This is a genomic window from Noviherbaspirillum sp. ST9 (genome assembly GCF_048799745.1).
In the GTDB taxonomy this organism is placed as follows: Bacteria; Pseudomonadota; Gammaproteobacteria; order Burkholderiales; family Burkholderiaceae_D; genus Noviherbaspirillum.
The window spans coordinates 169,418-267,059 of the sequence record NZ_JBLWFR010000009.1 but is presented as its reverse complement, the minus strand read 5'-3'; the positions used below and the strand labels follow the sequence as shown (position 1 = coordinate 267,059).

Annotated in this window: 87 protein-coding genes and 2 tRNA genes (1 of these 89 only partly in view); 30 read left to right on the top strand and 59 right to left on the bottom strand. The window is 60.5% G+C overall.

Going from position 1 to position 97,642, the window contains the following annotated elements:
* Window positions 1-252 precede the first annotated feature (252 nt).
* From fghA to ACNOHI_RS21275, 6 genes are all read right to left on the bottom strand, one after another.
* Window positions 253-1,107: an S-formylglutathione hydrolase gene (fghA, locus tag ACNOHI_RS21300; protein ID WP_420476715.1), complete on the bottom strand. Its 855-nt coding sequence runs from the start codon at window positions 1,105-1,107 to the stop codon at window positions 253-255.
* The gene (locus tag ACNOHI_RS21295; protein WP_420476714.1) at window positions 1,104-2,213 is read right to left on the bottom strand and encodes an S-(hydroxymethyl)glutathione dehydrogenase/class III alcohol dehydrogenase; all 1,110 of its coding nucleotides are present in this window, start codon (window positions 2,211-2,213) and stop codon (window positions 1,104-1,106) included. Before ACNOHI_RS21295 ends, fghA begins: the two co-directional genes overlap by 4 nt.
* Before the next feature lie 72 nt (window positions 2,214-2,285).
* Entirely contained in the window at window positions 2,286-2,588 is a 303-nt protein-coding gene (locus ACNOHI_RS21290; protein WP_420476713.1) for a PRC-barrel domain-containing protein, read from the bottom strand.
* Window positions 2,589-2,599: 11 nt separating this feature from the next.
* On the bottom strand, window positions 2,600-3,418 hold the full coding sequence (locus ACNOHI_RS21285; RefSeq protein WP_420476712.1) for a hypothetical protein: 819 nt from the start codon (window positions 3,416-3,418) through the stop codon (window positions 2,600-2,602).
* Window positions 3,419-3,583: 165 nt separating this feature from the next.
* A complete protein-coding gene (locus ACNOHI_RS21280; RefSeq protein ID WP_420476711.1) occupies window positions 3,584-4,393 on the bottom strand; it encodes a mechanosensitive ion channel family protein in 810 nt (269 codons plus the stop codon).
* An 80-nt stretch (window positions 4,394-4,473) separates the two neighbouring features.
* Window positions 4,474-4,971: a glycine zipper 2TM domain-containing protein gene (locus tag ACNOHI_RS21275; RefSeq protein WP_420476710.1), complete on the bottom strand. Its 498-nt coding sequence runs from the start codon at window positions 4,969-4,971 to the stop codon at window positions 4,474-4,476.
* A gap of 343 nt (window positions 4,972-5,314) precedes the next feature.
* Between ACNOHI_RS21275 and ACNOHI_RS21270 the strand changes: the two genes are divergently transcribed.
* From ACNOHI_RS21270 to waaF, 4 genes are all read left to right on the top strand, one after another.
* Window positions 5,315-6,601, top strand: coding sequence for a glycosyltransferase family 4 protein (locus tag ACNOHI_RS21270; protein WP_420476709.1), 1,287 nt, complete (start codon window positions 5,315-5,317; stop codon window positions 6,599-6,601).
* 107 nt (window positions 6,602-6,708) lie between these two features.
* Entirely contained in the window at window positions 6,709-7,473 is a 765-nt protein-coding gene (locus ACNOHI_RS21265) for an SDR family oxidoreductase (RefSeq protein WP_420476708.1), read from the top strand.
* 19 nt (window positions 7,474-7,492) lie between these two features.
* On the top strand, window positions 7,493-8,086 hold the full coding sequence (locus ACNOHI_RS21260) for a D-glycero-alpha-D-manno-heptose-1,7-bisphosphate 7-phosphatase (RefSeq protein ID WP_420476707.1): 594 nt from the start codon (window positions 7,493-7,495) through the stop codon (window positions 8,084-8,086).
* Window positions 8,083-9,189, top strand: a complete 1,107-nt coding sequence (gene waaF, locus ACNOHI_RS21255) for a lipopolysaccharide heptosyltransferase II (protein ID WP_420476706.1) — start codon at window positions 8,083-8,085, stop codon at window positions 9,187-9,189. The genes ACNOHI_RS21260 and waaF overlap by 4 nt, the downstream gene beginning before the upstream one ends.
* A 30-nt stretch (window positions 9,190-9,219) precedes the next feature.
* On the opposite strand, the gene ACNOHI_RS21250 is transcribed toward waaF, so the two are convergent.
* On the bottom strand, window positions 9,220-9,384 hold the full coding sequence (locus tag ACNOHI_RS21250) for a hypothetical protein (RefSeq protein ID WP_420476705.1): 165 nt from the start codon (window positions 9,382-9,384) through the stop codon (window positions 9,220-9,222).
* Window positions 9,385-9,485: 101 nt separating this feature from the next.
* Here ACNOHI_RS21250 and ACNOHI_RS21245 point away from each other — a divergent pair, with 101 nt between their 5' ends.
* A complete protein-coding gene (locus tag ACNOHI_RS21245) occupies window positions 9,486-10,073 on the top strand; it encodes a hemerythrin domain-containing protein (RefSeq protein WP_420476704.1) in 588 nt (195 codons plus the stop codon).
* A 63-nt stretch (window positions 10,074-10,136) separates the two neighbouring features.
* The gene (locus ACNOHI_RS21240) at window positions 10,137-10,769 is read left to right on the top strand and encodes a Ku protein (RefSeq protein WP_420476703.1); all 633 of its coding nucleotides are present in this window, start codon (window positions 10,137-10,139) and stop codon (window positions 10,767-10,769) included.
* 216 nt (window positions 10,770-10,985) lie between these two features.
* On the opposite strand, the gene ACNOHI_RS21235 is transcribed toward ACNOHI_RS21240, so the two are convergent.
* The 5 genes from ACNOHI_RS21235 to ACNOHI_RS21215 all read right to left on the bottom strand — a co-directional run bounded on the left by ACNOHI_RS21235 (window position 10,986) and on the right by ACNOHI_RS21215 (window position 17,189).
* Window positions 10,986-12,965 (bottom strand): hypothetical protein, encoded by a 1,980-nt coding sequence (locus ACNOHI_RS21235; protein ID WP_420476702.1) that lies wholly within the window; start codon window positions 12,963-12,965, stop codon window positions 10,986-10,988.
* 121 nt (window positions 12,966-13,086) lie between these two features.
* Window positions 13,087-13,587 carry a DUF421 domain-containing protein gene (locus tag ACNOHI_RS21230; RefSeq protein WP_420476701.1) on the bottom strand — a complete coding sequence of 167 codons (501 nt, stop codon included), beginning with the start codon at window positions 13,585-13,587 and terminating at the stop codon, window positions 13,087-13,089.
* Window positions 13,588-13,613: 26 nt separating this feature from the next.
* Window positions 13,614-13,976 carry a PRC-barrel domain-containing protein gene (locus tag ACNOHI_RS21225; protein WP_420476700.1) on the bottom strand — a complete coding sequence of 121 codons (363 nt, stop codon included), beginning with the start codon at window positions 13,974-13,976 and terminating at the stop codon, window positions 13,614-13,616.
* Between the two features lie 10 nt (window positions 13,977-13,986).
* The gene (locus ACNOHI_RS21220) at window positions 13,987-14,523 is read right to left on the bottom strand and encodes a PRC-barrel domain-containing protein (protein ID WP_420476699.1); all 537 of its coding nucleotides are present in this window, start codon (window positions 14,521-14,523) and stop codon (window positions 13,987-13,989) included.
* 68 nt (window positions 14,524-14,591) lie between these two features.
* A complete protein-coding gene (locus ACNOHI_RS21215; protein WP_420476698.1) occupies window positions 14,592-17,189 on the bottom strand; it encodes an FAD-dependent oxidoreductase in 2,598 nt (865 codons plus the stop codon).
* A gap of 403 nt (window positions 17,190-17,592) precedes the next feature.
* Between ACNOHI_RS21215 and galU the strand changes: the two genes are divergently transcribed.
* Window positions 17,593-18,498, top strand: coding sequence for a UTP--glucose-1-phosphate uridylyltransferase GalU (galU, locus tag ACNOHI_RS21210; protein ID WP_420476697.1), 906 nt, complete (start codon window positions 17,593-17,595; stop codon window positions 18,496-18,498).
* Window positions 18,499-18,808: 310 nt separating this feature from the next.
* Entirely contained in the window at window positions 18,809-21,517 is a 2,709-nt protein-coding gene (locus tag ACNOHI_RS21205; RefSeq protein ID WP_420476696.1) for a PAS domain-containing protein, read from the top strand.
* A gap of 16 nt (window positions 21,518-21,533) precedes the next feature.
* Here the strand turns inward: ACNOHI_RS21205 and ACNOHI_RS21200 are convergent, their stop codons facing one another.
* Window positions 21,534-22,937, bottom strand: coding sequence for a sigma-54-dependent transcriptional regulator (locus ACNOHI_RS21200; RefSeq protein ID WP_420476695.1), 1,404 nt, complete (start codon window positions 22,935-22,937; stop codon window positions 21,534-21,536).
* A 1,206-nt stretch (window positions 22,938-24,143) separates the two neighbouring features.
* Between ACNOHI_RS21200 and ACNOHI_RS21195 the strand changes: the two genes are divergently transcribed.
* Window positions 24,144-25,094, top strand: a complete 951-nt coding sequence (locus ACNOHI_RS21195) for a sigma-54 interaction domain-containing protein (protein WP_420476694.1) — start codon at window positions 24,144-24,146, stop codon at window positions 25,092-25,094.
* Here ACNOHI_RS21195 and ACNOHI_RS21190 read toward each other — a convergent pair whose 3' ends face one another.
* From ACNOHI_RS21190 to ACNOHI_RS21135, 12 genes are all read right to left on the bottom strand, one after another.
* The gene (locus ACNOHI_RS21190; RefSeq protein WP_420476693.1) at window positions 25,095-25,961 is read right to left on the bottom strand and encodes an SDR family oxidoreductase; all 867 of its coding nucleotides are present in this window, start codon (window positions 25,959-25,961) and stop codon (window positions 25,095-25,097) included.
* A gap of 113 nt (window positions 25,962-26,074) precedes the next feature.
* Complete coding sequence (gene dusA, locus ACNOHI_RS21185) at window positions 26,075-27,085, bottom strand: tRNA dihydrouridine(20/20a) synthase DusA (RefSeq protein ID WP_420476692.1); 1,011 nt, start codon at window positions 27,083-27,085, stop codon at window positions 26,075-26,077.
* Window positions 27,086-27,094: 9 nt separating this feature from the next.
* Window positions 27,095-27,991 (bottom strand): DMT family transporter, encoded by an 897-nt coding sequence (locus ACNOHI_RS21180; protein WP_420476691.1) that lies wholly within the window; start codon window positions 27,989-27,991, stop codon window positions 27,095-27,097.
* An 85-nt stretch (window positions 27,992-28,076) separates the two neighbouring features.
* Window positions 28,077-29,912, bottom strand: coding sequence for a translational GTPase TypA (gene typA / locus ACNOHI_RS21175; RefSeq protein ID WP_420476690.1), 1,836 nt, complete (start codon window positions 29,910-29,912; stop codon window positions 28,077-28,079).
* A gap of 116 nt (window positions 29,913-30,028) precedes the next feature.
* Complete coding sequence (truB, locus tag ACNOHI_RS21170; protein WP_420476689.1) at window positions 30,029-30,967, bottom strand: tRNA pseudouridine(55) synthase TruB; 939 nt, start codon at window positions 30,965-30,967, stop codon at window positions 30,029-30,031.
* 40 nt (window positions 30,968-31,007) lie between these two features.
* Window positions 31,008-31,394: a 30S ribosome-binding factor RbfA gene (gene rbfA, locus ACNOHI_RS21165; RefSeq protein ID WP_420476688.1), complete on the bottom strand. Its 387-nt coding sequence runs from the start codon at window positions 31,392-31,394 to the stop codon at window positions 31,008-31,010.
* 80 nt (window positions 31,395-31,474) lie between these two features.
* Window positions 31,475-34,300, bottom strand: a complete 2,826-nt coding sequence (gene infB / locus ACNOHI_RS21160; protein ID WP_420476687.1) for a translation initiation factor IF-2 — start codon at window positions 34,298-34,300, stop codon at window positions 31,475-31,477.
* Between the two features lie 50 nt (window positions 34,301-34,350).
* Window positions 34,351-35,910 (bottom strand): transcription termination factor NusA, encoded by a 1,560-nt coding sequence (gene nusA / locus ACNOHI_RS21155; protein WP_420476686.1) that lies wholly within the window; start codon window positions 35,908-35,910, stop codon window positions 34,351-34,353.
* A complete protein-coding gene (gene rimP / locus ACNOHI_RS21150; protein ID WP_420476685.1) occupies window positions 35,907-36,392 on the bottom strand; it encodes a ribosome maturation factor RimP in 486 nt (161 codons plus the stop codon). Before rimP ends, nusA begins: the two co-directional genes overlap by 4 nt.
* Before the next feature lie 264 nt (window positions 36,393-36,656).
* The gene (gene rluB, locus ACNOHI_RS21145; RefSeq protein ID WP_420476718.1) at window positions 36,657-38,216 is read right to left on the bottom strand and encodes a 23S rRNA pseudouridine(2605) synthase RluB; all 1,560 of its coding nucleotides are present in this window, start codon (window positions 38,214-38,216) and stop codon (window positions 36,657-36,659) included.
* Window positions 38,194-39,135: an SMC-Scp complex subunit ScpB gene (scpB, locus tag ACNOHI_RS21140; protein ID WP_420476684.1), complete on the bottom strand. Its 942-nt coding sequence runs from the start codon at window positions 39,133-39,135 to the stop codon at window positions 38,194-38,196. The genes rluB and scpB overlap by 23 nt, the downstream gene beginning before the upstream one ends.
* Before the next feature lie 157 nt (window positions 39,136-39,292).
* Window positions 39,293-39,369 (bottom strand) — tRNA-Met (locus ACNOHI_RS21135).
* Between the two features lie 153 nt (window positions 39,370-39,522).
* On the opposite strand from ACNOHI_RS21135, the gene ACNOHI_RS21130 reads away from it, so the two are divergent.
* The 4 genes from ACNOHI_RS21130 (at window position 39,523) to ACNOHI_RS21115 (ending at window position 43,785) form a co-directional block, all read left to right on the top strand.
* Complete coding sequence (locus ACNOHI_RS21130; RefSeq protein WP_420476683.1) at window positions 39,523-40,095, top strand: NUDIX hydrolase; 573 nt, start codon at window positions 39,523-39,525, stop codon at window positions 40,093-40,095.
* A gap of 182 nt (window positions 40,096-40,277) precedes the next feature.
* Window positions 40,278-40,475 carry a Sec-independent protein translocase subunit TatA gene (gene tatA / locus ACNOHI_RS21125; RefSeq protein ID WP_420476682.1) on the top strand — a complete coding sequence of 66 codons (198 nt, stop codon included), beginning with the start codon at window positions 40,278-40,280 and terminating at the stop codon, window positions 40,473-40,475.
* 854 nt (window positions 40,476-41,329) lie between these two features.
* A complete protein-coding gene (locus tag ACNOHI_RS21120; protein ID WP_420476681.1) occupies window positions 41,330-42,343 on the top strand; it encodes a hypothetical protein in 1,014 nt (337 codons plus the stop codon).
* Between the two features lie 92 nt (window positions 42,344-42,435).
* Complete coding sequence (locus ACNOHI_RS21115; protein WP_420476680.1) at window positions 42,436-43,785, top strand: hypothetical protein; 1,350 nt, start codon at window positions 42,436-42,438, stop codon at window positions 43,783-43,785.
* A gap of 91 nt (window positions 43,786-43,876) precedes the next feature.
* On the opposite strand, the gene ACNOHI_RS21110 is transcribed toward ACNOHI_RS21115, so the two are convergent.
* The 20 genes from ACNOHI_RS21110 to ACNOHI_RS21015 all read right to left on the bottom strand — a co-directional run bounded on the left by ACNOHI_RS21110 (window position 43,877) and on the right by ACNOHI_RS21015 (window position 66,292).
* Window positions 43,877-45,079 (bottom strand): hypothetical protein, encoded by a 1,203-nt coding sequence (locus tag ACNOHI_RS21110; protein ID WP_420476679.1) that lies wholly within the window; start codon window positions 45,077-45,079, stop codon window positions 43,877-43,879.
* Window positions 45,080-45,868 carry a WbqC family protein gene (locus tag ACNOHI_RS21105; protein WP_420476678.1) on the bottom strand — a complete coding sequence of 263 codons (789 nt, stop codon included), beginning with the start codon at window positions 45,866-45,868 and terminating at the stop codon, window positions 45,080-45,082.
* 61 nt (window positions 45,869-45,929) lie between these two features.
* Entirely contained in the window at window positions 45,930-46,820 is an 891-nt protein-coding gene (gene rfbA / locus ACNOHI_RS21100) for a glucose-1-phosphate thymidylyltransferase RfbA (protein WP_420476677.1), read from the bottom strand.
* 42 nt (window positions 46,821-46,862) lie between these two features.
* Entirely contained in the window at window positions 46,863-47,921 is a 1,059-nt protein-coding gene (gene rfbB / locus ACNOHI_RS21095) for a dTDP-glucose 4,6-dehydratase (RefSeq protein WP_420476676.1), read from the bottom strand.
* An 88-nt stretch (window positions 47,922-48,009) separates the two neighbouring features.
* Window positions 48,010-49,182, bottom strand: a complete 1,173-nt coding sequence (locus tag ACNOHI_RS21090) for a glycosyltransferase family 4 protein (protein WP_420476675.1) — start codon at window positions 49,180-49,182, stop codon at window positions 48,010-48,012.
* A gap of 32 nt (window positions 49,183-49,214) precedes the next feature.
* On the bottom strand, window positions 49,215-50,600 hold the full coding sequence (locus tag ACNOHI_RS21085; protein WP_420476674.1) for a UDP-glucose dehydrogenase family protein: 1,386 nt from the start codon (window positions 50,598-50,600) through the stop codon (window positions 49,215-49,217).
* A gap of 98 nt (window positions 50,601-50,698) precedes the next feature.
* The gene (locus ACNOHI_RS21080; protein WP_420476673.1) at window positions 50,699-51,748 is read right to left on the bottom strand and encodes an NAD-dependent epimerase/dehydratase family protein; all 1,050 of its coding nucleotides are present in this window, start codon (window positions 51,746-51,748) and stop codon (window positions 50,699-50,701) included.
* A 42-nt stretch (window positions 51,749-51,790) separates the two neighbouring features.
* Window positions 51,791-53,806 carry an asparagine synthase (glutamine-hydrolyzing) gene (gene asnB, locus ACNOHI_RS21075; protein WP_420476672.1) on the bottom strand — a complete coding sequence of 672 codons (2,016 nt, stop codon included), beginning with the start codon at window positions 53,804-53,806 and terminating at the stop codon, window positions 51,791-51,793.
* Window positions 53,806-54,939 carry a glycosyltransferase family 4 protein gene (locus tag ACNOHI_RS21070; RefSeq protein ID WP_420476671.1) on the bottom strand — a complete coding sequence of 378 codons (1,134 nt, stop codon included), beginning with the start codon at window positions 54,937-54,939 and terminating at the stop codon, window positions 53,806-53,808. The genes asnB and ACNOHI_RS21070 overlap by 1 nt, the downstream gene beginning before the upstream one ends.
* Before the next feature lie 47 nt (window positions 54,940-54,986).
* Window positions 54,987-55,847 carry a methyltransferase domain-containing protein gene (locus ACNOHI_RS21065; protein ID WP_420476670.1) on the bottom strand — a complete coding sequence of 287 codons (861 nt, stop codon included), beginning with the start codon at window positions 55,845-55,847 and terminating at the stop codon, window positions 54,987-54,989.
* 12 nt (window positions 55,848-55,859) lie between these two features.
* Window positions 55,860-56,999: a glycosyltransferase family 4 protein gene (locus tag ACNOHI_RS21060; RefSeq protein ID WP_420476669.1), complete on the bottom strand. Its 1,140-nt coding sequence runs from the start codon at window positions 56,997-56,999 to the stop codon at window positions 55,860-55,862.
* A complete protein-coding gene (locus ACNOHI_RS21055) occupies window positions 56,996-58,420 on the bottom strand; it encodes a hypothetical protein (protein WP_420476668.1) in 1,425 nt (474 codons plus the stop codon). Before ACNOHI_RS21055 ends, ACNOHI_RS21060 begins: the two co-directional genes overlap by 4 nt.
* 53 nt (window positions 58,421-58,473) lie before the next feature.
* Window positions 58,474-59,442, bottom strand: a complete 969-nt coding sequence (locus ACNOHI_RS21050) for a glycosyltransferase family 2 protein (RefSeq protein ID WP_420476667.1) — start codon at window positions 59,440-59,442, stop codon at window positions 58,474-58,476.
* A gap of 14 nt (window positions 59,443-59,456) precedes the next feature.
* On the bottom strand, window positions 59,457-60,944 hold the full coding sequence (locus ACNOHI_RS21045; protein WP_420476666.1) for a lipopolysaccharide biosynthesis protein: 1,488 nt from the start codon (window positions 60,942-60,944) through the stop codon (window positions 59,457-59,459).
* Between the two features lie 22 nt (window positions 60,945-60,966).
* Window positions 60,967-61,530 carry a GNAT family N-acetyltransferase gene (locus tag ACNOHI_RS21040; RefSeq protein ID WP_420476665.1) on the bottom strand — a complete coding sequence of 188 codons (564 nt, stop codon included), beginning with the start codon at window positions 61,528-61,530 and terminating at the stop codon, window positions 60,967-60,969.
* A gap of 27 nt (window positions 61,531-61,557) precedes the next feature.
* Window positions 61,558-62,628, bottom strand: a complete 1,071-nt coding sequence (locus tag ACNOHI_RS21035) for a hypothetical protein (RefSeq protein ID WP_420476664.1) — start codon at window positions 62,626-62,628, stop codon at window positions 61,558-61,560.
* Complete coding sequence (locus ACNOHI_RS21030; protein ID WP_420476663.1) at window positions 62,625-63,323, bottom strand: WbqC family protein; 699 nt, start codon at window positions 63,321-63,323, stop codon at window positions 62,625-62,627. Before ACNOHI_RS21030 ends, ACNOHI_RS21035 begins: the two co-directional genes overlap by 4 nt.
* Window positions 63,320-64,471, bottom strand: a complete 1,152-nt coding sequence (locus ACNOHI_RS21025) for a DegT/DnrJ/EryC1/StrS family aminotransferase (protein ID WP_420476662.1) — start codon at window positions 64,469-64,471, stop codon at window positions 63,320-63,322. Before ACNOHI_RS21025 ends, ACNOHI_RS21030 begins: the two co-directional genes overlap by 4 nt.
* 151 nt (window positions 64,472-64,622) lie before the next feature.
* On the bottom strand, window positions 64,623-65,132 hold the full coding sequence (rfaH, locus tag ACNOHI_RS21020; RefSeq protein WP_420476661.1) for a transcription/translation regulatory transformer protein RfaH: 510 nt from the start codon (window positions 65,130-65,132) through the stop codon (window positions 64,623-64,625).
* Window positions 65,129-66,292: an MraY family glycosyltransferase gene (locus ACNOHI_RS21015; RefSeq protein WP_420476660.1), complete on the bottom strand. Its 1,164-nt coding sequence runs from the start codon at window positions 66,290-66,292 to the stop codon at window positions 65,129-65,131. The genes rfaH and ACNOHI_RS21015 overlap by 4 nt, the downstream gene beginning before the upstream one ends.
* Before the next feature lie 25 nt (window positions 66,293-66,317).
* Here ACNOHI_RS21015 and ACNOHI_RS21010 point away from each other — a divergent pair, with 25 nt between their 5' ends.
* The gene (locus ACNOHI_RS21010) at window positions 66,318-66,455 is read left to right on the top strand and encodes a hypothetical protein (RefSeq protein ID WP_420476659.1); all 138 of its coding nucleotides are present in this window, start codon (window positions 66,318-66,320) and stop codon (window positions 66,453-66,455) included.
* Window positions 66,456-66,780: 325 nt separating this feature from the next.
* Here the strand turns inward: ACNOHI_RS21010 and ACNOHI_RS21005 are convergent, their stop codons facing one another.
* The 3 genes from ACNOHI_RS21005 to ACNOHI_RS20995 all read right to left on the bottom strand — a co-directional run bounded on the left by ACNOHI_RS21005 (window position 66,781) and on the right by ACNOHI_RS20995 (window position 72,340).
* Window positions 66,781-69,003 (bottom strand): polysaccharide biosynthesis tyrosine autokinase, encoded by a 2,223-nt coding sequence (locus ACNOHI_RS21005; protein ID WP_420476658.1) that lies wholly within the window; start codon window positions 69,001-69,003, stop codon window positions 66,781-66,783.
* 339 nt (window positions 69,004-69,342) lie between these two features.
* Complete coding sequence (locus ACNOHI_RS21000) at window positions 69,343-70,806, bottom strand: tyrosinase family protein (protein WP_420476657.1); 1,464 nt, start codon at window positions 70,804-70,806, stop codon at window positions 69,343-69,345.
* A 331-nt stretch (window positions 70,807-71,137) separates the two neighbouring features.
* Window positions 71,138-72,340 carry an ammonium transporter gene (locus ACNOHI_RS20995; RefSeq protein WP_420476656.1) on the bottom strand — a complete coding sequence of 401 codons (1,203 nt, stop codon included), beginning with the start codon at window positions 72,338-72,340 and terminating at the stop codon, window positions 71,138-71,140.
* Between the two features lie 185 nt (window positions 72,341-72,525).
* Between ACNOHI_RS20995 and aat the strand changes: the two genes are divergently transcribed.
* The 4 genes from aat (at window position 72,526) to ACNOHI_RS20975 (ending at window position 76,265) form a co-directional block, all read left to right on the top strand.
* Window positions 72,526-73,248 carry a leucyl/phenylalanyl-tRNA--protein transferase gene (gene aat / locus ACNOHI_RS20990; RefSeq protein WP_420476655.1) on the top strand — a complete coding sequence of 241 codons (723 nt, stop codon included), beginning with the start codon at window positions 72,526-72,528 and terminating at the stop codon, window positions 73,246-73,248.
* A 75-nt stretch (window positions 73,249-73,323) separates the two neighbouring features.
* On the top strand, window positions 73,324-74,058 hold the full coding sequence (locus tag ACNOHI_RS20985) for an arginyltransferase (protein ID WP_420476654.1): 735 nt from the start codon (window positions 73,324-73,326) through the stop codon (window positions 74,056-74,058).
* A 70-nt stretch (window positions 74,059-74,128) separates the two neighbouring features.
* A complete protein-coding gene (locus ACNOHI_RS20980; RefSeq protein WP_420476653.1) occupies window positions 74,129-75,172 on the top strand; it encodes a quinone-dependent dihydroorotate dehydrogenase in 1,044 nt (347 codons plus the stop codon).
* A 49-nt stretch (window positions 75,173-75,221) separates the two neighbouring features.
* Window positions 75,222-76,265: an aldo/keto reductase gene (locus ACNOHI_RS20975; protein WP_420476652.1), complete on the top strand. Its 1,044-nt coding sequence runs from the start codon at window positions 75,222-75,224 to the stop codon at window positions 76,263-76,265.
* A 57-nt stretch (window positions 76,266-76,322) separates the two neighbouring features.
* Here the strand turns inward: ACNOHI_RS20975 and clpA are convergent, their stop codons facing one another.
* On the bottom strand, window positions 76,323-78,623 hold the full coding sequence (gene clpA / locus ACNOHI_RS20970; RefSeq protein WP_420476651.1) for an ATP-dependent Clp protease ATP-binding subunit ClpA: 2,301 nt from the start codon (window positions 78,621-78,623) through the stop codon (window positions 76,323-76,325).
* Window positions 78,620-78,928: an ATP-dependent Clp protease adapter ClpS gene (clpS, locus tag ACNOHI_RS20965; protein WP_088710310.1), complete on the bottom strand. Its 309-nt coding sequence runs from the start codon at window positions 78,926-78,928 to the stop codon at window positions 78,620-78,622. Before clpS ends, clpA begins: the two co-directional genes overlap by 4 nt.
* A gap of 338 nt (window positions 78,929-79,266) precedes the next feature.
* Here clpS and cspE point away from each other — a divergent pair, with 338 nt between their 5' ends.
* The 3 genes from cspE (at window position 79,267) to ACNOHI_RS20950 (ending at window position 81,641) form a co-directional block, all read left to right on the top strand.
* Window positions 79,267-79,470 (top strand): cold-shock protein, encoded by a 204-nt coding sequence (cspE, locus tag ACNOHI_RS20960; protein WP_088710311.1) that lies wholly within the window; start codon window positions 79,267-79,269, stop codon window positions 79,468-79,470.
* Window positions 79,471-79,647: 177 nt separating this feature from the next.
* Window positions 79,648-81,003 carry a cache domain-containing protein gene (locus ACNOHI_RS20955; protein WP_420476650.1) on the top strand — a complete coding sequence of 452 codons (1,356 nt, stop codon included), beginning with the start codon at window positions 79,648-79,650 and terminating at the stop codon, window positions 81,001-81,003.
* Window positions 81,004-81,008: 5 nt separating this feature from the next.
* Window positions 81,009-81,641: a response regulator transcription factor gene (locus ACNOHI_RS20950; protein ID WP_420476649.1), complete on the top strand. Its 633-nt coding sequence runs from the start codon at window positions 81,009-81,011 to the stop codon at window positions 81,639-81,641.
* Window positions 81,642-81,702: 61 nt separating this feature from the next.
* On the opposite strand, the gene icd is transcribed toward ACNOHI_RS20950, so the two are convergent.
* On the bottom strand, window positions 81,703-82,956 hold the full coding sequence (gene icd / locus ACNOHI_RS20945) for an NADP-dependent isocitrate dehydrogenase (RefSeq protein ID WP_420476648.1): 1,254 nt from the start codon (window positions 82,954-82,956) through the stop codon (window positions 81,703-81,705).
* A gap of 318 nt (window positions 82,957-83,274) precedes the next feature.
* Here icd and ACNOHI_RS20940 point away from each other — a divergent pair, with 318 nt between their 5' ends.
* Window positions 83,275-83,832: a pseudouridine synthase gene (locus tag ACNOHI_RS20940; RefSeq protein WP_420476647.1), complete on the top strand. Its 558-nt coding sequence runs from the start codon at window positions 83,275-83,277 to the stop codon at window positions 83,830-83,832.
* Here ACNOHI_RS20940 and ACNOHI_RS20935 read toward each other — a convergent pair.
* Together ACNOHI_RS20935 and ACNOHI_RS20930 are read right to left on the bottom strand one after the other, a co-directional pair.
* The gene (locus tag ACNOHI_RS20935; protein ID WP_420476646.1) at window positions 83,829-84,956 is read right to left on the bottom strand and encodes a HupE/UreJ family protein; all 1,128 of its coding nucleotides are present in this window, start codon (window positions 84,954-84,956) and stop codon (window positions 83,829-83,831) included. The genes ACNOHI_RS20940 and ACNOHI_RS20935 overlap by 4 nt on opposite strands.
* Window positions 84,956-86,134 (bottom strand): hypothetical protein, encoded by a 1,179-nt coding sequence (locus ACNOHI_RS20930; RefSeq protein WP_420476645.1) that lies wholly within the window; start codon window positions 86,132-86,134, stop codon window positions 84,956-84,958. The genes ACNOHI_RS20935 and ACNOHI_RS20930 overlap by 1 nt, the downstream gene beginning before the upstream one ends.
* Before the next feature lie 217 nt (window positions 86,135-86,351).
* Between ACNOHI_RS20930 and ACNOHI_RS20925 the strand changes: the two genes are divergently transcribed.
* Together ACNOHI_RS20925 and ACNOHI_RS20920 are read left to right on the top strand one after the other, a co-directional pair.
* Window positions 86,352-86,543 carry a hypothetical protein gene (locus ACNOHI_RS20925; RefSeq protein WP_420476644.1) on the top strand — a complete coding sequence of 64 codons (192 nt, stop codon included), beginning with the start codon at window positions 86,352-86,354 and terminating at the stop codon, window positions 86,541-86,543.
* 86 nt (window positions 86,544-86,629) lie between these two features.
* On the top strand, window positions 86,630-87,073 hold the full coding sequence (locus tag ACNOHI_RS20920; RefSeq protein ID WP_420476643.1) for a DUF192 domain-containing protein: 444 nt from the start codon (window positions 86,630-86,632) through the stop codon (window positions 87,071-87,073).
* A gap of 106 nt (window positions 87,074-87,179) precedes the next feature.
* On the opposite strand, the gene rpsT is transcribed toward ACNOHI_RS20920, so the two are convergent.
* The gene (rpsT, locus tag ACNOHI_RS20915; protein WP_420476642.1) at window positions 87,180-87,446 is read right to left on the bottom strand and encodes a 30S ribosomal protein S20; all 267 of its coding nucleotides are present in this window, start codon (window positions 87,444-87,446) and stop codon (window positions 87,180-87,182) included.
* Between the two features lie 206 nt (window positions 87,447-87,652).
* On the opposite strand from rpsT, the gene murJ reads away from it, so the two are divergent.
* Complete coding sequence (gene murJ / locus ACNOHI_RS20910; RefSeq protein ID WP_420476641.1) at window positions 87,653-89,203, top strand: murein biosynthesis integral membrane protein MurJ; 1,551 nt, start codon at window positions 87,653-87,655, stop codon at window positions 89,201-89,203.
* An 84-nt stretch (window positions 89,204-89,287) separates the two neighbouring features.
* Window positions 89,288-90,127: a SirB1 family protein gene (locus ACNOHI_RS20905; protein ID WP_420476640.1), complete on the top strand. Its 840-nt coding sequence runs from the start codon at window positions 89,288-89,290 to the stop codon at window positions 90,125-90,127.
* Between the two features lie 7 nt (window positions 90,128-90,134).
* Here the strand turns inward: ACNOHI_RS20905 and ACNOHI_RS20900 are convergent, their stop codons facing one another.
* Window positions 90,135-92,036 carry an ATP-binding cassette domain-containing protein gene (locus ACNOHI_RS20900; RefSeq protein WP_420476639.1) on the bottom strand — a complete coding sequence of 634 codons (1,902 nt, stop codon included), beginning with the start codon at window positions 92,034-92,036 and terminating at the stop codon, window positions 90,135-90,137.
* A 150-nt stretch (window positions 92,037-92,186) separates the two neighbouring features.
* Between ACNOHI_RS20900 and ACNOHI_RS20895 the strand changes: the two genes are divergently transcribed.
* From ACNOHI_RS20895 to ACNOHI_RS20880, 4 genes are all read left to right on the top strand, one after another.
* A tRNA-Arg gene (locus tag ACNOHI_RS20895) sits at window positions 92,187-92,261 on the top strand.
* A gap of 107 nt (window positions 92,262-92,368) precedes the next feature.
* Entirely contained in the window at window positions 92,369-92,734 is a 366-nt protein-coding gene (locus tag ACNOHI_RS20890; protein ID WP_420476638.1) for a hypothetical protein, read from the top strand.
* A 724-nt stretch (window positions 92,735-93,458) separates the two neighbouring features.
* Window positions 93,459-93,761, top strand: coding sequence for a hypothetical protein (locus tag ACNOHI_RS20885; protein WP_420476637.1), 303 nt, complete (start codon window positions 93,459-93,461; stop codon window positions 93,759-93,761).
* A gap of 87 nt (window positions 93,762-93,848) precedes the next feature.
* Window positions 93,849-94,700 carry a fumarylacetoacetate hydrolase family protein gene (locus tag ACNOHI_RS20880; protein ID WP_420476636.1) on the top strand — a complete coding sequence of 284 codons (852 nt, stop codon included), beginning with the start codon at window positions 93,849-93,851 and terminating at the stop codon, window positions 94,698-94,700.
* 46 nt (window positions 94,701-94,746) lie between these two features.
* Here the strand turns inward: ACNOHI_RS20880 and maiA are convergent, their stop codons facing one another.
* The 4 genes from maiA to ACNOHI_RS20860 all read right to left on the bottom strand — a co-directional run.
* Complete coding sequence (gene maiA / locus ACNOHI_RS20875) at window positions 94,747-95,403, bottom strand: maleylacetoacetate isomerase (RefSeq protein WP_420476635.1); 657 nt, start codon at window positions 95,401-95,403, stop codon at window positions 94,747-94,749.
* A 26-nt stretch (window positions 95,404-95,429) separates the two neighbouring features.
* Window positions 95,430-96,125 carry a fumarylacetoacetate hydrolase family protein gene (locus tag ACNOHI_RS20870; protein ID WP_420476634.1) on the bottom strand — a complete coding sequence of 232 codons (696 nt, stop codon included), beginning with the start codon at window positions 96,123-96,125 and terminating at the stop codon, window positions 95,430-95,432.
* Window positions 96,126-96,259: 134 nt separating this feature from the next.
* Window positions 96,260-96,985, bottom strand: a complete 726-nt coding sequence (locus ACNOHI_RS20865) for an ABC transporter ATP-binding protein (RefSeq protein ID WP_420476633.1) — start codon at window positions 96,983-96,985, stop codon at window positions 96,260-96,262.
* Window positions 96,985-97,642, bottom strand: partial view of an ABC transporter ATP-binding protein gene (locus ACNOHI_RS20860; RefSeq protein WP_420476632.1) — the 3' portion only. 113 nt of this gene lie beyond the right edge of the window; 658 of the gene's 771 nt are visible here — the last part of the coding sequence; the start codon falls outside the window, past its right edge; its stop codon occupies window positions 96,985-96,987. The genes ACNOHI_RS20865 and ACNOHI_RS20860 overlap by 1 nt, the downstream gene beginning before the upstream one ends.

Sequence of the window (97,642 nt, the reverse complement as noted above, 5' to 3'; positions counted from 1 at the left end):
CTTCTCGTCCATCGGTTTGACATCCTTCCAAGGCATGGCTCTCTCCAGCAATGAAGATAGCCATAGGGTAAAAAACTGTTACCCATGTGCTTGAATTAATGTGTTACCGATCAGAGTAAACCGTACCGGGTCGCCTTTTTGGCCTACCTTTTTGGCGAAGCAAAAAGGTAGGTGGCCCGCCGGGGCCAGTCCCGGCTAGTCCCAACGGAGTGACTACAGAACCGGGCCACCGAAGAACGAACGCTCACCACTTCACGTCAAGCGCGCAGCATGATGCCGCACATGATCGTCAATGAAGGTAGAAATGAAGTAATACCCATGATCGTAACCCGCATGCCGCCGCAGCGATAACGGCTGCCCAACCGCCTCGCAAGCCGCCTCGAAGAGATGCGGATGCAACTGCCTCGCAAGGAATTGATCGTTCAATCCCTGATCGATGAGAATGCCATCCGCAAAAGGAGCGGCCTTCTGTGCGCGCATCAGTTCGCTGGCATCGTATCCACGCCACGCGGTCTCATCCTCCCCGAGATACTCCCGAAAAGCCTTGCGCCCCCAAGGACATTGGGTAGCCGCCGCAATCGGCGCTAGCGCCGAGACAGACCTGAACATGCCCGGATGCCGCAATGCCAGCACCAGCGCCCCGTGTCCGCCCATCGAATGCCCCATCAACCCGACACGGCCAAGGTCGAGATTGAAAAGCCCCGCAACAAGCGGCAGCAACTCACCCGTGATGTAACTCTCCATCCGGTAGTGCGCCGACCACGGTGCCTGCGTCGCATCAAGATAGAAACCCGCACCCACACCAAAATCCCAGTCATCCGTCTCCCCGGGAATATTTGCCCCACGAGGACTGGTATCCGGCGCAATCAGGATCAGCCCTTCACGTGCGGCGCAGCGTTGCGCCCCGGCCTTGATCATGAAGGTTTCTTCGGTACAGGTAAGACCTGCGAGGAAAAACACCGCCGGACACTGCTTGCCTTCCTCCGCTTGAGGCGGCAGGTAAACGGAAAAGCGCATCGGCAAGCCAATGGCCTCGGACATATGCTTGTAGAACCGCTGCCGGCCGCCAAAGCAGCCGTGCTCGCTCACGATTTCATGCGCGGTCATTCGTACATTACCACCGAGCGGATGGATTCACCGCGCTTCATCAGGTCAAAACCGTCGTTGATCTGCGCGAGCGTCAGCTTGTGCGTGATGAGGTCATCGATATTGATCTTGCCCTCCATGTACCAGTCGACGATCCTGGGCACGTCGGTGCGGCCGCGCGCCCCGCCGAACGCCGACCCCTTCCAGACCCGGCCGGTAACGAGCTGGAAGGGACGCGTGCTGATTTCAGCGCCCGCTTCGGCGACGCCGATGATGATCGACTGGCCCCATCCCTTGTGGCAGCACTCGAGCGCCTGCCGCATCACCTGCGTGCTGCCGATGCATTCGAACGAATAATCGGCACCGCCGCCGGTCAGCTGGACGATGTGGTCGACGACATTGTCGACTTCCTTCGGATTGATGAAATGCGTCATGCCGAACTTGCGCGCCATCGCCTCCCGCGCGGGATTGAGGTCGACGCCGATGATCTTGTCCGCGCCGACCATCCGCGCGCCCTGGATGACGTTGAGGCCGATGCCGCCGAGACCGAAGACGACGACGTTGGCGCCGGCCTCCACCTTGGCCGTGAACACCACCGCGCCGATGCCGGTGGTCACGCCGCAGCCGATGTAGCAGATCTTGTCGAAGGGCGCGTCCTCGCGTACCTTGGCCACCGCAATTTCCGGCACCACGATGTAGTTGGAAAACGTCGACGTGCCCATGTAGTGGAGGATGGGTTTGCCATCGATGGAAAAGCGCGACGTCGCATCGGGCATCAGGCCCCTGCCCTGTGTCGACCGGATGGCCTGGCACAGGTTGGTCTTGCGCGACAGGCAGAACTTGCACTGGCGGCATTCCGGTGTGTACAGGGGGATCACATGGTCGCCGACGGCGAGGCTGTTGACGCCCGCGCCGGTCTCGACCACGACGCCCGCGCCTTCGTGGCCGAGGATGGCCGGGAACAGGCCTTCGGGGTCGGCGCCCGACAGCGTGTAGTAATCGGTATGGCAGATGCCGGTCGCCTTGACCTCGATCAGCACTTCACCCGCGCGCGGGCCTTCAAGGTCGACCTCTTCGATCGTCAGCGGGCTTCCGGATTTCCATGCGACGGCAGCTCTGGTCTTCATGCGTTCCCTCCCTGGAATGTGCCGGGCACAGGACCGCACCCGCGATTTTTCTCAGATTAGCAGCCGGGAAGACTAGTACAAGGTATAGAACACCAGCCGCCCTTGCGCCGCGTCGAAGTACAAGGCATGCCAGGGAATGGACACCAGCGCTTCATTGCGCTTGCGTGCCAGCACCACATAACGCAGCTGGTGCGTCATGATGTCCACCATCAAGTGGTCGACGGTGCCGATCCGCTCTCCATGTGCCGTCACGACCGGGCACCCATAGAGCAAATCGGCGGTGCTGGAATCGCTGGCGGACAAGCGTGCAAAACGCGGCGGTCCCGCCTTCAACCGGTTGGCCCGCGTACGGCTTCCGCCGAGGGTTCGTTGCATGTCGAATCCGCCTATGCTTGCGGCGAGGACCAGCTCACGCGGCGCGAGCCCGCCGCGCCAAGTGCGCCGCCGCCAATGCCGATGGCCAACGCCAGTGCCACGGCAAGGAAAACCACCCATGCGGCCGTTCCTGCGCGCTGCACCGCGTTCTCGCTGGTCTGCCTGCCTTGCGACGATGCCGACTGCGGCGAGCCGGTGATGATCAGAGCCTGGTCGACGATCGCCGACGCGCGCGTCTGGTCGACGCCGAGCTTGCTGACCAGCAGCTGTATCGCCGGCTCGCGCTGGCCCGCCTGCAGGTGTTGCTGGAATTGCTGCATCGATGCCTGGTCGAGCCTGGCGCCCTGCGATTGCATGACGGCGGCCACGGGCGACCCGCCGCCCTGCATGCCCGCCTGTGCCAACTGGCTCATGTTGTTGAACACGCCACCGACCAGCGAAGTGCCCACCGATGTCGCCAGCACGGCGAAGATAATGGTCGTCACTGCCCAGGACACGGCGCCGTGCAAAATGCCATCCGCCTTGCGCTTGAGTCCGGACATGCGCGCCGCCACATAGCCGCCGACAAAGGCCGCAACCAGCATACTGACGCCAGCCCACACAAGCGGTCCCGTCCCCACGCCCTCGCCCTGCGTTACCTCGGTCGTGGACAGGCCGGTTGCGATGCCCAGCAAGGTCAGCGCAAGCTGTATCGATATGCCCACGGCAACGCCGGCGAGGATGGCGCCCCAGCGTATCGCCGGAAAAGCCTGCCGGCGCATGTTGTAACTGACGGCCTCGTCTTGCCGCAGTGTCGCACTGCGGGCGGATTGCGTTTCATTGATCGCCATATTGTTTACTCCTGTCACCATCCATTCGATGGAACGGGGCCCTCGCCGTTCTGTGCCTGGTTTAGACGAAACGCAACATCCATGCCCGGGCTTGGAAATGCGCGGTGACACACCGTGCAGAAAATGCATGCGTAAAGATTGCAAACGGCCGGGTAAAAAATCCGGTCATGCGGCGGACTGGACTTCTTCGACCGTATCCATTGCCGACTTCATGCGCCGGAGAAACTCACGTCGCACGCGCCATTGCTTCGCCGGCAGGACCTTGATCCGGCAACGCAATCCCACCGCAGCGTCCTCCACTTTCTCCACGCCGCCCATGTCGACATCATCGAGAATGAGCGAGCCGATGGCAGGATCGGCGCGCATGTCGCGCACCACCTCCTCCATCTGGCGAAATACGCGGTTCAGGTCTTCCTTGCGCGGCACGTTGAGATCCACGACCGCAAAGGCATAGTCCCGGCTGCGATTGGTGACGACGGTAATCATGCTGTTGGGAATGAAATGCACGCTGCCGTCGTAGTCGCGGATACGGATGTGGCGCAGCGTGACGCGCTCGACATAGCCGCTCTTTCCGGCAGCCTCGATGTTGTCCCCCTCACTCACCTGGCCTTCGATCAGCAGGAACAGGCCGGTGAAGAAATCCTTGACCAGGCTTTGCGCGCCAAAGCCGATGGCAATACCTGCCACGCCGGCGGTGGCCAGGATGGGCGCGATCGAGATCCCAACCGTGCCGAGAATGGCCATGATGGCGACGCCGACGATCACGATGTTGGCCGTGTAGCGGAAGACGTTCATCAAGGTTTCGATGCGGCGCGAATCGCGGTACTCGTCGGTGCGGCTGATGATGTGGGTCTTGAGGACGCGCAACACACGCCGAATCATCCACAGTGATGCCCATGCAAGCACCAGGATGACCAGGATGCGCAGCCACGGCCACGCGCCTTCCAGCAAATTCCTCCACTCGTGGGCGTTCAAGTTTCTTTCTCCAGAAAAGCGAAGTGCAGGCATGCCTGCCTGCACTTCACATCGTCCGAAACTGTTGATGAAATCAGTGGCTAGCGGAAGCGTTCCACGATGACGCCGTTATCAAGGCGCACCCTGTCCCCCACCTGCACGCCCGGCGCCACTTCCTGCGCGAGCGTCTGCACCGAACCGTTGTCCATGCGCACCGCGACGCGGTAGACCTGTCCGGAGTTGCCGGCGTTCTGTTCCATCTGGCGACCTACCAGTCCGCCGCCGACTGCGCCGGCTACCGTCGCCGCCTTGCGTCCGGTGCCGCTGCCGACCTGGTTGCCCAACACGCCACCCACGACCGCGCCGGCCACGGTGCCGAGGCCGATACCGGCCGCCTGTTCGCGCGGGATGACGTCGATTGCCTGCACCACACCGTAGCCGGTTGTGCTGCTGGTTGTCGTGGTGGGAATGGTGCTGGCGGACGTCGTGGTCGCCGGATAGGATCCGACGGACGAAGTCTGGTTCGGCGAGCTGCCGCAGGCAGCGAGTGCGATCACCGATGCACCAATGGCAGTGAGCTTGATTTTGTCAGTCCACATATTCATCTCCTTATTCGATTGACGTTGTTCTTCCCGCGCCTGTCGCCATCCGGAAAGAGAGCGAACGAGCACAGCTCCGCCCGGCAAGGGATGCAGTTCCCGTGCCAGATCTCTTTGCATTGCTCCGGGGAAGTGAACGCGACCGGTGGCGTATTTGCTGGAAGGGGCCGACGCAGTTTTTACATGCGCCTGTATTTGTTACTTGCCTGCTCTGCACGTTTTGTCTGCGCCACATCAAACGCTGCAGGAAAAGAACAGGCGATGCCAATAAATCAACGACTAGGTACATGGTTTGCTTGGTGGGCAACGCAGCACGCCCACCATTCGAAGAAACAAGACAATCATGCGAAAAATTGCTCTTATCAGCGAACATGCATCTCCCCTGGCCCTAATCGGCAGCACCGACAGCGGCGGACAGAACGTGTATGTCGCTCAGCTCGCCAAGCAACTGGCGCGCCTCGGCTACCTTGTCGACATTTTTACCCGGCGCGACTCCGAATTCCAGGAACAGGTCGTTGACTGGGTTCCCGGCGTGCGGGTGGTCCATGTGCCAGCCGGTCCTGCACACTATGTGCCGAAGGAAGCAATGCTGCCGTTCATGGAGCAATTCGGTCGTTTCGTGATCCGCTTTGCGCGGCGGCAAAAACTGCCCTACGACCTGATGCACGCCAACTTTTTCATGTCGGGGATGGTGGCGCGGCAAGTGAGGAAGTCGCTAGGCATTCCCTTCGTCATGACATTCCACGCCTTGGGACGCGTACGTCGACTGAATCAGAAGGAAGCGGACGCCTTCCCGGATATCCGTTTCGCCATTGAAGAGCGCCTGATGCAGGAAGCGGATCGCATCATCGCGGAATGCCCGCAAGACCAGGCGGACATGGAACAGTTGTACGACGCGCCGACGGAGCGCATCGATATCGTGCCGTGCGGATTCGATCCCGACGAATTCTGGCCGGTGACACTGGACGCGCGCCAGCAGCTCGGGCTCGGCCAGGACGAATTCATCGTGCTGCAGCTGGGACGCATGGTGCCGCGCAAGGGTGTCGACAACGTGATCCGCGCCATCGCCATCCTCAAGCATCAGTACCAGGTCCGTGCGCGCCTGCTCGTGGTCGGCGGCAATGCGGAACAGCCGGACCCGATCGCTACACCCGAGCTCGGCCGACTGATGGCGCTTGCGCAGGCGTTGAACGTGGAAGACGCGGTCACCTTCACCGGCCAGCGCCGGCGCGAGCAGCTTCGCTATTACTACAGTGCGGCCAATGTCTTCGTGACGACACCTTGGTACGAGCCCTTCGGCATCACCCCGGTGGAAGCCATGGCATGCGGCACGCCTGTCGTCGGCACCGCCGTCGGCGGCATCAAGACCACGGTTGTCGACGGCGAAACCGGCTGCCTGGTTCCGCCTAACGATCCCGAGGCGCTGGCGGAAAAGCTCGCCTGGCTTCAGCGTCACCCCCATATCGCGCAGCGCATGGGGTGGGCTGGCATGCGGCGCGCCTACCAGCACTTCACCTGGCGCAACGTCGCCACCCATGTCGCAGCAGTGTACGAAAGCGTGCTCGAACCGGCCACCAGCTTCGCGATGCAACCGCTGGCGGCATCCGGAGAGATGAGCTTGCGCAGCTGACCTGCGCGACGCTGCGAATTTCTGCCGCGAATGCCGTTTTTGTCAAGGAAGACGGCACGTGCCGGGCCTACGCTGGCGATAACTGTTGAAAACCTACGGAGAAGGAATTGAACAAGACAAGCGTATCGAGCTATGTACCAAACCCGGCGGAAGCCGAGCTGTTTTCCGGCAAGACCATCCTTGTCACCGGCGGCGCCAGCGGTCTCGGCGCGGCGCTGTGCCATGTACTGTCGAGCTGCGGCGCCAACATCGTGGTCGGCGACCTGAACCTGGACAAGGCGCAGACCGTCGCCTCGCTGCTTGATACGTCCGCGGGCAAGACGCATGCGATCGGTTTCAATGTCGGCGATCCGGTGGCTGCGGAGCGGGCCATCGATGACACGGTGAGCCGCTTCGGCCGCATCGATGTCCTGCTCAACAATGCCGGCACGGATGTGACACAGTCCATCGACGAGCTGTCCTATGGCGACTGGGACCGCGTGATCCGCACCAACCTCTACGGGCCCTTCCTGCTGTCGAAGTACGCGGCGCGGCACATGAAGGAAGGCGGGCATATTGTGAACATCGCCTCCACCGCGGCCAAGCGCGCCTGGCCCAACGCATCCGCCTACCATGCCAGCAAGTGGGGCCTGCTCGGCCTGTCGCATGCGCTGCACGCTGAACTGCGTCCCAAGAAGATCAAGGTGACGGCGGTGCTCGCCGGCGGCATGCGCACGCCCTTCCTGCTCGACCGCTTCCCGGAAATCGACACCGCCACGCTGCAGGATCCGGTGAATGTCGCCGTCGCCGTGAAGTCGGTACTGCTGCTTCCGGAACAGACAGTGATCCCCGAGATCATGGTGCTGCCAATGCAGGAGACGTCCTGGCCCTGATGGAATGCCGGATCAAGTCATGCGCGCAATTTTCCTCGACAAGGACGGCACGCTGGTCGAAAACGTGCCTTACAACGTCAACCCGGCGCTGATCGAGTTGACCTGGCACGCCGGCCAGGGGCTGCAGCTGTTCAGGCAGCTGGGCTACGCACTCTTCGTGATCACCAACCAGCCGGGTGTCGCCAAGGGATTGTTCACGGAGGCCGCGCTCGGCCCCGTGGAGCACCGCCTCGCTGAGAGGCTGGCACAGTACGGCGTGCTGCTGGACGGCTTCTACTACTGTCCGCACAGTCCCGAGGGCGTGGTCAGTCGCTATGCGATTCCCTGCACCTGCCGCAAGCCGATGCCGGGCATGCTGCTGCGTGCCGCCTATGAGCACGGGGTCGATCTTGCGCAGTCCTGGATGATCGGCGACATCCTGCACGACGTCGAAGCCGGGCGCCGCGCAGGATGCAGGACCGTACTGATCGACAACGGCAACGAGACCGAATGGAAACTGTCGTCCCTGCGCACGCCGCACCTGACCGCACCCGACCTCTACGCCGCCGCGCAAATGATTGCCGAGGCTGAAGCCGTCCATCCCGGCAGCATCAGCGGGATGGCTGGCTCATGATCGTCGGAGCCTGGCAGGACGTAAAACGCATCCTCTGCATCCGCCTTGATTACATGGGCGACGTGCTGATGACCACGCCGGCGCTACGGGCGCTGAAGCAATCGATTCCCGGCTGCCATATCACGCTGCTGACCTCACATAGCGGCGAGGCCGTTTCGCGCTTTATCCCCGACATCGACGACGTCATCACCTACGCCGCGCCCTGGATGAAAAGCAGTGCCGGGATCGATCCCCAGGCGGACGCAGACATGATCGGCATGTTGGCGCGGTGCCGCTTCGACGCTGCCGTCATTTTCACGGTGTACAGCCAGACCCCCCTGCCGGCTGCAATGCTCTGCTACCTGGCGGGCGTCCCGCTGCGCCTCGCCCATTGCCGCGAGAATCCCTACCGCCTGCTGACCGATTGGGTGCGCGAAACCGAACCGCAGGAACGCGTGCGCCACGAGGTACGCCGCCAGCTCGACCTGGTTGAGACCATTGGCGCGGAGGCGGACGATGAAAGGATGTCCCTTCGCATTCCGTCGGCGTCGACCGCGTGGATCATCGACCGGCTGCGATCGGCCGGCGTCAATGCGTCCGAAACGTGGATCGCCATGCATCCCGGCGCCACAGCCGCATCCCGCCGTTACCCGCCCCAGCATTGGCGAGAAGTCGCACGCACCTTGCGTGCCTCCCTCGATTGCCCGCTGGTCTTTACCGGAAGCGCGGACGAGGCGCCGCTCATCGACGAAATCCGGACCGGTCTGTCCGGCACGCTCTCGCTGGCCGGCCAGCTCGACCTCGGCCAGCTGGCGGCGCTGATTGCCCTGGCACCAGTACTCGTGTCCAACAATACCGGGCCGGCGCATATCGCCGCCGCCGTGGGCACGCCGGTGGTCGACCTGTATGCGCTCACCAACCCCCAGCATACGCCCTGGAAAGTTGCGAGCCGGGTACTGTTCCGCGACGTGCCCTGCCGGTACTGCTACAAAAGCGTCTGCCCCCACGGCCACAACCTTTGCCTGAGCGGCGTCCGTCCGGCCCAGGTGGTTCAGGCGACGATCGAGCTGCTGCACGGCCACGCCCCCGGGGAAGAAACCGCGATGCCTCCGCTGCACGCCTGAACCTTTCCCGAAAATTTCCCGCTGCAATTTTTACATCGACAGGAAAAAACGGAAGGCGCACAAATGGCGCCGGATAACGTGCAGATCCACGATGTTGGCGTTTTTCGACACGGCGCGCGGGTTTAACGAAGGATTCTCACGAAAGGCGGCCGGACGCCGCGCCCGCCGCGTCATGGCACAGAGCTTGCGATTCATGCGGGTACGCTCACCCGAGGACGTGTCATCCATTGATCTGGAATTGATGACGCGTCCTAGTTTTTCGCCACCCAAGAGGTAGCCAACCAAAGGAGTCCGACATGCCCCGTAACGCGCCTTCCAAGAGCAGCAGCAAAACCGCATCGCGTCGTCCATCGTCGAAGGGATCGGAAGATGATGCACTGCATATTCTTGCCGACGATCACAAGAAAGTGATCGAACTGTTCGACGAGTTTGAACGGATGAAGGAAGACGAAGAAACTGATGAAGAAGCGAAGCAGATCCTCGTCGAGACCGCTTGCGCCGAACTGACCATCCACGCCCAGGTGGAAGAGGAAATCTTCTACCCCGCCGCCCGCGACGCAATCGATGATATGGACCTGCTCGACGAAGCGGAAGTCGAACATGCATCCGCCAAGCAGCTGATCACCGAACTGGCCGCCATGCAGCCAGGCGACGACTTGTACGACGCCAAGTTCACGGTGCTCGGCGAGTATGTGAAGCACCACATCGAGGAGGAAGAAAAGGAGCTCTTCCCGAAGATCAAGAAGGCAGACCTCGACCTGGAAGAACTGGGACAGGAAATCAGCGAGCGCAAGCTCGAGCTGCGCGAGGAACTCGGTGTCCCGTCCGACGACGAGGACGACGAGGATCCGGATGGATCCACGTCGAAGCGGCGCGTCCACTAAAACCCCCGCCGGGATCGCCGCCGGCGGCGTCCCGGCGCCTCATCCAATGAAGAAAGGCGATTCGTGAACTTGCCCGACACGGAACTGCATCCACCGCATGCAAGATCGACCCACGCCGTGGATATCCTGGCATTCGTCGAAGCCCAGGAAATCCCCTCGGATTATTTCGAGACACCCTATTACCTCGCGCCCGCGCCCGGCGGCGAGAAAGTCTATGCGCTGCTGCGCGAGACGTTGCGGCACTCGGGAAAGATCGGCATCGCTTATGTCGTGATCCAGTCGCGCCAGCACCTGGCGGCGGTCGTCCCGCAAGGCCAGTCGCTGGTCCTCAACACCCTGCGCTGGTCGCACGAATACGAGTCGGCGACATCCCGCAGGCTGCAGGAAGAGTCATTCGATCTCGCAACCGCCCAACAGATGGCGATGCTTGCCCCGACCATGCATGCGGGGGATTACCAGAACATATTCAGGCCGGCCGGCACGGACCTGGAGGAGAAAAAAATGAAAGCAAAGAAAAGCGAGCGCATCATCGTCGAAGAACTCGAAGGCTTGCTGGATGAAGATGAGCTGATCGACGATGATTATCTCGCCAGTATCCTGGGCCGCAGGATGCATCCGTCCAGTGGCCATGCCTTGCGCCAGGCGCAGTCGCCACGGCGCTACAAGCGTGTGTTTGCGCGCCGCCGTCGGGGCTAGCGGGATAGCAAGAGACTTTTAACGAAGGAGCGAATCTACTCGGGAATGCGGGTGAATGTCTGAACCGATCCCTTGCCTTTTCCACGTCGTTCCCGCGAAGGCGGGAACCCATAGTGAGGTGATCGATGCAAACTCAGCATGGATTCCCGCCTTCGCGGGTACGACAAGAGGTTGAGGCGTAAGCGCCCGACATCCTGAAACCATCTGCACGCCTGCTCAGTGCCCCTTCCCCCGCGGCATATTGCGAATCATCTGCCGCAAACCCGGCGGCAATGCCTCTTCCTCGATCGTGTCGAACGGGTGCCGGTGGTCCATCGCATTGACGAGCGACGGCGATGCTGTGGCGGACGGTCTCGACAGTGTCTTCCCGGTACTGCTCCCGGAAAAGCTGCGCGAGAAAACGATCTGCAGATTGCTCCACTCATCGTAGTCCGTCAGCACCGTCCTGCCGAATCCGCCCAACGGATTGATGTTCTTCCCGAACGTCCCGGTGGTCCACACGCCATTGTTGTCCCAGTCGGCATAAGCGCCGCCGGCGCTGCCCCGTCCGATGTTCAACGATTCCGACAGGCGCGCCTCATCGAGCGGCGCCCCGCGCCCGTCCGAATAGCTCATCAGGAAGGCATCGCTGCAGGGCGAGTTCTCGACCAGGCCGCAGTAGGTGATGCCCTTGAGGCCATTGGCCAGATAGTAGCGGTCGGCCGCGTGGGCGCTGTCCGGCGTCGCGCTCAAGCCCGCGAACTGGTACATGTAGTTCATCACGCTGTAGTGGTTGGGCTTGTAATTGACGTCCTCGTTGCCGCCGTGACGCAGGCCCAGGTTATGGCCGAACTCATGCATCAGCGTGCTGGCCTGCATGTTGACCAGCATATTCACGGCCACGTCGGTATCGGTCGGGAAGCCGTAGCCGCCGAGCGCGATGATCAGATCATTGCCCGACATTTCCGAAATGCCGGACGGGCCCGCGCTGCCGTCGGTGTTAAGCGAGTTGGCGAACAGCGCATAGTGGAACAGCAGCCTGCGCCGGATATCCATGTAGCGATTCTTGTACGCCACGAAGGACGAACAACCGGCCCGCGCCCCCGCGCCTTCCGCCGAGGTGTCGAGCTCGATGCAGGGCGAGAACGGCACGCTGTTGCCGCCGCCGAGATTGAAGGCCGCCGGATCGAAGTTCGCCGCATGCAGGCCGCCCGCATCGATGTGCATGGCGATGCCCTTGTCGGCAAACGCCTTTTCCATCTTCTGCAAGGCCTCGCGCCGTGGCCGGGTTGCCACGTCGTCGCCATCCATGTAATCGATTTCCAGGAAAATGTCGCGTCGGCCGGGGCGCGCGCCCATCGCATGGAGGTCCAGTCCGGCGTACGTGCCGCCGGCCACCTTGGCGCTGTCCGGAATGCCGTCGCGGTCCGAGTCGATCACCTTGGGTGCAATGTCGTTCATGCCGGCAGGCGTGGCGAAGTTGACCAGCGACCAGTCCGCCGCGGTATCGGTATCGGCCATGCCGCGCGCAGCAAGGCGTACGATGGACTTGCCGTGTTCCTCCGGTCCGGAGGGCAAGGCCGGGACGCTTGCACCGCTCCAGGCGTTGCCGGACGAGGGCTCGGCGGTCGATGTGCCGAAGCGGACAAAGTCCGTCGTCGCGCCGTCGCGCACCAGCTCCACCGAGCCGTTGGCATTCCAGAACGGACGCGCCGTGCTGTTCCTCACATAGACCATCTGCGCCGAATCCTCCAATCCATCCGAGGTCCTGCTGCCAATGACAAGGAAGGCGCCCGGTGCCAGCGTGACGTCGGGAAGGGCGAACTCCGCCGGCGCAAGACTGCTGACGCCGGTCGCCGAATCGATGGAGGAGCTGCGCAGGACGAAGCGTGACAACAGCAACGGCTGCATTGACGTATTGACCACTTCCAGCCAGACAATGTCATTGCTGTAATAGCCCGTCGCGACTTCCGAAATGAGCAGGCTGCCGTTCTCGCTTGTCACCGGCGCATAGGCCGGCGTCGACGTCGCACCGATAGGGAAGGACGGTGCCAGGGGCAGCGATGTGGCGCCCGTGTCGACGACACCGGACGAAGCGCCAAGGTTGCTGACGTCGCCCCCGCCTCCGCCGCATGACGAGATGGCAACGGTAACCACGATACCCGCCGCGACATGCTTCCACTGCAGGGCGCGCAATGCGCTTCGATTTCCATTCATGTTGTTATCCGGAATGATGAGTCATTCCTGAAGACAACATGGCGTGCGGAAAGTTTTATCCTGCGGAAATAAAAAAGCCGGTCGATAACAGACCGGCAATACCGCTTCCGTCCAACTCTGGCTAACTGCTGTTCTTGATGATGCTGATCTGTCCGTCGGACTCGATATAGGCCTCCTTCACATCATCGATCGACTCGATGCCGGCCTGGCGCAATTTGCTCCACAGCTCTTCATCCGTAATGAGCTCGCGCCGCATGTTGCGGGCAAGGACGCGGCCTTTCCAGACGAGGCGGATCGGCGCCGGTTCTGCAAAGCGCCGGAAAAGGGGAAAGCGGAAACTCATCCAGTCCAGCAGGACGTTCCACGCAATCAGGGTCGCCACCAGCACCATCCCGTCCGTGATGCTCGTGTACTCGCCCGACATCCCGTTCTGTGCCGCGTCCGCGACGATGACCAGGACCAGCACATCGGCGATACCGACCGCGCCGATATCGCGTCGTATGACGAAGCGGAATACAACAAACAGGAACCAGTACATGGCCGATCCGCGGACGATGATTTCCGCCAGCGGCAAGCTGAGGCTGAACATCTCTTCCCAATCGACCGATAACAAGTGTTCCATTCGTTGGCGCCAGAAAGTTTATTGATTTACCTCCGCTCCGTTTGCGTCCAGCCAGGCCCCGGCATCGACGGCCAATGCGACTTGTCGAAGCCGGGCGAGTGCTCCAGGCGCTCGCGTGCGATATCGAGGACGAAACATCGCCGCTCCGCATCCAGGGTCAGCGCGTCCCACGGAATGGCGAAAAGCTTGTTGCCGATGCCCAGCACGCCGCCGAACGAAAGGACGGCATAGGCGACGTGACCACTGCGCACGTCGATCATGATGTCCTGGATTTCGCCCAGGCTCTCGTCGCTCAGGTTGACGACCGTGCACCCCTCCAGCGTATCCACGGCCATGACGTCGGGCCCGGGACCGGATAGATCAGGTTTCTCGCCAATGATGTTCGCCATGGCGCTTCTCCTAACGTCCGCTGTTGCCCGCGCCTGCAGGAGCGGCTGTGGCGCTTCCGGACGAGATGCTCCTGTCGGCGGCAGGACCGCGTCCGACCATGCGGCTCCAGTAGCGGTCGATTTCGGCATTCCATTTCCTGTCGGTCATGTCCGGCCACCTCGCCTTGTCAAACCCGGGCGCCTGGCTGATCGTCTCGCGATCTGCATGCAGGATGTAATAGTTACCATCGTCGCTCGGCTGCAATGCCTGCCAGGGAATCGCGTGGAATTTTTTACCGACGCCCATCACCCCGCCGAAATTGACGACCGCGTACGCCACTTCCCCGCGCCCGCCATCGAGGATGAGGTCCTTGATCTGGCCGATCTTCCGGTCTTTCGCGTCGCGCACGGTGGTGCCGATGATCCGCGAGCCGCGATAGAGCGTGTGTTGTTGCGGCGTCGCCGTCGGCGTGGCGGCGGCGGCGCCGGTGGGAGGCGCTGGTTGCGCATGGACGTGGGAAGCCATCGCGAGGACGATGGCCAAGGCGATGGCAGGCGCTTTTTTCATGCAGTCCCTCTTGCTCTGCGGTGTCGTTCATTGGGAACGAGCAAGGGGCATGCCAATATGCACAGGCGCTACTCGGCGGCTACGGCGCGCTGCTTCTCCACCCACCTCACGGTTTCAGCCGCCTTCTTGCCAGCGATGAAGGCATGGTCGGAGTTGTAGTACTCCCATTCGCTGTAGCGTCCGGCAAGAATGATGTCGTGCTTGGCGAGCCAGGACTTGATGGTCTCGACATTGCGCGCACGGGCATGGTCATACACGACGTAGGCGTACGGCATGTCGATCTCGTTGGCGGCAATGACCTTGTCGTCTTCGCGGAACATGCCGACCTTGATGCAATCCTGGATGCAACGGTCGATCAGCGCCTGGCCGCTCACTGGCAACGGCTTCCATGTCGGCGAGTAGGTGATCTCGCAGGTGATGCCGAAGCCGCCTGGAGGATTGCACTCGGGGCTCGCATTTCCCTGCACGAAGATGCGATGGAAGATGGTGTCTTCCGGGTAGTAGATCCAGTGCTTGTCGGTGATGTTCTCGCGCGCCACGCCGAGATTCACGCAGCGCACGGAGATATGCTTGAGTCCGCTTGCGGCCTCCCTCACCTCTTCCGGCGCTTCGTCACCGATGATCCTGACCAGTTCGGGCAGCGGCATGGTGCTGATCAGGTTGTCATACTGGTAGCGGCGCCCATCGCGTAGCGTAATCGTGCGCTGGCGCGGAGAAATATGCGCCACATCGGCATTGAGTTCGATGGTGCCCTTGATGTGTGGGACAAATCCGGAGACCAGCGCCTGGAATCCGCCCCGCAACGGATAGCCGAAGCGCGCGTTCGGCCCCATCGGCTTGCCGACGGGCTGCAGCGCGCCATCGATGATTTCCTCGAGGTCCGGCAGCGGCACGCGTCCGCCGAGCCAGGAAGTTTCCATCTCCGTCAGCGGCACCGCCCACAGCTTGCGGTTGTACGGAATGGCGAAATGTTTCGCGATCCCCGCTCCCCAAACCTGGTAGATGAACTCCTCGAAGTTGGCCGGACCGCGCTTTTCCAGCGACGCCACTTTCGCCCCCGGCAGCGCGACGCCGCCATCCGCGCAGCAATCGTTTGCGCGCGCGGGCGTCGGCGCTGTCTTGCCGGCGCTGCCGAAACGCGCCTCGATCGCACCCATGATGCATTCCTTGATCACGTCGGGCGGCAGGCCGTAGAGCGCGCCCTGGAACGGGTAACGGGTGTGGACGTTCTTGCTGTACACCCAGGCTTCGCGATTCTGCCAGTGGACGTTCGACCCGAGCAGGAGCTCATACAGCTCCAGCACATAGGGGTCGTTGGAGAACATGATGTGGCCCGCATGGTCGAAGGTAAAACCGTTGTCCTTGATCGAGCGGCACCATCCGCCCACCATCGAATGCTTTTCCAGGAGGACGGCGTCATGGCCGAGGTGGTAAGCGGCCGACAGCCCGGTCGGGCCGGCGCCGATGATTGCCGTCTTCACAAAGCGCGGCGTCTCGTGCTGCCGGACGAGATTGATGCTGGCTGCAGGATCGGACTTTTCAGTGGCGGTCTCGCTGGGCGTCAGTGCGCGGCGCGGCGTGGATGCAAGGAGCGCCCACATCTTTTCGACGGTCGTGTCCCATGAGGTCGCGGCCAGCACCTTGCGCATTTTGCCGACCTTTTCCGCGTGCTCCTGCGGCGTCGCCAGCAGCGCCGCCTCGCAGGCCGCGATGAACGACTGCGCATCCGGCGCGATTGAGACGATGTCGCGATAGATGTCGGCGACGTCCGCAACCGGCGTGCTCACGATGGGCAATTCCGCCGCCATGTATTCCAGCGTCTTGGTCGGGCTGATGAAGCGCGTCGATTCGTTGAGGGCGAACGGCAGCAGGCAAACATCCCAGCCCGCCAGGAAGTGAGGCAAGGCCTGGTAAGGCTGCTGTCCGAGGTAATGGATGTTGTCCCGGCGAGGCAAACTTGCCGGGTCGATCTTGACCACCGGGCCAACCAGCACGATCTGCCACTGCCCATGCGCGTCGGCCAGGCGAGCGATCAGCTCCGTATCGAGCCGCTCATCGATGACGCCGTAATAGCCGAGGCGCGGCCCGGGGATGTCCTTGTGCGCGGGATGGGAGTTGGCACGATCCAGCGACTGCACGAAATGCTCGGCGTCGACGCTGCTTGGAAAGCAGTGCACGCTTGGATGCCGTTCGCGCTTGGCGCGGTACAGGCTGGGGCCTCCAGTGAAGACCAGGTCTGCCACCTTCAGCAAGGCGCTTTCCCGCTGCAGCAACTGCTTCGGCGCATTCTTGAAGGAAGAGAGCTCGTCCATGCAGTCATAAACAACGAGACGCGGATGCAATTCCTGCAGCAAAGGCAGCGCCATGGGCGTGTAGAACCAGGCGATGTGGTCATCGTAATCGCGGACCACCTGACGCATCAGCTTCTGCAGATGCGGCAAGTGGTCATCATGGAAGCCGTGCTGGCTCACCGGCGTATGCGGCTGGCAGACGAGAATGCCTGGCGCTGGCGAGTAAGTGTGAAGGAAGGTCCGTTCCTCATCGTGCACCGGCTCTTCGACAAAAACGATGGGATGGCGTGCGGCAAGGCGGGTCATCAAATGCTGAGGCCGCTGGAAGACAAAATCCCAACGCAGATGCGAAAACACAATGATTGCTGAAGCCATTCTATCTCCTCGCCTATACGGCATCTAAGGTAATCAAAAATGCGATTGCGGACGCAATTCCTGTGCCGACGCTTGTACACGGCATCGCCGACGCATTTGTTCATCCGACTATACGAAGCAAGCTGTTGCGCGACGCTGACGCGGCGCAATCACGGTGTGCCCCTGTCCCATGACGCCGATCAATCCCCTCTCCCATGGTCAGCAAGTTCGCGCCGGTACGCTTCCTGCTTGTACGACTCTTTGCCGCCGACGAAGGGCGCCTGCAGCGCGCGACATGCCGTTCACCAGCGGAAAGTTGCAGAAGTTGCTGCCGTTTTCACACATGTAAAAATGGCAAACCGGTGTAATCGTTACCCACGCGCGGCGTCCTGCATGTTCAACCATGGACCGAAGAGAGACGACAATGACCAAGATCCGTAAAGCAGTATTTCCCGTCGCAGGTTTGGGCACCCGTTTCCTGCCCGTTACGAAAGCATCGCCGAAAGAAATGCTGCCGATTGTGGACAAGCCGCTGATCCAGTACGCCGTCGAAGAAGCCGCGGCAGCGGGCATTACCGAAATGATTTTCGTGACGGGACGCGGCAAGCGTTCCATTGAAGACCACTTCGACAAGGCCTACGAACTGGAATCCGAGCTGGCTTCGCATGGCAAGGTCAAGCTGCTGAAAGAGATACAAAGCCTGTTGCCGGACAACCTGCACTATTCCTACGTGCGCCAGAGCGAGGCCCTCGGCCTCGGACATGCCGTGCTGTGTGCGCGGCCGCTGGTCGGCAACGAACCCTTCGCCGTCGTATTGGCGGATGACCTGATCGATGCCGATGTGCCTGTCCTTCAGCAGATGATCGACCTGCATGGCCAGCATGCGAGCTCGGTCGTCGGCGTGCAGAATGTGCCGCTCGACCAGACGCAGCAGTACGGCATCGTGCGACCGCAATCGATGGGCGTACGCATCCATCGGGTCGGTGACATCGTCGAAAAGCCCGCGCCCGAGAACGCCCCCTCCACCCTGGGTGTGGTGGGACGCTATGTCTTCACGCCGGAAATCTTCGACTATCTCGAGCGTGTCACGCCCGGCACCGGCGGGGAGATCCAGTTGACCGACGCCATTGCCGCTATGCTCGCGGCGCATCCCGTCCTCGCCTATGAGTTCAAGGGACGCCGCTATGACTGCGGCTCAAAGATCGGGTATCTGGAAGCGGTTGTCGTACACGCGCTGCGGCATCCGGCGGTGGCCGAGGAGTTCAGCAGCTTCCTCTCCACGCTGAAGCTTGACGGCGTCAAGCAGAACGTCGGCAACCTCAGCGCATGACACACGGAGCGGCGCGGTCGGCATCACACAATCAGGCACGATGTTTCCATGCTTTTGTCGTATATCAAATGTCACCAGCGCCGTTCCTGCGTTTGCCGAAACGAAAGTGGATACGTCGGACATAAAATCCAGACAGCGGACACTGGCGCGCGCACGCCGCCGGTCCGCACTTTTTCGCGGTACATGGTAAGCAAGGAATCCGGTACGAGGAGTTGGTTTCATCATGTCGGTATCGAACCACCAGGTATGGCCCATACGGGGAAAAGACCATTTATCAACGTCCATGGCCCCGAACACGCGGCTTGATGCAATGCCTATCATCTCGACAAACGACAGTGCCACTCCGGATGAAGAACGCTATCTCCACCTTGTCGAACGCTGCACCGACGGCGTTCTTCTTGTGCGCGACGGACGGGTCGCCGGCGCCAACCGCGCGGCGGCCCGCCTCCTTGGCTATTCCGCCCCGGATCCACTCACCGGTTTAGCCATCAACGACCTGCTGCCGGCCGTCGATGCGCGCGGAAATTGTCCCGCCACGTTTGAACAATCCTTGACGCTGCCGGATGGCAGTCACCTGCACGCCGAGATCACGCTGTCGCCCTATCTCGATCCCGATGCGCCGGACAGCATGCTGGTCGTCGTGCGCGACGCCGGCGCGCGCAAGAGCATCACCGCCGCGCTGCTCCAGCAGGACCAGTATCTGCGCCTGATCACGGACAACGTGCCCGTCATGATTTCCTATGTCGGCACCGACGAGCGCTACCGTTTCGTCAACGCGACCTATGAGCGCTGGTTCGGCCGTTCTCGGGAAGAAATCATCGGAAGGCGTGTCGACGAAGTCGTTGGCGAAGATTACGAGAAGGTCAAGCCCTACGTGAGACGCGCGCTGAATGGGGAGCAGGTGTCCTACGAAGTCCCGATCACGAACAAGCTCGGCCGGCGTCACGTATCCGTCACCTATACACCCGACTTCGACGAGAGCAATACCATAAGCGGCTTCTCGGCCATGATCATGGACATCACCGAGCGCCGGGAAGCGGAGCACGAATCACGCAAACAGGAACGGCAGCTGCGCCTGATGGCGGATGCGCTGCCGGTGCTGCTTGCAAAATGCGATCGCGAATACCGCATCGTCTTTGTGAACAAGACCTTCGCCGACCGCCACGCCGTCGCGCCGCCCGCGGCCATCGGGAGGCTGCTGTCGGAGGTCATGGGTGATGAAACCTTCGCCGCCATCCGGCAGTACATCGACGCGGCGCTTGAGGGACAGCCGCAGGAACATGAGATCAATCTGCCCGAACCGGGCCGTTCCGAGCGCACGCTGCACATGATGTACGTGCCCGACCTGGACGGCCAGGGCAAGGTGCGCGGCCTGGTCATCGCCATCACGGATACCACCCGGTTGCGCGTCACCGAGGAACAATTGCAGCGCAGGGAAAGGGAATTCAAGACACTGGTCGAAAATTCACCGGACATCATTTCGCGCATCGACCGCAACATGCGCCACCTCTACGCGAACCCGGCGATCGAGCGCCTGACCGGACTGAAGGCCCCGGCAGTGCTGGGCAAGACCAAGGCCGAGCTGGGCATGCCCCGCAGCGTCGTGCGCGCATGGGACGATGCCGCCACCGCCGCCTTCACCACCGGCGTCGACCAGCGCCTCGACTTCGATCACATCATCGACGGACAGATGCGCTATTTTTCCGGCCGCGTGATCCCGGAGATCGACCGCTACGGAAACATCGAGTCCGTAGTCGGCATCGCCTACGATGTCACCGAGCGCGCAAGGATGGAGAAGGAACGCGACGAGCTTCTCGCCCGGGAACGGACCGCGCGCATCCAGGCGGAAACCGCGGCGCGGGCCCGGGACGAATTCCTGGCCATCGTCTCGCACGAATTGCGTGCGCCGCTGAACGGCATCCAGAGTTGGGCGCACGTGCTCGAGAACTATGTCAAGGATGCGACCTCCGCGCCGTTGGCCCAGCGTGCGCTGCAAGGAATCAAGACTGGCGTCGGGCAGCAGGTGCGCCTGATCGAAGACCTGCTCGACGTCACGCGTATGATGAGCGGCAAACTGCGCCTGGTGAAACAACCCCTTGCGCTGTTGCCGGCGCTGCAGACCGCGGTGGAGAGCGTGCGTGCCCTTGCGGCGGCGAAGCGCATCAGCATCACCTGCACGTATCGCATCACCAGTGAACAGGTGGAAGGCGACGCCGACCGCGTCCAGCAGATTTTCTGGAACCTGCTTTCCAATGCCATCAAGTTCACGCAGGAAGAAGGCAATGTCTGGCTGACCGCGTCTTGCAGCGACAGGGACATCCTGGTCTCCATTCGCGACGATGGCGTCGGCATCTCGCCGGACTTCCTTCCGCACCTGTTCAACCGTTTCAGCCAGGAAGACACGTCGAGCACGCGCGACCACAGCGGGCTCGGCCTTGGCCTGTTCCTGGTCCGCCATCTGATTGAACTGCATGGCGGCCGGGTCAAGGCCGAAAGCGCGGGCGAAGGCAAGGGCTGCACGTTTTCCGTGACGTTCCCGCTGCGCGCGCGCGAGGACAAGTACCTCACCATCGGTCCTTCCGATGTCGGCAGCACCGGCGTGCCGCTGCCCTCACTGGAGGGCCTCAAGATCCTCCTTGTGGATGACCAGGAGGAAGCACGTGAATCCCTCACCATGGTGCTGACCGGCGCCGGGGCGAACGTCGTCGCCGCGGCCTCGTCATCCGATGCGGTGGCCCTCCTGGATGCATGCCAGACGGACGATTTGCCGGACGTCCTGGTGAGCGACATCGCCATGCCTGGCGAGGACGGTTACTCGGCCCTGCGACGCCTGCGCAACTGGAAGGCGCGCGACGGCAGTACGCCGCTGCACCGCATGCCCGCGCTGGCGCTGACCGCCTTCGCACAGCGAGAGGACCGGATCCGCGCACTGACCGCCGGCTTCCAGATGCATGTCACGAAGCCGGTCGCACCGGAGGAACTGATTGTGGTGATCGATACGATGGTGACCCGGGAGTGAGCCCGAGCCTCCATCGTTAATGGTAGGAGTCGCTGCTGCTTCCCTGCATGGAGGAAGCGTCGTCCTTTTTCTGCATGCTTCCCTCGTACGGGCCATACTCTTCCAGCCGGTTGTACAGCGTCTTCAGGCTGATGCCGAGGATATCGGCTGCGCGCTTTTTCACGCCGCCGCACAGTTCGAGCGTCGCATAGATCAGCTTGCGATCCACGTCCGCCAAGGACGTACCGACAGGGATCGCCAGCGTCAGTCCGACAGGTGACTGCGTGGTGATGACGGGAGCGAGCGCCGCCGCGTCGATCGTGTGGTCCGACAGGATGAACGCACGCTGGATATAGTTGCGCAATTCCCGCACATTGCCCGGCCAATGGTAGTTGCTCAGGCAGGCCAGCCCGTCTGGCGACAGCACTTTGCTCGTGCCGTGCGCCGCGTTGAGCTGCTCGAGGAAATGCTCGGCCAGCAGCTCGATGTCGCCGCCGCGCTCACGGAGTGGCGGGATCTTCAGCGGGAAGACATTCAACCGGTGGTACAGGTCGAGGCGCAGCTTGCCTTCCGACACCGCCTGTTCGGGATCGCGGTTGCTGGCTGCGACGACGCGCACATCGGTTTCGATTTCCTGGTTGCTGCCGATGCGCATGAAGGATCCGGTTTCCAGCACGCGCAGGAGCTTGACCTGCAACTCGATCGGCATTTCGGTGATTTCGTCGAGGAAGAGCGTGCCCCCGTTGGCGCGCTCGAAGTAGCCCTTGTGCTGGCGGTCGGCACCCGTGAAGCTGCCCTTCTCGTGGCCGAAGATTTCGCTCTCGATCAGTTGCGGCGAAATCGCGCCGCAATTGACCGGCAGGAAGGGATGTTTCTGGCGCAGGCTCAGTTCATGAATGGTCTGCGCCGCCAGTTCTTTCCCCGTGCCGCTTTCCCCCAGCAGGAGGACGGTTGCTTCCGTTGGCGCGACGCGCGCAATGTGGTTGTAAAGCTTCTGCATCGCCGGCGCGGCGCCAAGCATCTGGCCGAAATGGCCGAGCCGGCGCAACTCACTGCGCAAGACGCCGATTTCCTCCTTCAGGTCGACGGTACGCGGTATGCGGGAAAGCAAAGCCTTGAGCCGGCGGAAATTGATCGGCTTGGTCAGGTAATCGGCAGCGCCGAGGCGCAGCGCTTCCACCGCCGTCTCCACGCTCGCGTGTCCGGTAATCAGCACGATCTCGGTTGTCGCACGGGATTCGATATCGTTGAAGAGGTCCATCCCGCTACCATCCGGCAACTTCAGATCGATCAGCACCACATCCGGTCGCTGGCGCATGATCTGCACCTGCGCATCCTTGATGCTGCCTGCGACGGCCGTGGAAAATCCTTCCGCGCCGGTGATTTCGACAAGCGCTTCTCGCGTGTTGACGTCATCGTCAACGATCAGTACATGCGGCATATGAACTGCTCTCTCTATGTTGTCCAGCAAAAATCTTGTGCGCGGGTATGCAGATACCGCGCATGAACGCCTGCACCTTCCTGGCAGTGCAAACGTGCCTGTCGTGGGGAAAAAAACGTTGGGGTTGACTGCTACATCGGGATGCCGTTGTTCTATAGCCTGACTATCTCAGCATATGTCCCATGCCACTATTGTCTAGGTTCGCGCCTGCGCGCTTTTTGACCAAGAACAGCGGACAATCTTGTTGTCGGTGTTGACGACGCAAGGACGCTTCCGTTCGGAGATAAGAGCGGGATGAATGTTTCCCGCATCCACTCCTGCGTCACCCGATCAGCGCGAACATTTCGGGCAGAGTTCGTCGTCCGTCCGGATTGGACTGCGCAACGGCCGCTAGGTTCGACGCTCTGCGAGTGCACCGGAAATGGGCGGGGCCGGCGTCTCGCACGCGCGTCGATGTTCGCTTGCGGAACTCACCGCCGGAGCCTGCGCTCCGGAATCGGCGAACGTACTGCAAAGAGGCTTACTTCGAACCGGAGCCAGAGGAGCTGCCCGAGCCTGAGCTTCCGCCGGAGGTACCGGAAGAGCCGGAACCACCCATTGCGCCAGAACTGCCCGAGGAACTGGAGCTGCCCGGAGAGCCGCTTGCGCCGGAACTCTGGTCACCAGCACGACGTTCACAACCGACGGCCGTCAGACTGAGTGCGGCAACAACCAACAAGATCTTGGATGTGGTCTTGAGTGCATTCATTCTTGTTCCTTTCACGAAAAGTTAACGGTGTCTCGTTCTTGACCAGTTCATTTGCGATAAGTTCTTAACTTTTTCGCAAAGTCGGCGTGTAGCGGGACGCAGCTTCCGTGCCAATTGCATGCGCGTTCCGGTACGCGTAGAGGCTTAAACGCACAGCTTGTTGATCATCTCTTTCGACGTAAAACTTACAGATGCGGCGTAAGCGTTACATCGGCGTGCATGCCATGCGGACACTGATGGCCGTCTCCTGAATTTGCTGAAGGATCGCACGTCCACGCGCACACGCGCATGGCGTTATCGTGTATCGTTGATCGTCCAATTCCTCCAGCACGTGTAGAAAAACTTTTTTGCGCAATGGAACTGAATTAGCGCAAGTGAAGCCTCAGGCAGTGGTGTAACAATTGTGACAGTACGCTGGACAACGATATTTGCTTGTCCGGTCAACGCCTGGATTCTCTATGACTCTCGACAACTCATTCACGCATTCCGGCATTGTGTACGGCTCGTCGCCCGTCATGGAGCAGCTGTACCAGCAAGTGGAACGGGTCGCGTCGACCGATGCCACCGTGCTGCTGGTAGGAGAAAGCGGGACAGGCAAGGAGTTGATCGCCAATGCGATTCACCGCGCCAGCACGCGACGCGACGAAACCTTTGTCGCGGTGAACTGCGGCGCCATTCCCGCGCACCTGATCGAGGCTGCCCTCTTCGGCCATGAGAAAGGAAGTTTCACCGGCGCTTCCCGGCAACATATCGGCTATTTCGAGCATGCATCGCGCGGCACCTTGTTCCTCGATGAAATCACCGAGATGCCGATCGACATGCAGGTCAAACTATTGCGCGTGCTGGAGGCAGGCACCTTCCTCCGCGTGGGCGGCGACGAGGAAGTCAAGGTCGATGTGCGACTGGTCGCCGCGACCAACCGCGACCTGGATACCGCGGTCAAGCAGGGCAATCTGCGCGAGGACCTGATGTACCGCCTCGCGGTCTTCCCCGTACGGGTGCCGCCATTGCGCGAGCGCGGCAGCGATATCGAACTGCTCGCCCTGCACTTCCTGCAGGCATTGAACGAAAAGGAAGGAAAGCAGAAAGTTTTCTCGCGCAATTCGCTCGACGTCATTCGCTCTTATTCCTGGCCGGGCAACGTGCGCGAACTCAAGAATGTCGTTCAGCGCGCCTTCATCCTCGGCACCGACACCCTTGACGTGGAAGAATGCATTTCAGAACTGGCGGCCAAAAAGCCCACGGTGCATGAGGGCTATCTCAACTTCTTCGTCGGCACACCGCTCGCGGATGCGCAGAAGGAAATCATCCTTGCGACGTTGAAACACTACAGCGGCAACAAGCGCCTCACCGCGGAAGCGCTCGGCATCAGCCTCAAGACGCTCTACAACCGTCTCAAGGAATACTGATTACGTGTTGATGACTTCGCCGCCGTTCGGGTGCAGCACCTGTCCGGACATGAAGGACGCGTCGTCCGAAGCGAGGAAGACGTAGGACGGTGCGATCTCGTCCGGCTGTCCAGCCCTGCCGAGCGGGGACTTCTCGCCGAATCCTTCGACTTCCTTTTCGCTGAAACTCGCCGGGATGAGCGGCGTCCACACCGGCCCGGGCGCAACGGCGTTGACGAGGATGCCCTTCTCGATCAGCTGCTGGGACAACGAGCGCGTGAACGCGACAATCGCGCCCTTGGTGGAGGAGTAGTCGAGCAGGTGCGAACTGCCGCGATAGGCCGTGACCGAGGTCGTATTGATGATGCGCGCGCCGGATTTCAAATGTGGCAGCGCCGCCTTCACCGTGAAGAACATCGAAAAGATGTTCGTGCGGAATGTCTTCAGCAACTGATCTTCGGTAATGTCCTCGATGCTCTGCTGCGGATATTGTTGCGCGGCATTGTTGACCAGGATATCGAGCCGACCGAACTTCGACATTGCCGTATCGATCATCTTTGCGCAGAAGGCCGCGTCGCCGATGTCGCCGGCAATCGTCACGCAGTCCCGCCCTGCTGCTTCGACGTAGCGCTGAGTCTCCTTGGCATCCTCATGTTCGTCGAGGTAGGCGACGACGACATTCGCGCCTTCCTTCGCATAGGCAATCGCGACTGCACGGCCGATGCCGCTATCGCCGCCCGTAATCAACGCGACCTTACCTTTCAGTTTTCCGCTGCCCTTGTAGTCCTGCATCTCAGCCTTGGGCTTGGGCGTCATCGCCGCTTCCGAACCGGGCTGGTGATCCTGATGCTGCGCGGGAATGGATGGTTTTTCGTCCTTGCTTGCCATTGTCGCTCTCCGTGGATGAAGAATGGAAATGGAACATGCCGCCGAAGCGGCATGTCGTTGCGCAGGATTCAGCAGGTTCCGTGCCAAACAAGGTTGGCACGCACGAGGGAAGGTCAGGCGGCGAGTGGCTGCATGCGCGCGAGCGCTTCCAGCAGCAAGGCGGGATCGCCGGAAGCGAGTTTCCTGGAATCGGACAGCGTCTGGCGGAATCCGCGCGCGCCAGGCAACCCTGCCATCAGCCCCAGCATGTGGCGGGTGATGCTGTTGAGCCGAAGTCCGGTGCCGTTGTTGCCGTAGCGTGCGAGCTGTTCGCGGATGTAGGGGACCATCGCCTCGATGACTTGCGCGCGCGACTTCGGCGCTGCTTCGTCGCCGTAATAGCGCGTGTCGAAGGAAGCCATCAGGTAGGGATTGTGGTACGCCTCGCGGCCGAGCATCACGCCGTCGACGTGCCGAAGGTGCGCGTCGATTTCTTCCAGCGACTTGATGCCGCCGTTGATGATGATCTCAAGCTGCGGAAAATCGCGCTTGAGCTGGTAGGCGTATTCCGGCTTCAGCGGCGGGATCTCGCGGTTTTCCTTCGGGCTCAGTCCCTTCAGGATGGCATTGCGTGCATGCACGATGAAGGTATTGCAGCCGGCCTCGGCAATTTTTCCCACGAAATCGCGGACGAAGTCGTAGGTTTCGATGTGGTCGATGCCAATGCGATGCTTGACTGTCACATCAATCGAAACGGCATCACGCATCGCCTTCACGCAATCCGCAACCAACTGCGGCTCGTTCATCAGGCAGGCGCCGAATGCGCCTTTCTGTACGCGCTCGGACGGGCATCCGCAATTGAGATTGATTTCATCGTAGCCCCACTGTTCGCCAAGCTTCGCGCTCTTTGCGAGGTCAGCCGGCTCGCTGCCGCCAAGCTGCAGGGCAACGGGATGCTCGACCTCGCTGAAATCGAGATGCCTGGCCACATCGCCGTAGACCAGCGCGCCGGTCGTCACCATTTCCGTATAGAGCCAGGTATGGCGGGTAATCTGCCGATGGAAGACGCGGCAATGGCGATCCGTCCAATCCATCATCGGGGCGACGGAGAGGCGGCGCGAGGGCAGAGTGTTCGAAGTTGTCATGATCGTCTTCTATTGTAATGTGGCACTTCGCGGACGGCGTGCGGGTGCAAGTTCATTGAACACAAGCGCCGCGACGACAACCGCTCCCCCGATCAGTGTTTCCTGCGCCGGCACTTCTCCTGCACCTAGCCACGCCCACAACGGCCCGAGGAGTACCTCCAGCAGCGCCAGCAGGGAAACCTCCGGCGCGGAAAGATGCTTCATCGCCTTCACCATCAGCATGCACGGCAACCCAAGCTGAAAGAAGCCGAGGGTCGCCAGGATGGCAAGATCGTGCAGCGAAGTCTGGAATGGTGAGGCAACAGCCAGCATGAGCCCGGCGGAAAACACGCTGCCCAGGAGCACCGCCGGAATCAGGTCCACGCCATGCCCTGCCCGCTTGATGGCGATGAGGTTGACCGCGGCAGCGACCGGCACGGCGCTGGCAATCATCATGCCGACAAGGTGCTTGCCGCCAACCTCGCTCATGCTATTGACGAACATCCAGGAGATGCCGACGAATGCGGCGGCAATCGCCAGCCAGGTGCGCGGGGCGATGCGCTCCTTCAGGATCAGCCACGCAAGAAAGGCTGTCAGCAACGGCGATACGCTCATCACAATCAGGGTATTGGCGACGGTCGTGCGGGTCAGCGCCACCATAAAGCACACGAACATCACGCTCCACATCAGGCCGCTCAATACGCCGAGGCCCCCGAGCGAACGCACGGTGCGCGTCATTCCACGCAGTCCCTGTTGATACAGCAGCGCACCGGCAACGAAGATGCCGGAGAACAGGCTGCGCCAGAACGTCACCTCGAAGCCCTGCGCGGAATCGAGATGGCGCGTGAACACGCCCGCGATGCTCCACAGCGTGGGAGCGATGATCATCAGCAGGATCGCCCGCTGGTGCGATGTCATGAGTGGCATAAGCAACCCGGAAAAAAATCAGCCCGGCGACCCTTGCGGGCGGCCGGGCCGGTTGATGCTGCCGGATGGCGTACCCGGCGCTCGATTATGCCGCTTCGCGCGATGCACGCTTGCGCTCATGCTCCTTCAGGAAGCGCTTGCGCAGACGAATGCTCTTCGGCGTGATCTCGACCAGCTCGTCGTCCTCGATGAATTCCACCGCGTATTCCAGCGTCAGCTGGATCGGCGGCACCAGGCGCACTGCTTCGTCGGTACCGGATGCGCGAACGTTGGTCAGCTGCTTGCCCTTGATCGGGTTGACCACGAGGTCGTTGTCGCGCGAGTGGATGCCGATGATCATGCCTTCGTACACCGGATCATTGTGGCTCACGAACATGCGGCCGCGGTCCTGCAGCTTCCACAGCGCATACGCAACGGCAGCGCCGTCATCCTGCGAAATCAGCACGCCGTTACGACGACCGGCCAGTTCCGGCTTGGTCGCATCCACCGGTGAATATTCGTCAAAAATGTGGCTCATCAGGCCGGTACCGCGGGTAAGCGTCATGAATTCGGACTGGAAGCCGATCAGGCCGCGCGCCGGGATACGGTACTCGAGGCGCACGCGGCCTTTGCCGTCCGGTTCCATATTCTGCAGGTCGCCGCGACGACGGCCGAGTTCTTCCATGACGCCTCCCTGGTGCGCGTCTTCGACGTCGACGGTCAGGAGCTCATACGGTTCGCACTTCACGCCATCGATGTCCTTGAACACAACGCGCGGACGCGACACGGCAAGCTCATAGCCTTCGCGGCGCATGTTTTCCAGCAGGATGGTGAGGTGCAGTTCGCCACGGCCGGAGACTTCGAACGTGGTGTCGTCGCCGGTATCGGTGACGCGCAATGCGACGTTGGACTTCAGCTCGCGGTCGAGACGGTCGCGGATCTGGCGGCTGGTGACGAACTTGCCTTCGCGGCCGGCCAGCGGCGAATTGTTGACCAGGAAGTTCATGGTCAGGGTCGGCTCGTCCACCTTCAGCATCGGCAGCGCATCCGGCGTATCGACGGCACACAGGGTGCTGCCGATGCCGATTTCTTCAATCCCGTTGATCAGCACGATGTCACCGGCCTGAGCTTCATCGACGAGCTGACGCTCCAGGCCTTTGAACTTCAGCACCTGGTTGATGCGTGCCTTGATCGGCGTGGAATCCGGACCATTCAACACGATCACATCCTGCAACGCCTTCGCGCGACCGCGCTTGATACGGCCGATGCCGATCTTGCCGACGTAGGAGGAATAATCGAGAGAGGAAATCTGCAGCTGTAGCGGGCCATCCGGATCATCATCACGGACCGGAACGTGTTCCAGCACGGCGTCGAACAGCGGCTTCATCGTGCCTTCGCGCATGGTCGGGTCGAGGCTGGCATAGCCATTCAGCGCGGACGCGTACACCACCGGGAAATCGAGCTGTTCTTCGGTCGCGCCCAGCTTGTCGAACAGTTCGAAGGTCGCATTGATTACCCAGTCAGGACGCGCACCCGGACGGTCAATCTTGTTGACCACGACGATCGGCTTCAGGCCAAGGCCGAGCGCCTTGCGGGTCACGAAACGCGTTTGCGGCATCGGGCCTTCAACGGCATCGACCAGCAGCAGCACCGAGTCCACCATCGACAGCACGCGCTCCACCTCGCCACCGAAATCGGCGTGGCCGGGGGTGTCGACGATGTTGATGTGCGTGCCTTCGTATTCAACCGCGCAGTTCTTCGCGAGAATCGTGATGCCGCGTTCCTTTTCGAGGTCATTGGAGTCCATCACTCGCGTGTCGACCTGCTGGTTGTCACGGAAAGTGCCGGACTGACGCAGCAGCTGGTCGACGAGGGTCGTCTTGCCGTGGTCAACGTGGGCAATGATGGCGATGTTGCGCAGAGCGCGCTTGGTATTTGACATGGTGGTCCAGTGCTTGAAGACGGGATTCGGGGAACCGACTAGTATAGCATGCTGCGACGCAAGAACTACTGAAATCGCTGGAATTTCAATGAGTTGCGCGCAGGACAGTGTAAAAATCAGGCCTTTTCGCGTTCGGCAATCAAGCGTTCAGGCGCGAGTATGCCGTATTCCATGAGATTGGCAGTGCCGAGCAAGCGCTCGCTCCCGGCGTCATAGACCCGTGCGCGCCCCTGATATGGCGGATATGGCAAGCCTTCCTTGCCGAGCGCGATGCGCTGGCCGTGCATGAATCGTTTGGCAAGTCCGTCCGGTAGGCTGACCCGTGGAAACGTGGACAGCAAGGTATCGACAGGAGAAAGCATCGGTATGCGCTCTGCCTCCGGCATGCCGGCAAGCGCATCCAGCGTGACGGCATGGTCAAGTGTCAGCGCGCCAACCTGCGTTCGCCGCAAAGCCTGCAGATGTGCCCCGCAGCCAAGGGCTGTGCCAATATCCTCCCCGAGGACGCGAATATACGTACCCTTGCTGCACGTCACACGCAAGCGCAAGTACGGTGTCTGGTAGTCGAGCACGTCCAGCGCGTGAATAACGACGCGCCGCGCGTCACGCTCAAGCACCACGCCTGCGCGCGCATACTCGTACAGCGGTTTGCCGTCGCGCTTGAGCGCGGAATACATCGGCGGCACCTGATCGATCTCGCCGCGGAAATTCACGACCACTGCGTCGATCTGTTCACGCGTTACATTGACCTCGAGCCGCTGCAACACCTCGCCTTCGGTATCGCCGGTATTGGTCGTCACCCCAAGGTGCACGATCGCTTCATAGGTCTTGTCCGCCTCCAGCAGATCCTGCGAAAACTTGGTTGCCTCGCCAAAGCAGAGCGGCAGCAAGCCGGTCGCGAACGGATCAAGCGTGCCTGTATGACCGGCTTTCTGCGCATTGAGGAGGCGTTTCGCCTTGATCAGAACGTCATTGCTGGAAGAACCGGCAGCCTTGTCGAGCAGCAAAACACCATCGACAGGCACGCGTGGTTTCTTGGGCGGTTGTTGCGCCATGGTGCGATTCGGAAATTGCGCCGCCGGGCGCCGAAAGGCATCAGCCTTCGGCGTCCTTGGCACGTGTTGCGTTGGCTTCGTCGATCAGCTTCGACAGTTCCATGCCGCGGGCAGTGGAAACGTCGTGAACGAAGTGGAGTTCAGGAATGGTGTGGATCGTCAGCCGCCGACCGAGCTGGCCACGGATGAAACCAGCGGCTTTGCGGAGCCCGGACAGCGTGTTCTGCATCGCCTCGTCATTGTCCACGAGCGTGGTGAAAAACACCTTCGCATGCGCATAGTCCGGAGTGAGCTGCACTTCGGTGATCGTGATCATGCCGACGCGCGGATCCTTCAGTTCGTAAGCGATGATTTCGGCCAGGTCGCGTTGGATCTGGTCGGCCACGCGTACGCCGCGGCCGGGAATGGATTTGCTGTGTTTAGCCATGATGATGCGCCCTTAAATGTCGAAGCCCGGATGCCGCAAGGCGATATCCGGGCGTCGCAACCGGCAAGACTAAGCCGGTATTACAAGGTACGAGCAACCTCCTGGATTTCGAAGACCTCGAGCTGGTCGCCTTCCTTGATGTCGTTGAAGTTCTTCAGCGACAGACCGCACTCGAAGCCGGACTTCACTTCCTTCACGTCATCCTTGAAGCGCTTGAGCGAATCGAGTTCGCCCGTCCAGACGACCACGTTGTCGCGCAGGAGGCGGACCGATGCGCCACGCTTGACGAGCCCCTCAAGCACATAGCAACCAGCGATCGAACCGATCTTGCTGACGTGGAACACCTGGCGAATTTCCACCAGGCCGAGCGTCGCTTCGCGCTTCTCGGGCGCCAGCATGCCGGACATCGCAGCCTTGATCTCATCCACCGCATCATAAATGATGTTGTAGTAGCGAATGTCGATGCCGCTGGCTTCGGCCAGCTTGCGCGCCGACGCGTCCGCACGTGTGTTGAAGCCGATGATGACTGCCTTCGAAGCCACCGCCAGGTTCACGTCGGATTCACTGATGCCGCCCACTGCCGCATGCACAACCTGTACACGCACCTCGTCGGTCGACAGTTTCTGCATGGAGTGGACCAGCGCTTCCTGCGAGCCCTGCACATCGGCTTTGACGATCAATGGCAGGTTTTTCACCTCACCCTCGGCCATCTGCTCGAACATGTTCTCCAGCTTGGCAGCCTGTTGCTTGGCCAACTTCACATCGCGGAACTTGCCTTGGCGGAACAAGGCGATTTCACGTGCCTTGCGCTCGTCCGCCATGACCATCACTTCCTCGCCGGCACCCGGCACTTCGGTGAGGCCTTGGATTTCCACCGGAATGGACGGTCCTGCTTCCGAAACGTTCTTGCCGTTCTCGTCCAGCATGGCGCGCACGCGGCCATATGCCGAACCGGCGAGGACGACGTCGCCACGCTTGAGCGTACCGGCTTGAACCAGCACCGTTGCTACAGGGCCGCGGCCCTTGTCGAGCTTGGCTTCGATCACGAGACCCTTGGCATGCGCATCGACCGGGGCCTTCAGCTCCAGCACTTCCGCTTGCAGCAGTACATTTTCCAGCAGTTCATCAATGCCTTGGCCGGTCTTTGCCGATACCGGGCAGAACGGCGCATCGCCGCCATACGCTTCAGGCACCACGCTTTCCGCAATCAGTTCCTGCGTGACGCGGTCGGTATTCGCACCCTGTTTATCGATCTTGTTGATTGCCACGACGATCGGCACGCCAGCCGCCTTTGCGTGGGCAATCGCTTCCTTGGTCTGCGGCATCACGCCGTCATCGGCGGCGACAACGAGGATAACAAGGTCGGTTGCCTTGGCACCTCGGGCACGCATGGCAGTAAATGCCTCGTGACCCGGGGTGTCGAGGAACGTGATGATTCCACGCGGCGTTTCGACATGGTAGGCACCAATATGCTGCGTAATGCCGCCCGCTTCACCAGCCGCCACTTTGGCGCGGCGGATATAGTCAAGCAGCGAGGTCTTGCCATGGTCGACGTGACCCATGACGGTCACCACCGGGGCGCGCGGCAGGAGTTCGGCGTCAGCATGCGTGCCCGCTTCTTCCAGCAATGCTTCCGGATCGTCGAGCTTTGCGGCGAATGCCTTGTGGCCCAGTTCCTCAACGAGGATCATGGCCGTTTCCTGGTCAAGCACCTGGTTGATGGTGACCATCTGGCCCAGCTTCATCATGTGCTTGATGACTTCGGATGCCTTAACCGCCATCTTGTGCGCCAGTTCGGCTACGGTGATGGTTTCAGGCACGTGCACTTCCTTGACGACGGCTTCGGTCGGCACCTGGAAGTTGGATTCGCGTTGATCGTCGTGACCGTGCGAGCGGCGGCCCTTGGGCCCGCTGCGCCAACCGTCGCGGCCACCCGGCGAAGCTGCGCCATTGCCACGCGTCTTGATGCCGCCGCGCTTCTTGGCCGCATCGTCCTGCCACGTGGAGGAGACGTTTGCCGACTTGATCGACTTCTTGTCGCCGACCGCAGGCTTCTTGTCATCTTTCTTTTCAGCGACTTTCTTGTCCGCCGGCTTGTGCAGGGTGCCTTCAGCTGCCTTCGCGACGGGCGCGGGTGTCGGCTCGGGAGCCTTCATTACCTTGCGCGGTGCGTTCATCATCGCCTTGATCTGGGCGACTTCGTCGGCAACTGCCTTGCGGGCACGCTCGGTTGCTGCGGCACGTTCGGCGGCGTCCTTGGCTTCCTGCTCCGCCGCCTTCTTGCGCGCCTCTTCGTCGGCGGCCCGCTTGGCCTCTTCGGCGGCGGTCATTTCCTTGCGGCTCTGCTCGGCTTTCGCGGCGGCTGCATTGGCAGCTTCGCGGCGCTCGGCCTCCTCGGCCGCTTCGCGCATTGCCTTGGCCTGTGCTTCCTTTTCCGCTTCCAGCTTGGCGAGACGTTCCTGCTTTTCACGCAGTTCCGCTTCCTGGCGGGCGATCAGCTCGGCCTGACGGCGTGCTTCCTCCGCACGGCGGGCGACTTCTGCCTCGTCGATGACGGGAGCGGCCGGTGCCTTGGCCGGCGCGACTTCTTCAGCCTGCGGCTCATCGCGTTTGATGAACGTGCGCTTCTTGCGCACTTCCACTTGAATGGTGCGGGACTTGCCGGTCGCATCCGCCTGCTTGATCTCGGTGGTTTCCTTGCGGGTCAGCGTGATCTTGCGCTTCTCGCCCTCCGGCGAAGCACCGTGGGAGCGGCGCAGGTGGTTCAACAGCTTGTCCTTGTCTTCTTTCGACAACGGGTCGGACGCCGAACTCTTCTCAACGCCCGCAGCGCGCAATTGCGTCAGCAGCAAGTCCGCAGGCATTTTCAGTTCGGTGGCAAATTGGGCTACGTTGGTACTCGCCATTCAGTCCTCTTTTCTATGTGGCATGGCAGATGATGTTGGGGCAGTCCGGCTTACTTCGCCTCGACCAGTTCTCGCGCTTTCGCTTGCAACGCCCGTGCCCGGTCGTCGTACTTGGCGTCGATGAGCCGCATTTCATCATCGGTCACATCTTCAAATTCGTTTTCGATCAGTTGACGCGCACGTTCGATCGGCAATGCCAGGATCGAACCGAATTCGTCGTAGGCCATGTTGGCAAACGCATCCAGCGTCTTGACGCCTGCAAGGCCGAGTTTGCCTGCGGTAATGCGGTCGATGCCGTCGAGATTGACCAAGGCGTCGTCCATGCCTTCCAGCCCTTCCTCGGATGCAATCGCTTCGGTTACCAGCGCGTCACGTGCGCGATTGCGCAGCTCGTTGACGGTTTCCTCGTCGAATGCTTCGATGTCGAGCATTTCGGTGATCGGCACGTAGGCAATTTCTTCCAGGCTGGAGAAACCCTCATCAACCAGGATAGCGGCAACTTCCTCGTCCACATCCAGTTTTTCCATGAACAGCGCGCGGATGGCGGCGCTTTCCGCGGCGGATTTGTCAGCGGATTCTTCCGCCGTCATGATGTTGATCTGCCAGCCGGTCAGTTCGGATGCGAGGCGCACGTTCTGGCCGCCGCGGCCGATGGCGATGGCGAGGTTTTCCTCATCCACCACGACGTCCATCGCATGCTTTTCTTCGTCCACGACGATGGAAGTCACATTTGCCGGCGCCAGTGCACCGATGACGAACTGCGCCGGGTCTTCCGACCACAGTACGATGTCCACGCGCTCGCCGCCAAGTTCCGCGGTCACTGCCTGTACGCGCGAGCCGCGCATGCCGACGCAGGTGCCGATCGGGTCGATGCGCTTGTCGTTGGTGAAGACAGCGATCTTTGCGCGCACGCCCGGGTCGCGCGCGGCGGATTTGATCTCCAGCAGACCCTGCTCGATCTCGGGCACTTCGAGCTCGAACAGCTTCATGATGAATTCCGGCGCGGTGCGCGACAGGATCACCTGCGGGCCGCGGGCATTGCGATCAATGCGCAGGATGAATGCGCGGACGCGGTCACCGATACGCAGGTTTTCCTTCGGGATCATCTGGTCGCGCGGCAGGCGGGCTTCGATCTTGCCGGATTCGACGATCGCATCGCCGCGCTCCATGCGCTTGATGGTACCGGTGACGAGTGCATCGCCGCGGGCCAGGAAGTCGGCGAGGATCTGCTCGCGCTCGGCGTCGCGGATGCGCTGCAGGACGACCTGCTTGGTATCCTGCGCGAAGCGGCGACCGAACTCGACGGACTCGATCGGCTCTTCGATGTAGTCGTCGACTTCGATGTCGGCAATCTGCTCTTTCGCTTCGAACAGCAGCACTTCCTGGTCGGGCAGCTGCAGGCCGGCTTCGTCCGGCACCACATGCCAGCGGCGGAAGGATTCGAACTCGCCGGACTCGCGGTCGATGGACACGCGAATGTCCACCTCACCCTCGTAGCGTTTCTTGGTTGCTTGCGCGAGCGCGTGCTCGAGCGCTCCGAAGACGATTTCTTTATCGACGTTTTTTTCTCGTGCCAGCGCATCGACCAACAACAATACTTCGCGACTCATGCTTTGCGACTCCTAAAGTCCACTTTCGGCACCAGGCGTGCCTTGTCCACATCGGCGAGCGTAAAATCCAGCATCGCCGGCCCATCTTTTCCTTCAAATTCCAACTTGAGCGTCTCGCCTTCCGGCGCACGCAGTATGCCCTGGAAGGACTTGCGGTTGGCTGCGCCCGGCATCGGCATGCGCAGCTTTACCACTGCCTCCAGGCCTGCAAAACGAACGTAGTCCGAGTGCTTCTTCAGCGGGCGATCAAGGCCGGGCGACGAAATCTCGAGGCGCTCGTAATTCGCGTTTTCCACAGTGAGCACATGCGACAGCTGGTGGCTGACTTTCTCGCAGTCTTCCACCGTGATGCTTCCCTTGTCGGCATCCTCCGGCGGGAAGTCGATGTACACGCGCAGCAAGCCATGGGCTGCCTGCTCGAAATCGACAAGCTCGTAACCCATGCCTACAACGGTTTTTTCAATCAGATCCAGCAACCGCAAAACTATTCTCCGTAACGGTCCAGGCTGGCCGTGCTTGCGCACAAAGCGTTCAAGAAAAAAAAAATGGGCATCTGCCCATCTCTTTTTTGTCGCTCCCGCGCCGATCCAGATATTCCTGAATGCTCCCCGGCCGCGGACCAATCTTTGTTAACTCACTAATTATAAACAATTATTTGGCGCACCGCAATGGAAACGCGGCCCCCAGCGGCGAAACCGGGGGGCGAAATTCTTCCCAAAGGAAATTTTTCGTAGAAACGCCCGAATTTAACCGCGGGTACGCCTGCGCGCCATTCCTTGCATTCCCATCCCACCCCGCATTTGGCCACCGCCCCGACGGGCTTGGCCAACGTCAGGAAATCCGAGTGCCGTTTGCAGCGGATCCGGCTGTCGCCCGCGTTGCTGGCCTTGCCCCTGACCCTGACCACGCGCGCCATTGTTGACACGTGCCTGTCCCTGGCCGCGCTTCTGGCCTTGCGGCGATTTTTCAAACACGTTGCCATTGCGATCACCGCCTTGCCGCTCACCGCGCCCCTTCGCCTGCTGAGCGGCGGGCTTTTCCAGCCCGCTCATCGCCATCAGGTCTCGCACCGCGTGCTCGTCGAGCTCTTCCCAGCGGCCGCGCTTCAAGTTGCTCGGCAGGGTCAAGGCGCCGTAACGGGTGCGGATGAGTCGCGAGACTGTCAGGCCCACGGACTCAAACATGCGACGCACTTCGCGATTACGTCCCTCACCGATGGTGACGCGATACCAGCGATTGACGCCCTCACCTCCGCCATCCGCGATCTTCGAGAACTGCGCGACACCGTCCTCAAGTTCGACACCGCTCAAGAGCTTCTGGCGCATGCCCTCTTCGAGCTCGCCTAGCGTCCGGACTGCGTACTCGCGCTCGATACCGTAACGCGGATGCATCAGGCGATTGGCGAGGTCTCCTGACGTCGTGAATAACAGCAGGCCTTCGGTATTGAAATCCAGCCGGCCGACGGCCAGCCATTTGCCAGCCTTCATGGTCGGCAGGCGGTCAAATACGGACGGACGGCCGTCGGGATCACTGTGACTGACGATTTCGCCGGCAGGTTTGTGATAGACGAGTACGCGCGGTGGACGCTTGGAGATTTTGCGCTGGATCAGTTTGCCGTTAATACGCACCTGGTCCGTGGGGAGAATACGTTGGCCGATATGGGCAGGCTCGCCATTGACAGACACGCGGCCAGCGATGATGAGTTCTTCCATGTCGCGGCGCGAACCAAGACCGGCGTCGGCGAGCACCTTGTGCAGCTTCGGCGCATCGTCGTCCGCAGTCAGGTCGCGGCGAACAGCCTTCTGCTGCCCCTGGCGTCCGTTACGTCGTCCATCATCATCACCAGAGGCGTCATAGGCGTCGGAGGTGACAAACGAGAAGACGTCGTCGGCGTTATTGGGTTTTGCCCCGGTTTTTTGCTTCGACGCCCCGCCAGCCGGTTTGCCGCGCCCTTTCTGCGCCGGCTTGCCATTCTGGCGATCGTCGCGCTTGCGCGCATTGCCGCGCTGCCCCTTTTCCGATACCGCCGCGGCCTCGCCTGCCGGCTGGGCATCCATCCCCTCCACGGGCGCAGCAGTCACTTTTGCCGCATCATCGCCACTCTCTTCACGCGGGGCACGCGTGCGGCGCAGGCTGCGAGGACCGCGCACACCGCGCTTGGCCGGCTTTTTCTTGCCTTGCTCGGACTGGTCCTGGCCCGCGGATGTTTCACCATGAGCTGGCGTCTGGTCGTCTCCAGATGCAGCGCGGCTCGTGGAGTCAGTGGTTATGACCACCTCGGAATCATTGTGGTTGGGCAGATTCATCATCGGATTCTTGATTATGCTGGCTGGGGCCCGCGTTTTCCTGCTCGTCATCCGCGGGGGCGGCATTGTCGGCATTGGCCAGCTCAGCGTCGGTGGAAACGGGTTCTTCGGGCCCGGTGTTCGGTTCAGACCCGGATTCGGCGCCGGCGTTCTGCGTGGTTTCTACAAAATTGTTACTCTCGGAGGCCACTGCAACGTCTTCCGCATGCGTTTCCGCTGCCATGCCGTCCGTCGCGGACGCTTCCTGCGCATCGATGACCAGCTCCTGTTGCACCGCCAAGGAATGCTCTGCTGCCGCAAAATCAATTGCAGCCTGGTCCAGATTGGCCTGCATCTCTCCTTCCAGCGCCTGCAACTCCGGCAGCATGCCGCCCTGCGGCCCGTCTTTCGATACATCCTGCAGCGGAGGCAACTGCTCTAACGAGGTCAGACCGAGATCGTCGAGAAATTGCTTCGTCGTGGCGAACAAGGCGGGGCGGCCCGGCACATCACGGTGACCGATCGCCTCGATCCAGCCGCGGTCTTCGAGCATCTTGATCGTCTGCGAGTTGACGGTGACGCCACGGATTTCTTCAATGTCGCCGCGGGTGACCGGCTGGCGATAAGCAATGATGGCGAGGGTCTCGAGCGTTGCACGCGTATACTTGGGCGGCTTTTCCGGATTGAGGCGCTCAAGGTACTTCTTCATTTCCGGCCTGCTCTGGAAACGCCATCCTGTCGACAGGCTCACGATCTCGATGCCCTTGTCGGCCCAATCGTTGCGCAACTCTTCCAGCATCGACTTGATCGTGTCGGCACCGACTTCTTCATCGGCTTCGCCGTTTTCCGCGTAGAGCTTCTTCATGTCGTTGATCGACAGTGGCTCGTGGGCGCAAAGCAACGCGGTTTCGAGGACTTTTTTCGCCTCAGCAGTGTTCATTTTTTTGCGTCTTGTTTTCTACTAGCAATGTGCAGAAGCCATCGTCAACGGCAGACATTCTGGATGCCAGCCTGATCAGAGAACCTGTTGATGCTTTTTTCCGACGCCTGATTTATTGGAGGTTTGATTTAGGCGGGAATTGATAAGACTAAAGACTTGGTTGCGGGGGCAGGATTTGAACCTGCGACCTTCGGGTTATGAGCCCGACGAGCTGCCAGACTGCTCCACCCCGCGTCTGGAAACGTCAATTATAACGTGGGCCAGCAAGTAACGCAAATGCAATCTGCATGTTCCCTGGAGGTGATACACTTTCCATGAACGCTTTCATAACGAATACACAGCACGCGTCATCGCCGCATCCACCCGCAACCACCAGATGCCCCGCCCATGAAATTCTGCTCAGAATGCGCACACCCGGTTTCCCTCCTCGTCCCGCCGGACGACAATCGGCCGCGATACGTGTGCAGTCAATGCGGGACTATCCATTATCAAAATCCGAAGATGGTGATCGGGTCCATTCCCGTTTGGGAACGCGATGGCGAAATCCGCATCCTGCTGTGCAAGCGCGCCATTGAGCCCCGGTACGGGTACTGGACGTTGCCCGCCGGTTTCATGGAAAACAATGAAACCACGTCCGAGGCTGCACTGCGCGAAACCTTCGAAGAAGCCGGCGCGCGCGTGGAGTTGCGGTCGCTTTTTACGCTGCTCAATGTCCCCCACGTGCACCAGGTGCATTTGTTCTATCTGGCGACGCTGCTTGACCTTGACTACCAGGCAGGAACGGAAAGCCTCGAAGTCGAACTGTTCTCGGAGTCTGAAATTCCGTGGGATGACATCGCCTTTCCCACAGTGAGCAAGACATTGAAGTACTTCTTCGCCGATCTCGCGAGAATCAAGAGCGAAGGTGGAACATATGGCTTCCACACCCGCGATCTGCGAAAGCCAATGCGGCAGGACTGAAAAGGCCACCGCACAGAAACTATTTCCCTGAGTCAAGGACTAAAGCGTTGAAGCAAGTGGCAGTGGCACACCTTTGCGCACGTCGCGCATGCCGCCGCCACCCCTCCCCTGCAAGCAAACCGATGGACAGGTAATGCAGGTCACTCAACATTTCGGACACACCCCGTCCTCAGGAGAAAGCAATGGGCTCATTTAGTGTTTGGCATTGGCTGATCGTCATGGTCGTCGTCATGCTCGTATTCGGAACCAAGAAACTGGGCAGCGCCGGCGCCGATCTTGGAAATGCAGTAAGGGAGTTCAAATCCGGACTGAAGGGTGACGATCCGCAACCCGTTGCGTCCACCCAATCAATCACTGACGACAGCGCAAAAGTTCAGTAACACCCCCTCCCTCTTGCAGACCCATCCGCAAGAGGGAGCCCCGCCCGCCTCTTCATACTTGCAGTAACGCTCCGGCGAAGTTCGGCCACCCATTTCTTTGGCAGTCCAATCACCAAACCAGCGTCTTGACGCCGGCAAAAGCAGCACGAAGATCGCCGAAGATACAAATTCTTACTCCATTTTGCGACCAACAGTCAGGAATAACGGAACTAACATTGTGACGAGAAGTTCCCGAAAAACGAAAAAATAAAAACCCGTATTTCCTAGCAGATTTCCTTGCGGAACAAATTTTCCGGGCGTAATATTCCGCTCGGAAACAACAGTTAAAACGCAGCAACTTCTTTTAACTTCGTTTTAAATTGCGATTTTTTCACATTTCCGGTTAGGCACAAAAAGGCACTGCCGGTAACAAAATCAGGAAGCTTCATCGATACGGTCATCCGGCTGCGGACTGCAGCCGGGTTGGGCGAAGCCTTGCCTCAAGAATCGTAGAGGCGGCCGTGCAGGCACTGCGACGACTTCGCAGCGAGATTGGATATGAACAGATTTCACAACCGGTTGTTCACGAACGCAGTACCAAGGCGCATGGCGCCTTGTGCGCTGAGCGACTCGAATCAGATGCGACTGAACGCCCAAGCGCTGCCTGATAGCGCGACGCTTTCCTCGATTGTTTTCTTTGACCGCGGCGGACACAGGCAGGATTTGCACCACCACCCGCCAACCAGACCACTCGGCAGGTAGAGAGAGCCCCGCTTCTCCCCCCTGACTTTTCGTAGCTATCGCTGACTTTCTTCCGCCTCCGCGACGGGGCGTAGGGATTGTTGCGCCCGAATTTCTTAGAAAGGCCTCACCAAATGCATCTCTTCACTAACCACCCGACGGCTCTGCACCGCAGCGTCTATGCCGCCATGCTGGCAGCCGGCGTTTGCCTCGCCCCTGGCGCGATGGCACAAACGGCGAACACGCAGGCGACGTACGATGCCACCAACGTCTACTACAAGATTCCCTATTCGAGCACCCCGCAGTGGGTTCGCGTGTTTATCGACGCAGACCGCAACGCGACGACCGGCTATCGCTTTGGCACCGTCGGCGCGGGCTACCTGATCGAGAACGGCAGTCTCTATCGCTATTCCGGAAGCGGCGGCACGCACTGGTCGTGGTCCTTCGTGAAGCGCGTCCCGTACACGCTGGGCAGCACGATGGCCAACGTGACGGTCGCACGTGCGGACCTCGGTGCGCCTGCTGGCCTGGACCTGATGACCCAGACCACTTCTCCGGCCCTTACGTCGGCGAAGATCACGCAAACCTTCACCGTTGCGCCGCCCACCGCCACCAGCGATGCAACGAACGTCTACTACAAGATCCCGTTCTCCGGCACGCCGACCTGGGTGCGCGTATTCCTCGACGCCGACCGGAATGCAACGACCGGATACCGCATCGGTACGATTGGCGCCGGCTATCTCGTCGAGAACGGCAGACTCTATCGCTACTCCGGCACGGGCGGCACTAACTGGGCCTGGACGTTTGTCAAGAACGTGACCTACACCATCGGCAGCGGTGCCGCGAATGTCACGATTGCGCGTACCGACCTCGGAAACCCCGCCGGAATCAACGTCGTAACCAATACCACTCCGCCGGAAAACACTTCGGCGGCGCTGACCCAGGTTCTGGTCGTTGCTCCGGCGCCTGCTCCGGCACCTGCCCCGGCGCCTGCTCCGGCACCTGCCCCGGCACCTGCTCCGGCACCTGCTCCGGCACCTGCTCCGGCACCTGCTCCGGCACCTGCTCCGGCACCTGCCCCGGCACCTGCTCCGGCACCCGCTCCGGCACCTGCACCCGCTCCGGCACCCACCACTTCCGCATGCTGAACCAGTGAATGACCGCGCGGGTAAAGGCGCGCGAAATAACGCACCGCCTTTACTTGCCCACTTCAACTTATTGAATAAAGAGAGAGATTTTTATGCGTAACCCTAAAAACAACGGAATCGATAATCGTCGTCGTCAGTTGCTGCTCGGCGGCCTGGCCCTCAGCGCAACCGGCCTGCTGCAGGCATGTGGCGGCGGAGGCGGCGGCGAAGAACTGGAAGGGTCCGCTTCCACCGCTGCCGGCAATGCTGTGCCGACTTCGGCACAAGGAAGCCTGCTGGCGGAAACCACCGTCGGCACCGTCACCACGCCGGCACCGATTCCCGCAAACATCGTCAACCTGGCGGACTACGGCGGCGTGCCCGGTGCCAGCGCTTCTTCCATCATCAGCGCCTTCAACCAGGCATTTACCCGCCTGAAGAACATCGGCGGCGGAACGCTGAAGATCAATGCCGGCGTGTATAACCTCGGCACGCATTCCAACGTGTCGGTCATCAGTGTCGACAGCCTGCAGAACGTGCTGATCTCGGCCTACGGCGCCCAGCTGACGATGACGACGGGGACAAGCAGCACGAGCACCACGAACAACACGCCGGTGTTCCTGAACTTCAATAACCCCAAGAACGTGACCGTGGCCGGTCTGGCGTTCAAGGACTTCGGTTCGGACATTCTCTTCCGCTCCAGCGGCGGACGTTGGGGTGCAATCTGCCTGAACACGTTTGCCAACACGCCTTGCGCCGGCTTCAAGACGGTCGACTGCGTGGCGGACGACGTCGTGACCTTTGTCCGCTCGGACAATCGTTCCAATCCTTACCAGATCACCGGTTTCGACATCCATGGCACCGTCAGGAATTCCTACTACGGCGTGCAGATGCTCCGGAACGGCCGTTATTCGAAGTGCACGCTGACGGCACTGAACGTGCGCCGCGCGTTCCTGTCGCAATCCGCACGCGACTGGACGGTGAACGTCACGACCAACCGTACCGCCGGCATCGGCAGCAATGCCCACGTCGTTCTCGACGCCTTCCCGAGCTGGCCGGTCCAGGATTGCAATATCACCATCAAGGCAAGCGGTGACCTGGACGGTTATGTCTCCCTGGGCAGCATCTGCCACCAGGGCGCGGACGGCACCTATTCGGTCGCAAAGAACGTGAAGTTCAACATCCTGATCGAGAATGCCACGAGCGCGGCAACGACCGGCTTCGTCTCGTTCACGGCCGAGCCGGAAGCAGGCGGCGGCATCCGTTCGACGACGGTCAGCGCCTACGAGAACATCCAGGTCAGCGGCCAGGTCGTCGGTACGTACAGCGGCCGCATCGTCGCCAATCCGTCGGTGTCCAGCGCGTCGACGAACTCGATCTACGTCGGGTCGAAGCTGGCCGCGCTCCAGAACATGAGCGCGCTGCCGAGCTACTTCCGCGTCATTACGCAGTGCACCGCGTAACCCGGAAGACATAGAAACAGGGGCGGGCTTCCACCTGCCCCTGTTCTTCTTGAGCTGTCCGAATGGCCTTCACGTGCGCGTGGAGGCCTTTTTACTTCATCACGCGAAAATAGGGCGGCAAGGAATCAGCGTCCAGGAATCGCGAAAGGTTTGCAGCAATATAGATGGAATTTGTCCGTGCGCTGGACACGGAAGGGTTGGCTACCACGCGTCCCTTGTACGAGCTCGGGACGGTGCCTTTGATGGAAATGTTTTCCCAGGCGCCTGCCGTGGTCGAGCGGATGCCGGGCGGAATTCCCGATTCCGGCTCCGCTGTGAAGGCAATGAATCCGGAGCGCGGTGCGCTGCTGGAGTTTTCAATCGCTATCGTGAAGCGCACATTGCGCGCGAACGAATAACTCCCGTCCGGCCCCTGATGGCAGATGCTGCCCAGGCAATCGTAGCCGTCCAGGTCGCCGCTCGCGCTTACGGAGATGGTGCAGTCAAGCACCGGTCCGTCGGGGAAAGTGTCAAGGACGACATGGGCGTTGCTCCCCGGGCCTTGCGTTCGGCGTGCGGCCACGCCGATGTCCCAGTCCCTTGTCGCGTGCGAGATGAAGGCCCGCCGCACATTCAAGGTCGTCAGCCTGCAGCGCGAATAACGTCCGTTCCTCAGCATCTGGATCCCGTAATAGGAATTCCTGACCGTGGCATGGATATCGAATCCGGACATCTGGTAGGGATTGGAACGGTTGTCCGAGCGAAGAAAGGTCACGACATCGTCGGCCACACAATCGACCGTCTTGAAGCCCTCGCACGGCCGCGACGCGAAGACGTCGATGCAGACCGCGCCCTGTCTTCCACCGCTCTTCCTGAATGCGAGGTTTGAACCGTATCCCTTGAATGCCAGGCCGGCGACGGTTACCCGTTCCGGATTGACGAAACGGAAGAAGGCCGGCGTGAAGTTGTTTCCCGCCCCCTCCGCTGCCGTTTCCATCGTCAGTTGCGCGCCATGGCCGGCGATGAGGACATTCCGCAGTTGTGCCACTTCGATCGCCACACCGTTGGACAGACTGCCGAGGTCGTACACGCCTTCGGGAATCACCAGCTTGCCGCCCCCTTCCTCCTTCAGTTCCTCGAAGGCCGCGCCGAACGCCGCCGCGATTGCGCGGGCGTTCGCGCCGGGAACGCCACCGAAATCGGCAAGACTGAGCGAACGGCGCTTCTTCTCCGTCCTGCTCGCGTAGGACATGCCGGCGCATTGCAGCAGCGCGAGGCTGCCGGCGAACACGATCGTACGGCGACGCTGCCGCATCTAGCCCTCGGCCTGGGCCAGCGCACATGCGTCGTAAAACGCCTTGGCGCCGGCCTCCTTCGCTTCGGCCAGGTCCGCAGCGTCAATCAGTGAAAACCGTGGAAGCATCTCCCTTATCTCCGCAACACTATTGAACATCATCACGTCAATAATGGAGAGCAGCGGCACGAATTCGTCATCGAACTGGCGATAGACGATGTCATCGATCCTGTGGAATTTGAGCGTGAGTCCGGCCTCCCGGAAACGATCGGGGTCATACAGCCGGACGCCGCCGATGAAATTGATATACGTTTCCCCGCCGATTTTCCGTGCGGTCCGGATGACCCTGTCCTGCTTGTCGATCACGTCGATGATCTTCAAGTCCGATGCAATATGGATGGGCGTCCGTATTCCGAGATAATCGCAGATGCGCCGGGTGGCGTTTTCGGCATATCTGGCGAGATTCCTGTCAGGGTGTCGCAGGATGTCCGCAATAAGTGCGATCGCGGTGTCGTACTGTGGGGCCTTGCCGTAGGCGGCACTGATGACGCGAAGGATCTTTTCCGCCTCGTAGGGAAATTCGTCGCAGAGCACCCGTTCGTTTATCTTGTCCAGGTGGCTTCCCTTGCGAAGGGGAAAGGTGATGAGTTTCGGCTTTCCGTTGACAAGGATCCGGTTCCTGTTGATCCACGCTTCTTTCACGTACTGCAGGTCATCGCCCAGCACGAACTCGTCCACTGCGGCAATGAGCTGGAAGTATCCGAGATACGGAAAGAGATAGGGTTGCATCATTCCGATTTTTTTCGCCATATGCTTTACTCCGAACACTGACAACGCACTGTTTGAAAGAACCGCGGCATGCGCCGTTCCCTTATTTCTGGATCATGTTGAGCAGGTATTGGCCATATCCGTTCTTGCTCAAGGGAGTGGCAAGCTTTTCGATATGCTCCGCATCGATCCATTTCTTGCGGTAGGCAATCTCCTCCGGGCAGGCGACCATCAGCCCCTGGCGCTTCTGCAGGATCGCGATGAACTGCGCAGCTTCCAGCAGTGAATCGTGCGTCCCGGTATCGAGCCAGGCGATCCCGCGTCCGAGGATCTCGACATTCAGCATGCCCATCTCGAGGTAGCACTTGTTGATCGTCGTGATTTCGAGCTCCCCGCGCGCCGAGGGCCTGATATCGGCGGCGAGGTCGCATACCTGGTTATCGTAGAAGTACAGGCCCGTGACCGCGTAGTTTGACGTCGGGTTGCGCGGTTTTTCTTCAATGGAGATGGCGCGGAAATTTTCATCGAAGGCGACCACCCCGTAACGTTCCGGATCGTGGACGTGGCACGCGAAGATCCTGGCGCCGGCGGCATTCTCGTTCGACTGCAGGAGCTTGTTGACGAGGTCGTTTCCATAGAAGATGTTATCGCCCAGCACAAGGGCGCTCGGTCTGTTGTCGATGAACTTGCGACCGATGACAAATGCCTGTGCCAGGCCTTCCGGCCTTGGCTGGACGGCGTACTGGATGTTGATGCCCCACTGGCGCCCGTCCGAGAGCAGCTCCTGGAAACGCGGCGTATCTTCGGGCGTGGAGATCACGAGAATGTCCCGGATACCGGACAGCATCAGCGTCGTCAAGGGATAGTAGATCATCGGCTTGTCATACACCGGCATCAGTTGCTTGGACACCGAGCGCGTGACGGGATGCAGTCGGGTGCCTGAACCTCCCGCGAGTACGATCCCTTTGCGTTGAACGGATTGGTTGCTGGTCATAGGATGTCCTTCATTCAGGATGAATAAGTCAGTCCGCCTGGGCTATGTGCCGTAATGCATCTGCACCCAGTTGCGGTACGCGCCGCTGGTTGCCTTCTTGGTCCATTCTTCGTTGGCGAGGTACCACTCGACGGTCTTGAGCAGGCCGGATTCAAACGTTTCTTTGGGGCGCCAGCCGATTTCACGCCGTATCCTGGCGGCATCGATCGCATACCTGCGATCATGGCCGGGGCGGTCGACAACGAATGTGATTTGCGCTGCGTAGGAGACGCCGTCCTCGCGTGGGCGGAGACGATCGAGAATATCGCAGACGCCGTGGACGACTTCCAGGTTCGTTTTCTCGCTCGATCCGCCCACGTTGTACGTCTCCCCCGGAATGCCTTGCGCAAGGACGGCCGCCACTGCCCGGCAATGATCCCGCACATAGAGCCAGTCGCGCCGCTGCAGGCCGTCGCCATACACGGGCAGCACCTTGGAGGCGAGTGCATTCAGGATGCAGAGCGGAATCAGCTTCTCCGGATACTGATAGGGACCATAGTTGTTGCTGCAATTGATGGTGAGGATCGGCAGGCCGTAAGTGACGTGCCATGCCCGCATCAAGTGGTCGCTTGCGGCCTTGCTGGCACTGTACGGGCTGCTTGGCCGGTAAGGCGTGCTCTCCGAGAATGGCGGGTCGCTTTCCTTGAGGCTGCCAAAGACCTCATCGGTTGATACATGCAGGAACCGGAAGCCTGCGCGCCCCTCGGGCGAAAGCGTGTCGACGTAGCCGCGCACCGCCTCAAGAAGATTGCAGGCGCCGACGACATTGGTCTGGATGAATTCCCGAGGACCATGGATCGAGCGATCAACATGCGACTCGGCGGCGAAGTTGATCACCGCACGCGGTCTGTGCTTTGAGAGCAAGGCTGAAACCAGCGTCCGGTCGCCAATGTCACCGCGCACGAAGACATAGCGCGGATCACCGGTCAGCGTCGACAGTGTGTCCGGATTTCCCGCGTAGGTCAGCTTGTCCAGGTTGACCACCGCCTCGCCGTTTTCCGCCAGCCATTCAAGAATGAAATTCCCACCGATAAAACCTGCGCCGCCTGTAACGAGAATCATTGCCACGCCCCCTCAAGTTATCCAGCTGTCCCGACATTCCGATCTCCCGCAGCCGGTGGAGGACATCGGACGCGCGCCGCGCCGGCCGCTACTTGTCCCGGCCGGCGAGCACAGCGGCAGTGCGTTTCCCCATGCGGACGTCGACGGTGAGAATTTCGCGAATGACGTCGAGGTACTTCCTGATCACGATGTCTTCGTCGAACTCGCTTTCCATTTTTCGGCGCCCCGCCCATCCCATTGCCTCGCGCGTCTCGGTCGTCATGTCGACCATCTGCATCATCTTCTCGGCGAGATCGTCCGAATCCCTTACCTTGCACAGCAATCCGTTCAATCCGTGGCTGACCACATCTCTGCATCCGATCGTGTCGGTCGTAATAATGGGCTTCGCCATCGCCGCGGCCTCGAGCAGCGTTCGCGGGACGCCCTCGCGATAAAAGGAGGGCAGGACGACGCAGTCGGCGCCGGCGAGATAGGAGGCGACGTCATCCGTATTACCCAGGTAGTCGATCAGGCCGTCCCGCTGCCACGATTCGATTTCGGCCCGCGACACGCCGTTCGGATTGTGTTCGTCGACAAAGCCGAGCAGCTGGAACCGCGCGTTCGGAAAACGTTCTCGTACGGCACGCGCTGCCTGTGCATACTCGCCGATGCCCTTGTACCAGAGCATCCGCGCCACCAGGAGAAAGGTGAACGCATTGGCGCCGGATCGCTGCGGCTGCGGGTTGTAGCGCGCAAGGTCGATCCCTGAGCCCGGCAACCTGTCGGTCCTGCCCGGCCGCGCCAGGCCGGTCTTCAGGAAGAGCTCCTGGTCATCGCTGTTCTGGAAGAACACGCGGTCCGACCAATACAATCCGCATTTATAGAGCCCCTTCACAATCCGGGTCAGGAGGCTGTTCTCGACAAAGGCCGCGCCGAGTCCCGCGATGTTGTTGATCACCGGAATGCGGAGCAGGTGCGCGGCCATCGATCCATAGACATTGGGTTTGACCGTGTACCCCAGGTAGACGCAGGGACGCTCGCTGCGCAAGAGTTGCACGTAGCGCATGAGCAGGGCAAGGTCCCTGCCCGGGTGGGTGCCGTGGTTATCCATCGGAAGACCGACGAAGCGGCAACCGAGGGCACGCACCCGCTCGGAATATTCGTCGTCCGGTGCCACCGCAATGACTTCGTAACCGTGCCCCACCAGCGCCCTGACGAGTCCCGCACGAAAGTTATGGATGTTCCATGCGGTATTCGATGAAATGACGATTTTCGGATTCATTGTCGAGCATCCTTCCTGGGTTCACGGAATGTCTAGAGCGCCGCGCCTTGGCTGCCTGGCATCGGGCGGCCAATGCCGTGGTATTCGAATCCCGCCTCAGCCATCACGTCCGGTTCAAACAGGTTGCGTCCGTCAAAAATCACCGGATTGCGGAGTTTGGAGCGGATCTGGTCAAAGTCGGGGCTGCGGAATGTCTTCCACTCTGTGACGATCGCAAGCGCGTCGGCACCGTCCAGCGTTTCTTCCGGGCTGTCGCAGAACCGTACCCGCGAGAGCGCCTCGGGTGAATCCAGGAAGTCCTGTGCCAGCGTCCGCTTGGCCTCTTCCATCGCGGCCGGGTCGTAGACGGCAACCGTCGCTCCGCGTTGCACGAGTTCATGTAGCAGCAGCCGGGAGGTGGCCTCCCGCATGTCATCGGTGTTCGGCTTGAATGCCAGCCCCCACACGGCGAAGTGCCTGCGCGAGAGGTTCTCGCCAAAGCGCGCGACGATCTTCTTGCCGAGGATGCGCTTTTGCTTGTTGTTCACGGCCTCCACGGCGCGCAGGATCAGGAGTTCCTGGTCGTATTCGCGCGCAGCGCGCTCCAGCGCCCGCACATCCTTCGGAAAGCAGGAGCCGCCATAGCCGCATCCGGCGTAGAGAAAGCTGTAACCGATGCGCGGGTCGGAGCCGACGCCGCGCCGCACCGCCTCGATGTCGGCGCCGACCGTTTCCGCCAGGCCCGCAAGTTCGTTCATGAACGAGATGCGCGTCGCGAGCATTGCATTCGCGGCGTATTTGGTGAATTCCGCGGACCTGACGTCCATCCACAACGTGCGGTCGTGATTCCGATTGAACGGGGCATATAGCTTGCGCATCAATTCCCGCGCCTGATCGCCTTCACGCGAATCCTCGCATCCGATCACGATCCGGTCCGGCCGGACGAAGTCCTCGATCGCCGCGCCCTCCTTGAGAAACTCGGGATTGGACACGACGGAGAACTTGAGCAGCGAATGCCGTGCAGACAGCTGGGATTGAATCTCGTGACGTACCTTGTCTGCGCTTCCTACAGGGACAGTGGATTTGTCGACGACAACCTTGAAACTGGTCATATGCTTGCCGATGTTCCGCGCCGCAGCCAACACATACTGCAAGTCCGCCGATCCATCCTCGTCGGGCGGCGTCCCCACCGCAATGAACTGAATCTCGCCGTGCTGCACGCTTGCAGCGACATCAGTAGAGAAAGTCAGGCGGCCCGCCTCCCGGTTTCGGGCAACCATTTCGTCGAGCCCCGGCTCGTGGATCGGTATTTCCCCGCTGTTCAGGATGTCGATCTTGCGCTGGTCGACGTCCAGGCAAAACACGTGATTCCCGAACTCCGCCAGACACGCACCCGTAACCAGGCCAACATAACCAGTGCCGATAATCGTGATGTTCATATTAGCTTCCTGTTTGTAGGTAAAGCGACGGCTTGCCGGACAGTGCCAGGCAAGAGGCGTACGTTGCTCGGATGTGCTCGCGGGCGGGCGCGTGGACCTCAGGCGGTGGTATGGACCGCCGGTTTCGACGCGCTGCCCCTGTTTCCGCCATTCAGCGCAAGGATCGGCGATGCCCAGCTCCGGTACCAGTCGGCGAAGCGCGTGAGGCCGTCTTCAAGCGGCGTCGACGGGGCGAAACCCACCAACTGCCGGAGGCGCGAGGTGTCGGCAAAGGTCGCCGGGACGTCCCCCGGCTGCATGGGCCGGTACTCGACAATCGCCCGCACATCCAGAACCCGCTCGAGTATCTCGATGAATTCGCTGACCCTGACCGGGCTGTTATTGCCGATGTTGAACACCGCGTGCGGCACCGTCCCGCTGCCCGACGTCCTCGGCTTGAACAGCAGGCGCACCACGCCCTCGACGATGTCGTCGATATAGGTGAAATCGCGACGCAGGCGTCCTTTCTCGAACACCTGGATCGGCTCGCCCTTCAGCATCTTTTCCGTGAAACCGAAATAGGCCATGTCCGGACGGCCCCAGGGACCGTACACGGTAAAGAAGCGCAGCCCGGTCGCCGGCATGCCATAGACGCGGCTATAGGTATAGGCCATGAGCTCGTTCGCCTTCTTCGTGGCGGCGTACAGGGACACCGGCTCGTCCGTCCTGTCATCCTCATGAAACGGCACCTTGCTGTTCTCGCCGTACACGCTGCTGCTGCTGGCATAGAGAAGATGCGCGACATCGTGGCTGCGGCACGCCTGGAGCATGTTGCCGAAGGCGAGCAGGTTCGATTCGATGTAAGCCGCCGGATTCACCAGGGAATACCGGACGCCGGCCTGCGCGGCAACATGGACCACGTGCGTCGGCCTGTGACGCTCGAAAAGTTCCGCGACCTGCCGCGCGTCCGCGAGCTCCGTGGCCATGCAACGAATGCGGCGCGGGGAGAGTAGGAACTTCACACGGTCTTCCTTCAACTTCGGGCTGTAATAGTCATTGAAGTTGTCGCAGCCGATGACGTCGAATCCCATGTCCGAGAGGCGTGCCGCGACATGGCTTCCGATAAAGCCGGCGGCGCCGGTAACCAGGATCAGATGACGATTGTTCATTCAGATTTCTCCACGGTGGCTTGCTCGTTCTCGGCTCCTGCCTCATGACACGACTTGAAGCGCGATGGGCTCGACCACCGGATCCGTTTGCGCAGGACGCTTCTCATGCTCGAGCCACTGCTGAAACATCAATACGTCCCACAAATGGTGCTGCCAGTTGCGCTCGCCGGACAGGTGCTCATTCCACGTTCGGCGGACCAGGGCGGTGTTCAAAAAGCCCTCCTGTTTCAAACGGGCATGCGCCAGCAGGCCTTCGGCCCAGTCGCGCAATGGGCTGCGCAGCCATTCCCCCACCGGCACGCCGAATCCCATCTTCGGCCGCTCGACGAGCGACGGCGGAACATGCCGATGAAGCACCTGCCGCAGTATCCATTTGCTGCGGCCATTTCTCAGTTTCATCGCTTGCGGGAGGCGGAACGAGAATTCGATGACACGATGGTCAAGCAGCGGCACCCGTGTTTCCAGCGACACCGCCATCGCCGCGCGATCTACTTTCGCAAGGACATCGTCGGGCAGGTAAGTGAGCAGATCGAGCACCATCATGCGCTGGTAATCGTCCAGCCCCGCGGGGCAATGACGCAGCGCGGACACGGCGCGCCGGGGCAGGTGCCCCCCGATGACGACGGAAGAAGGATCGAGCCAGTGCGCCGACAGGCCGAGATACATGGCGTCGATCGAGTCCGCTCCCAGCACGCTCGACGCCTTGTGCAGCTTGTGGCCGGCGAATTGCAGGCGCAGCGCCTGCGGCATCCACTTTCCCAGTACGCGCGACAGTTCATCCCAGGATTGCTGCGAGATGCCCGCGATTCCCTTCGCGGCGAGCCGCCTCATTCCCAGCGGCCCCGTCGCGAGCCTGCTCCACAGGATTGCCGCGGACTGATACCGGTCATAGCCGCAAAACAACTCATCCCCCGCGTCCCCTGACAGCGCGACCGTCACGTCGCGACGGGCAAGCTGCGCGACAAGGAAGGTGGGAATCTGTGACGCATCCGAGAACGGCTCGTCGTACAGGCGCGGCAGCGACGGAATTACCTCCATCGCTGCCTTCGGCGTCACATACAGTTCGGTGTGATCCGTCTTCAGATGCCTGGCCACGGCTTTTGCCTGCTGCGCCTCGTTGAACGCAGCCTCGTGGAAGCCGATGGAAAACGTCTTGACCGGACGGGAGGACTGGGTCTGCATCAGGGCGACAACGGTGGACGAATCGATGCCCCCGGAAAGGAAGGCGCCGAGCGGAACGTCGGCAATGCTCTGTCGCCGTATCGCATCCATGAGCAATGTCTCGAGTTCGTTGACGGCATCCTCCTCGGATCCGGCGAACATCGTGCGCGAAGCCTCGCTGGCCGCCTGCTCCGCCGACCAGTACGCGGTGATCTTCGGTTCACGAGCCCGCAGCGACACGCTGAGCAGGCAACCTGGCGACAGCTTGAAGATGTCTTCGTAGATGGAGTACGGCGCAGGAATGTACTTGTTTCGCAGTTGCAGGCTGAGCGCGCCGCGGTCGATGCGCCCGTCGAATGACGGATGCTGCCGCAGGGCTTTCAACTCGGATCCAAAGAGGAACGCAAGCCCGTCGCCACGGCCTTGCCAGCCGTAATACAAAGGCTTCTCCCCTACCCGGTCCCGCGCGAGGGTCAGGTTCCTGGTGAGCTTGTCCCACACGGCGAAGGCGAACATGCCGATCGTCTGCTCTACGGCGGCCTGGATGCCCCAGGCATCGATACAGGCAAGCAAGGTCTCCGTATCCGACTGCCCACGCCAGGACGGCGCACCACCATGTGCTTCGAGCCGCTTCCGCAAGTCGAGATGATTGTAGATTTCGCCGTTGTAGGCGATCACATAGCGCCCCGACGGCGAGTGCTGGGGCTGGTGGCCCGCGGGCGACAGGTCGATGATGGACAGGCGTCGGTGTCCCAAGGCGATGCGGCATGCGGGGTCATGCCAAAAGCCGGCGTCGTCCGGCCCGCGATGCGACAACGCGTTGGTCATCCGCATCAGGTCGCTGCGCTCGCTTTCGACGCGTTGTCCCCCGCCCAGGAATCCTGCAAATCCGCACATCAGGAAACTCCTTCCGCTACCGTCTGTCGATAAATCGTCTCGAATCGTTCCCGCGCACGTTCCATCGAATAATCCATCTCGATGCGTGCCCGCGCACGCTGCCCCATTCTCCGGCGCTCGTCAGCGGACAGCGCCAGCAGATTCTCAAGCCCCCGTGCAAGTGCGGCCGGATCTTCCCTGGAAACGACGACGCCGGTGTCGCCTACCATCAGTGACGCGTCGCCGACATCCGTGACCACACAGGGCAATTCCATCGCCATGGCCTCGCCGACGGCAAGGGGAAACGCTTCGGAACGGGAATGCAGGCAAAAAGCATCCATGGCTGCATAGCAGTCGACAACGTCGGAACGTTCGCCGAGGAGCAGGAATCGATGCCGATGGCCGGTGCGTTCAATCCAGGCCATCAGCGTGGTATTGCTTGCGTCCATTCCCTTGCCGATCATCACGAAGCGTGCTTCAGGGTGCCGTGCGCAGATCGTGCCGGCCGCGTCGACGAAATTCTTTGGGTCCTTCACCGGATTGAAGCGCGCAACCGTCCCGATCAGGATGTCGTGGTCAGCAATCCCGTACCGCGAACGTAATGCCGCTCGATGATGCGTTGCCGGGGTAAAGCGCGACAGATCGAATCCGTTCGGCACAACGACCATGCGCGCACTGTCGTACCCGGCCACAAGGTGAGCGCGCCGCGCCGCCTCCGCCACGCAGACAATCGTGCTGGGAACCACCCTGGAAAGCCAGGCGCAGACTCGCCGTACCGCCGGGGTCAGTGCCGACGTGCTTCCCCTTACCAGTCTGGTGGAATGAACGCCCCACACGACGCGGTCGATGCCGGCAATGCGGGCAGCGAGGCCGCCAATCAGGTCGGCGTGGTACATCCATGTCTGCACGATGTCCGGTCTCTCGCGCCGGATCAGCAAAACCAGTTTCCAGAACTGGGATATCGGCGCCTTCTTGAAATCGAACGTCACGAGATCGACGCCGGCCTCAATGAATTGCTTCCGCAGCCCTCCCCCGGTCGTCAAGGACACGACGGCGTGCCGGTAGTCGCTACTGTTGCATGTGGCCAAGCGATACAGCGCCATTTCCGCGCCGCCGACGGAGAGTCCTGTAATGACATGCATCACCCGGTGCATCGGCACTTCCTCCCATCCATGCGATTGCCCATTGCGGTGCTTGCCATCTAGGCGGGACGCAAGATGACATCGAATCCGTTGACCAGCAGGTCCTCTTCCGGCACGGCCCGGAATTCCCGCGCCAGCTTTTCGCGGGGGGTCGGCAGGCGATCCCATCGCGTGACGCCGATCACCTCCGCATCGAAACCGGCGTTGCGCATCTGGTGGAGCATTTCGCTGAACTGGATACGGTTCGTGTAGAAGCCGGACGACGACATGAACGGCGATTCCCAGGCCTTTTCCGGAAAGCGGAGATTGTTCAGGGCGCCGCCGAGATGGTCCCGAAGATCCACCCGGTGCGAGGCCACGCCGTCGTCCCGCATGATGCGGCGCAGCTCCTTCATCGTGTCGAAGAACTCGGCTCGTCGCACATGTTCCAGCACCGCCTGCGACCAGATGAAATCCACACTCTTCGCGGGAATCGCGCGCAGCGATTTGAGACCGGCTGTCAGGTACTCGGCGTTCAAGCGTTGCAGCATCTCCGGAACTGATCCGCACTCATCGATCTCGGGAACCGCGACGCCATTGAACCGCAGCTTTCTGGCCACGGACTTGTACAGCGCCATGTCCATGGATGCGAACGGACCTGCGTCCACCATCGTGTATTTTTCAACCCCGAACGCCTTGGCCACCTGGCAGGACGCCAGCGAGTCGCCGCACCCGAGTTCCATCGCGCTGCAGCCGCCCCCCTTGCGGGCGAACTGCACACGATTCCAGTGCATGGAAAACACCTTGTTGACGTAGTCCGGCTTGTCCATCAATCCATGCCGGAACAGGCCGAGCTTCTTCCAGAACGAATAATCGACAGGCAAGCGGGACCAGACGGTTTTCAGCCCGATCTTCATCCACCAGGGAATCGCATTAATCATGTCTTCGCCTCATCAGGAAATATGCTTCAGCGTCGCCAGGGACGTGCTTATCGGCGATGCCCCCACCTCTTCAAACAATGCATCCCACATCCGCAGGACGACGGGCAGGTTGAACCGCTCTCGCACCGATCGCCTTGCGCGGCTTCCCAGCGTCTTCCGCAGTTCGTCTCCCGCCATGAGCGTCTCGAGCGACCGAACCATCCCGCGGTGGTCATTGAGCGGAACGAGCAAGGCGTCACGCCCGTCGGCGGAGAGTTCACGCGGCCCGCTCGGGCAATCAAAGACGGCGCACGGCAGTCCGACTGCCATGGCTTCGAGCATGGCGTTCGGAAAGCCTTCATGTGCGGAGGTCATGACGAAGGCGTCGGCGTTCGACATGACGGCCCATGGCTCCGAGGTTTTTCCCGTGAGCGCCACGCGGCCCCGCAACTCCAGCGATGCGATCAGCCCGTCCAGTTCGCCCCTCAGCGGTCCATCGCCATAGATATGAAGGTCCCAGTCGGGAAAGGCATCGGCGACCTCGGCGAATGCCTCGATCATTCGGTGTACCTGCTTTTGCGGCACCAGTCGGCCCATGCCAAGCAGGACATGGCGGGACACGTTTCCTTCGGCGAGATACTCGCCAATGCCCGGCGCGAGCGGATTGGGGATGGCGCGCACCTTCTTGACGCCGGGATAAAATTGCCTCGCTTTCAGGGCAACGGCCTCTGTCTGGACGGTGAACATATCCGCCAGCGGATAGACAAGCCGTGCACCGATTTCCCAGAGGTCGCGCCTCGATCGGCTCGACGGGTCGTCACGTTCGCAGATGATCAACGGGATATTCGAGCGCATCATGCTGATTGTCGCGGCGACGTTGACATTCGGCATGAAGGACACAACGACATCCGGTTGCCTTTCCATAATCAGCCGACGCAGGGCAGCTCCGCGCGCGGCGTACGCCCACGGGCTCTTGCCCTTAGCGCCGCAGACCTCGGCAAGATAAATCAGCTCAACGTCCTCCGACACCTTGTAGAACGGCTTGCCGCCACCCGAGTAAGTCGGAATCAGGGTGACGCAGTCGCCTCGCGCACTCCATGCATTGCAGAGCACGGTCATGACGCGCTCCGCGCCGCCGGAGTTGAGCGAACTGACGAGAGAGACAATCTTCATTTGATGGACGCGATCCTGGGAAGCGGTGCGTGTGCCGCCGCGTTAAGATTCACCGTCGATGACGCGGTTCTTGCCAGCAGACGCGAGAGAATGAATACCCAGATGAGCTGTGTCGTCGCCAGTGCGATCGTCGATGGAATGAAGGTCAGGAAGTTAACGACCGTCCCCCACAGGAAGTAAGGAATCCAGACCTTTCTCCAGTCCCGCGACTGGATGGAACGCCACAGCCGTTCGATGGCGGCAAACATCCTCAGCCAGATGAATCCCATCAGGAAGCCCCCCACGCCCGGAAGCAGGTAGGCGGAGTAGCCGATGGTGAGCGGAGGCACGGTGCATTCCGCGTAGCCGAATGCCGCGGAGTTGACGCAGGCGAGCATTGGATCGACGTTGCCGTAATAGAGGAAATCCAGTCCCAGGAACGTCAGCACCCGCGACGGAACCGCGCCAAAGAAGGTGGCCAGCACATGTTCCCTGGAGAAGAAGGGAAATCCGGTGTCGTTGAAATGATCGATGCCGGCCTGCACCGAAACCCACTGGAAGCCGAAATTCCTCAGGATGACCTCGATGACATTGACATCGCCGACTTCGTCGACCATGGAATAGTAGTCACCGGAAAAATAGGCCCGGATCACCTGTCCCATGACCTTTCCGTAAGTCAGAACCCACAACGCGAAGGGAATGAGGGCGAGGCCGAGGACGTAGGAGAAAACGCTGGCCTTCTTTTGGCGCAGATCCATCTTCATGCGCAGATGGACAAGCACCGGCACAATCGCGGAGTACAGGAGCAGGTTGCGGCTGATCGAGTTCGCGTACGCGGTCGCAATCAGCAGGCAATAGAGGACAAGGAACACCCAGTTCTTACGGAAGAGCGCGACAGGCGCAAAGCACGTCGCCACGAACCCGACCGCGGCCACTGTTTTCAGAAAGACAAAGGCGTCCTTCTCGCCAAATCCCTCAAGGTCACCGCCACGCGCCGCAGCGGCGTTCATCAGTGCCACGTCGACGCCGACAAGATTGAAATACGTGACGTAGGCAACCACGCCGAGTGCAATCGAGCATCCCCAAACCACCGCGTCATTTGCGTTGAGCATCGTGCCGGCAACCGCCTTCAACAAGCGGCCCTCGGGCTTGTCGCGCCGACGCAGGAGATAGCCTGAAAAGATGCCGAGCGCGGCAAGAAAGACATGGAGCGCCGCGGCGATACCCGGCTCGCCGTTCCTGGCAATGAAATCCGCCACCTCCACATCCGCCTGGACGATCTCGAGGTAGTAGGCCAAGGGATAAATGCATGTCCCGATGAGGAACCAGATCATGGTCGCTACCAGCAGGATCCCCAGCGCGGAGGCACGTACCGCCCGGACAAGGACGAACAGGACCAGGCATGTCGAGGCAAAGTACAGGATTACCAAGAGAGCAGTCACGGACGGTTTCCTCAGGTAGAAGCGTCAGATGCGCAGTTCGCCGTGTTCAGCTGCTACACGAAGGCACGAACGGTCGAGCTGTTCATGAATGCGCGCCGCAGCTTGGTATTCCTGTTTGCCATGAACACCTTGGTGATCAGGGCCATGTCGGAGAGCGAAGGCATCGTGCGGCAGGCCAGGAACATCTTGAAGAACTGCCACTTCAACGGATAACGCAGGTAAGTCCGCAAGAGCAGTTCAAAGAGACATTGGGCGGCAAAGGCATCGGCAAGCTCGGGATTGGTCTGCAGGTAGCTGTGCATGAGGTTGAGCTTGCACCTGCCGGTAATCACCGCGCCTTTCACCTTGGTCACCGTGATTTCATTGGTATAGAACCGGTAGACGCCGTATGGCTCCTCGATATAGGACGCGTAGTTTCCCCTGATGCAGAAAGCCAGGGTCGAGAAGTAGTCGATCGTTTCTTCCTCCCGGCCGCGAAACCGTCTCTCGGAGGCGCGATACATGCTTCCGGAATGGCAGCCCGTCAGCCCGTAGTATTTCGCGAGGTCCTTCGCGTACAGGCGGTTGCTGTTGGTAAAGGTGCGGATGGGCACGATCGGCATGCCGACCGCCGACTGTCCGTGCTCGTTCAGGATGATCATGCGGTGCCAGACGATGGCGCATCCCGGTTCTCTGTCGAGATGCGCGGCAAGCACGTTGAGCTTCCCCGGCAGGCAGTAATCGTCGCCGTCGACGTGCGCGACGTATTCGCCGCGTGCGAGGTTATGGACGTCGAGATAGTTCTGCGTGGGGCCGATGTTCTTCTCGCGCAGGATTGCCCTGACCTTGCCGGGATAACGTTCGCCGAACTCGCGCACGATCGCGGTGGTTCCATCCGTCGAGCAATCGTCGCCCACGATGACTTCATAGTCAAAGTCGGTTTCCTGGTCGACGATGCTCTGCAGGCATTGCCGGATGTAGTTCTCCTGGTTATAGGTGACAACGCAGACCGATACTTTTGGACGTTCCGGATTCCGATCCATTATTTTTTCCCCATTCAACGATTAACGAGAACGTTTCTCACCCACGATGACGCCGAACCTGCAACCGCCATCAATCCCATTCCGAGGACACAGATCTCCAATGCCACCGTGAGCCTGCCGGGCGGCCAGGCCAGCAACCAATGCGCGGCGCCGGCGCCGGCAAGGGTCATGAGAACAATCGCGCCGACGTCGCGCCGCAGCCATTGCAGATGCAGGCCCTTCCTCATCCTGTTGTGCACGCGCGGTATCCAGAGGAGGAAGTAGGCGGCGTTGGCCGTGAACCAGGTAAAGCCGGCCCCGATCATTCCGTAGTGGCGTGCCGCCCAGATCAGCACCGGAATGAGCACGGCGACGAACAGCGCGTTACCGATCAGGTGCAGCTTCAGGTCGCCTTTGGCCACCTGCAGATAATAGGGAAGCGCGCCCAGCGCCGTGATGCCGTTTCCAAGCGCATACAGCGTCAGGACCGGCGCGGCCCGATGCGCGATTTCCCGGTCTCCCGTCCAGGCCCAGAGCACCTGCTCCGAAAAGAACGCCAGCATCGCGGACGCAGGGATGACGATGACCCCGACAAGCTGCGTCGTGTCGTGGTAGACGCGCATCAGCCCTTCCTGATCCCCGGCGGCGGAAAGCCGCGTCAGTCGCGGCTGCAGTGCCGCACTGATCGGGCTTGCCACCACGGTCACGCCGCTGGCGACGAGTACGGCCAGCGTGAAGTAGGCGTACTCGGAAAGCGGCAGGAGCTTCGACAGCACGAGCTTGTCCGTCTGCGTGATGACCACCCAGATCATGTTGCTGAAGGCAATGCTGAGCGAAAAGCGAAGGACTTTACCCATGGATGCCCATGTGAAGGGCACCGCGCTCGTGCCGCGTGCGGGAGGCATGATCCGGTAGGTCTGCACGACCAGCACGGCAAGTTCCGCGGCGGCGACCGTCAGCTGAAATGCAAAGAAATGCCGCGGCGTGGTTCCGACAAACATGAAAAACGGGACGACGAGCACGAAGCGCGTAGTGGCCACGGAGACGTTCAACCCGCTCAGCCATACCAGCCGCTCGCAACCCGTGATCGCTGCCCGGTACAAGCCGCTCATCCAGCGCAATGCAATCACACCGGCCATCAAGGTCAGCGCCGCCTGGACCTCCGTGTTCGACAGCTGCTCCGCATTCAGCCAGCCATGGGCAATCGACTCTGCATTGAGCGCCAGGCTTCCCCCGGCCACGACGGCGACGCACAGGAAAAAGCCTTCGAGCACATGCAGGAAGCGGCGCAAGGAATGCGCATCGGTGCCGCCGCCCTGGAAGCGTGCGGCCTCGCGAGCCATGGTTGCACCCAGCCCGATATCGAGGAGCTGGAACCACATGAGCAGCATGGTGAAAAAGCCGACCAGTCCGTAGGCCTCGATTCCCATGTAACGCACGTAGACCGGCACCATCACCATGGCGACGCCGGTTCCGTACAACTGGCTTACATAGTTCGCAACAATGTTGTGCTTCAGGGACATCGGTTCAGGTTCTCGCTTCGCTTCAGGTGTTCCAGTAACCGGTTCGTTCCACCAGTGCGCGATACCCGTCACGCGTGATGCCCACGATGATCTGGTCGAAGAAGCGTCCCTCGCGGTAAAACCAGTTCTTCTTCCTGCCTTCGATCTCCCAGCCGCACGTCCTGGTGTAGAACTGGATGGACCGCTCGTTCAACTCGACCATTCCACCATCCAGCCGGACGAGACCCAGCTCATCGAATGCATAGCGCATCACCGCCATCACGGTATCCAGTCCATATCCCTTGCCGCGCACATCCTTGTCGCCCAGCATCATCCCGTGGTAGGCATGCCGGTTCTTCCAGTCGATATCGATCAGGTTTGCCGTCCCGATCAGGCCTACTTCCGGGGCGTCGATGCAGAACACATGCGCTTTCAGATTGTTGTTGTTCTGATCGGACACCCATCGCTCGGTGCACAGACTGCTGTAGGGGAAATGCCAGCCGCCGAGGAGCCTCCAAATGTCGGGGTCATTGGCCCATTTGTTCAGCAATTCGATATCGCGAGTCTCCGCGGCCCGCAGGGTCACGGCTTTTCCTCGAATATTCATGGCAGTCTCCTGATGTCCAGTCAGCTTCTATCGTTGCGGGTGGTGGTCGTGCAAGTACTTCACGTTCCTTGCGATGCCGTCGGCCGCCGCATCTTTCTCCGATTGCAGTCTGTCGTCTTCCGATTCTCGTTGTATGGCGCTCTCGCACGCCGCCACCACCTCCTTCATCTCCTTTTCTCCGTAGCGCTGGTCACAGGGAAGCGGCACGAGATGCCTGACAAGAAAGGCCTCGAAGGACGACGGCGACACCATGTCGAGGACATCCTTCCAGTAGGTGGGAACATAGATGCGCTTGCTGATCAGGTAATCCCTGATCGTCGAATACTTGGTCAGCAGCGGATAGCACAATGGCCCGTTGACGGTGGCGGCTTCGATCGGCAGCAGGTTGATGTGGCCGAGACTTCTGTGCAGGTACGCGAAGTTCCTGTTGCGTACCTGCCTGACCTTTTCAAGGTCAATGCTGGCCAGCATCCGTCGGGTCAGACGCGACATCTGCATGGGTTGCTGGTAAAACAGCGTGTGCTCCGCTTCCACGTGGCTCTGGTAAGCGACCTCCGGCGAAAACGCCGCACGTTTTATCAGGGGAAGCGCACGTACGTACGAGCCTTGATCGACCGTGTCAGGTTCAGGAACCCCGAGCGTCGATACCAGCAGCCCGCCATCCGGTATGCCTAGAAATTTCCGTGGCGAGTAGATGGTCGCGAGGCCGGCCGCCGGAGGGGAAAACAGGGACTGCGACGAATCGATGACGATGGCGGCCCGGTCATACCTGTCCATGAGGGCTTCCACCTCGTTGCCGCAGACGCCGAAGTAATTGACGTAGACAAGCCACTCCCCTTTTTCCGGCCACACGCTCGCCGGGATCCGGAAATGCTCGTCGATGTCGTAAAAGGCCAGGTCGACTCCCGCTTGCCTCGCCGAGTCCACCATCGTGCTGCAGATGTAATACGGCATCCATATCCGCCGTGGCGTGCCTGCCAGCAGGAGCGCCAGGAAAGCAGCGCGAGCCGACTGGAAGTGCCCTGCCCCGCCATGGAAGGGACGGCCGCCACGTGGCAGCTCCAGTTCAAAAAAACCGCCGATGGCCGAGGGCGTCATTGGCCCTCCCTGCCATCGAGCATCGTCCGCAGGGAATCGCGGTCGGCAAACATCATGATGTCGATGATGGAAAGCTGGTCCCCCACGCACTGGCGGCACCGCGGACGCTCCGGCTGCACGGGCGGCGTGAACAGGATCTCCGTGTCGCATTCCCGGAAGGCGTTGACGTCGTACTGCGACGCCGTGCACTGCGAGGCAAAGTATTGCCGCACCCTGTCGCGCCGGCATATGTCGATCACACGCGCGCTTCCCCGAAGGTGCGTATTGTCATAGGCCATCGAGGCGCGCACGAATTCCGTCTTCAGGCCGATGTATTGCGCCACGGCCTTCACGCTTTGTTCGGCGACGCGGGTCACGTAAGGCTCGTCCGAATAGAGGATCTCGGCGAGCAGCTCGGAGATGCATGCATAGTTCGGCGCCTTGCCATACGCATGGCGAATGCTCTCGGCGGTCCGCCTCTTCCACGCCTCGTTTCGCGCCGTCATCGCAGCGTTGATTTTTGTCGACTGACTTTTTCCCGCCAAGGGAATGGAGACGTAGCGCACTTGCCCGTTCAACCTTAAAAGAATCCTGTTTGTCCAGCCGCTCTTCGAGAGATTGACGTCGTCCAGGAAAACGAAGCGATCCACCGCCCCCACCAGCTGGAAATAGCCGATCGTGGGAAACAGGTGCGGCTGCATGATCGCCAGTTTCATCTGGAGGCACCTTCGATAATGTCCACAATGCGATAGATCTGGTCAGCATCCAGGCCGGGATAGATCGGCAGGCACAGGATCCGCGAGGCGATGTCGTGCGCCACCGGCAGCCTGTCCGGCTGTGAAGAGGGCAGCCCCCGGTACATCGGAAAATCGGAAATCAGGGGATAAAAATAGCGGCGTGCGTAAACGTTGCATTCGCGCAGTTCGTAATACAGTTCGTCCCGCTTCAGGGGATATGCATCCTCGACGAGAATCGGGAAATAGGAGTAATTGGCAACGGAATCGCGCGCACCCTCCGCGCATCGGATTCCCTTGACGGAAGCCAGCATTTCCCGGTACATGGACGCGATTTCCTTGCGTCGTTCGAGCGCCTGGTCGATATAGTCCAGTTGCAGGATCCCGAACGCGGCATTGAGCTCGCTCATTTTTCCGTTGATGCCGGGCGCGACAACGGTCACTTCGTCGATGAACCCGAAGTTTTTCAAGTGGTCGATCCGCTGCTTGGTCTTTGCGTCCGGGCAGACGATGGCGCCGCCTTCGAAGGTGTTGAAGACCTTCGTTGCATGAAAACTGAGTACCGAGAGGTCGCCGTGGCGCAAGATGCTTCCGCCGGCATCGCGGACGCCGAAGGCGTGCGCGGAGTCATAGATGAGCTTGAGGTTGTAGTTGTCGGCAATCCTTTGCATCGCTTCCACGTCGCATGGGTTGCCGTAGCAATGCACCGGCATGATCGCCGTCGTTTGAGGCGTGATCGCCGCCTCGACCTGGCCCGGATCGAGATTGAAGGTCCGCGGGTCAATGTCGACGAATACCGGCTTGATGCCGTTCCACAGCAGGGAATGCGCCGTCGCGACAAACGAATAGGGCGTGGTAATGACTTCCCCGGTAATGCGCAGCGCCTGGAGCGCCGTCACCAGGGCCAGGGTGCCGTTCGAGAAGAGCGCCACGTGATCGACACCGAGATACTCGCCAAGCGCCTTCTCGAAGCGCTGGTGAAACGGACCGCCGTTGGTCAGCACCCTGCTGTTCCAGATTTTCTCCAGATAGGGGACGAACTCGTCCAGCGGCGGCAGGTGCGGCTGCGTGACATAAATGGGACGCATGTCCTTCGTGTTGATCGCGAATACAGCACTGCTTTTGCTCATGATCATCTCCCAGAGCCGGTTAAACGACGTTCACTTGTCCCATCAGCCACGCTACCGCCCTTGGATTAAGGGCTGCTATCCAAAAGGCCCATGCACGACACACAACGCTGACATGCGCAACCGGCGTTGCCTGCGCCGCTTGCGGTGCTGCCTATGCAACCTTGCGCAGTGTTTCTACCGCCAGGTTCAACTTCTGCGGCTGGTTCATCAGATCGATCAGCACCAGCGCGCGGATATCCCCATCGGGCACCTCGTAAATGCCTTCCATGCCCGCAAATGGTCCCGATGCGATCGACACGCGCTCACCTGGCCGGAACATCGGTTCCGCCGGAAGGCGCGGCGTGGCGGCGAGCGCCGCGACGCACGCATCGGGAAGCGTGGCGAACCGTCCGCCAAAGGACACGATGCTGCTGACACCGCGGGTGCTTCGAATCGGCGTCCATCCGCCCTTGTCCGGCATGAGGTACACGAACAGATAACGGGAAAACAGCGGCTCGGTGGCGATCCTGCGGCGCCCGGAAACAATGCGTTCCACGTCCAGCGTGGGCAGGAGGCACCGGAATCCCTGGTTCTCCAGGTTTTCCAGCGCACGAAACTCCTGCTTCGGCTTCGTCTGTACGAGGTGCCAGGCGCCATCGTCCTGGTACACGGTGTCGCTCATCGCAGCTCCCTCACCACGGCACGGGATCGAAAGGCCGTGGCCGTTGCCGCGCGCCCCCGTGTCCAGCGTCCGCATGCAAGCCGCCGATACACCGCGACATACATCACCACGTTCACGAACAGCACGGCCAAGGCAGCGACGGTCGTGTCCCCCACGGTGACGGCGACGACCGTCGTGACCGCGTTCCATGCCGCGACCACCCAGGCGACGGCGGCATTTCTCAACCACGGCTTGCGCTCGTTTCGCGGCAGCAGACGATAAACAAGCCGGCGGTAGATGAGCGTATGCAGGTGCAGGCGATCGGGCGTCCCCGGGCTCACTTTCCGGATGATCTTGCGACGGTACATGCTGTACAGGACCTCGATCACCGGATAGCCGCAGATGGCCAGAACCTGCCAGGTGCCGACGCCGGGATTCCGCAGGACGAGCAATACCGCCACCTCGGCCACCCAGAAGCCGAGGAAGTAGGCCCCGCCGTCGCCCATGAAAATCCGGCCCTTCGGATAGTTGATGGCGAGGAAGCCGAGCGTCGCACCGATGCCGATCAGGGCAAGGTTGGTCACGAAGATGTCATCCACTTGCCAGGCAAGGAAGCCGAGCCCGGCAAGGAGGATCACGACCGCGCTACCTGCCACGCCGTGGAAACCATCGATGATGTTGATGGAGTTGGCGACCCCTGCGACGGCAACGGCGGTAATCACAACGGCGAGAAGCGGCGCAACGTCGAGCAGCGCATCGACGCCCCAGATGTCCAGACGCGGGAGGTAGGCATCCAGCAGCCACGCGGCCAGCAGTGCGCTGGCGAATGTCGCGGTCAGGCGTGCCTTCACCGAGACCCTTTTCGTCATGTCCTCCGTCACGCCGGCGAGGAACGCCGGAATCGACGCGATGACGAGCTTGAGCAGCAACAGGTCGTCGAGCTCCTGGCCGATGGCGTATTCGTTCATGCCGCTGGAGAAGGCCGCAAGTACACCCAGCAGCAAGGCGATTCCACCGATTCTCGGGACCGGTGTTTCATGAAACTTCTGGATGCCGGCCACATCCCTGTCAAGCGAAAGCTTTCCGTGCCAGTCCTGGGTCAGAACGATGAGGAAGCTCGCGGCAAATCCGGCGGTAGCGCTGAGAGCGATCGTACTGGCTACATGCGAGGCAGACATCATGATTACACCTTGAAGGGAAGTTTCGATGCAACGGCACAACGTGATCGCGGGTGCGTGGCGTTCCGGCGGCGTGCTGGTCCATACCGGATACGCGCCACATTCCGGCCCCGGTGACGGACCACAAGCCGTTCGCGTCAACGTCGGCTTCCACATAAGGAAGTAAGGCGATGCGCCTGCTTCTCTGGTTTTTTCTCGATTCCATGTTTCTGGACAATCCGATTCTCCGACTCAGGCGGCGCGTGGTCATCGCGTCGCCATGGCTAGTAATCTATCCAGTGGGGCGATAAAAAATAAGTACGTAATTTCGATGCTTCGCGAAGCCAGGCACCGTCATGCATTTGATTTTTCCATCGATTCCGGTGAGCTCGGACGCCAGGGATGGTCATGGCAAGGATGAAACGACAAAAAGCCCGCAGGGACTGCGGACTTCCTGTGTCAAAGCGAAGAGCGGACGGCGCCTGCCAATGCCGTCTCTGATGAGGACTTGTTCAGGCCCTGCCTTCGGCAGCGAGATACCTCTCGTACTGATAGCCGTACTCGTAGCGTGCGGCCCGTTGTTTCAGGTCGTTGAAAACAATACCGGTCACTGTGTGGCCGGATTGATTCAACCGTTTGACGGCCTCTTCGATCTCGCCGGTCGTGGTGACGCCGCCCCTGACCACATTGAAGATCGCACCGACATGGGCTGCTACGACAAGGGCATCGGACACCGGCAGCACCGGCGCCGTGTCCACCAGCACGTAGTCATATCGCGTGGACATGAGCTGGAGCAGCTTGGCGAAATTCTCATGTGCGAGCAATTCCGCAGGCTTCTTCGGCAATTCGCCGGTCGAGAGGAAATCGACGTTCTCGGCCACGCCCTTTTGTATCGCCTGTCCGAACATCGCATTGCCCGTGATGACGTCGGAAAGGCCGATACCCCGCTCCCGGCCGAAGTACATGTGCAGGTGACCGGATCGCATGTCACCGTCGATCAGCAGGACCTTCTTGCCGATGGAGGCCAGCACGGCCGCGAAATTCGCGGAGACGAACGACTTGCCGACACCGGGCGTCGCTCCCGAGATCATGACGACATTGTTCTTTGCCTCGAGCATCGCAAATTGCAACGATGACCGGAACCGGCGCAGGCTTTCAACCGTACCGTCCGAGGGCACGTCCAGCGGAAGCACGGCGGTGGCCTTGCTGTCGCTCTGCAGGCGTGCATACATCTTTTCCTGCGTGGGACTGTGGGGAATGGTGGCGGCGATCGGCAAACCGAGGCGCTGTTCGATTTCGTGCGGGGCATCGATGCGGCCAAACACGCTCTTCCTGGCAAATGCCGCAACCAGCCCCAGGATCAGGCCGAGCATTCCCGAGAGGGCAATGACGATGGCCTTCTTCGGCTTGACCGGCTTGATCGGCACGACGGCGTTATCGAGCAGGCGCACGGTGCCCACCTTGCTCTCCGTCGCGATGCGCAATTGCTGTGCGGCGGCGAGCAGGCTCGTATACATCTCCGTATTGATCTGGACATCGCGGTTCAGGCGAAGGACGTTTTGCTCGACATCGGGAATTTTCTTGAGCTTCGCTTCCACATTCGCCGCCTCGCGCCGCAACGTCGCCATCTGCTGGTCGATGTTTTCCACGTTCGGATGATTGGGCAGGAACCGCATGAGCAGCTCTTCCCTGCGTTGCGCAAGTTCAACCAGCTTCGTCTGCGTTTGCAGGGACTGCTGCAGCGCGGACCGCGTTTCCTCGCCAATATCGACGGTCCCCTTGTTGTTGCGCAGCTGGTTGTACTTTGTCTCGGTGCGCTCCAGCTCCTGCTTCAGTTCAGGCAAGCGATTGTTCAGGAAGGCGAGTGTTTTCTCCGCATCCGAGGAACGCCTGCTGACGTTCAACCGGATGTATTCCTGTCCGATTTCGTTGAGGATGTTGCTGGCCATGACCGGATCCGTCCCCTCCAGCGCGACGTCGATAATGCCGGATTGCTTTCCGCGCTGGGAGACGATCATGGCTTCCTGCAGCTTTTCCACCGTTTCGAGCGTCGCGAAGCGCGTGACGGAAAATTCCGCGCCCGGTTTTGCACGAAGCTGCTCGATTTGCACTTCGATTCGTCCGTCGGACACGTCGAATGTACGGAGTTCACCGGTCTTTCCCTTCAGCTCCAGCCCTTCTTCCTCCTCGGTCAGGGTAAATCCCCCGTCCTCTTCTGCCCGAAGCACAAAGGGTTTTCCTTCAAGAGACTCGGGCACGTTGAACACGGTGACGGTCGCCTGCTCCGCTCCCCAGACGTATCCCCCGAATCCGAATATCCCCGGGTCCGACAGATCGCGGTTGCGCTTGGCAATCCATTGGCCGATGAGGGGAAAGTACTTTGGTTTGACGTTGATGAAGAACTTGCCCTTGCCGACGGCGCCCGTCACAACGGCACGGGAACGGATCACTTCCATTTCGGATGCGACGGCTGCCTTCATGTCTGCCGTCACCTCGGGGCTCAGCACATCGCCGGGCGTGTTCTTCGGTCCGAAAATGCTGTCTTCCACCTTGATCAGCAGGTTCGCTTTGTAGACAGGGGGGACGACAAACGCATAGGCGGCACCAAGCAAGGTCACCAGCAAAGCGACCACGGCAATGAAGCCGCGATTGTCTGCAATGAAGTCAAGATATCGTGCGACGTCGACGGACTTCTCGACTTCGACACCGGGTACTTGCTGAACAATGTGATTCATCGAACACCTGCCCAAAAAGAGTGGGAGTGGGTCTGCGCAATGTGCTGACGGCAAGGCCCAGCATCGGCCGGCGCCGTTCTATCGCGACGACATGTCTCCTTCCGGCCGGATCCGCAGACATGGGCAGACAAATGGAATGCTTACCAATTTACGCAGCGTGGGGACATAAGATAAGTACGAAATCTCGATTGGTTTCGTGTGAATGATGGAAGACCGTTGGACTTTTTCGATCTCGCTTGCGACGGACGGGCGGGAAGCGGCGGATACGAGCGAAGCCTTGCGGCTTCGCTCGTACCGGGCATGATGCAAAGAGAGGGTGCGCTCGAAAGCCTGCCGTCCCTAGCGGTACGGCTCGCCGGCCGGCTTGGGCACGTGAGGGCTGGTATCGAAGGGTTCTTCCGTCGAGAGTTCGACGCGCAGCTCGCCGATGGAAATCGCGGCACCGGACGGGAAATTCTGTCCGTTCACGCGAACGATAGACACCGTCAGCGCACTGAGGTCGCCCGCGCCGACATTCGCCAGGACGTCCGTCGCCTGCAGGGACAGGCGTGGCGCGCCGTGATGCGAAGCGGATTCGATTTCGAAGGGCCCGATCGTTCCCAGGAAATGCTGCTCCGACGACGAGGGATCGCCGCTCTCGGGCAGGTTGAGATAGATGTTATAGAAGAAGCCGCCGCCGCGCGCCGCATTGAGGACACGCGGATTATCCAGGACCACGGATACCGAACGATACGTTCCCGACGGGGGAGCACCGCCGGACGAGCGACCTGCAGCATTCTGCGCAATGGATTGCAAGGAAGCGCGGTCTTGCGCGGGAACGGGAAGGCGCACACTGACCGAGCGCTCCGTCAGGACGACGTCCCGTGCACCGCCCAGGGAACGGCCGTTTCCGATGGCGCGCGGTGCGGTTGCGGGGAAATCTCCCAGCGCGGGCCGGCCGCCGCCGGGCTGGAACTGTACGCGGATGATGCGCGCCGTTTGCGCCTGTGGCGGCAGTGACGTCGGCTTGTTCAGGTTGGCGTAGTCGGTTCCGACACGGTTGGGGTGATAGCACTGTGCGCGCGGCAAGGTCAGGTTCGTCGCATAGCTGAAGCTGCCCTGCCAGTATGGCGCCGTCACCCATGGGATCCCTTTGCCGTCCGGCAGAGCCCACGCATGCCAGAGGCGATCGACGTTTGCGTGGTGCAGATAGAAGATCGGATCGTTTGGCGAGCGCAGGCCACCCATCGCGCCGCCAATGATGTTGTGTACCGGATTGTGCGGACGTGACTCGATCAGCGGTTCGAAGGCGTTCGTTCGACCCCGTTCGAAATTCCACACTGTCGACCCGAATGGCGTGAGGGACAAGGCGCTGTAGACGTTGGTATTGGTGCGCGGGACGTAGAGCGGATTACTGGTGGCGGGGTCGGTGAACTCTGAGGGGATGTTCGGATTTCGGTAGTAGTCCCAGTAGGGAAGCGTAAGGTTGTTGTTGCCTGAAACTGTCCTTAGTTGCTGATCGAAGTAATACAGATAGCCGCGGTGCCAGGCCAGAAAATAGGCAATGTCGTGCGGACAGAAATTCACGTGTACGTTGGTCCAGTAACCCCAACTCGCCGGATCGTTGGTATTCGTATTGGCGCGCATGCGGCGTACGGCGTCAATGAAGGAGGCATAGTTTGGGCTGCTTCGAAACTCGGTCCATTCCTGACGTACCCTGATCGTGGTCTGGCCGAACACGTATTTGGTTGGTAGCGAAGCGACTGCAACGGCGGATAACGACGCTTTGACAAAGTCTCGCCTGCTGACTTGTTTGGAAAGCATGGGACTGCTCCTGACAATTCACATGGCTCCGGTAACAAATTATTTTCGGTTATGTCGCCGTTTATACAGGAGGTAGGCACGCCGAAGAAGCGACGACGTCAGCGGTATTGAGAAAAGATAAAAGCCGTTTACGTCGTGCCATGTTTTTGCGGCTTGCATGAGACAGTTCCGCACGCGTTGAAATTCGACGGCGTAACGACGGCATGTTCCGGCCGGGAAAATTCCCGCGGCCGGATGACCGATGGTCAGGGAAGGAGTTTGCAGAGGGAAAACCGGGGCGGTATTCCAGGAGGAAGCGTTGCTCCTGCGAATACCGCCCGTATCTATCGTCTTACCAGCTCGTCTCGCGCTCCGCGGTGGCGCTGATGCGATGAATGGACAGATCGGCGCCGTCAAATTCCTGCTCCGGATCGAGACGCAGGCCGACGAGCTTCTTCAACAGGCCGTAGATGACCAGTCCGCCAAGCGCAGCAATCGTCAGACCCATGAGTGTACCGATCAGCTGCGACATGAACGACACGCCGCCAATCCCGCCCAGCGCCTTCAGGCCGAAGATCCCGGCAGCAAGTCCGCCCCATGCGCCGCACAGGCCGTGCAGCGGCCACACGCCGAGCACGTCGTCGATTTTCCACTTGTTCTGCGTTAGCGTGAACATCCAGACAAAGATCGCGCCTGCAATGCCGCCGGTAATCAACGCACCGAGGGGATGCATCAGGTCCGACCCCGCGCACACGGCGACCAGGCCGGCGAGCGGGCCGTTGTAGGCAAAGCCGGGGTCGTTCTTGCCCAGCAGTACTGCCACCAGCGTACCGCCGACCATGGCCATCAGGGAGTTGAGCGCGACCAGGCCATTCATCTTGTCCAGCGCCTGCGCACTCATGACGTTGAAGCCGAACCAGCCGACGGTCAGGATCCATGCGCCGAGGGCGAGGAAAGGAATGTTTGAAGGCGGATGCGCGGCGATGGCGCCATCTTTCGAGTAACGCCCGCGGCGTGCGCCGAGCAGCAGCACCGCCGGCAACGCGGCCCAGCCGCCGACCGCATGCACCACCACCGAGCCGGCGAAGTCGTGGAATTCTTCCGAGAACGCTGCCTTCAGCCATGCCTGGATACCAAACTTCTGGTTCCAGACGATGCCTTCAAAGAAGGGATAGACCAGGCCCACCAGCAGCGCCGTTGCGGCCAGCTGCGGATAGAAGCGCGCCCGTTCGGCAATGCCGCCCGAGATGATGGCCGGAATCGCCGCTGCAAACGTCAGCAGGAAGAAGAACTTGACCAGCTCGTAGCCATTCTTTTGGGCAAGCGTCGTGGCGTCGGAGAAAAAGTCGACGCCGTAGGCAATGCTGTAGCCGATAAAGAAATAGGCAATCGTTGAAACGGCAAAATCGACTAAGATTTTGACCAAGGCATTGACCTGGTTCTTCTTGCGCACGGTGCCAAGCTCGAGAAACGCGAACCCGGCGTGCATGGCAAGAATCATGATGGCGCCGAGCAGGATAAATAAGGCATCGGCACCGTTTTTAAGCGCATCCATGAAAAACACTCTCCCTGTTAGTGTGCAAGATTGGTTTAATGCTCATCCATGAAGCAAAATCTATTCCATTTTGGTGCAAACAGGCAACTATTTGATTTACAAGTGGAAATTTTTTTGACAATAGTTGGTATAAACGAAAATGCACCGTTGCAGTGCATTTTCGCCGTCCAGTTTGGGGAGACACGATGATTCCTTGGCTGGAGACGGACTCCCCCTTTCCGGACGTGAGCTGCGCATTGACGGAAGAGGATGGCGCACCCGGACTATTGGCGGCCGGTGCCGATCTGTCGCCGGCGCGCTTGCTGGAGGCGTATCGCCACGGGATCTTTCCGTGGTTTTCGGAGGGTCAGCCCATCCTCTGGTGGAGCACCGATCCGCGCATGGTGCTGTTTACTGAACGCTTCGCCATTTCGCACAGTCTGAAAAAAACGTTGAAGAAAGTCCAACGGAGCATGTCGACCGACCGCAGGTGGGAAGTCCGCTTCGACTCCGCGTTCGACGAGGTGATGCGCGCGTGCGCTTCGCCGCGCAAGGATGGCGCCGGCACCTGGATTTCGGACGACATCGTCCGCGGCTATGTCGGGCTGCACCGGCAAGGCTATGCACACTCTTCGGAGGTATGGCTGGACGGGCAACTCGTCGGGGGCGCGTATGGCGTCTGCATCGGCCGGATGTTCTATGGCGAGTCGATGTTTGCGCGCGTAACGGATGCGTCGAAAATCGCCCTCGCCTGGCTGGTCCACTTCCTGCGAGCGAATGGCGTGACCCTGATCGATTGCCAGCAGGAGACCGGCCATCTCGCGTCGCTCGGCGCCGTACCGATCCCGCGCAAGGACTTCGTCAGGCATTTGCGACAGGCAACCGCCCTTCCTCCCATCACGGCGTGGAAGCCGGAAAACCTGTTTTGACCGGCGCTGCAAAAGCCCTGCGCATTGACGCGCTAACAGTGTAAATTACCGATATCGTAGTCAGGCTTCCCGCACATGACGCACCTAAAAGACCTGCCTTTTGCAACGCTGCAGTTTTACGCGACTGCGCCCTACCCCTGCAGCTACCTGGACGGACGGCAGGCGCGCTCCCAGGTAGCGACGCCGTCCAACCTGATCAACGCCGACGTCTATTCCGAGCTGGTCAAGAACGGTTTCCGGCGCAGCGGCATCTTCACCTACCGCCCCTACTGCGACGGCTGCAATGCCTGTATTCCGGTTCGTGTGAAGGTCGAGGATTTCACGCCGAACCGCAGCCAGCGCCGCGCGTGGAAGCGCCACGAAGGCATGGCGACCTGGGTGACGACCCTGTCCTTCGTCCCCGAGCATTACGAGCTTTATCTCCGCTACCAGGCTGCGCGGCACGCAGGTGGCGGCATGGACCAGGATAGCCGCGACCAGTACGCGCAGTTCCTGCTCCAAAGCAAGGTCAACACCCGCCTCGTCGAATTCCGCGACCGGGATGGCACCTTGCGCATGGTGAGCATTATCGATGTGCTGAACGACGGCTTGTCGTCGGTGTACACGTTTTACGATCCGGACGTCGAAGGCGCCTCCTACGGCACCTACAACGTGCTCTGGCAGATCGAACAGGCCCGGCGCCTGCGCATGCCCTATGTGTATCTCGGCTACTGGATACGCGACAGCCGCAAGATGGCTTACAAGGTAAACTTCCAGCCGCTCGAAGCGCTGCAGCGGGGACGCTGGCAGCCGTGGCAACCGGAGAACTGATTTCCGGCCATACTTGCCGGCAATAGTAAAATAGCGCCTTTTTCAACGCGCGCTCTTTCCGTTGCTCCCCATGTCCGACAAACTGCTCTACGCCCTTACCCGCCCCCTGCTGTTCTCGCTCGATCCGGAAACCGCGCACAACCTCACCCTGCCTGCCCTGAAGAATGCGGCTGCCTGCGGCCTGACCGCGCTGGTCGGCAAGCCCGCGCGCGATCCCCGCACGGTCATGGGCATCACCTTCCCCAACCCCGTCGGCCTGGCCGCCGGCCTCGACAAGGACGGCGCCTATATCGACGGATTGGCCGCACTCGGTTTCGGCTTCATCGAAGTCGGCACCGTGACGCCGCGCGCGCAACCCGGCAATCCGAAGCCGCGCATCTTCCGCCTGCCGCAAGCCAATGCCGTGATCAACCGCATGGGCTTCAACAACGGCGGCGTCGATGCCTTCGTCGCGAACGTGCAGGCCTCGAAGTTTTACCAGAACAAGGAAGGCGTGCTCGGCCTGAACATCGGCAAGAATGCCGACACGCCGATCGAGCGTGCCGCCGACGACTACCTGCATTGCCTGGAAAAGGTCTATCCCTACGCCAGCTATGTCACGGTCAACATTTCCTCGCCGAACACCAAGAACCTGCGCCAGCTGCAAGGCGGTTCCGAGCTCGACGCGCTGCTCGCGCAATTGAAAGACGCCCAGCAGCGCCTGGCGGACAAGCACAAGCGTTATGTGCCGATTGCATTGAAGATCGCGCCCGACGTGGACGGCGACCAGGTGAAATCCATTGCCGCGGCGCTTCTCCAGCACAAGATGGATGCCGTGATCGCCACCAACACGACGATCACCCGCGACGCCGTGAAAGGCCTGCCGCACGCGGAAGAAACCGGCGGCCTGTCGGGCGCACCGGTCTTCGAGATGTCGAACATCGTCATCCGCGCACTGAAATCCGAACTGGGCGATGCACTGCCCATCATCGGTGTCGGCGGCATCCTTTCCGGCGACAATGCCCAGGCCAAGATCGCCGCCGGCGCCTCGCTGGTGCAGCTGTACACCGGATTGATCTATCGCGGCTCCGCCCTTGTGAAGGAGTGCGCAGCAGCGCTGCGCAATTCACGTTAAAGTTCTGTCATGTTCCGCCACCATGGCGGAACGCCACTGACAGAACACCATGGAAAAGATCACCCTAGGCAACAGCGACCTCACCGTTTCCAGGATCTGCCTCGGGACGATGACGTTCGGAGAACAGAACTCCGAAGCCGAGGCGCACAGACAGCTCGACTACGCGCTCGAGCGCGGCATCAACTTCATCGACACCGCCGAGATGTACCCGGTGATGCCCCGCGCGGAAACGACGGGGCGTACCGAGGCAGCTATCGGCAGCTGGCTGAAGAAATCCGGAAAGCGCAGTCAGATTGTCCTCGCCACGAAGGCCGCCGGCCCCTCGCGCGGAATGACATGGATACGCAATGGGCGAAGCGATTTCGATGCTGCCAACCTGCGCGTTGCCGTCGACAATAGCCTCAAGCGCCTGCAGACGGACTACATCGACCTCTACCAGTTGCATTGGCCCAGCCGCAATGCGCCGATCTTTGGCCAGATATCCTTCGACCCGCAGAAGGAGCGCACCTGCATTGCAATCGAAGAGACACTCGCCGCACTCGGCGAACTCATCAAGGCCGGCAAGATCAGGCATATCGGCGTCTCGAACGAGACGCCGTGGGGGGTATGCGAATTCATCAAGCAGGCGGACGCGCGCGGACTGCCCCGGATTGTCTCGATCCAGAACGCGTACAACCTGGTCAACCGCAGCTTCGAGAATGGACTGGACGAGACCTGCTATCGCGAGAATGTCAGCCTTCTCGCCTACAGCCCGCTTGCCTTCGGCCAGCTCAGCGCGAAATACCTCGACAATCCGAAGGCGCATGGCAGGCTGACCCTCTTCCCACCCAACTGGAGCCCGCGCTACCTGCGACCCTCAGTCGCGGAAGCAACGAAACGCTACGCGGCGCTTGCTCGGGCGAACAGCATGACGCCCGCACAGCTGGCCCTTGCATGGTGCTATTCACGCTGGTTCGTCGCATCGACGATCATCGGCGCAACCACGATCCCGCAACTGCAGGAAGACATCGATGCCCTGTCGATCGCCCTGCCTGAGCAGGTCATCGAAAGCATCAACGCCATCCACCGCGAAGTCACCAATCCCGCGCAGTAAAGTAAAAAGCCCGAACCCACTTGCATGGGTTCGGGCTCCTGATTGCGGCTCTGACGCTTATTCGACTTCCAGCGTCTCTTCCGGCGCAGCCGGCGGCGGCGCATCGCCTTCGGCGAAATCGAGTTTGATCTGCTCATTCTCGTCGAGGTCCACCGTCACCTTGCCACCCGAAACGAGGCGGCCAAACAGCAGTTCGTCGGCCAGCGCCTTGCGAATCATGTCCTGGATCAGGCGGGACATCGGACGCGCGCCCATGAGCGGGTCGAAGCCCTTCTTGCCGAGGAACTTGCGCAGGTTCTCGGTGAAGACGGCATCCACCTTCTTCTCGTGGAGCTGCTCTTCCAGCTGCATGAGGAACTTGTCCACCACGCGCAGGATGATGTCTTCGTCGAGCGCCTTGAAGCTGATGATGCCGTCGAGACGATTGCGGAATTCCGGCGTGAACATGCGCTTGATGTCCGCCATCTCGTCGCCCGATTCCTTCTTCTCGGTGAAACCGATCGTGCGCTTCTGCAGGCTCTCGGCACCCGCGTTCGTGGTCATGATGATGATCACGTTGCGGAAATCCGCCTTGCGGCCGTTGTTGTCGGTCAGCGTTCCGTGGTCCATCACCTGCAGCAGGATATTGAAGATATCCGGATGCGCCTTCTCGATCTCGTCGAGCAGCAGCACCGCATGCGGCTTCTTGGTGATCGCCTCGGTCAGCAGGCCGCCCTGGTCGAAACCGACATAGCCCGGAGGCGCGCCGATCAGCCGAGACACGGCATGACGCTCCATGTACTCGGACATGTCGAAACGGATCAGCTCGATGCCGAGGATGAAGGCCAGCTGCTTCGCGACTTCGGTCTTGCCGACACCCGTCGGACCAGAGAAGAGGAAGGAGCCGATCGGCTTGTCCATCTTGCCCAGGCCGGCACGCGCCATCTTGATCGCGGAACCGAGCGCCTCGATGGCCGGATCCTGGCCGAACACGACATTCTTCAGGTCGCGGTCGATCGTTTGCAGCTTGGTGCGGTCGTCCTGGTTGACAGTCTGCGGAGGAATGCGCGCAATCTTCGAGATGATGTCCTCGATCTCGGATTTGCCGATCGTCTTCTTCTGCTTCGACTTCGGCAGGATGCGCTGCGCTGCGCCCGCTTCGTCGATCACGTCGATCGCCTTGTCGGGCAGGTGACGGTCGTTGATGAAGCGTGCAGCCAGTTCCGCCGCGGAGGTCAGCGCAGAAGCGGAATACTTCACGCCGTGATGCTCCTCGAAGCGCGACTTCAGTCCGCGCAGGATCTGCACGGTCTGCTCGACGGTCGGCTCCGTCACGTCGATCTTCTGGAAGCGACGGGACAGCGCGTGATCCTTCTCGAACACGCCACGGAATTCCGTGTAGGTCGTTGCACCGATGCACTTGAGCTGGCCGGAAGAAAGCGCCGGCTTCAGCAGGTTGGATGCATCCAGCGTGCCGCCCGAGGCGGAACCCGCACCAATGATCGTGTGGATCTCGTCGATGAACAGGATGCCGTGCGGGTTGTCGCGCAATTGCTTCAGCACCGCCTTCAGTCGCTGCTCGAAATCACCGCGATACTTCGTGCCCGCGAGCAGTGCGCCCATGTCGAGCGAATACACGACGGCGTTTTGCAACACTTCCGGCACATCGCCTTGCGTGACGCGCCAGGCGAGACCTTCCGCAATCGCGGTTTTCCCAACACCGGCCTCGCCGACGAGCAGCGGGTTGTTCTTGCGGCGGCGGCAGAGCGTCTGGATGACGCGCTCCACTTCGGATTCGCGGCCGATCAGCGGATCGATCTTGCCTTCGGCAGCCAGCTTGTTCAAGTTCTGCGTGAACTGGTCGAGCGGGCTTTCCTTCTGCTGGCCTTCGGCCTGGGCTTCCTCGCTGCCTTCCGGCGCCTTCTGCGGATCGGCCTGCTGGTCCTTGCGCACACCGTGCGAAATGAAATTCACCACGTCGAGGCGCGTCACACCTTGCTGGTGCAAGTAATACACGGCATGGGAATCTTTTTCACCGAAGATCGCCACCAGCACGTTTGCGCCGGTGACTTCCTTCTTCCCGTTGGACGCGGATTGCACATGCATGATCGCGCGCTGGATCACGCGCTGGAAGCCGAGCGTCGGCTGCGTGTCCACTTCGCTCGTGCCCGGCACGGTCGGCGTGTTGTCGTTGATGAAATTGGTCAGCGTCTTGCGCAGGTCTTCTATATTGACTGCACATGCACGCAGCACCTCGGCCGCCGACGGATTGTCGAGCAGCGCAAGCAGCAGGTGCTCCACTGTGATGAACTCATGGCGAGCCTGGCGAGCCTCGACAAACGCCATGTGCAAACTTACTTCCAGTTCCTGCGCAATCATGCTTCCTCCATCACGCATTGCAAGGGATGCCCTGCCTTTCGAGCGTGGGTTAAAACTAATTCTACTTTAGTGGACGCTATGTCTTTTGGATAGACTCCACACATTCCTTTACCGTCACGGTGCACCTTGAGCATGATCTGCGTCGCGGTCTCCCGATCCTTGTTGAAGTACTCCTGAATGATCGCTACGACAAACTCCATCGGCGTGTAGTCATCGTTTAAAAGCAGGACCTGGTACATCGGCGGCGGCTTGAGCTTCTGCTCTTGCCTAGCAAGTACCGTACCGTTATCGTGCTGAGTTGCCATTCGTCTATTCTAAAGCGTTCAACTTCTCGCGGTGCGGGAAAGAAAAGGATATTCCATCGGTATATTGATATTAGCCCTTTTCTGCTCAAAGCGCAGATGATGCTGAAAAGCGCGAAATCAAGGCGTATTCATGTGCAAATTCCTTGTAATATGTCAAAAACCGCCTTGACACTGCCTTGACTTTTATAATTTTTGAAGGAACAATGGTATCGATTGACAACACAGGCGTTATGGTATTGTCAATACAGAAGTGAGCAAGTTATAAAGAGGGGGCAGCGTGTCGCGAGGCTTCTTGCTTTTACGGCTCGTGTGATTAGTCATTAATGAAAGACGCTTTTATGGCAACAGGTACCGTCAAGTGGTTCAACGATTCGAAAGGCTTCGGATTCATCACTCCGGATGACGGCGGTGAAGATTTGTTCGCCCACTTTTCCGCAATCCAGATGAACGGCTTCAAGACTCTCAAAGAAGGTCAGAAGGTTCAGTTTGAAGTCACGCAAGGCCCGAAAGGCAAGCAAGCTTCCAATATCCAGGGCGCCTAATCACCCGCGATTGGCAAGAGCACGAAAACCCCGCACAGCGGGGTTTTTTTTCGCCCATGCGTTTCACGTGCCGCACGTCCGGTCTCCTTTGCAAGCAGGTAGTATTTACCACCTGGCGACTCCTTCCGTACAACCGCGTAGCCGCCTGCTGTGGAAATAGCTGTAAAGTAACGCCCAATGAAACTCCGGCAAAAGATCATCGTCCTCGCAATTGCGCCCCTGATCGTGGCGCTGATCGCCATTGCATTCGCGGTTCAGTACCAGGCAACCATCCTCGCGCAACAACAGCGCGCCTCCGTCGAAGCCGCCTATCTCGCCAGTAAGGAAGCCGAACTCAAGCATTATGTTTCCCTCGCTGAACGCGCGATCGCACACCTTTACGACTCCGGCCGCGATGACGAAGCAACAAAAAATGAAGCCAAGGCCATCCTCGCCAAACTGGATTATGGCGACGACGGCTATTTCTTCCTTTACAACCTGGAGGGCAGGAACCTGATGCACCCTCGCCAGCCGCAACTCGTCGGCCGCGACCTGTGGGAACTGCGCGACCCCAAAGGCAGCCCGACGATCCAGCGTCTCATTGCACAAGCCAAGGCGGGTGGCGGTTACGTCCGATATCTCTGGGAGAAACCGTCCTCCGGCAAGCTTGCCCCCAAGCTGGGCTACGTCATCCAGATGGATCGCTGGGGCTGGATGCTGGGCACCGGCATCTATCTCGACGACGTGGATGCCGCGCTGGCGAAGATAGACACGCAAATCTCGGGAAATATCCGTAACACGATGCTTTGGATCGCCGGTATTGCCATCGCGAGCGTTTTGGTCATCGCACTCTCCGGACTTGCATTGAATATCAGTGAATACCGCGTGGCCGACGCCAAGCTGCGCGTACTGGCCCAGCGCGTCGTGCGCTCCCAGGAAGAAGAACGGGCGCGCTTGTCACGCGACCTGCACGACGGCATCAGCCAGTGGTTGGTGTCAATCAAGTTGCAGGTCGAATCCGGCATTGCCAAACTCATTGCCCAATCGAACAAACCCGAACTGGCACGCGCGTCGTTCGACCGCGCCGCGCACCAGCTCAACGACGTCCTGGGCGAAGTCCGGCGCATCTCGCACGACCTGCGGCCCGCCCTTCTCGATGACCTCGGCCTTGCGGCTGCGCTGGACCACCTGACACGCGAATTCAGCGAAAACAGTGGGATCGCCACGAAGTTTGAGGTCAACGGCGCCATCGATGGTTTGACGGACGTGGCGAACACGGTATTTTTCAGGATTGCGCAAGAGACGCTCACCAATATCAAGCGCCACGCAAATGCCTCAAATGTGATCGTGCGCCTCGCCGGCGACAAGACAGACGTGAAGCTGGTCGTATCGGACAACGGGGTCGGCTTCGACGTCGCCGGCATCGCCCAGCATCCGAAGCGCGGCATCGGCCTTCGCAACATGCACGAACGCGTCAATGCCATCGGCGGCAAACTCGAACTGCTCTCCTCTTCCGAGGGCACGCAAGTCACAGCAACCCTACCTCGTTCCTGAACGCCATGCTTACACAGCCCTTTGTCCACATCCTTCTCGTCGACGACCATCCCCTGGTGCGAGACGGCTTGCGCGCGCGCCTCGAAACCATTCCGCACTTCACGGTCGTCGCCGAGGCCGGCAACGCCACTGAAGCATTGGAGCTGGCCGGCAAACAGAACATCGACCTCGCGCTGATGGACATCAATCTGGCAGCGGGAATGAACGGCATCGAACTGACCGGGCGCTTCAATACCTTGTTCCCGGAGATTGCGGTGCTCATGCTCAGCATGCACGACAAGGCGGAGTATGTGATGCAGGCGATTCAGGCCGGCGCCCGCGGTTACGTGCTGAAGGATGCGCCGGCGCTCGACATCATTACCGCGATCGATACCGTCATGTCGGGCGGCATTTACTACAGCGCGGGCCTGGCCAAGCAGCTTTCCCGCCCGATGCCTCCGGCGATGCTGCTGACGCCGCGCGAACGCGAAGTATTGCAATGCATTGCGACGGGGAAGTCGAACAAGCACATCGCGCGCGAGATGAACCTGAGCGTACGTACGGTCGAGACGCATCGCCTCAACATCAAGCGCAAGCTCGGCATCGAAGGACAGGCGGACCTGATCCGCTTCGCGCTCGAGCAGACGCAGATCAAGTAAGCGTCGACGAATGAAAAAAGGCCGGACAGTGTCCGGCCTTCTTTGTCTTGCCCAGCTCGAATTACATGTTCGAGATCATCACGTCGCCGAAGCCGGAGCAGGAGACTTGCGTTGCGCCGTCCATCAGGCGGGCAAAGTCGTAGGTCACCTTCTTCGAGGTGATCGACTTCTCCATCGAAGTGATGAGCAGGTCAGCCGCTTCAACCCAGCCCATGTGACGCAACATCATTTCAGCGGACAGGATCAGCGAACCCGGGTTCACGTAGTCCTTGCCTGCGTACTTCGGTGCGGTGCCGTGGGTAGCTTCGAACATCGCGACGGAGTCGGACAGGTTGGCGCCCGGAGCGATACCGATGCCGCCGACCTGCGCAGCCAGCGCGTCGGAGATGTAGTCGCCGTTCAGGTTCAACGTGGCGATGACGCTGTACTCTGCCGGACGCAGCAGGATCTGCTGCAGGAACGCGTCAGCGATCGAATCCTTGATCGTGATTTCCTTGCCGGTCTTCGGATTCTTGAACTTGCACCACGGGCCGCCATCGACCAGCTCGGCGCCGAATTCCTTTTGTGCCAGTGCGTAGGCCCAGTCACGGAAGCCACCTTCGGTGTACTTCATGATGTTGCCCTTGTGGACAATGGTCACGGACGGCTTGTCATTGTCGATTGCGTACTGAATTGCCTTGCGTACCAGGCGTTCAGTGCCTTCGCGCGAGACCGGCTTGACGCCGATACCGGAAGTGCCCGGGAAGCGGATCTTCTTGACACCCATTTCCTTGATCAGGAAGTCGATGATTTTCTTCGCGCCGTCCGAACCTTCCGCCCATTCGATGCCAGCGTAGATGTCTTCGGAGTTCTCGCGGAAGATGACCATGTCGGTCTTCTCCGGCTCACGCACCGGCGAAGGCACGCCTTTGAAGTAACGCACGGGGCGCAGGCAGACGTACAGATCGAGTTCCTGGCGCAGTGCGACGTTCAGCGAACGGATGCCGCCGCCGACCGGAGTCGTCAGCGGGCCCTTGATCGAAACAACATATTCCTTCAGTACCTGCAGGGTCTCTTCCGGCAGCCACACGTCCGGACCGTAGACCTTGGTGGACTTTTCACCCGCGAAAATTTCCATCCAGCTGATCTTGCGCTTGCCGCCGTATGCCTTGGCAACCGCAGCGTCAACCACCTTGATCATCACCGGGGAAATGTCCACGCCCGTGCCGTCACCTTCCAGGTAAGGAATGATCGGATTGTCGGGAACGTTCAGGGAGAAATCGGCATTGACTGTAATTTTTTTGCCGTCGGCAGGCACTTTGATATGTTGATACATCGTAGGCTCCGGGGGGTTGGGGAGGAAAAGGGAAGACCGATCCTGACTTTAAATTTTTGTTTTAAAGCGAAGCTCCGGTCTTATATAAGACATAAGACACGTTTCAGATTATGCACCACTATTTTACGAGATGCCATAGTTTTTACTTACGTCAACATTCGTGCAAAAACGTCAACACGCCAGCACGCGAGCGGAGACGCGTTTGATCATATGGCGGGAGGGTCCAGCTGCGACGCCTACCAGATTAGCTCCAAATTCCAGCACATTCAAAGCGTAAAATACGCCCTCCTTGACCCCGATTACCCTTTGCGAGATTGCATGGCGCTTTTTCTGTTCAACAAGCCGTTCCAAGTGATGTGCCAGTTTTCGCCCCATCCTGCTCGCACGACGCTTGCCGACTATGTCGATATCCCGGGCGTCTACCCCGCCGGCCGGCTGGACGCCGACAGCGAAGGCTTGGTGCTGCTGACCGATGACGGAAAATTACAGCACCGCATCAGCCATCCCGACAGCAAGCAGCCCAAGACGTACATCGTGCAGGTGGAAGGCGTGCCGGATACAGGCACGCTTGAGAGGCTGGCCGCCCCGCTGAACCTCGGCGACTTCGTCACGCAACCGTGCAAGGTCAGCGCGATCGAAGCGCCGGACTGGATATGGGAACGCGATCCGCCGATTCGGCACCGCGAGAACAAGCCGACGAGCTGGCTTGCGATTACCCTGTCCGAAGGGAAGAACCGGCAGGTCCGCCGAATGACGGCGGCAGTCGGACTGCCGACACTGCGGCTGGTACGCATCGCCATCGGGCCGTTTTCGTTGGCGACGCATCCGTTATGGCCGGGCGAAACACGCGAAGTGTCGCCCTCGGAGCTGGATTAGAACGAAAGCAGCTTCATATCCCATGCGCGTTCGACAAACCAGACGCCCGCGAGCAGGGCAATCAACAAGGATCCGCCGAGAAGTATCGCTCGCCGGTAGAGCAACGTGCGGCGCAAGCCATAGGCCAGGGGCAGGAACACGGCCACGATGGCCAGTTGCCCAAGCTCGACGCCGGCATTGAAGCCGACCAGCGCAAGGATCAGCGCATCCGAGGGAAGCCCGAGGTCCGCCAGGACACTCGCAAAACCGAAACCGTGGACAAGGCCGAAGGCAAACGCCATGGCCCAGCGGCGCTCGCTAAATATCGGGAAGACATTGTTCAGCGCGGCGACGACAACGGAAGCTGCGATCACGGACTCAACCAGTCGTGACGGCAAACTGACGAGCCCGAGCGTCGCCAGCGACAGTGTGATCGAATGGGCGACAGTAAATGACGTGACGATCTTGAAGACGTTCCAGAACGCCGGGCGGAAGGCATCGACTGCCTGCCAGCCGTGCCGGGCACGCATCGCGACGGCGGGCAGCAACAGGGCGAGCAGGAAAAGAATGTGGTCGAAGCCGATCCAGATATGCCAGATCCCTTCTTGTACATAGTCCGCAAACTGCGTCCATTTACTCCGCGCCGCCAGGGTGAAATCCTGGGTTGCCTTCTCCGGACTGAAGATGGCGGTGCTGGAACTTCCCTGGTATTCCAGCCGCAGCAACCCCTTGTGCTGCGGGTCGAGATCGAAGAACAATCCGTAGCGCACCTGGAGAATGCCGGACGCTTCGCTGCAGTCCGCGCGGAAGCGGAGAACTGCGTAAGCACCGTCGGTATGGTCGTCGATCAAGTGCCCGGTGACGTTCGCCGGGCATGGCTTGTTGGCGGCCGAGATGGCCAGCCGCGGCAAGGCGTACGCCGCGATCGCGGCGTGCTTGTCCCGCACTTCTCCCCAAGTGATCTCGGCGTCGCCGTTGGCATCAAGGCCGATGGCGAAATCCAGGTCACGGAGCGCGATGTCCCATTGCCCGTTGACCGTCGCTCCGTCGACAGAAAGCGTGAGATAGCTGTCGCTCGGCTTGTGCGCCTGCGCAGGAAGGACAAGCAACAGCAAGGCGACCAGCAGAATCAGGCGCGCAATCATTAGCGCACGCCCTTTAGCTGGCGCCCCAGGTCGAGCAGATACGCATCTTCAATTCCGCTTTCCTCCAGCCACTGCAGCACCGGCTGGGCCGCCGCGGCATCCCGTGCGGCAAGAGCAGCCTCAAGGAAAATGCGGGCGTCCCGCGGTTCGCGCTGGACTTTCCAGTTCTCCTGTGCCAGTGCGAGTGCCTTCTTTGCATCGTTCCTGACGACGAGTTCAAAGCGCGCTTCTTCCTGCTGATGGACGCTTTCGCCCCTCAATTGCGAGGCCGCGTAACGCGCTGCAAGCGCAGTCTCACGCTCCTTCGCCGTCGGCAAACCGAGTGCCCGTTCGGCGAACACAAGACGCAGCAAGAGCACATCGGAACGCGCCTTGTCCTTGAGTAGCGTTACGACTTCCGGATAGCGCTTCTTGTCGAGCAAGAGGTCGGCATAGGCAGCAAGAAGGAAGGTATCGGGAATGCCAAGGTCCATCGCCTGCCGGAAGTGGGATTCCGCCAGGTCGTCCCGCCCTTGACGCTGCGCGAGTTCGGCAAGACGAATCTGAATCCACAGCATGTCTGGCGGCGCAACATCGACGCTCCTCCCGACCGTCGTGTTCAACGCCGCATACGCGGGAACCGCCTTGCCGGTCATTCCGTCGACCATCGACTCGCAACCGAATCCGACGAGGGCGCTGCCAGCCCCTCGCAGTACCTGGCAGTCGATGCGCGCCTGGGAATAGCGCGCCTGGACGATATGAATGATCGCGCGCAAGGCAAGAGCACGCGCATTGCGCGGGTCGCGCTCCAGTACCTGACCAAGATCTTCGACGGCTCCGGCAAAGTCATGCCGGAACTGACGGATGCTGGCTCGCAGCACCTGTACGTCGACGGGCGGCATCGGCAAGTCCCACCAAGGAGCCAGCGCTGCCTGTGCATAGCCGAGATAGCGCGGATCCCCTTCTTCGCCCACCATCCCGTAGTATCGATTGGCAAGCGTAACGGCAACCTCGAGGTTGCGCGGGTCGCGACGCAGGGCGGCGCGCAGTTGCGAGAGTTCGCGCGCTACCGGGTCATTTGGCTTGAACGGGAGCCGTTCCAACACCTGTCCGTCGGATTTAGGCAGGTAAGGGACGGCGTCGGCGAGCGTCGTCCATGACGACAGCGCAAGCAGCACTGCGAAAAGGCGTGGATTCATCGGGGTCCGGTTAACGGGCGCGGGCGGGGTCCGCGCAAAAGTCTGGATCATAGCAATTGCATTGATGCCTCGGCAATTATTGCCCTGCTACTCCCTTGAGCGCCGCGCAAGTATCCTTTTCGAAACGTTCCTGTCAACCAATCCGAATATAGACCGTTAAACACATTGATTCGCAAGAATCATGGTTTTCTACAACATCGAACATGAAGGATAAAAAATGAAGAAACTGATCGCTGCTCTCGTTGCTGGTTTGTTTGCCTCCGCCTCCTTCGCTGCCAGCCACGCTGCTGCCCCGGCTACGCCGGCAACACCGGCTGCCGCTCCTGCTGCTTCCGCTACCGCACCGGCTCCCAAGGCCAAGAAGATGAAGAAAGCCAAGAAAGCCAAGAAGGCCGCCGCCGCCAAGTAATCGGCGCAATGCATTGCAAAAAAGGCAGGCGCGTCCTGCCTTTTTTGTTTTATGCTCTCCCCTCAATCGTTTTCTGACGCCCCCCCATGACCGTTCGCCCCCTGATTTCATCGATCGCCATGCTGCTGGCGGTTGCCAGCCCGTATGCCGGCGCCCAGCAGCCCGCAAAATTCCCCGTGGTTTCACTGACCGCAGGCATGCATGTTATTCGGGCCGAGGTTGCCTCTACGGATGCCGAGAGGCAGCAAGGCTTGATGTACCGGGAGAAGATGGGACCGAACGAAGGTATGGTCTTCCTGTTCCATGCCCCCGCTTCCGTATGCATGTGGATGAAGAACACACTCATTCCCTTGTCCGTTGCCTTCATCGACGAACATGGAAAAATTGTCAACATCGAAGACATGCAGCCGCAGACAACGACTTCGCATTGTGCGAAGAAGCAGGTCCACTATGCGCTGGAGATGAACCTGGGCTGGTTCCGGCAGAAGAATATCAAACCGGGTGCGACCATTGAGGGTTTGCCGCGCTGAAGCGCCAACAAACCCGCAGAAACGACAAAAACCCGCGAAGCCGAAGCTTCGCGGGTTCTGATGTACCTTGCTGCCACCGCGACAGGCGCGGCGGTCACACTCGAACTTAGGCTGCCAGTGCCTTCAGGGCAGCGGCCAGACGGCTCTTGTGGCGAGCTGCCTTGTTCTTGTGGATGATCTTCTTGTCGGCGATACGGTCGATCGTCGAAACGGAAGCCTGGAATACTTGCGCGGCTGCTGCCTTGTCGCCTGCACCGATCGCCTTGCGGACGGCCTTGATCGCCGTGCGCAGCGTGGAACGCTGGCTGGAGTTGTGAGCGTTTTGCTTGACTGCTTGACGAGCACGCTTGCGCGCCTGTGCGGTATTTGCCATGTATATTTCCTAATTCGAAATCGGGCTGCGTTCGCGGGATGCGAGACGAAATTCTGTAAAGCTGAGGATTATAACGTCCTTTTTGGGAAATGGGCAATGGATTCAGCGGTTTGGCGCATTTTTGCCTGCCTTGCCGTTCCTGCGCTGGCGCAAAGGGGGGCGTTGTCGCCTGGCTGCGAGGTGGTGAGCGGCTATAATTGCGGCCCATGAAACTCCACAAAACGCTGGCGACCGTCTCCGGCATGACCATGCTGTCGCGGATAACCGGGCTGCTGCGCGAGCTGCTGATTGCCCGCGCCTTCGGCGCCTCCGCCTACACTGACGCCTTTTTCGTCGCCTTCCGCATTCCCAACCTGCTGCGCCGGCTGTTCGCCGAGGGGGCATTTTCGCAGGCGTTCGTGCCGATTCTCGCTGAATACAAGAATCAGAAGGGAGAAAGCGCCACCAAGGACCTCACCGATCATGTCGCGACCGTGCTGGTCTGGGCACTGGTCCTGACCTGCCTGCTTGGCATCGCCGGGGCACCGGTCATTGTCTATTTCATTGCCACCGGACTGAAGTCCGACCCGGAAGCCTTTGCGTCCTCGGTTGTCATGACGCGCATCATGTTCCCATATATCGGGTTCATGGCCTTTGTCGCGCTGGCCGGCGGCATCCTGAATACCTGGCGGCAGTTCCGGGTTCCGGCGTTCACGCCTGTCCTGCTCAACCTGTCCTTCATCGCAGCCTCGCTGCTGGTTGCTCCGCATATGGAGCAACCGGTCTATGCGCTGGCGCTGGCCGTCGTCGTGGGCGGTGTCCTTCAGGTCGCGATCCAGATTCCGGCACTGCGCAAGATCGGCATGCTGCCGCGCGTCGGCATCAATGTGAAAGCCGCGCTCGCCGATGCTGGCGTCCGCCGCGTCCTCAAGCAAATGGTACCAGCCATCCTCGCCGTGTCGGTCGCGCAGATCAGCGTCATCATCAATACCAATATTGCCTCGCGGCTGGAAAACGGCAGCGTTTCCTGGCTCTCCTATGCCGACCGCCTGATGGAATTCCCGACCGCCTTGCTGGGCGTTGCCTTGGGCACAATCCTGCTGCCAAGCCTGGCAAAAGCGCATTCTGACGGCAACCATACTGAGTATGCTTCCTTGCTCGATTGGGGCCTGCGACTGACCTTCCTGCTCGCGCTGCCTTCGGCGGTCGGCCTGCTGACCTTGTCCGAACCGCTCACCACCACCCTTTTCCATTACGGAAAGTTCGACGCGGAGTCGGTCACCATGACCGGCCGCGCGCTGATCGCTTACGGGGTGGGCCTGATCGGACTGATTGTCGTCAAGATCCTGGCTCCGGGCTTCTATGCGAAGCAGGATATCCGCACACCAGTGAAGATCGGCATCGGCGTACTGATCGCAACACAGTTGATGAACCTGTTGTTCGTCCCTTGGATTGCCCACGCGGGGCTGGCGCTTTCCGTCGGGGTAGGCGCCTGTCTGAATGCGGCTTTTCTTTATTGGGGACTGCGGCGCAAAGGAATCTACGAGGCCCTTCCGGGATGGGGTCTTTTCCTGGTGAAGCTGACCGGCGCACTGTTCCTGCTTGCAGGCGTCGCGCTGTGGACAGCCGGGCATTTCGACTGGATTGCCCTGCAGGCCCGACCGCTCCATCGCGTCGGTGCGTTGACACTCGTCATGATTGCCTGCGGAATCACCTATTTCGGCGCCCTTATCGCAATGGGATTTCGCTTTCGGGACTTCAAGCGGGTCGAGGCCTGAGGAAGTTCCCGGCGGCCAAATTTATTCCCTGCCTTGCCGCGCCGCCCTTTTATTGGCTGCGGCATGGTTTATGATGGTCATTGTATGGTGATCAAATCCCTCGATTACTTCGCGTCGCTCGTGCAGGAGGACGAGTCCATTCCACTCTTCGAAGCGGCGCTCGCCATCGCACAGGACGTCGACCCGCAACTCGATTTGGCGGCGACGCAAGCAGAAGTTGACCAGCTTGCGGCAAGGCTGCAGCGACGCCTCGCCCCCGACGCCTCCAGCGTGCAGAAGCTGCGCATGCTCAATCACTTTTTCTATCGCGAGCTCGGCTTTGCCGGGAACGTGAACGATTACTACGACCCTGACAACAGCTACCTGCATCGCGTCATCACGACACGGCGCGGCATTCCGATCTCTCTCGCAGTCCTGTACATGGAGCTGGCGCAACAGATCGGCCTGGACGTGAAGGGCATTTCCTTCCCTGGCCATTTCCTGATGAAGTTGTCGATCCAGTCCGGCGATATCGTGTTGGACCCGTTCAATGGCGTCAGCCTGTCACGCGAGGAACTCGAGGAGCGGCTTGAGCCCTACTTCGAGCAACACAGCTATCCGGGCGCCATCCCGCTGTCCTACTACCTGCATGCCGCGCACCCAAGGGAAATTCTCGTGCGCATGCTGCGCAACCTGAAAGCACTTTTTGTTGAGCACATGCGATGGCAACGGGTGCTGGGTGTGCAGCAACGCCTGCTCATCCTGCTTCCCGACGAGATTACCGAGCGGCGTGACCGCGGGCTCGCCTATGCCAACCTTGAATGCCCGCAGGCGGCGCTTGCCGACCTTGAGGCGTATCTGGAAGAGCGGCCCTATGCGCCGGACGCGGACGTACTGCGCGGCAAACTTCCGGAATTGCGCGAGGCCTGCCGCCGCATGAACTGAAACCGGTTCAGCCTTTCGTTTTCGCTTCGATCGCTTCCCACTTCTCCAGGTATTCCATCAGCAGTTCGTCGATCTCGGCGAAACGGGCATTGAGCTTTTGCACTTCATCCGGCCGCTGGCGGTACAGCTCCGGATCGGCAAGCTGCTCCGAAATCGTTTTCTGTTCGGTTTCAAGGGCAGCGATCTGGGCGGGCAGCGTTTCCAGTTCGCGCTGCTCCTTGTAGCTCAGCTTCTTCGACTTCTGCGCGGCGGGTTTCTCGGCGGGCTTGCTTTCCGGCTTCGCGGCTGGCTTGGGCGTTGCATTCGGCTGCGTTGACGCACGCACCCGCTCCCAATCGGTGTAGCCGCCGACATATTCGCGCCACAAGCCGTCGCCTTCCGCGACGATCACTTGCGTAACGACGTTGTCGAGGAACATGCGGTCGTGGCTCACGAGGAATACCGTCCCGCTGTAGTCTTCCAGCAATTCCTCAAGCAGCTCGAGCGTATCGATGTCAAGGTCGTTGGTCGGCTCGTCCAGCACGAGGGCATTGGCCGGCCGGGCAAACAGGCGCGCGAGGAGCAACCTGTTGCGCTCGCCACCCGAGAGCGATTTGACGGGCGAGCGTGCGCGTTCTGGCGCGAAGAGGAAATCGCCCAGGTAGCTCATCACATGCTTGCGCTGGCCATTGATTTCGACCCAGTCGCTACCCGGAGATATGGTATCCGCGAGGCTGGCCTCCTCGTTCAGTTGCGTGCGCATCTGGTCAAAATAGGCAACCTGCAGGCGCGCTCCCTGGCGCACCACGCCCGCATCGGGCGCCTCCTCGCCGAGGATCAGCTTGAGCAGCGTGGTCTTGCCGGCTCCGTTGGGGCCAATCAGGCCGACCTTGTCGCCGCGAAGAATGGTGGCGCTGAAGTCGCGCACGATGGTTTTCTCGCCGTAGCGTTTATGAATACCGGTCAGCTCGGCGACGATCTTTCCAGAGCGTTCTCCCTCCGACACATCCAGCCGCACCTGTCCCTGCTGCTCCCGGCGGACGCTGCGCGTGAGTCGCAATGCCTCGAGACGGCGCACACGCCCCTCGTTGCGCGTGCGCCGCGCTTCGACGCCCTTGCGAATCCAGACCTCTTCCTGCGCAAGAAACTTGTCGAACTTGGCGTTCTCGACCGCCTCGATTTCCAGCAGCTCCGCCTTGCGCGTCTGGTACGTGCTGAAGTTTCCAGGGAAGGAGAGCAGGCGGCCGCGATCGAGTTCGACAATACGCGTCGCCACGTTGTCGAGGAAGGAGCGGTCATGCGTGATGAACAGGATGCTGCCCTTGTATTCGCGTAGCAAGGCTTCAAGCCAGATGATGGAATTGAAATCAAGGTGGTTGGTCGGTTCATCAAGCAGCAGGACATCTGGCGCCCCGACCAATGCTCGCGCGAGTGCAACGCGCTTTTGCGTACCACCGGAGAGCGTGCCGATCACCGCGTCCTTGTCGAGATTCAGCCGCGCGAGGATGGTTTCCACACGATTGCCGAGATTCCACGCATCGGCGGCGTCGAGTTTCGTTTGGAGCGCATGCATACGCTCCATCAACGCGTCGTCTTCGTGACCGCCTAGCCGTGCCGTGAGGTCGTTGTACTCATCGAGAAGCTGCTGGGTGCCACCCATTCCGGCCGCGACGGCGTCAAATACGCTCGCGCCCTGCTCGAAGGCCGGTTCTTGCTCGACGTAGGCGATTTTCAGTCCCTGCTGCATGACGAGCAGGCCGTCATCGAGCTTTGATGTGCCGGCGATGATCTTCAGGAGCGAGGATTTGCCGGTGCCATTGCGGCCGATGAGGCCGACGCGCTCACTGGCTTCCAGGGAAAATTCCGCATGGTCAAGCAGGGCGACATGCCCGAAGGCGAGCTGGGCGTTGGTAAGGGAAATGACTGCCATAACGTGGGTTGTTGCCGACGGCCGCAGACACGGACCGTCGAAATGCGAGACGAAACACGCATTGTACCGACTCGCGATGATGGAAAGATCATTTGCAGCGTCCGTCTCGGCTATAATCCTGCCTTGGCTGCCATGCAGCCAGTCAAGCGTCTCGCCGTAGTTCAATGGATAGAACGAGTGCCTCCTAAGCGCTAGATACAGGTTCGATTCCTGTCGGCGGGACCATCTCCCCTCTCTTTGCCCCCTTCCCATTGCTGAAAGTGTAACCGCAGGTAACTTTCGCCTGACCGTATCGCAAGCTTCCTATAATTATCGCTGGGAGTATCCGCACCATGACCAGACTGCTTGCACCATCCGCCCTTACCGTCGCCATCCTCATGACAGGTTGCGCGACGTATGAGTCGCAACCGGGCTATCACGTAGCCGCGACGGGGTATAGCCACGGCCCCGTGACCTACTATTCCACTCCACCGGCCTACTACGCTGTACCGGCGCCGGTGTATACGGTTCCACAGGTCTATGCGGCGCCACCGGTCTACGTGGCGCCCGCGCCTGCCTTCAACATGCAAATCCAGTCTGGCCCGAGTTTTCGTCGCTCGCCGCACAGTCACGGTCCGCGCCAGCGTCTGCGCTCCGGAAATGCGGCCGAGTCGCAAGTTGGCGGCCCGGGCTGGACCGGATCCGTTTGGAGTCGTTAACCTTCGTTACATCCCGCTGTGCCTCTTGGTAGCGAATGACCAAGCTCAAGGCACCGTCATCCCTCGGCATTAAGATGACTCTATCCACTTTCGACAGAGTTACACATGCCGACGCCACCGAACCACAAGCCAAGCGCCCCTTCCCTAACCCTTGAGGAACCACTTGAGTCGTCGCCTGCAGAGACATCCGAACAAGCGGATCTCCCGGAAGGCGTATCCGAAGTCTCCAAGCGCCTCAGCCTCCTCGGCAAGCTCATCATCCCGCCGGATCCGCGTTAGGCCATGTTACTCACATAAACTGTGGCCAACTCTGTGGACAAGTACCCAGGACGTGGTGCATGTACATGATTTTGCTCGGGTTTTTCATGTTGACGAAATTCAAGGCACGCCTGCCATGACCCGCTTGGCGGAGAGCGGCAGCAACGAATCGCTGCGTGCAAGGGCTCACCTGATGATCTGAAAAGAAGACCTCGCACCTTGCGTCTGCATTTTCAGCAAACGGCCGAAGATGAATTTCCCGTTCGTGGTCATGTTGATGGATGGCGCCATGATGGCAGGCCTGTCGTCGGTATTCCTGGTGCAGTAAGAACGCCTCGTCCACCCTGAAAGAACACTCGAGCAGCGTGACGCCCGGGAGCGCCGTTCATGATGACCGGTTTCCCCGTCATTGTCCCTTTCTTGCGCCGTACTCCCCGATTATCTTTCGCACCTCCAGGAGGAAATCGTGATTCGCTTATGGAAAATGCTGGCCTCGCTTGCTTTCGGGGCGATTTGCCTTTCCACCATACTCGCCCAAGCTGAACGCATGGATGACAGCTATGTGGAAACCATGCTCGTCATCAGGGACGCATCGTCGCACGCGGAATATCGCGCCCTTGAGCGTGAAGCCCATGCGGTCTTTCGTGCAACGATTGCACGTTGCCGTCGCATGCAGTATCCGCAACTTAGCGACTGCGCGAAAGACGCCCGGGCGCACCTCTTCGACGAACTTGCTGAAGCCAAGCGCATCAGCGACACGGGCCTGTAGCATCGCGTCACGCATGGACAAGCGCGTCAGCAGCCCCTATATTGCAATGTCCAAATATTCCGGATGGAAACGATTAAAGGAGATTGCATGAAACTCGTGCGCTACGGTCGCATTGGCAAGGAAAAACCCGGATTGGTCGATGGACAGGGCCGCCTGCGCGATCTGTCCGGCGTGGTGGATGACATCCGACCCGAGCATCTGTCCGATAAGGCGTTGGCCCGATTCGCGAAGATCAAGCCCGAGTCGCTTCCCCTCGTGCGCGGCAATCCGCGGCGTGGCGTTCCCTTCAGTGGCGTCGGCAAGTTCATCGGTATCGGCTTGAACTATTCCGACCATGCAGCGGAGGCAGGAATGCCGATCCCGAAGGAGCCCATTGTCTTCATGAAAGCGACCTCCTGCCTGTCGGGCGCCGACGATCCCATCATGCTGCCAAAGGGTTCGAAAAAGACCGATTGGGAAGTCGAACTCGGTGTCGTGATCGGCACCGTCGCGCGCTCGGTCAGTGAGAAAGATGCGCTCGCCCATGTTGCCGGCTATTGCATTGTGAACGATGTCTCCGAGCGCGAATACCAGCTCGAACGCGGCTCGCAATGGGACAAGGGCAAGGGCTGCGATACCTTCGGCCCCGTCGGTCCATGGCTCGTGACGCGCGATGAGATTCCGAATCCGCAGCGACTGGCGCTCTGGCTCGACCTGAACGGCAAGCGGGTCCAGTCCGGCAATACGCGTACCATGATCTTTTCGGTCGCAAAAATCGTCAGCTACGTCAGCCGCTTCATGACGCTCATGCCTGGCGACATCATCACCACCGGAACGCCTCCTGGTGTTGGCATGGGCATGAAACCTCCTGTGTTCCTGAAGCGCGGCGATGAACTTGTGCTGGGAATCGATGGCCTCGGCGAGCAGCGACAGGCCGTGACTGCGTACAAGGCGGGATGATCTGCAGGGGGCGGCGCGTCCCGTGCAGCCGCCCTTTTCTCGATCGCTACTCGGCGTCGGGCTGGTTGGCAGGCGCCGCCTTTGCAAAAGCTTCCAGCGCAAGACAGGCTTCGTTGATTCGCATGACAGTCGGCATCCCGGAGAGATTGCAATTCAGTCGCTGGGCATTGGCAATCTGCGGGACAAGACAGCAATCTGCAAGCGTCGGCGTATCGCCATAGCAGAAGCGGCCGGTCCGGTCATCGCGGGAGAGTGTGGTTTCGAGTGCCGCCAGTCCCTGTTCGCACCAGTGCCGGTACCATGCATTCTTGTCGTCCTCGCTGACCTTCAGGTTGCGAACGAGGTAACGCAGCACCCGGAGATTGTTGATCGGGTGGATATCGCAGGCGATCGAGAGCGCGATGCCACGCACATGCGCCCGGTCAAGCGGGTCGTGCGGCAGCAGGGGCGGCGACGGATGCGTCTCGTCGAGATATTCAATGATGGCGAGCGATTGCGTGAGCGCCCTCTCCTCGCCATCGACCTCATCGACGAGCGCCGGCACCAGCGCGTCCGGATTGAGTTTCCGGTAGTCAGGACTGAACTGTTCACCGCCGTTGCGCAGCAGATGGACAGGGACCACGTCATACGACAACCCCTTGAGGTTCAGGGCAATACGCACTCGGTAAGACGCTGAACTGCGAAAGTAGCTGTACAGTTTCATGTCACTGCCTCCTGGCCCACTTCGTCTTAAACGATCCTGACCTTCAGTTCGCCCAGGCCTGCGATCGCGCCTTCAAGGAGGTCGCCCGGCTTGACTGCTGCGACGCCTTCCGGCGTGCCGGTGAAGATGAGATCGCCGGGGCGCAGTTCGTAGAACTTGGAGAGATGTTCGATCGTTTCGGCGACATTCCAGATCAGCTTTTCGACGTCGCTCTTCTGGCGCCCTGCGCCGTTCACATCGAGACGAATTTCGCCCTTTGTGTAATGACCGGTTTCGGAAACAGGATGGATCGGCGAGATGGGCGCGGAGAAATCGAAACCCTTGCCGGTACACCACGGGCGTCCCAGCTTCTTCGCTTCGCCCTGGAGGTCGCGGCGCGTCATGTCGAGGCCGACGGCATAGCCCCAAATGTGCTGCATTGCGTCCGCTGCTGCAATATTCTTGCCGCCCTTGCCAATGGCGACGACAAGTTCGATTTCGTGATGCAGGTCGCCGGTCATCGGCGGATAGGGCATTTCACCGACCGCACCGTGCGCAATCGGAAGTACCGCGTCGGCCGGCTTCATGAAGAAAAACGGCGCTTCCCTTCCTGTGCCGCCCATTTCCTTGGCGTGTTCGACATAGTTGCGGCCGACACAGTAGATGCGATGAACCGGAAAAACAGCATCGCTGCCGGCAACGGGAACGGCGGCGACGGCTGGCTGGGGAATGACAAATTGCATGGTGGGCTCCTTGTTGTTTCCTGATTATGCCATCGGTAAAACACGCCTGCCGGGGGCTGGCAGTCACAAAGCAAAACCGCCTTGTCGAATACTCGAGCAAGGCGGTTTCAATGAGGCGGAATCGATGCTTTACATCAGCCTTCGCCGAGATAAGCCTCGCGCACCTTCGGATCGTCGAGCATATCCTTGGCATTGCCGGTCATGGTGATGAGGCCGGAGTCCATCACGTAGCCGCGGTGCGCTGCCTGCAGTGCAAGCTTCGCGTTCTGCTCGACGAGCAGGATGGTCACGCCTTGGGCCGACACGTTGCGCACGACCTCGAAAATCTTCTCGACCATGATCGGCGACAAGCCCATCGACGGCTCATCCAGCAGCAGCAGCTTGGGATGGCTCATCAGCGCGCGCGCCATTGCCAGCATCTGCTGCTCACCGCCGGACAGGGTACCGGCGAGCTGCGCGGAACGCTCCTTCAGGCGCGGGAACACGCCAAACCACTTGTCGATGTCTGCCTGGATGCCATCCTTGTCGTTGCGGATGTAGGCACCCATCATCAGGTTTTCGAGGATGGTCATACGGGTGAACACGCCACGGCCTTCCGGCACCATCGCCAGCTTGTTCTTCACCAGCTCGAAGGACTTGGTGCCCTGGATCTGGCTGCCCGAATAGTGGATCTGCCCTTCGACCTTGCAGCCCGGCAGCGTGTTGGTGATGGCCTTGAGCGTCGTGGTCTTGCCTGCACCGTTGGCGCCGATCAGCGTGACGAGCTCGCCCTTGTTGACTTCGAGATCGACGCCCTTGACTGCCTGGATGCCGCCGTAGGCGATCTTCAGGCCGGTGATCTTCAGAATGTTTTCGCTCATTAGTGAGACCCTCCCAAGTATGCCTCGATCACAGCCGGGTTCTTTTGCACCTCGGCTGGTGCGCCTTCCGCAATCGGTTTGCCGTAATCCAGAACCGTGAGGCGGTCGCAGAGTCCCATCACCAGTTTCACGTCGTGTTCGATCAGCAGGATCGTCTTGCCTTCCGCCTTGATCTTGACCAGCAGCTCGCGCAGGGCAAGCTTCTCCGTCGCGTTCATGCCGGCCGCCGGTTCGTCCAGTGCCAGCAGTTGCGGTTCGGTCGCCAGTGCGCGGGCGATCTCCAGGCGGCGCTGGTCGCCGTAGGAGAGATGCCTGGACGTACGGTGTGCAAACTGCGCAATGCCGACGAAGTCGAGCAGCTCCATCGCACGGCGGCGGATCGACGCCTCTTCCTCGCGTGCTGCCTTGTGATGCAGCACGGCGCCGAGCACACCCTGCTTGGTACGCACGTGACGGCCGACCATTACGTTCTCCAGCGCGGACATTTCGCCGAACAGGCGGATGTTCTGGAAGGTACGTGCGATGCCCGCCTTTGCCACTTCATGCGGTGCGGAAGGCGAATACGGCTTGCCCGCCAGCTCGAAGCTGCCGGTGTCAGGCTGGTACAGGCCGGTGATCACGTTGAAGAAAGTGGTCTTGCCAGCGCCGTTCGGGCCG

What these genes read in the sequence shown, in the direction of transcription:
- fghA (WP_420476715.1), bottom strand. Translation starts at nt 1,107, where the DNA reads ATGACCGCGCATGAAATCGTGAGCGAGCACGGCTGCTTTGGCGGCCGG.
- ACNOHI_RS21295 (WP_420476714.1), bottom strand. Translation starts at nt 2,213, where the DNA reads ATGAAGACCAGAGCTGCCGTCGCATGGAAATCCGGAAGCCCGCTGACG.
- ACNOHI_RS21290 (WP_420476713.1), bottom strand. Translation starts at nt 2,588, where the DNA reads ATGCAACGAACCCTCGGCGGAAGCCGTACGCGGGCCAACCGGTTGAAG.
- ACNOHI_RS21285 (WP_420476712.1), bottom strand. Translation starts at nt 3,418, where the DNA reads ATGGCGATCAATGAAACGCAATCCGCCCGCAGTGCGACACTGCGGCAA.
- ACNOHI_RS21275 (WP_420476710.1), bottom strand. Translation starts at nt 4,971, where the DNA reads ATGTGGACTGACAAAATCAAGCTCACTGCCATTGGTGCATCGGTGATC.
- ACNOHI_RS21270 (WP_420476709.1), top strand. Translation starts at nt 5,315, where the DNA reads ATGCGAAAAATTGCTCTTATCAGCGAACATGCATCTCCCCTGGCCCTA.
- ACNOHI_RS21260 (WP_420476707.1), top strand. Translation starts at nt 7,493, where the DNA reads ATGCGCGCAATTTTCCTCGACAAGGACGGCACGCTGGTCGAAAACGTG.
- waaF (WP_420476706.1), top strand. Translation starts at nt 8,083, where the DNA reads ATGATCGTCGGAGCCTGGCAGGACGTAAAACGCATCCTCTGCATCCGC.
- ACNOHI_RS21250 (WP_420476705.1), bottom strand. Translation starts at nt 9,384, where the DNA reads ATGAATCGCAAGCTCTGTGCCATGACGCGGCGGGCGCGGCGTCCGGCC.
- ACNOHI_RS21245 (WP_420476704.1), top strand. Translation starts at nt 9,486, where the DNA reads ATGCCCCGTAACGCGCCTTCCAAGAGCAGCAGCAAAACCGCATCGCGT.
- ACNOHI_RS21235 (WP_420476702.1), bottom strand. Translation starts at nt 12,965, where the DNA reads ATGAATGGAAATCGAAGCGCATTGCGCGCCCTGCAGTGGAAGCATGTC.
- ACNOHI_RS21230 (WP_420476701.1), bottom strand. Translation starts at nt 13,587, where the DNA reads ATGGAACACTTGTTATCGGTCGATTGGGAAGAGATGTTCAGCCTCAGC.
- ACNOHI_RS21225 (WP_420476700.1), bottom strand. Translation starts at nt 13,976, where the DNA reads ATGGCGAACATCATTGGCGAGAAACCTGATCTATCCGGTCCCGGGCCC.
- ACNOHI_RS21220 (WP_420476699.1), bottom strand. Translation starts at nt 14,523, where the DNA reads ATGAAAAAAGCGCCTGCCATCGCCTTGGCCATCGTCCTCGCGATGGCT.
- ACNOHI_RS21215 (WP_420476698.1), bottom strand. Translation starts at nt 17,189, where the DNA reads ATGGCTTCAGCAATCATTGTGTTTTCGCATCTGCGTTGGGATTTTGTC.
- galU (WP_420476697.1), top strand. Translation starts at nt 17,593, where the DNA reads ATGACCAAGATCCGTAAAGCAGTATTTCCCGTCGCAGGTTTGGGCACC.
- ACNOHI_RS21205 (WP_420476696.1), top strand. Translation starts at nt 18,809, where the DNA reads ATGCCTATCATCTCGACAAACGACAGTGCCACTCCGGATGAAGAACGC.
- ACNOHI_RS21200 (WP_420476695.1), bottom strand. Translation starts at nt 22,937, where the DNA reads ATGCCGCATGTACTGATCGTTGACGATGACGTCAACACGCGAGAAGCG.
- ACNOHI_RS21195 (WP_420476694.1), top strand. Translation starts at nt 24,144, where the DNA reads ATGACTCTCGACAACTCATTCACGCATTCCGGCATTGTGTACGGCTCG.
- ACNOHI_RS21190 (WP_420476693.1), bottom strand. Translation starts at nt 25,961, where the DNA reads ATGGCAAGCAAGGACGAAAAACCATCCATTCCCGCGCAGCATCAGGAT.
- dusA (WP_420476692.1), bottom strand. Translation starts at nt 27,085, where the DNA reads ATGACAACTTCGAACACTCTGCCCTCGCGCCGCCTCTCCGTCGCCCCG.
- ACNOHI_RS21180 (WP_420476691.1), bottom strand. Translation starts at nt 27,991, where the DNA reads ATGCCACTCATGACATCGCACCAGCGGGCGATCCTGCTGATGATCATC.
- typA (WP_420476690.1), bottom strand. Translation starts at nt 29,912, where the DNA reads ATGTCAAATACCAAGCGCGCTCTGCGCAACATCGCCATCATTGCCCAC.
- truB (WP_420476689.1), bottom strand. Translation starts at nt 30,967, where the DNA reads ATGGCGCAACAACCGCCCAAGAAACCACGCGTGCCTGTCGATGGTGTT.
- rbfA (WP_420476688.1), bottom strand. Translation starts at nt 31,394, where the DNA reads ATGGCTAAACACAGCAAATCCATTCCCGGCCGCGGCGTACGCGTGGCC.
- infB (WP_420476687.1), bottom strand. Translation starts at nt 34,300, where the DNA reads ATGGCGAGTACCAACGTAGCCCAATTTGCCACCGAACTGAAAATGCCT.
- nusA (WP_420476686.1), bottom strand. Translation starts at nt 35,910, where the DNA reads ATGAGTCGCGAAGTATTGTTGTTGGTCGATGCGCTGGCACGAGAAAAA.
- rluB (WP_420476718.1), bottom strand. Translation starts at nt 38,216, where the DNA reads ATGAATCTGCCCAACCACAATGATTCCGAGGTGGTCATAACCACTGAC.
- scpB (WP_420476684.1), bottom strand. Translation starts at nt 39,135, where the DNA reads ATGAACACTGCTGAGGCGAAAAAAGTCCTCGAAACCGCGTTGCTTTGC.
- ACNOHI_RS21130 (WP_420476683.1), top strand. Translation starts at nt 39,523, where the DNA reads ATGAAATTCTGCTCAGAATGCGCACACCCGGTTTCCCTCCTCGTCCCG.
- tatA (WP_420476682.1), top strand. Translation starts at nt 40,278, where the DNA reads ATGGGCTCATTTAGTGTTTGGCATTGGCTGATCGTCATGGTCGTCGTC.
- ACNOHI_RS21120 (WP_420476681.1), top strand. Translation starts at nt 41,330, where the DNA reads ATGCATCTCTTCACTAACCACCCGACGGCTCTGCACCGCAGCGTCTAT.
- ACNOHI_RS21115 (WP_420476680.1), top strand. Translation starts at nt 42,436, where the DNA reads ATGCGTAACCCTAAAAACAACGGAATCGATAATCGTCGTCGTCAGTTG.
- ACNOHI_RS21110 (WP_420476679.1), bottom strand. Translation starts at nt 45,079, where the DNA reads ATGCGGCAGCGTCGCCGTACGATCGTGTTCGCCGGCAGCCTCGCGCTG.
- ACNOHI_RS21105 (WP_420476678.1), bottom strand. Translation starts at nt 45,868, where the DNA reads ATGGCGAAAAAAATCGGAATGATGCAACCCTATCTCTTTCCGTATCTC.
- rfbA (WP_420476677.1), bottom strand. Translation starts at nt 46,820, where the DNA reads ATGACCAGCAACCAATCCGTTCAACGCAAAGGGATCGTACTCGCGGGA.
- rfbB (WP_420476676.1), bottom strand. Translation starts at nt 47,921, where the DNA reads ATGATTCTCGTTACAGGCGGCGCAGGTTTTATCGGTGGGAATTTCATT.
- ACNOHI_RS21090 (WP_420476675.1), bottom strand. Translation starts at nt 49,182, where the DNA reads ATGAATCCGAAAATCGTCATTTCATCGAATACCGCATGGAACATCCAT.
- ACNOHI_RS21085 (WP_420476674.1), bottom strand. Translation starts at nt 50,600, where the DNA reads ATGAACATCACGATTATCGGCACTGGTTATGTTGGCCTGGTTACGGGT.
- ACNOHI_RS21080 (WP_420476673.1), bottom strand. Translation starts at nt 51,748, where the DNA reads ATGAACAATCGTCATCTGATCCTGGTTACCGGCGCCGCCGGCTTTATC.
- asnB (WP_420476672.1), bottom strand. Translation starts at nt 53,806, where the DNA reads ATGTGCGGATTTGCAGGATTCCTGGGCGGGGGACAACGCGTCGAAAGC.
- ACNOHI_RS21070 (WP_420476671.1), bottom strand. Translation starts at nt 54,939, where the DNA reads ATGCACCGGGTGATGCATGTCATTACAGGACTCTCCGTCGGCGGCGCG.
- ACNOHI_RS21065 (WP_420476670.1), bottom strand. Translation starts at nt 55,847, where the DNA reads ATGATTAATGCGATTCCCTGGTGGATGAAGATCGGGCTGAAAACCGTC.
- ACNOHI_RS21060 (WP_420476669.1), bottom strand. Translation starts at nt 56,999, where the DNA reads ATGAAGATTGTCTCTCTCGTCAGTTCGCTCAACTCCGGCGGCGCGGAG.
- ACNOHI_RS21050 (WP_420476667.1), bottom strand. Translation starts at nt 59,442, where the DNA reads ATGGATCGGAATCCGGAACGTCCAAAAGTATCGGTCTGCGTTGTCACC.
- ACNOHI_RS21045 (WP_420476666.1), bottom strand. Translation starts at nt 60,944, where the DNA reads ATGTCCCTGAAGCACAACATTGTTGCGAACTATGTAAGCCAGTTGTAC.
- ACNOHI_RS21040 (WP_420476665.1), bottom strand. Translation starts at nt 61,530, where the DNA reads ATGAATATTCGAGGAAAAGCCGTGACCCTGCGGGCCGCGGAGACTCGC.
- ACNOHI_RS21035 (WP_420476664.1), bottom strand. Translation starts at nt 62,628, where the DNA reads ATGACGCCCTCGGCCATCGGCGGTTTTTTTGAACTGGAGCTGCCACGT.
- ACNOHI_RS21030 (WP_420476663.1), bottom strand. Translation starts at nt 63,323, where the DNA reads ATGAAACTGGCGATCATGCAGCCGCACCTGTTTCCCACGATCGGCTAT.
- ACNOHI_RS21025 (WP_420476662.1), bottom strand. Translation starts at nt 64,471, where the DNA reads ATGAGCAAAAGCAGTGCTGTATTCGCGATCAACACGAAGGACATGCGT.
- rfaH (WP_420476661.1), bottom strand. Translation starts at nt 65,132, where the DNA reads ATGAGCGACACCGTGTACCAGGACGATGGCGCCTGGCACCTCGTACAG.
- ACNOHI_RS21015 (WP_420476660.1), bottom strand. Translation starts at nt 66,292, where the DNA reads ATGATGTCTGCCTCGCATGTAGCCAGTACGATCGCTCTCAGCGCTACC.
- ACNOHI_RS21010 (WP_420476659.1), top strand. Translation starts at nt 66,318, where the DNA reads ATGCAACGGCACAACGTGATCGCGGGTGCGTGGCGTTCCGGCGGCGTG.
- ACNOHI_RS21005 (WP_420476658.1), bottom strand. Translation starts at nt 69,003, where the DNA reads ATGAATCACATTGTTCAGCAAGTACCCGGTGTCGAAGTCGAGAAGTCC.
- ACNOHI_RS21000 (WP_420476657.1), bottom strand. Translation starts at nt 70,806, where the DNA reads ATGCTTTCCAAACAAGTCAGCAGGCGAGACTTTGTCAAAGCGTCGTTA.
- ACNOHI_RS20995 (WP_420476656.1), bottom strand. Translation starts at nt 72,340, where the DNA reads ATGGATGCGCTTAAAAACGGTGCCGATGCCTTATTTATCCTGCTCGGC.
- aat (WP_420476655.1), top strand. Translation starts at nt 72,526, where the DNA reads ATGATTCCTTGGCTGGAGACGGACTCCCCCTTTCCGGACGTGAGCTGC.
- ACNOHI_RS20985 (WP_420476654.1), top strand. Translation starts at nt 73,324, where the DNA reads ATGACGCACCTAAAAGACCTGCCTTTTGCAACGCTGCAGTTTTACGCG.
- ACNOHI_RS20980 (WP_420476653.1), top strand. Translation starts at nt 74,129, where the DNA reads ATGTCCGACAAACTGCTCTACGCCCTTACCCGCCCCCTGCTGTTCTCG.
- ACNOHI_RS20975 (WP_420476652.1), top strand. Translation starts at nt 75,222, where the DNA reads ATGGAAAAGATCACCCTAGGCAACAGCGACCTCACCGTTTCCAGGATC.
- clpA (WP_420476651.1), bottom strand. Translation starts at nt 78,623, where the DNA reads ATGATTGCGCAGGAACTGGAAGTAAGTTTGCACATGGCGTTTGTCGAG.
- clpS (WP_088710310.1), bottom strand. Translation starts at nt 78,928, where the DNA reads ATGGCAACTCAGCACGATAACGGTACGGTACTTGCTAGGCAAGAGCAG.
- cspE (WP_088710311.1), top strand. Translation starts at nt 79,267, where the DNA reads ATGGCAACAGGTACCGTCAAGTGGTTCAACGATTCGAAAGGCTTCGGA.
- ACNOHI_RS20955 (WP_420476650.1), top strand. Translation starts at nt 79,648, where the DNA reads ATGAAACTCCGGCAAAAGATCATCGTCCTCGCAATTGCGCCCCTGATC.
- ACNOHI_RS20950 (WP_420476649.1), top strand. Translation starts at nt 81,009, where the DNA reads ATGCTTACACAGCCCTTTGTCCACATCCTTCTCGTCGACGACCATCCC.
- icd (WP_420476648.1), bottom strand. Translation starts at nt 82,956, where the DNA reads ATGTATCAACATATCAAAGTGCCTGCCGACGGCAAAAAAATTACAGTC.
- ACNOHI_RS20940 (WP_420476647.1), top strand. Translation starts at nt 83,275, where the DNA reads ATGGCGCTTTTTCTGTTCAACAAGCCGTTCCAAGTGATGTGCCAGTTT.
- ACNOHI_RS20935 (WP_420476646.1), bottom strand. Translation starts at nt 84,956, where the DNA reads ATGATTGCGCGCCTGATTCTGCTGGTCGCCTTGCTGTTGCTTGTCCTT.
- ACNOHI_RS20930 (WP_420476645.1), bottom strand. Translation starts at nt 86,134, where the DNA reads ATGAATCCACGCCTTTTCGCAGTGCTGCTTGCGCTGTCGTCATGGACG.
- ACNOHI_RS20925 (WP_420476644.1), top strand. Translation starts at nt 86,352, where the DNA reads ATGAAGAAACTGATCGCTGCTCTCGTTGCTGGTTTGTTTGCCTCCGCC.
- ACNOHI_RS20920 (WP_420476643.1), top strand. Translation starts at nt 86,630, where the DNA reads ATGACCGTTCGCCCCCTGATTTCATCGATCGCCATGCTGCTGGCGGTT.
- rpsT (WP_420476642.1), bottom strand. Translation starts at nt 87,446, where the DNA reads ATGGCAAATACCGCACAGGCGCGCAAGCGTGCTCGTCAAGCAGTCAAG.
- murJ (WP_420476641.1), top strand. Translation starts at nt 87,653, where the DNA reads ATGAAACTCCACAAAACGCTGGCGACCGTCTCCGGCATGACCATGCTG.
- ACNOHI_RS20905 (WP_420476640.1), top strand. Translation starts at nt 89,288, where the DNA reads ATGGTGATCAAATCCCTCGATTACTTCGCGTCGCTCGTGCAGGAGGAC.
- ACNOHI_RS20900 (WP_420476639.1), bottom strand. Translation starts at nt 92,036, where the DNA reads ATGGCAGTCATTTCCCTTACCAACGCCCAGCTCGCCTTCGGGCATGTC.
- ACNOHI_RS20890 (WP_420476638.1), top strand. Translation starts at nt 92,369, where the DNA reads ATGACCAGACTGCTTGCACCATCCGCCCTTACCGTCGCCATCCTCATG.
- ACNOHI_RS20880 (WP_420476636.1), top strand. Translation starts at nt 93,849, where the DNA reads ATGAAACTCGTGCGCTACGGTCGCATTGGCAAGGAAAAACCCGGATTG.
- maiA (WP_420476635.1), bottom strand. Translation starts at nt 95,403, where the DNA reads ATGAAACTGTACAGCTACTTTCGCAGTTCAGCGTCTTACCGAGTGCGT.
- ACNOHI_RS20870 (WP_420476634.1), bottom strand. Translation starts at nt 96,125, where the DNA reads ATGCAATTTGTCATTCCCCAGCCAGCCGTCGCCGCCGTTCCCGTTGCC.
- ACNOHI_RS20865 (WP_420476633.1), bottom strand. Translation starts at nt 96,985, where the DNA reads ATGAGCGAAAACATTCTGAAGATCACCGGCCTGAAGATCGCCTACGGC.